Here is a 104,698-nt window from a genome sequence, read left to right as displayed (position 1 = left end):
CGACTTCGTTATAATATCATTTGCTGTAAACTTCGTCAACTCTTTTTTTCAAAAGTTTTAAAAGTTTTTTTCATCCCGTAAGGACATGTAATAATATACCAAGGAAATAGCTTGCGGTCAACGTATTTTTTCATTTTTTTACAAACTTTTTTCATTCACGATTATTTAAAAAACAAGTAGTTTTAATTGTTCGTTTTTCAGTTATATTCCTTGTCTTTCAGTTTATATATACATGATAAAAAAAGAAAAAAAGCCACAGATAAATTCTGCAGCTTTTTATCATTTAGCGCATTGTTGGGAACAATAGGACATCACGGATAGATTGTGCGTCGGTTAGAAGCATGACCAAGCGATCAATTCCTATCCCTAATCCACCGGTTGGCGGCATGCCATATTCTAATGCTTCCAAGAAGTCTTCGTCTACACCGTGCGCTTCGTCATTTCCAGCTTCACGTTCTTTTTCTTGTGCTTCGAATCGTTCTCTTTGATCAATTGGATCATTTAATTCAGTAAAGGCATTGGCAAATTCACGCCCAACAATAAATAATTCAAAACGATCGGTAAAGCGTCCATCTTCTGGATTTTTCTTCGCTAATGGTGACACTTCTACAGGATGACCATAGACGAAAGTTGGTTGTTGCAATGTTTCTTCAACGAACGTTTCAAAGAATTCATTGATAATATGTCCAACACTCATAGCATCTGTTATTTCTACTTGATGTTCTTTTGCATAAGCACGTGCTTCTTCTACTGTCATTTCTTGCCAGAAATCAACACCTGTTTTTTCTTTTACTGCATCAACCATGTGTACACGATTGAAACTAGATGCTAAATCAATCTCTTGTTCTTCGTAAACAATATGAGCTGAGCCTAGTGCTTTTTCTGCAGCATTACGAATGATACCTTCTGTTAAATCCATAATATCTTTGTAATCAGTATATGCAGTATAGCATTCTAACATCGTAAATTCTGGGTTATGTGTAGTATCTATTCCTTCATTACGGAAGACACGACCAATCTCATAGACTTTTTCCATACCACCAACAATCAATCGTTTTAGGTGTAATTCTAAAGCAATACGTAAATACAAATCCATATCTAACGCATTATGATGTGTGATGAACGGACGAGCTGCTGCGCCACCTGCTTGATTATGCAAGACTGGTGTTTCAACTTCTAAATAACCTAATCCGTCTAAATAGCGGCGAATTTCGCTAATAATTTGACTACGTCTTGTAAAACGGTCAAAACTATCTTTATTACTAATTAAGTCTAAGTAACGTTGACGATAACGTTGCTCAATATTTGTTAGTCCATGATATTTATCTGGTAGCGGACGTAGTGCTTTAGACAAGATAACAATATCTTTGGCTTTCACAGACACTTCACCAGTATTTGTTTTCATAATTTGTCCAGACACACCAAAGAAATCACCTAAATCCGCATGTTTAAATACGTCATATGCTTCATCGCCTACTTCATCTTTACGTACATAGATTTGGATACGTCCTTCACGGTCTTGTAAATGAGCGAATCCCGCTTTTCCTTTACCACGTTTGGTAACAATACGTCCAGCGATACTAGCAGTTAGGTTCATTTCACTTAATTCTTCTTTAGTGCGTGGTTCAAATAATTCATGTAACTCGGCAGAATTATGAGTACGGTCAAATCGTTGGCCAAAAGGATCGATTCCTTCTTCTCGTAATTGCTCCATCTTCTGACGACGTACCAGCATTTGATCATTTAATTCTTCTTGTGTTTGTCGTTCCTCTGTCACGAGTCTTCCTCCATTCTCTGATATGTTTCCTTTCTATAATGCCAATGTTAAGAAAAAAAAGCAAGTCGAAATTATTCTCCGACTTGAACTTTTCTTTCTTCTATTGGTTGCTTTTCAATTTTTTCTAAAAATTCTTCGAGCAAGCCAACGGTTGTTTCCCGATTTTCGGATCGGTTAATTGCAGCTTTGACTTTCGCTGCACGTGAAACACCTTTTAGATAGTAGGCAGCATGTTGACGGAATTCTAAAGAGGCTACTTTTTCACCTTTTAACTCAATTAAACGGTCATAGTGTAAAATCGCGGTTTCGATTTTTTCACGTGGGGTTGGTTCAGCAATTAATTCTCCTGTTTCTAAGTAATGCTTCGTACGGTGAATCATCCAAGGATTTCCTAAAGCAGCACGTCCAATCATTACTGCATCGCAACCAACTTGTTCAAACATCCGTTTTGCATCTTCTGGTGTCCGAACATCACCATTCCCCATAAAAGGAATATCAATGTTTTGTTTTACTTCTTTTAAGACTTCCCAATTAGCTTTCCCTTCATACATTTGAACCCGTGTTCGACCATGCATCCCGATTGCTGCTGCACCTGCCGCTTGAGCAGCCTGTGCATTTTCAACCGCAAAAACATGTTCATCATCCCAACCAATACGCATTTTGACAGTCACCGGTTTATCAATGGCAGAAGAAACGGCACGTACCATTTCATAGACTTTGTCTGGATCAAGTAACCACTTAGCACCAGCTTCTGCCTTAATAATCTTGTTCACAGGACATCCCATGTTGATATCAATAATATCTGCTGTTGTGTTTTCTGCGACGAATTGGGCAGCTTCCACTAAGGAATCTTTGTTTCCGCCGAAGATTTGTAAGCTAAGTGGGTGCTCGGTTTCATCAATATGCAACATACTTAAGGTCTTTTTGTTCCGCATCTGAATCCCTTGGTCACTAATCATCTCACAGACAACTAGTCCAGCACCTGCTTCTTTGACTGTCACTCGAAAGGCGGAATTCGAAATACCTGCCATTGGGGCTACGACTACTCGGTTAGGTATTTCAACATTTCCAATTTTCCATGTCTGTTCCATTTATTTTTTATCTCCTGTAATTTCATCGATTAAACCTTGCAACTCATCTTCATCAAAGTGGTATTTGTTACCACAGAAAGAACAAACCGCTTCTGCACCATGATCTTCTTCAATCATTGCTTGAATTTCACTCGTACCTAGAGTAATAATCGCCGTACTGAATTTTTCTTTCGAACACTCACAATGGAATCGCACAGGCGCATCTTCTAAAATCATGATTGAATCACCTTCAAAAATGATATCTAAAATATCTTCAGGTGTTTTTCCTTCTTCTAATAAAGAAGACACATTCGGTAAATTTTTCAAGCGTTCTTCCAAACCAGCAATCACTTCATCGCTAGCTCCTGGCATCACTTGTAACATAAAACCGCCCGCTGTTTTGATTGTTTCATCTGGATTAACTAAGACACTCAAGCCAACAGCAGATGGAATTTGCTCAGAGATTGCCAAATAATAGGTAAAATCTTCGCCTAATTCACCAGAAACAATCGGTGTTTGACCAGAAAATGGCTCTTTTAAACCTAAATCTTTAATTACTGTGAATACACCATTGGTCCCAACTGCCCCACGTACGTCTAATTTTCCTTTTTCGTTTAGGGGTAAGCTAACTTTTGGATTTTGAATATATCCTTTGACATCACCTTTAGCATTACTATCTACGATAATCGCACCCGCAGGACCGTCACCTTGAATTTTTACAGTTAATGTATCTTCACCTTTTAAGGTTGCACCTAGCAATAGCCCTCCGACTAATGAACGTCCTAAGGCTGCAGAAGCTGTATGCCAGGTACCATGGCGACGTTGTGCTTCAGAAACCGTTTCTGTGGCATTGACTGCATAGGCACGGACATAACCACCATACGCTAATGCTTTTACTAAATAATCTTTCATGAATTGTTTCGCTCCTTCAATATTTACTAGTGAATAATACTAGTATCTTTGACTTTTTTCAACTTTACCGTTTGGTTTCATAAGAAAAGACTGCGGCATATGCCACAGTCTTTCATTCTTATTCGTCAGACTTGTCTTCCTTTGCCTTTGACTCTTCACGAATATTTTCAAAATAGTCTTTGGCACTCTCAGCGTCTTCTTTTTCTTCTGCTTGTTTTTTGGCATCTTTTTCTTCTAATGCACGTTTGGCTTCTTCAAAAGATTGTGCTTTTTCACTTGGAAATTCACTGTCTTCTGCGCCTTCTGGCATTTTGCCTTCTTCAAACAATGATTTGATTGCTTTTGCATCTAGTGTTTCAAATTCCAGTAATTTTTCAGCAATCAATTTATGTTGTTCGCGGTGTTCTTCAAGAATCTCACGTGCTTTGGCATGAGCTTTCATTAAGATACTACGAACTTCTTGGTCAATTTCAAAGGCTACTTGCTCAGAATAAGCTTTTGTTTGACCATAATCACGTCCAACAAAGACTTGATGATTTCCTTCATATTGAACAGGACCAAGTTTATCACTCATTCCATATTCAGTAACCATGCTACGAGCTAAACCAGTTGCTTGTTCAAAGTCATTTGAAGCACCTGTTGATTGGACATTGAAGATTAATTCTTCTGCAGTACGGCCACCTAACAAACCAACAATTTGTTCAAACATATCATCTTTAGTCATTAACATTTGATCTTCTTTTGGCAAGGCAATCATATAACCGCCTGCACGTCCACGTGGGATAATTGTTACTTTATGGACGATACGTGCACGACTCAAGACTAAACCAACAATTGTATGGCCTGCTTCATGGTAAGCAACCATTTCACGTTCACGTTTGCTAATGACACGGTCTTTCTTCGCAGGACCAGCAATAACACGGTCTTCTGCTTCATCGATATCAGAAGCATCGATTTTCTTTTTATTACGACGAGCAGCGACTAGAGCTGCTTCATTTAGTACATTTTCCAAATCTGCACCTGCAAAACCTGGTGTTTGTTGGGCAACAACTTTTAAATCGACGTCATCTGCTAATGGTTTATTCTTCGCATGAACACGTAGAATCGCTTCGCGTCCTTTCACATCTGGGCGACCGACAAGAATTTGACGGTCAAAACGACCTGGACGTAATAAAGCTGGATCTAGTACGTCTGAACGGTTAGTTGCAGCAATGACAATGACTCCTTCATTTCCACCAAAACCATCCATTTCGACTAATAATTGGTTCAAGGTTTGTTCACGTTCATCGTGTCCGCCACCCATACCGGCACCACGTTGACGACCAACGGCATCAATTTCATCAATAAAAATAATTGCTGGTGCATTTTTCTTCGCTGTTTCAAATAAGTCACGGACACGGCTGGCACCGACCCCAACAAACATTTCAACGAAGTCTGAACCAGAGATAGAATAAAACGGTACGCCTGCTTCACCTGCAACGGCTTTTGCTAGCAATGTTTTACCTGTTCCTGGAGGTCCTTCTAGTAACACACCTGCCGGAATACGTGCGCCTAATTCAGAAAAACGACGAGGGTCTTTCAAGAATTCAACAACTTCGACAAGTTCTTGTTTTTCTTCTTCTGCTCCTGCAACGTCAGAAAAACGAACACGATTTGCTGTTTTATCAGCTTCTTTGGCTTTAGATTTCCCAAAGTTCATGACGCGGCCGCCTCCGCCGCCTCCGCCACCTTGTTGGCTCATCATCATATAGAAGAAGAAAATAATGATTACCAATGGTAGAAAACTAATTAATAAAGAAACCCAGATACCACTACTAGATTCTTCTTCAATCGTTGTTTTAACTGAATGATCACTCGCTAGATTTGTAATTTCGCTTAATGTTGTGTCATTAGGCAAAACCATTGTGGTAAAGCGTTTAGTACTTGATTCGGTTGATCCGAAAACGGATAATCCATTGTTATTTGATATTTTTTGTTCTTCATTATATTCACCAACAATACGATACACACCGTTCGCTGGCTGAACTGAAAACTCTTTGATATCGCCATCTTCTAGTTGTTCAGTAAATTTTGAATATTCGATTTCAGGTGTTTGATTGCCACCATTCCCTATGAAGAAGTAAACAACCATGACCATTGCTAAAATGACTAACACATAGTACAAGGTATTTCTTACTGTTCCATTATTTTTTTTGTTCATGCGGCCCCTCCTTGCCATTTTGTCTTATCCTGACCATTATATTGTATCATAGTTCTTTTTTAAACGGTCAATCTTTTGTTTCATACACACTAGGTTTTAAAACACCAACGTAAGGCAAGTTACGGTATTGTTGAATATAATCCAAACCATACCCTACAACAAACTCATTAGGCACATCAAAACCAATGTAATCTGCTTCAATATCTACTACACGTCCTTCAGGTTTGTCTAGTAATGTCACGATACGGACAGATTTTGCTTTACGGTATTTAAATAAGTCAACCAGATAGGCTAATGTGCGTCCACTATCAATGATGTCTTCGACAATCAGCATATCGCGCCCTTCCACATTGGTATCTAAATCTTTGACAATTTTTACTTCCCCTGAAGAGACTGTCGCATTCCCATAACTAGATACATCCATAAAATCGATTTCTAAGTAACAATCCATTTCACGTACGATGTCAGCCATAAATGGTACAGCACCTTTTAAGACACCAACAACTAGCGGGTTTTTATCTTTGTAAGTTTCAGTCAATTCTTTTCCCAATTCCTTACAACGTGTATCAATCTCTTCTCGCGTAATTAAGATTTTTTCAATGTCTTTTTCTAACATTTTGTTTCTCCTTCCAAATTCTACTCCTAGTATTTTGAAACACACACCGTTGTATGTTGTTTCGTGACTTTCAATTATTTGCATTGTTTTACTTATCGGCTTCTTCTCTTCGACGATAAAGAAGTACGTAGTGTATTTTATCAGTTTCTTTCGCAATACTCAAATAGGAAAAGACATATGGTAGCAATCCTAAAACGATTCCTTGACAATCTGTCACCACCCATGCATTCTCTCGTTGTTGATTGGGAATTTTTTGATCGATGAAATATCGACTAATTTTTTTACTTATATGTGGTTGTAATGCAATTTTATCACCCGGTTGGCGCTTTCGTAAGCAACATTCAATGGGAAATTCTACCGATAATTCTTGGCGATATTCTGACCAAAGTTTGACTTTTTTGGGAATTTTTATGTCATCCTTCAAAAAAAAGCCAATCCATTCATCATCAGATAAATAACAAGTATCGCCTATTCGTAGCGTTCGTTCTGACATACTTGGTAGCTTTTTTGTTACTGTAGGGCGAAACACCACTTGTTCGTAAGACTTTTGAACTTGCCAGCCAGCTAAATCGACGTGCCATTGTGCGGTCTTTTCATCTAGCAATTTCATTAGTTGTTGGCACTGCTTCTCAGATAACGGCACACCCAAACCTTGTAAAAAAAAGTATCGCTGCGCAGGCGACATCTTTAGATATGTCGACCATTGAAACTGTAATTGCATGCCCGTTTTTTGAACATATTGGGTAATCCAAGTTTGTTGCTGTTCACGAATCAATTCCTGTGCCCAGTCCATCTGTTGCGACCATTGCTGAAAATGTTGGCTCACTTGTGGATTTTCTTTTTTCAATAATGGAATCACTTGATGACGAAGACGATTTCTCTGCATCGCGAGCGACTGATTCGTTTCGTCTTCAAAAAAAGGAATTTGCCGTTCTTGACTATAAGCTAAAATGTCAGCTTTGGTTGTTTCCAATAATGGACGCACAAGTCGTCCTGTACCAAAAGATTGGGTCAACTGAATGCCCCGACTACTGAAAAAATTACCTTCGCGTACCATCTTCATTAAAATCGTTTCGATTTGATCGTCACTGTGATGCGCAGTAACTAGAACATCGTAATTTTCTTTTGCTAATACTTCTTTGAAAAAAGTATATCGAAATTCTCTTGCAGCAGCCTCTACACCAGTTGTTGCCGGCTCATCCCATCGTGTATGATAAAGAGGCAATTGTTTGTCTTGGCAATACGCAATCAAAAAAGCTTCTTCTTCATACGATACCTCTCGCAAACAATGATTCACATAAACAACCCCCATGGGCACAGATAGTTGTTCTAGTATATCCAGAAGCACCATGGAATCCACACCTGTAGAAACAGCGACTAAAACTCGTTCATTCGCTTGCCACAATTGTTGCGTTTGAATCAATTGTCTTACTTGCTCGACTAACATCTTGTCCTCCTTTTCAAAACAAAAAACAGACAAGACGATCAATCTTCATTGATTCCCTGCCTGTTCAATTTCAGTCATTAGTTGCGGCGTCCGCCACGTCCGCCACGTTTACCTTCAGTGCTACGTCGCAAAGTAGATAAACGATCGTCGCTATCTTTTAAGAACGAACTCATTAATGAATCGAAGTCTTGTTTGTTATTCCCTGTATTTTGATTGTTATTGTTACGTGGGAATGATTTCTTTTGACTTGATCGATTAAAGTCTTTTTTTGGAAATTCACGTTTTTCTTCTTTCGGTTTGTCTTCAGCTTTGCGAATAGACAGTCCAATTTTACCATCATTTCCAATAGTCGTTACTAAGACGGTTACTTCATCGCCAACTTTTAAGACCTCATTAATATCTTTTACAAAACCGTTTGAGACTTCACTAATATGAACAAGTCCTGTCTTGCCCCCACCTAAATCAATAAATGCACCAAAATTTGTAATACCTGACACTTTTCCCTTTAGTTTCGCTCCAACTTCGATTGACATAAAAAAATGTTCCTCCTAATAATGTTTGCCCTTTCGTAAAAACGTCCTACATTTCTGTAGGATTCTTGGTTACCCAAGCAATCCCCGCTGTTTCAACGGTTCTTTATTTATGCTAAATCACACTAGCATACACCAGTGCTACGCATGACTACTCTGTTTCCTGTGTGGTCTCTGTTTGTTCTTCTGCTACATTGTTTCCTGGCAATGGAAAAATTAATTCACCATCTTTAGAATACAAAAAACGACTGCGAGCAACTTTTGCCACATATTCCTTGTCATTTAACAACCCAACATCCCGCGTTAAGCCGTCAACTTTCATTGCAACTTCTTTTTGTTGTGTAAGTGTTTCTTGTTTGACTTCTTCTAATTTATTCAAACGTAAGTAATCGTTAAACAATGAGACTCCGACACTCAAAAACACGACAAAAGCAACCACAAAAACAGCTAACAAGCGACGGCGTCTAAAAATGATTTGACGTTGTTGTTTGGCATACTTTGCATACTGTTCTTTGGCATAGTCTGTATCTAGGATTTTCAAATTATCTTTGTTTCCTTTGGTCAAAACTATTCGCTCCTATCTTTATTGACTGTCTTCCTTATTATAGCAACATCCCGAGTACTTGTCTAACCTAAATTACTCAAAATTTTCGACTCTATTTTCTGAAATCAATGTATACATTTTAGCCGCATCTTCTTTTTTGGTAGATTCATGCAATGCTTCCACTTTGACTTCAAGTATTCGGTTCCCAAATTGAATGCGCAATACATCCCCGATTTTGACTGAACTACTCGATTTTGCTAGATTTCCATTAATTTGAATACGACCTTTATCAGCCACTTCTTTTGCCACTGAACGTCGTTTAATGATTCTTGAAATTTTTAAAAATTTATCTAAACGCATCTTATTTTCCTCCTAAAAAACGTAATATTTTTTTACCAAACGGCAGCATTAACCATTCGCGTAACGATAACAAACGAAAACGTATCGCTAATTGAATAAATGTTACACCACCGATAGCAACTCCTATCAAACTAAAACCAAACGCTTGTAACCGCGTAGTTACCGGACCGGCTATCAACATAATTAGTTGAAACCCAACAAAAATCATCACGATCATGCCAAATGTACAACCAATTAACTTCAAACTAAAGTGCTTCTCACGCCAAAAACAATTCACTTCACTTGTCTCTTGCTTCATTAAATAGCCTAAAATAACTACTAACCCTAATAAAGTAGACAAACTTGCACCGATTGTTCCCAACCACATAGTCAGTAATCCTGTTACAACAGCTTTAGTCAGCAAGCCCCAACCAGCTGCCTTCAATGAGCGACGGAAATAGTTTTGACTTTGTGCGATGCTTTGATAGGCATTGATTGCTGCCGTTAATGCCACAGCAAACACGAAAAATTGCAATGTTTGATTGCCAGCATTGTCTTTAAATAGCGCAAAATTGATATATGGTACAAGCATTGCTAGACCACTTGCAGCAGCGCAGGCTAAACTAATAGTCAACCGTAAGTATATTTTAGCTGATTGCAAAAAGAGTGCAGATTTTTTTTCAAGCAAATACTTGGTCAATGCAGGCAAAAAGGTGGAACTTAATGCCGTCGCAGCGACTAGCCCTAATTGAACCAACGGCTGACCGCGGTCATAAATACCTTTGGCAATCCGAGCTTGTTGCTCAACCATGCCTCCAAATTCTAGCGCATTTACTACGAAAAAGGAATCAATTAATTGGAATAAAATTAACAAACCGCTATAAATTGAGAGCAAGCCACCTTCCACTAATAAACGACGCAACATCGGCTTAGAAAAACGAACCTTTCGCGGCAGTCGGAAGAAACGATGATGTCTGCCAAAAATACGATAATCATAGAAAGCTAGTAACGCCCAAGCTACTAAACCGCCAATAAAAGCCCCCGTCATCGCTAAAGTCCCCACCTGATAAATCGAGAGCGACCATTGATGAAACAATGACGCTGCAAATAAAATGACTCCGACCCTTAAAAGTTGCTCGCTCACTTGTGAAACCGCCGAGGGAACCATCAAGAGATTCCCTTGGAAATTCCCGCGGTAAAACGACAACGGCGGAACTAAAAGAAAGGTAAACGATACGACTTGAATTAATGGCTGTAATGCACGATTTCCCATAACTAAAGCAATCCATCCACTAAAAAGAAAAATACTCCCCCACAGTAAAACAGCTAGCCAAAACACCAACGGGTACAGCTCATCTAAGACCTGTTGCTGTTCCTTGGGACTTTTTTTGCTGGCAACTAATTTGGAAATAAATTGTGGCAAGCCAGACAACGCCAAAGTCATAGCTAAACCATAAATTGGATAGACTTGTTGGTACACATAAAATCCTTCATCCCCAACTAAGTTTTGAAAAGGAACACGATAGACAGCACTTAACAACTTAGCAATAAATGAAGCAATCGTTAAAACAAACGCACCTCGCATCATTGTTTTCATTCGATTTTGAGCCATCTCGTTTCCTCCTTGCTACTGTTGACGTAGCTTTTCTTGATACCGTTCTTCACGCAACGCTTTAACGAACGCTTGAATTTCGTTCAACCAAACCATTTGTTTCATATCTTTTGGGATGGTTAATTTGATTTGCATTTGTTCTTTTTCGACACCTAATGTCGCTTTTAGTTTTGTCGCTGACAAAGCTTCAAACAATTGTTCGACCGAGTAAGCTTTCGTCCCTGCTTTACTTAAGACAAATTGAACAATTGGACCATATTTACGGATTGTTTCTAATAAGGCACGATCACCATTCATTTTAATTTCACCGACAACTAATAGATGTGCCACTTCATCTGGATATTCACCGAAGCGATCCATTAAATCATCTTGCAATTCATCTAATGCTTCTACACTTTCTAACTCGCGAATACGTTTATAAATCTCAATTTTTTGACGCTCATCTGAGATATATTCCGCTGGCAAGTACGCATCAATACCCAAGTCAATTTCCACCGCTGTTTTCTCAGTTTGCACGTTTTTCCCTTGCTTACGTTCAACTGCCTCTGACAACATTTGGGCATACATATCAAATCCGACCGAGTCAATAAAGCCATGTTGTTGGGCACCTAGTAGATTCCCTGCACCCCGAATGGATAAATCACGCATCGCAATTTTGAATCCAGAACCAAGTTCAGTAAAATCTTTAATGGCTTGCAGACGTTTTTCACTAACTTCATTCAGAATTTTTTGTTGTTCGTACATAAAGTACGCATAGGCAACGCGATTACTACGTCCAACCCGTCCGCGTAATTGATACAACGTTGACAAGCCCATATAGTCCGCATTTTCAACAAACAACGTATTGGCATTGGGAATGTCGACTCCTGTTTCAATAATCGTTGTTGTAACTAACACATCAAATTGACCCTCAATAAAATCAAACAACGTGTTTTCTAATTGGATTTCAGTCATTTGTCCATGAGCATAACCAATTCGGGCATCTGGCACAAGCATTTGCAATTCATCGACTTTTTGCTCAATCGTATCTACTCGATTATATAGGTAGAAAACTTGTCCGCCTCGTGCCATTTCTCTTAAAATCGCTTCACGAATCGCTCCTGGATTACTTTCCATTACATAAGTTTGAATTGGATAACGATTTTCTGGTGGCGTTTCAATGACTGACAAGTCTCGCACACCGAGCATAGACATATGCAAAGTTCTTGGAATAGGTGTTGCCGTTAGCGTCAACACATCTACTTGAGACCGTAATTGTTTTAATCGTTCCTTGTGCTTCACACCAAAACGTTGCTCTTCATCAATGACTAACAAACCTAAATCAGCAAATTCAACATCTTTTGACAACAAACGATGCGTCCCTACGACAATATCAATCTGACCTTTTTTCAATTCAGCCATCGTTTCTGTTTGCTGCTTTTTCGTACGGAAACGGCTTAACAAACCAATATTGACTGGGAACCCTTCAAAACGGTCCACCATCGTTTCATAATGTTGTTGCGCTAAAATCGTTGTTGGCACTAAAATGGCAACTTGCTTACTTTCTTTAATCGCTTTGAAGGCTGCACGTAAAGCGACTTCCGTTTTCCCAAAACCAACGTCACCAACTAACAAACGATCCATCGGTTTGTCTTTTTCCATATCGCGTTTAATTTCCGCTGTACTGCGTAGTTGGTCATCTGTCTCTGAATAAGGAAAAGCATCTTCAAATTCTTTTTGGTAAGCATCATCGGGTCCAAAAGCATACCCACGCTCTGCTTCACGTTTGGCATACAATTGAATCAAATCGTCCGCAATATCTTCAATTTTACTGGAGACTTTACGCTTGGTTTTTGCCCATTCACTACCACCTAATTTGTTGATTTTAGGCGATTTCGATTCCGATGCGACATATTTTTGAATTAAATTTAACTGTGTTACTGGAATAAACAATTTGTCATCATTTTGATAGATAATTGTCAAATAATCCTGATGGACACCATCAACTTCAAGGGTTTGCATGCCGACATATTTCCCAATCCCATGATTGGCGTGTACGACGTAATCCCCTGTCTTCAACTCATTGTAACTCTTTAAACGTTCCGCATTCGTAACGGTTTGACGACGGGCTCGTTTTTTGGCAACTTTTTGGAACAATTCTTGTTCTGTCACAACCACGATATGGTCTTGCGGCAGTTCAAAGCCGCTTTGTAATGTTCCTTGAACAATTTGTGAACGTCCAGTGAATAAGCGGTCCGGTGTTGTTTCTACCGCATAAATCTCATGGTCACGAAAATCTTGTTCTAATTTTTTCGCACGGTCTTGGTTGCTCACTAGGAAAACAACGGTTTGTTGTTGTTTCTCCCAACGATCGACTTCAACTTTTAACAAACCCATTTGTCCAAAGAATTGTTGCATCGGTCGGTATTGGACATTATGAATTGCTTGAAAACGTAAATTTCCCATGCCTTTTTGGAACAATGAGAAATATGTTGATACAAATTCAGCCTTCTGCAATAGTTGGAACGCATCGGCACCAAATGATTGTTCAGAAAACACACGTAGTTCGGATAATTTCTGAGTATGCCATTCGCTTTCTTCACGCTCAATTTCACGATTTGCTTCCATAATACGCGCATAATCATCCACAATTAATAAGCTATCTTGATCGAAGTAATCTAAAATTGTTTGCTTTTCTGAATACAACAAATCAGTATAAAAATTTGCAGTATCTCCAGGAATGCCCGCTTCCCATGAAGCAAGCAACTGACCATAGTAATCCGATAAAAAGTTTTTGTCCGTGGTATCAGATGTGACAGATAACCGTTTTGCTAATAACTCTTGTAGTTTTTCACTACCGGCATGGAGATTTTCCGCAGAAAATACTAATTCCGTCACTGGTAAAATTAACACTTCTTCTAACGTTTCAATTGAACGCTGGGTTTCTACATCAAAGTAACGCAATGAATCAATCTCAACGTCAAACAATTCCACACGTACAGGGTATTCGGTATGTAACGGATAAATATCAATAATGCTTCCGCGCAAACTGAACTCACCAGGTTTGCCAATCATCTCTTGTCGTTCATATCCCATTAGAACAAGTCGTTGGGCTAAATTTTCTACATCAATTTCATCCCCAAGTTTCCATTGAAACTGATAGGATTGCCATGTTTCAAGCGTTGGTAGGAACTTGCGCACAGCAGCTACCGGTAAAACATACACGCCTGGCTGTTTTGAAGCAATCGCATGCAATGTTTGAACGCGCTCAGCTTTTGCTTCTGGTGAAGAAAAAGCCATTTCTGCCGATAAGACTTCATCAACAGGAAAAAGATAGACCTCTTCTAGTACTTGACGTAAATCTTCAGCCAATTGATTGGCATAGTAAAGATTTGGTGTGATAACAACTACAGGCTGTTGAAACTTTTGGTACGTACTTGCAATGGTTAATGTTTTGGCTGAACCAGCAAGCCCCGTCACTAATTGACGTTGCAATTTGTCAGCTAACCCTTGGTGCCATACTTGCACAAAGGATGTCTGCTCAATTAAATGTTGTAAATCCATGCTTTCCCTCCTAGTTAAAACGATTCATTGTCGCCACAAAATCGTTCCCTTCAATGTAATCAATGGTTGCATCCATCGCTTTGTCAATACTTTGTTCAATTAATGGTTGATCTTCCTTTGAAAAAGGACTGAGCACATGATTTACCACAGTCATACTTGGTTTTGGTCGATCAATACCAATTTTAATCCGGTCAAATTCCTTCGTATCTAAATGTGAAATAATACTTTTTATTCCATTATGTCCACCTGCACTCCCTTTTTGGCGCAAACGAATTTTCCCTAGCGCTAAATCTAAATCATCATAGATGACTACTAGCTCTTCTGGGTAAATTCCAAAGTAAGTCATCAACGGTCCAACTGCTCGACCTGATTCATTCATAAAGGTTTGTGGTTTCACTAATAGAATTTTTTCACCATTGATAAAAAATTCAGCTACTTCTGCTTCAAACGGATTTTTTTTAAAGGTTGCTGCATAGCGCGTAGCTAATCGATCAACAGCCATAAAACCAACATTATGTTTGGTTTTTTCATATTTTCTTCCAGGATTCCCCAATCCAACAATCATTTTCATTTTGTCTTCTCTCGCTTTCTATTTCACGCAAAAGCGCTGGACAACTCTTTCATTGTCCAGTTTTTTCAGCATATTTGCTAAGATTATACCACAGACTGCGAAAGATACTCAAAATTCCGTCCGATGCTATATATTTCTTTAATATTTCAAATAATTTCTCTTATAAAAAATAAATACAGTTTGTGAAGTAAGCATTTACAATTAAAACAGTTAAAAAAACTGTTATATTGTTGATAAAATCACATGACAAATCTTCGTGAATATGGTAACATAGTTTTTGTAAAGGAAATACTAACACAAAAAGTGGAAGGATTGATACACAAATGACTGCACAAACTATTAAAAAACAACACCAAAAAGTAATTCTTGTCGGAGACGGCGCGGTAGGTTCTAGCTATGCATTTGCTTTAGTAAACCAAAACATTGCCCAAGAAATCGGCATTATTGATATTGACGTAGCAAAAACTGAAGGTGATGCGTTAGACCTTTCTCACGCCTTAGCTTTTACATCACCTAAGAAAATTTATGCGGCAACTTACGCGGATGCACATGATGCAGATATCGTCGTAATTACAGCAGGTGCTGCGCAAAAACCAGGTGAAACTCGTTTAGATTTAGTTCACAAAAACTTAAAAATTAATCGTTCAGTTGTGGAACAGATTGTTGCTTCAGGCTTCGATGGTATTTTCCTAGTTGCTGCTAACCCAGTAGATATTTTAACGTATTCAACATGGAAATTCTCAGGATTTCCAAAAGAACGTGTCATTGGATCAGGTACTTCTTTAGATTCTGCACGTTTCCGTCAAGCATTAGCTCAATTATTAGATGTGGATGCACGTAATGTCCATGCATATATTTTAGGAGAACATGGTGATTCTGAATTCCCTGTATGGTCACATGCCAATGTTGCTGGTTTACAAATTTATGAATGGGTTAAAAGTCACCCTGAAGTTGATGAAGAAGCCATGGTTAATCTATTCTTTAGCGTACGTGATGCAGCTTATACAATTATTGAAAATAAAGGTGCAACTTTCTATGGCATTGCCGTTGCACTAGCACGTATTACGAAAGCTATTTTAAATGATGAGAATGCTGTCCTACCACTATCTGTTTATATGGATGGCGAGTATGGATTAGATGACGTCTATATCGGCGCTCCAGCAATCGTTAATGCCAAAGGAATCAAACAAGTTATTGAAATTCCATTAACCGATGGTGAGAAAGATCGGATGGCTGCTTCTGCTAAACAATTGCAAGACATCATTGATGCTGCTTTTGAAAAGTTAGACGAAGAAGATGCAAAATAATAACGCACAAAAACCAATACAGGTATATACCTGTATTGGTTTTTTTAATTTTTTCTAGCATTTTTCATTTTTTTCGAGCATATTTATCGTTTTCATTTGTAAATGTGCTATTATTAAAAATGAATGCCTAAACCGCATTGAAACTAATGAGGAGCTGATTTTTTCTATGTCACGTTCAAACCGACGTAAGCAAGAGTCTAACAATGGACTTAAATACATAATTGGTGGGTTAGTGGTACTTTTAGTACTTGTCGCCGGTTATTCATATCGTAGCGTTTTTTATGACACACACTATTTGCCAAAAACATTTGTTGAAGGAACAGATATCAGCAATTTAACTGTAGCTGAAGCGGATAAAAAGTTGCAAGATAGTTACAATTCTGAGACTTTTACTCTAACTGACGACAAAAAAGAATGGAAAAAAATAAATAAAACGGAATTTGGTTTACAGACAAATTTCACTGATAAATTGAAAAAAATCCAGTCCGAACAAAATAATTGGTCTTGGGTTACTGCCTACATGTCTGCTAAGAAAGAACATTCATTAGGTAACTCTGCTTTTGATGAAGAAAAATTAGCCCAAACCTCAGAAAAAATTAAAACGGAATTGGATAATTTAAATGCGGATCGTGAACCGACCAAAAATGCAACAATTGCTAAAGGTGACGATGGTTTTTCAATTACACCGGAGAAAAATGGAACCGAACTAGATACAGCAAAAATTATTGACGAATTAAAAGCTGCGGTTTCAGCTGGTAAAAACTCTTTAGAACTAGAATCTTATAAAAAAGTTGCTACCGTTACAGCAGATGATGAAAACTTAAAAAAAGAACTAACCGAGCTAAACAACGTTGCCCAAGTGACTGGAACCTACACAATCAATGGCGAATCGTTCCAAATTCCAACTGAAAATATTATGGATTGGCTGATTTATGAAGATGGCAAAATTAATTTGGATCGCGAGAAAGTGTATAACTATGTCAGCTCACTAGGCGATACCTACAATACAAGTACCAACAGTTCTCAATTTAATAGTACGAAACGTGGTGAAGTAACTGTCCCTGCTGGAACATTAAGCTGGACAATTGCAACCGATAGTGAAACAGATGCCCTAATCGCTGATATTTTGGCAGGTGCTGATTTCACTCGCTCGCCAATTTCTCAAGGTAGTACCGACTCTGGTTCTCCTTTAATTGGCAACACTTATGTGGAAGTTGATTTAGAAAACCAACATATGTGGTACTACAAAGATGGTAAAGTTGCTCTGGAAACGGATATTGTTTCTGGTAAACCAAGTACCCTGACGCCAACAGGTGTTTTCTATATTTGGAATAAAGAGCGTAACGCAACACTTCGCGGAACAAACGATGACGGTTCTAAATATGCAGAACCTGTTAGCTATTGGATGCCAATTGACTGGGGTGGCGTTGGGATTCACGACGCGGATTGGCAACCTGCTTTCGGTGGTGACCTTTGGAAAACCCGTGGTTCTCACGGATGTGTGAATACACCACCTGGCGTGATGGCAACATTGTATGATAGCGTCGAAGTTGGTACACCAGTGATTGTGATTTAAAGAAACATCGAAAAAGCGTTTGAAGAGAATAACTGTTCTCTTCAAACGCTTTTTTAACTAATCAAAATTTCGTATAAAACATATAGTTCCCAATCCGAAATTTCAATCCGATAGAATTTTTCTAACGTATATAAAATGCTTTTGATATTTTGATAGAATGTTTTTTGATTGATAGACAATGCTTCAATATCTTCAGGGAGTGGATAATCTGCTCCTCCTAGAATCGTGCGTTCAATCATTAATGCTAGATGCATAGTCAGATTAAATTTCATTTTTGAGCTTAATTTTAAACCAAAACGTTTTTCACATTTCTCAGTGATATCTTCCACTTGTCGAATAATGACATCTGGATTCAAAAATTCTAATTTTTCCGACAAACCTTCTTTTGAAAAAAAGTGAATCGATTCTTGAATAAAGTTAGGAATATTATTCGGATGCATCAGATTCTTCAATACTTGATGCAAATGTTCTTCGGCATCTTCATCCACCACATCTAATAAATTTAGTTTAGGAACTTTCGTATGGTTATCCAAATAAGTCGTTGTAACAATTAAATACGTTTCTTTCAAATAATTTTCTTCTTCTGATGCACGATTCAGCGTATTCACTAATTCATTAAAGTTCAACACAATTTTCTTAGTATCTGTATAAAAATATTTCTCGCAAATACTACGGATTTTCTTTGCGACATCTCTTCCTGATAAGCTGGAAATTAAAATATTTTTTTCTACTGAAAAACCTTCAAAATATTGGACTTCTGTTTTGAAATTTGTTTCAGCAAGTTTGGCAATTTCATAAAATGGATAGTTGCCGACTAACTGTTGACCGATTTCTAAGGCATACGATGTCGTTAGATTATTCACGACTAGCAGTTCTCCTAAAATCTGTGGTTTCAAACTTTTATACAGCTGCGTCAACGATCCCATGTCAACGAGCATGATTACACCTTCTGTCGTATCACGCTCAGATAACCACAGCTTTACTTGATGAATGACATCGTGAACCGATGAAGTCAAGGGCATATTAATAGCATCGAAAATATACTCTTCACACAATTTATTTGCCACACCTTGAATGCTACTAGCTGTCGTATTCCCATGAGCAACCAGTAACGCAGGGTAGCGAATCTCTTCTGAAATTTTCCCTATTAATGCAATAGACAGCAAAGTTTCAATAAAAGGCCTCAATTCACTTGTAATCCCGGCAGTTAAGTAACCGCAAAGCAGGGTCGTTCGTGGGTATTCCTTCTTCAATCTAGCATACAAGTTGCTCACGTCTGGGATGGTCTGTGCATCAGTCAAAAATTGTTGTATACGTAATATCGCATCCAATGCTTCTCCATTCAATGCATCATTATCTAACATCCGCTTGTTGTTTTCCTGAATGATTGTAAAAAGCTTCGCTGAAACTGGGTATTGTGTTAAATCAACGCCTTCTATAAATGGCAATTGCGTAATTTGGTGTAGCCTTTCTTGTACAGTAAGCAAATTTTCTTCCTTTGTCAGTAATTCAAGCAATTGTTGCACCATTGGTTGAGTTGTATCTAGTTTATTTAGCTCATTATTATCCATCGTAATGATAATCGACTGGTCTGACGGATCACCGATAATCAGCTCACCTTTTGTTTTCTGGAGTGCATCCGCACAATACAATTGTACTTCATTTTGTAAACTACCAATATTTCCGGTAAATTCTTTTTCTAGTAATTCATTAAATACAGCATGAGAAACGCGAATCGGGCGATGAATACGTTTGGTTTCTCGCCAAAATAAGTGCTTTAACAAAGTTGCTCGTTCATACAATGGACGTTCATGGAATGACAATAATTCAACAATCACCGAAATACGACGATAGAACGTTGGTAACAACACGGCTGCTGGTTCTTCCGTTGTTGCAAATAACAACCGAACCTTGGCTTTTTCTGTTGCTTCATCTTCACCGACTGGGCGAAATTCTCCTGTGTCCATAAATTGGAATAATTTTTCTTGATTTTCATGTGACAAACGATGGACTTCATCTAAAAATAAGACACCGCCATCGGCTTGAGCAAGCAAGCCTCTTCGTTCTTCGTCCGCACCAGTAAATGCACCTTTGCGATGCCCAAATAACATCGATGATAATAATTCAGGATTATTCGCATAATCTGCACAATTTAATGTATAAAAATATTTCGTACTCGTCTCTCGGCGTTCTTTTAAATAATCAAAAATAAGACGTGCTAAAAAACTTTTGCCCACCCCACTATTTCCATGTAGTAACACAGGCAATCCTAAAGGTGGATACAAAATAGCGGCTTTACATTTTTCAATCTCCTGTTTCATACTCCCATTACTGCCAATAAATCGAGAAAAAATTTCTTCTGCTTGATTATTGTCATTTTTTAACCAATAGACAGGTTTATTTCCTGTTTGATAAATTTGACCATTTTGAAATAGCTGATTCAGATACAAACTAGTAACCGAGCGGCTTAAACCAAGTTTTTCAGAAATCTCTAGGGTGGTTAACCCATCCGTTGTTTGAGTCAAAATAGCCATGATTTTCTTGTATGTCTCTTCTTTCATAGTTCCCCACCTTTTTTACTTCATACAAATAATGAATAGACGTGGAAGTATCTCTTCCACGTCTAATATTTAACAAATTCCCAATAATCCTAAAATGATCCCTAAGAACATAATACCGAACATTACTAAGTTTACATTAACTTTTTTCCGAAGCAACCAAAAAGCTAATAATGTCACAACAAGAGGGACTAGACCAACGAACAATTGATCTAAATAATCTTGAATTTTCATGACTTCTTCGCTACCTTTAACGCCGACTTCTAATATCGTTTTAAATTTCACGTTCGAAGCAGTCATACTCCCCATCATCATTAACCCCAATAAACTTGAAGCTTTAGTTAAAATTTGCATCCCGCCACTTTTATACATCCGTTGAATAAACGTTTCCCCTACGGAATAACCAGAATATAGAGCATAGTAATGGATAATGAAAGCCGGAATATTATACAAAGCTAAGAAAACAATCGCTCCCATTGCTGACCCAGTGCTAGCAATTGAAATACCAATTCCTGCTGCAATCACTCGCAAAATTCCCCAGAAAAAGGCATCACCAATTCCCGATAAAGGACCCATTAAAGACGCTTTAACCGCTGTGATTGAGCTATCATCAAACGACTCTTCCTCGCTGTTTTGCTTTTCCATGGCAGCGACTAACCCCATAATGAAATTATTTAAATGCATGGTCGCATTGAACCATGTCGTATGACGGACAAGTGCATCTGCTTTTTCTTCCTTCGTTTTATAAAAACGATTAATGACAGGCATCAAGGTATACATCACACCGACTGCATGGTATTGCGTTGCCCCTGTTCGGCTAATATTCATGGTCCATGAACGCCAAAACATCGACCGCATCATTTTTTTATCTTCTGGTGTTAAATTCTCTTTTAATTTCATGCGAAAAAGTCCTCCTCCTCTTCTTCCATCGTCATTGTTTCTTTTTTACCTGCCATTGCTGGTTGGTGTGCTAATTGGAAATCACGTTGAGAAATCATCACAGCGATGACAATCCCGATTCCAGCAACGGCTACGGCTGGCAATTGGACATAGGCTGTCAAAATAAAACCTAACAAGTAAAAGACCGCCAATTTATTGTCCCATAATAATTTCATTAACATCGCAAACCCGACAGCTGGTAACAAACCACCTGCAGCACTTAAGCCGTTCATCAATGTTTCTGGAATATTTTCAACTAACGCATTGACTGGACCGCTTCCAGCTAAAATGCCAAAGAATGAAATCGAAGCAATAATCAGGTAGTAAATGACCCAAGTTCCCCAGTGCAGAAATGAAATCATAAATTGATTGTTTTCACGAGCAGCTTTGTCTAATAATGGTGCAAAAATATTCATAAAGACATTTTTCAAGAACATCACTACAAAGGCTGCCAACATACCAATCGGAATTGCTAGCGTCATTGCTGCTTCTTGTTCAATATTTGCGATAATTGCAAAAGTTGTTGCTAAGGTTGTTGCTGTCACTGGTTCCGCAGCAATTACACCACCTATATTGACATTTCCCATAAAGACAGCTTCTAAAGAGGCCCCCATCAAAATCCCTGTTTTTAAATCACCCATGAGTAAGCCCGTTACTAGACCAACGACTAACGGTCGCTCCATCATACTTTGTCCTGTTAAATAGTTCCCTGCAAAACAAATAAATACACTTAATGCTGCCATCGTTGCATGCATTAACATATGCGTTCCTCCTTTTTAATTTATAAATTTTCCAATGCTTTCGCTAATGATAACTGCGGATTGCTTGGAAGCACTTGATTGTAACTTTGTAGATGTGTCAATTTTGCTAATTCACGTGCTGCTTCTAGCTCCACAGGATTTAGTTGGACACTATGGAAAAGCATCGTTTTGTCTTTTGGATCCGTTTTGTCAAAGCGTCCAGCATTGGCTACATTGACACTTTCAATATCTTGCACATTTTGTGCAATCTTATTTGCATCACTAACTGAATTCACAATCGCAAAAATTTTATGATCTTTTCCTCGAGGATCATTAAACACTTTAATGGCATCATCTACCGAACGAATTAGTAGTTTCATGCCATTGGGAACCGCCATTTTCAAAGTCATTTGCATCACTTCGTTCTTAGCCGCTTCATCATTTGCCACGACTAATAATGGTGCATTTAATTCTTTGGTCCAAACAACTGCTACTTGTCCATGAATCAATCGATCATCTACTCTAATTTGTTTTATCATTTTGTTTTCCTCCTAAAAAAATACGTCTTCTTCATCTTCTGTCACTTTTGTTGGTACAAATACAACTTGGCTTTCTTCAATCATATTTTGGATCATGTCAGCTGTTAAATATGGTTCGCTAGAAAAAAGAATGGTTAAAATCACTGCTAAATTCGTATTTGAAATAATAAAGATATTCTCTTTTTTGGCGTGCATTGTTTCAGCAACTACTTTTTGATTGACACTTCCTCCATATAAATCTGTAAAAATAATGCCCTGTTCTTCTTCGCCGACCGATTCAATAAACGTTGTAATTTGACTGGTGTAATCTTCGTCCGTTACATACGCATCAATCGTTTGAAAAACATGTCCCTTATCCGCTAGAATATCAAGCGAACTTTGTAAGCCTGTTGCTAATTTTCCATGACTTACTATTAAGTACTTTCTTTGCATCTCCTTCACCTCACATTTATATAAAAGCAAGTATCGTGCCAACTAATAGACAGAACAATACTTGCTTTACCAACGTTTCTTCTTTATCTCTATGTTTAAACACGTTCTAACTCTTTTAAACAGATACTAAAAAAACCAGCAATCCTTAGATTACTGGTTTCTTCTTATTCTTCAACTGAACTATATACTTCTGACACGTCATCATCATCTTCTAGTTTTTCAATTAATTGTTCAAGTTGATTTTTTTGTGCCTCATCTAACGCAATCGTTGTTTGAGGAATCATGGTTAATTCTGCTTGTGCTAAAGTAAATTCTTGTTCTAGCGTATCACGAACACTTGTGAAGTCTTCGGCTGCTGTATAAATTTCGAAAACTTCTGGCGTAGTGATTAAATCTTCGCCACCTGCTTCGAGTACTTTTTCAAGCATATCTTCTTCATCAAGCGCAAGATCTGTACGCTCAATCGCGATATAGCCTTTTCGATCAAACATATAGCTAACTGAACCTGTTTCTCCTAAACTCCCGCCATTTCTGCTAAAAGCCACACGGATATTGGTGTTCGTTCGATTGCGGTTATCCGTTAATGCTTCAACTAAAATTGCCACGCCACCAGGTCCATATCCTTCATAAGTGACTTCATCATAATTGGCACCGTCTGTCGAACTCGTCGCTTTTTTAATGGCACGCTCTACATTATCATTAGGCATATTAGCTGCTTTTGCCTTATCCAACGCTAAGCGCAATGAAGGATTCGACGCACTATCGGCCCCACCATTTTTTGCTGCAATATAAATTTCACGTGATAATTTTTGGAAAATTTTGCCTCGTTTCGCGTCTTGGGCATTTTTTCTTCCTTGAATATTTTTCCATTTACTATGTCCAGCCATCTAAATTCCTCCATTCTTTTTTATAGCCAACGTTTTCTTTTAATACCTAACAACATCCAACACAATAATACGGCAGTTAAAGCACCTGCAGAATCTAACATCACATCTTGAAACAACGGGGTACGACCGCTTGTCATCATTTGATGAAACTCATCTATTCCTGCGTAACCCGTTGCGGCTAGCCAGCCAAAAAAGGCTGCCACTATCAATGAGTTAACTTTAGGAAATAAGCCTAAAAAGAAACTACCACCTAAAATAAAATACGTGCTAAAGTGCGCTAGCTTACGAATAAAAAACTCCACAAATGAAAAATACCCTTTGGCTTCTAAACTCACTTCACTGCCACCATACATAAACGAAACATTGGTAAACCAAGCTTTCAGTGGCTCATTTTTCAACATTTTCGACAAAAGACCAATTTGTGATTGTTGTTCATAGGTTTGTGACGAACTGTAAAACAAAATTCCCATCATAATTAAGCCAATCCATAGATACAAATTGCCGTTTTTTCTATTTTTCTTTAACATTTTTCCACCTCAACTTCTCTTATCTTAGCATTTTCTCTGCGACAAGAAAACTCTTTTCAAATTTCTTATGTTATACTAGATACGGAAAAAGAAAGGGGTTTTTTTATGACATATGCAATGAATTGGGATTTAGATTCGATTTTTTCTGGTGGTAGTCAATCGCCTGAACTGGCACAACGAATGACACAACTATCAGAAGAAATTCATACTTACCATACAGCAGTAACTGCATGGCAACCCTCAAAAGAAGTCGAACCATTGGCTCAGTTATTAACGTTAGCGGAACAAATCAGCAACGGCTTCGAGCAATGCTCAAGCTTTATCAATGCGTTATTATCAAGTAACGTCAACGATAGCCAAGCCAAAATTTTGTACGGCGATTTATTCAACAAATTGCCGGAATATCAGTTAGCAAGCACGATTTTTTCTAAAAAATTAACGGAAATTACTGAAGGTGATTGGGAAGAATTAATGGCTTCTGAACAGTTACAACCCGTGGCTTTTCGTCTAGGGGAAATTCGTCGTGACGGGAAAGAATTGCTTTCTGAAGCAGAAGAAAATATTATCAACACGTTGCAACTTGATGGTCTAAACGCTTGGAGTGCACATTATGACACCATCGTAGCAAGTATTGCCATTCCATTTACACAAGCAGATGGCACAACAGTTGAATTATCGGCTGGGCAAGCCTTCAATAAAATGATGGGCGATCCTGATGCCACTGTTCGCCAAGACCTATTCACAAAATGGGAACAAGCTTGGAGCGAAAAAGCCGATTTATTCGCAGATACCTTGAATCATTTAGACGGTTTCCGCTTATCTACTCAAAAATTACACGGCGTAGATAATTACTTAAAAGAGCCTTTGGAATACAATCGTTTGAAGCAAGAGACCTTAGATACGATGTGGGCGACTATTCAAAAGAATAAACAACCGATCGTCGATTTCTTAACACGCAAAGCACAACTATTTGGGAAAGAAAAAATGGATTGGCAAGACCAAGACGCCCCAATTATTTTAGGTGACATGAAAGAACGAACATACTCATTTGATGCAGCAGCAACGTTTATCATCGAAAACTTCCAAAAATTCAGCCCTAAAATGGCGACATTTGCTCAAATGGCCTTTGAAAAAGAATGGATTGAAGCCGAAGATCGCCCTGGTAAACGTCCAGGTGGTTATTGTACAAGCCTGCCAGAAACCAAAGAATCACGCATTTTCATGACTTACAGCAATTCAGTCAATGAAGTTGCAACCCTTGCCCATGAATTAGGACATGCTTTCCACAGTAGTGTATTGTGGGATTTACCCGGATTAAACCAAGAATATGCGATGAACGTGGCCGAAACAGCAAGTACCTTCGCAGAATTAATCGTGGCCGATGCAACCTTAAAAGAAGCTAAAACCAAAGAAGAAAAAATTAATTTGTTAGATGCAAAAATGCAAAACGCCATTGCGATGTTTATGAATATCCATACTCGTTACATTTTTGAAAATAACTTCTATCAAGCTCGCCAAAAAGGCTTGGTTTCTTCTGAACAAATTAGCACAATGATGTTGGAAGCCCAAAAAGAAAGTTATTTAGATAGTCTAGGTTGCTACCACCCACATTTCTGGGCAGCAAAATTACATTTCTTCATTGATGATGTACCGTTTTATAATTTCCCATATACATTTGGTTACCTATTCAGTATGGGGATTTATGCATATGCGAATCAACAAGGCACAAACTTTGAAGACGAATATATCGCGTTGTTACGTGACACTGCATCTATGACGACAGAAGAGTTAGCGCAAAAACACTTGCAAGCTGATTTAACAAAACCAGACTTCTGGCAAGCAGGCATTGATATGGTCTTAAAAGATGTCGAAGAATTCATGACATTAACAGAAGAATATATCTAAATCACATCAAAACAACAAATGACGCGAACAATCTGCTTTACATGCAAATTGTTCGCGTCGTTTTTATTAATTTAAAATGGCGATACCAAGACATAAGTATCCGGCAAAAAGACACCATAATAGATAAGGAATAAATAAGTAACTTGCGAATCGATTGATCCGATAAAAAACTTTGATACAGATGATAATTAAGAAAATCAAGACAATAATTACTGCACTTGCTAGCCAGTAATGACTACCGCCAAAGAAAATGATGCTCCATGAAAAATTCAAGGCTTGTTGAAGGAAGAATAAAACAATTGCCGTTTGCTTGCCTTTCGCTTTGGACGTAATTAATAAAAACAGTGCCGTCCCAATCAAGGCATACAAAATCGTCCACATAATTCCAAACACACTACCTGCTGGTGACAACGGTGGTTTTTGCAATTCTTGATACATTCCAGCAATATCTCCAGCAAAAAAACTCGACACAATTCCTGTCAACTCAATACCAATCACACTCAGTAACCAAATTAGCCACTTCATCTCATGACCCCCTCTTTGCTAGCGTACCACAAGTTCAAAAAGAAGCCTAATGATAACCTAAAAATAAACATACTGCACACACATCAGAAGAATCATCACCACAATTCCCGGTAAAAAGTTCGACACGCGAATATAGCTAAGTTTTAAAATATTCACACCAATTCCTAGAATCATAATGCCACCAATTGCGCTAATTTCCCCCATTAATTCCGTCATCAACTCCGGTGGAATCAAACGCACCAAGACACTCGCAGCTAACACAATGGTTCCTTGATACAAAAAAATAGGGATTGCCGAAAATAATACCCCCACACCTAACGAAGCCGTCAACATAATTGATAAAAAGCCGTCCATCACAGCTTTCGTATATAAAGTCGCATGGTTCCCCGATACCCCACTTTCAATTGAACCAATAATGCCCATAGATCCAATCACAAAAATAAGCGAAGCTGTCACAAAACCTTCCGCAAAATTACTATCCGAACGAGCAAAACGTTTTTCCAAAAATAAACCTAACCGATTCATCCTATTTTCAATGTCTACCCATTCACCAATCATCGCCCCAATACACAAACTAATAATCATCAACGTAAACGATTGAGTCTTGATTGCCATCTGAACGCCTAGAACCAAAACACCTAAGCCAATCCCTTTTGTGACTGTATCTTTCATTTCTTCCGTAATATTTCGTAAGATGGCTCCTAAAAAGCCTCCGATAATAATGGCTGCACTATTAACCAACACCCCAATTAACACCCTAGCTCCTCCTTTTTGTTTCAAAGAAAAGTATAGCATGATTCAGAAAAGTTGGTGTGTTTTTTTCAGAAAATAAAAAACGAGTACTGCAACAAAAAAAAGCAGATTGCTCTGCTTTTTATGCTAAATATTCGCCTCTTACTTCATCAATCAGTTTCGATCCAGCACCGATGATGTCTTTTGCTTCACATGTGGTATAGTGGCTACCATCCACACCCTCAAAAATCACGTCACATTCTTCAGCAAATAGTTTACCGGCAGCAATATCCCAGAACTTCATATTACCTTTACCAATCATCACATCAATTGTACCTTTTCCAAGTTCGACAAAGCCTAAAGATGCACATTCCATATGTCCTAGTCCTCGGCTATGCTGAATGATTTGATTGACATTACATTTATTGTCATAGATATAATTAAAGCGCGTATACACGAGACTGTCTTCTAATGAACGATCTACACGTTCACTAAGTTTCTGATAATTCATATACGCCCCTTGCCCTTTTTTGGCATGGTAAAATTTATCTGCCATCACATCATAAATATATGCAAGCTCACCGATACCATCTGAGTAAATCCCCACAGAAATGGCGAAGTCTTCTTGCTTATAGACAAGATTCGATGTGCCATCAATTGGATCGATGCCCCACACAATTCCTTCTAAAAAACTGGCTTCACTGTTCGTGCCTTCTTCTCCAATGATGCGATGTGTTGGATAAACCTTCATAATCCGCTCATAAAAAAATTGCTCCACTTCTTGATCAATATTTGTCACAAAATCGTGAGCATGTGCTTTAGTAGTAATCGTTACATCATTTGTCAGTCTCTTTTTTATCAGTTCGCCCGCTTCTTTAATCAGAGATTCCGCAAAGAAATGAATTTCATAAAATTGATCAGACATTAGGCTAAAATCCCTCCCATATACAGCAAGGTTCCTAGGACCAACAAACCAATAATTAGAGCTACAACATGTCTACCATTGGTTTTTTGTAAGAATTTATAACAACCAAAAGTTAACAGAATTGGTAACAATTTCGGTAAAATTTGATCTAACATTTCTTGGACGTTTAACACATTGTCTTTACCTAATGTAAATTCCAATCCTAAACCAATTTTAACATTACTCACTATCAATGCAGCAACGACAACTGTTCCCATTGCATTGGCAGCTGTTGACACACGTCCGATAACATTCTTGCTACCTGGCGCATTTAATAATTCAACGCCTTTTTCATAGCCGGCAGTAATCCCCCAATATTTTAGGGGCATCCAAACGACATTCACTAAGAAGAACATCATTAACGGGCCCAACAAACTACCATTCATGGCTAAACTAGCCCCAATTGAGCCACAAATAGCTAGCCACGTGTAGCTTAAAATACTGTCCCCTAAACCAGCCATCGGTCCCATTAAGCTGACTTTCATATTTCGGACAACATCTTTTTCACTCTCATCCGTTTTTTCTTCTAATGCCATCGATGTTCCTAGCAACAGAAACTGTGGTACGTGATGCGTGACCATATATTCTAAATGGCGAGTCATAGCTTCTGCTCGTTCTTCCTGACTACCTTCTTTATATTTTTTCCGTAAAAATGGTAACATCGAATACAAATAACCTAAATTCCCGCCACGTTCTGCATTTCCTGAAACACCTAAGGTTTGTGCCCGCCAGAACAAGCGATTTAAATCCTTTTTTGTCAATAAATTTTCTGTTTTTGGTTCTGTCATAGGTCATACTCCTCTTCTTCAAACGCTTGGTTGCCAACAACAACTTGAGGTGCTTCATTTGCTGCTTCCTCGGTTACAATTAAACGATCATAGAAATAAGCAATCGCAATTCCTAACATTGCAACACCTAGAATTGGTACGTTCAAGTAAGCATTTAAAACATAACCGACCAGTAAGAACACCCATGAATTTTTTTGTAACAACATTCGTAACAACATCGCAAAACCGACTGCTGATACTAGTTTTGATGCCACAGTTAAGCCTTCTAATACGCTCTCTGGAATATACGACAAGACAGTATCAATCATTGGTACACCAAACAAGACAACTAAGAAAATTGGGACAATTCGCGTCAATGCAATGAATAAACCACCCAACCAATGCAAGCGAGCGATTTTATTAGAGAACAAATCCCCTTCACGTGCAATCGCATCTGCTCGATGGGCTAAACCAATGTTCGCTGTTTGTGCAACAATATTTAACTGTTGAACTAATAAAGCTGCTGGCATAGCAACTGCAATCCCTGTTGCGACACCTCCGCCAGAAAGAACACCCATTGACACGCCAATAATTGATCCTGCAATAATATCTGGTGGTGTATAAACACCGACATTGTTGGTACCTAGCCACATTAATTCCAATGTTGCGGCAATAATAATTCCTTGGGTAATGTCTCCTGAAATAATTGCTGCTCCCGTTCCTGCTAACAATGGTTTTTGAAAGCCAAAATGCCAAGCTTTCCCATCAAACATACAGAAGCCGCCCCACAACCCTAATAAAAGTGCTTGAATGAACATGCTGTTTTCCTCCTATAGTAGTTTTAATAACTCATTTTTTTCATCTCGCGGTACCGTTTGAACAATTAATGACACCCCACGTTGGTCTAATTCTTTAAAAATGGCTTCTTCTGCTTCTGAAATATTCACTGCTTTTGAAATTCTGCGACGTTCTGGTGTTGAACGCATGCCACCAACAAACACTTCGGGCACATCAATCCCACTATCTAAGACTTTTTTGACTGCTTCAGGATTTGTAAATAATAATAGTGTACGACGTTTAATTGGGTTACGTTTTGTCACTTGAATAAATTTTTCAACATCAAACACATGAACACGCACACCGGTTGGCGCTGCAACTGTTGCCATTGTTTTTTTCATTTCATTGGTACTCGTCTCATCATCGGCAATAATGACTTGTTCAATTTGATAATCTTTCAACCAAGTTGTTGCTACCTGTCCGTGAATCAAACGGTCATCAATACGAATTAATTCAATACTCATCTTCTATTACTTCCTCTCTTTTTTGCATTTGTTGATTAATATTTGTTAAATAGTTGGGCCAATTCTTTTCAGCAAAGGCACATAAATCTGCTACATTCTCAAAAGACATCGTAGATAATTCCAAAACTAACGGAATATTAAAGCCTGAAAAAACTTGAATATTCTCATGATTAAACAATAGTTGTAATGCCGCATTTGATGGTGTTCCACCAAAAATATCGGTCAAAATAATAATCGTGTCTTCTGGATACTGAGCAATTTCTGCTTCATACTTTCCAACAAATTCCTCTAGTCCTTCACCAAATTGAAGTTCTAGTGCTGTCATGTTCGATTGCTTCCCAGCAATCATTTCCAATGTTTCTAATGCTGCACGTGCAAACGGTCCATGACTTGCTAGGATAAATCTCAGTTCATTTTTCATAAATTCCCTCCTCATACCTAATAAAAGCAAGAAGCGTACCAACTTACTGGGACACCTCTTGCTTTCTGATTTTTATTGATATTCAAAGAGAATACTGTAAAGATAGCCTAATTCGGATGGTGGGATCGTCACACTATATTTATTTTCTATCCCACTAAGAACTCTGCGAATAGCATCTAGCACATTGGTCGGAATCTCATTGAAACTTTCTTCCGGATACTCATTGATTGCCTGATTACGAATGAGTCGTTCAATTAAACAAGCGATATGCACATACAAGGTCATTTGGATTTTGTTTTCAATTTTGCGATTAAACAACACTTCAAACTGTGCAAGAATTTTTTCAATTTCATTGATTACTGTGCGACTTTCCAAAATCGTAATTGATTCAATAACTTTGTCTAAAGAAAAATTCTTAATGATTTTTCGGTTTAACTGTTCGGTCTCTTCTTTTGTCAAAACATCGCTCATTACCGTTGTAAATGTCCCGTCTTCGCCCGAAATTAGTTTCTCTAAAGGAATATAAGGAATATTGTTGATATGTGGATTATCCGTTCCAATGATGGTAATGACTTCTTCCGGTGAGATACTTGGACCAATACCATTATGCTTCAAGGAATAGTAATTCATCGAAAATACTTCAATGTTATAATCTTCTTCCAAACTATTTTCAATCAGTTTTCTAATTTGATCAGCGGTACCAATTCCCGTCATACATGTGGTAATGATGATGCGACGGGTTTTATTTTTAGGTAAATAGAATTTGGTTTCAATTTGTTGTTCTGCTTGAATGGTATCAATTAGTGTTTTAGGATCCATTTTGTTAATAATCATTTGTCCGACTGACAGAACCATCGACGTTGTCACATTATTGACAATTCCAATAAAAATTGAATCTCTCGGATGAATGTAACGTTCAATTTCTTGTAAAGAACCCATATCGACGAGAAAAATAAACTCTTCATTGTCACGATTTTTTTGGATATATTCATCGACTTTTTGCCCAATTTCAATGGCTGTTGATTCTAAAGACATGTCAAATGCTTCAAAAATTTGTTGATTCAATAAGCGATTGCCAACATTCGCTAAACTGCTGGCTGTCGCAAAGCCATGCGCTAAAATCAGGACTTTGCTCCGTTGTTCTTCACGTTGTTGCAAATCGGTACTAATCAAATAAAAAGTGAGTAAAATCTCATCTTTGGTGTTTAAGAAAATATCCAACTTGTTCTCTAGTAGAAAAATTAAATTCTTGGCATTTTCATAAGCCTCATTGTAACTATTCATCAAAAATTGCTTTAATTTGGCAAATTTAGATTCATGTTCATTTTCCAGATAATTTTGTTGCATCCGATAAAAAAGATAGCTTGAAATGTAAAATGCGCCGTTTTTAAAAATCGTTAAGTGATAGTCTTCTTCCAAGAAATTCATGATACTTTTTACTTTCCGATTAATCATCTGCAACAACATCCGGTTATTTTCACTCATTTTATCAAACACAAAACTGTCCATCATTAAATCCACTTTTAGCAAAGCTTTTTTCAAAAACTCATTGCTAGTTAGTTCTTCTTCGTATAGTTGAAACAAGGATAAAATTTCTTCAAATAACTTATCAATTTTCGATGCATCTTTGGATTTACCGAGTCCTTCCAACTCACGAATCAAGGTATTGGGAGAGATAAGAATATTTTTTACAGGGCTAATTGTGTTTTCTTCTTCGACCAAAGCATAAATTTCTTCTGGTAAGAGTGACGTATTAATAATTAATTGACGCTTTCGATCCATTTTTCGATACTGGAATGCACATAAATATTTAATCGTATTTTTTAATTCTCCCACATTACCAGCAAATTGGTAGTGCATCAACACTTGAATCACGCGACTGCTAATCGACAATGTCGTATCTAAAATAACCGACTCTTCTTGGAAAAACGTATAAATTAATTCTAATCGTTCTCGCTCACTGCGTTGATGCAAGTTTGGCAATTCAATTTGAATCGGGATTCGTCGGATAAATGTCGTTAATAAGAATTTTTCTCTTTTTTCAGTTGTCGCAAAGATTAAACGTACATTGGCTTTTTTGGTTTCTTTGACCGCTCCAAGAGGGGTATACGTTCCCTTATCCATAAAAATAAATAATTTTTCCTGCGATTCTGGTGATAACCGGTGCACCTCGTCTAAAAACAAAATCCCTCCATCAGCCGCAGCTAAGAGGCCTTCTTTTTCTTCTTCTGCACCCGTGAATGCGCCTTTGACATAACCGAACAATAAGGAAGACAGTAACTCCGGATTATCGGCATACTGCGCACAATTCAAGACGATAAAAGGCGCCTCTTTGGATAGACATCGTTGGCTAATTGCATATTGATGCGATAATTTTGCAATATAGGACTTTCCAGAACCCGAAGGACCAAATAAAATAAAGGCTAGACCATTATCTGGATACATGGTTGCGGTTTCAATTTGTTGAATGGCCGATTGTAAGCTACCGTTGATTCCAATTAGTTTCATAAATGTATTTTCTTCTAATTTTTTTAAATCGGAAATGGTCTCAACGGAGGCAGTTTCCACTAAATATCCTGCATCTTTCAAGATTTTCCTAGACATAAATAACACTGGTCGAGTATTAATTTTAATGAAAACCCCTTGCTCCCACAACTGATTCAAGTATTTACTGACCGTATTACGCTTTTGATTCAGCTTGTCAGCTAACTCATTGGCAGTTAATTTTTCTCTCTTTTGGCTGAGAACAAATTCTTGTGTATTTTCTTCAATGATTGCTTGTAATTTTTCTTTCATCTTGCTCGCCACCTTTTCAATCTATCATCATATAGCATATTCTAGGTTTAAACAAGTTCACCAAAAAAACAGATACCTTTCTCCCGAAAAGTATCTGCTTCATTTTTAATTGTTTTTTTGTAAATTTTTTACACCTGGAATTGTCATTAAAACTGTTAAACTAATTAAATAAATAATACATAGAAACAGAATAACTGCTTGTAAATCATAATGATCCATTAGAAACCCAATCACGATGGAAGAAAAGCCTCCAACTGCACGTCCTAAGTTCATAATGAAATTATTCGCTGTTGCTCTAATTTCTGTTGGGTATAAACGACTAATCACCGCACCATAACCACCGTACATGCCATTAATAAAATAACCGACAATCACAGCTGCACCCACGAGTGTCCATTGATTATTCGCTAACACTAACAAATAAACCGATGCTGCTGAAAACAGCAAGAAAATAGCAAACGCACGACGTGGACCAATTTTATCCATAACTGTTCCAAAGGTCATCATCCCTAACGACATCCCAACAATCGTACTAACCATCCATAAAGAAGAACCTGAAACGCTCAAACCTAAACGAGCCTGCATGATGGAAGGTAACCAGTTCATTAAACCAAAGTAACCAGCGATTTGAACCGTCACCATCAAACTTAAACCAATCGTTTGCCACGCAACTTTAGACGTTGCAAATAATTCCCATAAACTCGTTTTCTTCCCAGTCGCGCGAGCTTCTTCAAATACTTCTGGCTCTTTCAAACCACAACGAATAAATAACACCATGATCACTGGTAAAACACCAATCACATATAACATTTGCCAACCAAACGCCGGAATAATAAGCGACGCTAAAATAGCTGCTAACATCGCGCCAACTTGCGCGCCGATCCCCGCAATTGAGGAAGCTTTCCCTAGATGCTTCTTAGGAAATGTCTCTGAAATTAATGACATACATGCGCCGTATTCACCACCAGCACCGATTCCAGCAATAAAACGGAACAAGTAAACCAAGTAAATATTTGAGGCAAAATACATCAGAAGTGACGCAATCGAAAACAAAATCACTGTTTGCGAAAAAACCTTCACACGTCCATATTTATCTGCCATAATACCGAAGAAAATTCCTCCGACCAGCATACCTAAATTGGTAATTGTCGCAATCAAACCTGCTTGTGTACCGCTAATATTAAAGGTCGTAATAATAGAAGACAGTGAAAATGCTAAGAACATAATATCCATGTTCTCCAACGCAATTCCCGCAGACGTTGAAAGTAAAACCTTTCGTTGATACTTAGACATACTCATACCCACCCTAACTAAAAATAATTAAACCTTCAAAATTTTACAGGAAGTTTCAGGAAATTACAAGTGGGAATTTCAATAATTACAAAAACCATCTTCATAAAATAAGAAGACACTCTGAACAATCCTGTTCAAAATGCCTTCTTATTTTCTAATTACTCAAAATCAAACAAAGCTGTTTGGGCAACCGTCTCTTTTACTTCAACATTGATTGGTAGTGACTGTTCTTCTGGAAACAACACCATCAAAGTGTCATATTTTCCTTGCTGTTTCAAATAGTCACGATCAACACGAGCGAGTAACGTTTCCTTTGTGACTTTGGCGTTTTCTTTTGTCAAAATGTCAAAGCCTTGCCCTTGTAACGCTACAGTATCAATCCCAATGTGTAAAAGAATTTCTTTGCCATTTTTTGATTTAAGACTAATAGCATGTTTAGTGGGGAAAATATTAGTAACTGTCCCTTCGACGGGCGAATATATCTCTCCACTCGTTGGTTCGATTGCGAAACCAGGTCCCATCATCCCTTGTGAAAATACTGGATCTTTGACAGTAGCCAAAGGGATTAATTGACCAGTCATTGGACTAAAAATCGTCTTTTTCTTTTTTAATTTTGAAAACATTGTCTCACACCTCTTCCAATTGTATCATTTCTATGCTGACACAAAGCCATTTTGTAGCGGCAACCAATTTAGGACTTCTTTAAATTGTGGATCCCAAAATGCCCAATCATGTTCTCCCGGTCCTTCAAAATAAGTAAAGTCGAGTTCAGTCGCTTGCATGTGTTTGATAACATCTTGACTATATGAATAATAAATATCTTCCGTGCCGTAACTTGCATAAAATTTTGGTCGTGGCTTATCGGTTGCCAGTAAGTCATCGGTCATTACTTTCAAATCATGGATATGCGGATCATAAAATTCATGATTTGGTCCAAAAATAGTTGGTAGTGCGCGATCAAACCAGAATTTACCATTGGGTGCTTCTTTCGCTTTTTCAATATCTAAGCCACCAGAACCCACTGCAAACGCAGCAGAGTATAATTCTGGTTTACGCAGCGCCGCCATAAAGGCAGTAAATCCACCATTGGAAGAACCACCAATAAAGTTATCCTCGCGTTTTGCAGATAATGGGAAAATGGAGCGAATAATCGTTGGTAATTCTACTGTTAGGTATTCAAAGTACGGATCTCCTCCCGGTAAATCATATCCCAAGCTATTCAACAAATTAGGGACAACGACTGCAACGTTTTTCTTCTTTGCATAATTTTCAATTCTTGTACTACGGATTGCCTTGCTATGATCAGCCGTCGCTGTACCAATTAACCATACTGTCTGATATTTTTCCCCGTTTTCAGGAAGTCGTACTTTCGCGTTATACTCCATATTAGAAACAGTTGGCAGTGGTAAGATGACCGAAACTGAGACATCTTGCATTAATGTTTCTGAATAAACTCTTGTTTCAAAAACAGCCATGAATATTTCCTCCTTTTATTTTTTAAAATGAACTAAATCGCCCTTTTTAGGTAACCAATTACGCATAATATGACCTAATTGAGGGTCCCAATAATCCCAGTCATGTGCACCTGGTCCTTCTTCATATGTCACATTCAATCCCTTGGCACGTAAGGCTTGAATTACATCATAGCCTGCACGATAATACATATCTTCGGTGCCACAACATGCATATAATGCTGGCTGTTCTTTGTTTGACTGTAGTAAATCTTCTGCCATTGTTTGTAAATCATGCTCATGAGGGTTGTAGTATTGACGATTTTCTCCAAACAATGCATTCGTCACATTTATATACCATGGACGAACACTTTCAATTTTCTCCAATTCTTCAATAGCTAATGCACCTGAGATCGAAAAGGCAGCTGCGTATTTTTCGGGTTTTCTTAAACTCGCCATAAAAGCTGCAAAACCACCCATTGATGTGCCTCCAATAAAATTATCTTCGCGACGATCTGATAACGGATAAATCGCTTGTAGCGTCTTAGGTAATTCTTCTGTAATATAGTCAAAATAGTTTCCGATATTAGGCACATTACAACCAAAACTATTGTCAACACCCATCATCACAACTGCCATTTTATTCGCTCTAGAAAAAGCTTCAATTCTAGAGCCACGAATAAACTTCGTATGGTCGCCTGTCGCAGAATGGACTAGCCATAACGTTTGATATTTGTGATCATCCGACGGCAATCCGACACCTTCTCCGTATTCTGCATTTGTAATACTTGGTAAAGGTAATAAAACAGAGACACTGACATCTCTCATTAACGTTTCTGAATAAATATACGACTCAATTAATGTCATCATTCATCCTCCTCTGTAGTTTTTTCTAATATCGCATGTTGATAAATACGATTGATATGAATCAACAAGTAAAGCAATTCTTCTTCACTTGTTTTGACATGATAAGTTGCTTCTACTAAGTGTCCAACAGTAATAGCGCAAGCATAAATTTCCGGAAATTCTTTTTTCATTCCATCTAAAAAGGTATTTGGTTCATGTTTTGTCGAATCATTTTCCCTTAAACGTTTCAGATAATAACGAAGATGCAAAACGAATCGATTGTAGTTAATGGAATTTTCATCAATTGTAATAGCTAATTTTGTCTCAACAGTCGTCACAATTTTACGAATCAAATTCTCTACTTGCTGTTCTTCATTTAGTGGGTCACTCTCATTACGTGCATTGATAAAATGCCAAGCAATCGCTGTGACTTCACTTTCAGGAAGTGTCACATGCAATTTATTTTTAATGAGTTCCAAAGCAAGTTGACCCAGTTGAGTTTCCGTTGGATAAAATTGCTCGATTTCAAAAGAAAATGGTAACTTTATTTTTTGATAGGACTGTTGTCGAACAAGCGCAAAGTGAATATGATCGGCTAAATGAAAAACTAAATTAGGATTCAATTCACCTTTTAGTCTGGTAAAGGCTTCTTCTACTAGATGAGAAGCAATCGCAAAAATTTCTTCCGGAATCCGAGCAATTAAATCATAATATTTTGTGTCTACTTGATAAAAGGTCATCGTAATCTTTTCTAAATCAACTTCATAAGGCATCTCTGGAAAACCAACACCTTTGCCAAAAGCAATAAGTTCTCTTTGATGATTATCCACACAAAGCGCAACGTTATTATTTATTTTTTTTTATCGCTTTCATAACAAAATCTCCCTATCAGCTAATAACCAACTGGTTGAAATTGAACGTCTTATTCTCTGTATCCAATAAGACCTCCTTAAAGCCATTCTATCATCTCCATTATTTTTGTAATACTGGTTCATTCTTATCAAAGCCAAAGAAATAAGTCAGTAGGAAAGACACAACGAAAGCAATGATTACTGAAATAACACCGTTGATAATATTAGCCGATGTATCCCCGATAAATGTTGTAATCAATAATAAATTAGCAACCGGGATTAATGAATAGCTTGTCACATGTAAGATTCCCATCACAATGCCACCGACAAATCCGCCACCGATTAATGCAATAAATAGTCGTTTATATTTCACAGCTAAACCATACAAAGCTGGTTCGGTAATTCCACCAATGATAGAAGTAATAAAGTAACTAAACGCCAAGCCTTTTTCTTCTTTTTCTTTAATTTTGATTGATGATGCTAGTGTCATTCCCCAAATTGCTGCCCCTCCACAAATTACAGCAGGTAATACAAATGGGTCTGATCCTGACTCAGATAATGAAATAATTAAAGCCGTCATTAATACATGATGCATGCCCGTCATTACGAGTATTTGATGGAAACCACCTAATAATCCCATCGCAATAACACCCAAAATGCCACCTGTATTTGAAAGACCAAGCAAACCTTGTCCAACAAAATTACCTAGGTAACTACCTAATGGCCCCACAACTCCCAATGTAATTGGTAACATCACTAAAACAGTTAAAAACGGTGTTAAAATAATCTGTAACGAATTAGGAATCACTCGTTTGAAAAATTGCTCAATATAAGACATGACCCATACAGATAAAATACTTGGGATAATCGTACTTGCATAATTTTGTGGATGAATTGTTACGCCTAAAACCGTTAAAGTCTTCGCTTGTGCAGCAAGATCTAATAATGTTGGATGCAACAACAAGCCACCAATGAAAATTCCCAATACAGGACTGGCATTGAACTTACGAGCAGCTGTATAACCTGTTAACACTGGGAAGAAGTAAAAACCGACATCACCGACTGTATTAAGTAACACATATAGATCACTTTCAGGCGTAAGGACACCAAACATTGTTGGTCCAAGCAAACTCACAATCATTTTAAAGAAAGCTGCTGCAACCAATACAGGAATGACAGGTGTCACACTGCCAGATAGTCCATCAAAAATACCTTTCACAATACCCATTGGTGTTAGCTTTTTCTTAGTATGACCATTAATGGAAATGGTTGAGCTAGTATCTAAGCCAATTTCATCACCAATTATTGCATAAATATCGCCCACAGTTTGACCAATCACCACTTGATACTGACCACTTGCTCTAGCAACTCCCATAACACCAGGAATTTTTTTGACTTCTTCATCACTTGGAATACTTTCGTCTTTCAAATTAAATCGAAGACGAGTAATACAATGCGTCAAATTTGAGACATTCGCTTTTCCACCCACTGCTTCTAAAATTAAATCTGCCATATTTTGTAATTTTTCATTGTTCGCCATTTTCATTTTCTCCTTTATTCTTCATTCTGTTCATTAAAAATAACCTACAAATACATCTCTACCTCCTTCAAATCTTTTGATACAGCGTCTGCTTCATTCCATAATAAATATCTTTCTGAAAAATTATGAGTGCTTGTCGGAATTCAATTACGCTGTTTGTTACAGTAATTTGTTATTCACCGGCAAAAGAATATAAAAAAAACCAAAGCAAACAAAATAAACTTTTGTTTGCTTTGGTTATGCCTTCCGAAAAGTAACAAGCCTTAGCGAATAACTATTAAATTTTAAATAATCAGCTGTTTTATCCAACTGACCCTCTTAACACTTCACATAATACATCTTGTTTAAAAAAATGTCAACGTTTTCTTTTTTACTTATGAACACTGATCCCTTTATCTAAACCAAAATTTGCTATAATAAAAAGAAAAAACAAAGGAGTGATTCGTTTGAACATACGTGAAATCACAGCACAAGATGACTTACAAATGGCACAAATTATTCGACATATATTGGAAAACCATCAGCTTGATATCCCCGGAACAGCATACTTTGATCCACAGTTAGATCATTTGTCTGAGTTTTATCGCGACTTACCAGACTCTGCTTATTGGGTACTCGTCAATGAGAATGAGCAAGTTGTCGGTGGTGTCGGGATTGCACCGTTACAAGACAATATCGCTGAACTACAAAAACTCTATCTCTCAGATGCAGCCACAGGACATGGCTATGGGCAACAACTATTGAGCCATGCGATAAACTTTGCACAACAACATTACCAACAATTATACCTTGAAACTTCTTCTATTTTAAAAGCAGCAAATGGTCTGTATCATAAAAATGGCTTTAAATTACTAGACAAACCTTTAGGTGAAACTGGTCATACTTTAATGGATACTTGGTTTTTGAAACAGCTTCATGAGTGATGGTCTTTAAAGCCATCACTCTTTTTAATGCGGCGTTGTATAACGGCGTAATTGCGAGTCACCATTTTTTATTTCCAACAAGCCTTTTGAAACATCCAGAAATACAAATTGCAAACTACTGATTTTGCGATCGCGAATCGTGACAGGTTCTTTCAAATGAAAAATAAAATAACGCTTCTTCATAGGTGCTGTTGAAAATAACGTAATGAGTTTGTTCACTGAATATTTACTATAATCGGCAGTTAAAATCAATGTTTCAATAAAAGTTTTGATTTTTTGGGGACTCATTGCTGGTTGATACCCCGGTAATTGAATTAAATAATCAGTAATTTGTTGAATGATTTGTGCGAACTTGCCTGTTACTTCTTTAATTTCTGGATGCACCAAATAATTAGACACCGAGCCAATTGTTCTTTTAGGTGCTAAAATTCGTGACCAGAGCAATGTCGAAAATTCCGAGCGTAAAAAGAAGTTAAAGGTCATCACTGGGATAGGAATTTTGGTCAGATCATAATGAAAATCTTCCGAACAAAAGACAACATCATATGTTTCAAAATCAATGGAATCTAATTCATAAAAATAACGATAATCATAATGGACATCATAATTATTGTACAAATGCAATTTTTGCATCAATGATTCATTCGCAATTTTTCCTAAGTCATTAATAATCAAAATGTTCGTTGGTTCATACTCATTTTTTAACCGACAAATAATATGATAGATATGCACGACAAACTCTAAAAATAACTGATCATACAAATCCGTCGCAACATATTGTGGTAATTCAAAGTAAATGACACTTGCCAAGGTAATTGAGGAAGAGAATTGTTTAATGCTATGACGTTGTGTACGCAACACTTCTAATTGCTTAAAATCATATGTTTTTCGCAAGTAAAATTGATAGAGAAATTGTTGTAAATATGCTGAAAAATCAGGGTATTGATTGATATCTAGGTGATAGATATCCGCTAATTTCTGTGCAAGCTGCTGATAAATACTCGGTACTTCTGGTAGTAATGCATTGGCGGAAATTGGCCATGATGTGTTTTCACTGTGGGCGAGCAAAAATAATGCCAATATTTCCACTTCAGCTGTGATAGCAGTTGGCAATAACGCTTTTGCCAGTGTATAAGCAGGCAATTGCTGAATAAGATGTTGCTCAGGCAGTGTTAACTCCTTTTGTAAGCCAGTTCGAATGGATAAAATCATCAGATACTTGGTTAAACGACGGAAACCATTATCTGTCAGCGGGTAAGGATATTGTCTAAGACAGCTATTAATATGCGCCATGACTTGTAACATATCCTCTTTGACAAATGAAAATTGTTCTAAACCCGGTTCGTCAAATAAGGTATCCTCTGAATAACTATAAATATTCAGTAAATCTAGCATGCAAGAACGAATTGCTTGCTCAGAACCAGCTACTTGCATCCCATAATAAGGAATGGATTGGATTGTCAGCCCATATAACTGCAAAAAGTCACGTACCTGGCGCATGTCTTTATTAACTGTTGCAACACTAACGTTTAATATTTCTGCAATCGCTTCAATTTTAATGTATTCAGTTGTTCCAAATAAAATCCGACAAATTCTAGCAATTCGCACATTTTCGCTAAATCGTTTATTAAGTGAAAGGTTCAAATATTTTTTGCAATGTCGATTCAATTGTTCCAATTTCTCCGGTTGATCCATTCCATATTCCAGTGTATAGCCTTTTCCTCGTTGATTAACAATCTGAATGTCAGAAGAATATTGAGCCAAAGTATCATTCAGCAAGTTTATTTCTGCTTGTAACGTTCGTAAAGAAATATCAGAAAACTCCAGTAGTTCATCCGCGCTAACAAATTCATTATCTAATAACATATTTAGCAAACTAATTTCGCGAAAGTTGAGCTCTTTCATTTGCCTCTCCTCTCTAATTAAAATAACTGATAGAAATAGACGATTGACTCGCTCTTTTCCTACCAGTTATTGTACCCTTAATCTTCTTCTAAAAACAACTTTTCTAAATTGGCTATCTCATCATCGGATAATGACAATACTTCTTTGGCATATTGGCGAATAGAACCGTATTGTGTCAATATTTTTTCAATTGAAGCTAAAATAAATTCTTCTTTAGTATCAAACAAGGAATACAAATATTGGGCAATCTTTTCATCACCGGTTTCTTCCAAGAAGCGGTTATAATAACTAACATTTTTCTTGGCACGTGCCCGATTTGTTAACATATAATCATAGACTAATTGTGGTTTTGGAACTCCTAATAAGCCTTCTAAAACCATCAAAGCAAAACCTGTGCGATCTTTTCCACCTCGACAATGTTGCATCGTCGGGACATTGCTTGGTTGCGCGATTGTTTTAAGTGTTTGTTTGAATGCTTCAATACTCGTCGGACTATCCACAAATGCTAGTTGTTGATCCACCATTTGCTGCGCTCCTGTCTCACCACTTTCAATCGCTTTGAGTGCCCTTGTTTTCATATCCTCACTTGTATCCAAGTTTTGGGCATTCCCTGCTGCCATTGCGACATGTGCTTGTGGATCAAAGTTGAAAGATTGCGCATCGTCACTGAAAAATGGGTTGGGATCTTTTTCAACTTCAAGTGGACTTCGAAAATCAATCACAGACTTCAAGCCCAAACTACGTAAGAATTCGAAACCGTCTTCGTTCAAATTCTGCAGATGATCGGAACGAAAACCAACACCCCATTTGATGCGACGACCATTTTCTGTACGATAGCCACCAATGTCACGGAAATTATACATGCCAGACATTGGTAAAATACGATAACCAAATAACAAAGCTGGATGTTGTTCAAATTCAATAATGAAATAATTTACCTTATCTGGATTGTATGCAAAATTAAATTGGATATTTTTTTGATTGGATTCCAGCAGAAAATGCTTGTCAGTTGTCTGCACATCGTTTTCATAGGTCCAATATAAACGATACGTACCAATATTATCCTCGTCTGTGACAATATTTAGCTCATTTTGATGATCATCCAAGAAAAAGGCTTCAACGTATTCAATTTGCATACTTATTCTCCTTTTTTCACTTGTTTGATATAGTCCATCAATGGCGTAGGTGCATCATAGGCAGCCATTTGATAATCAATCTTCACTCCTTGTTCAATCAATGTCTTCAACGCTTCATCTTCTTCCGGTGTGAAGCATAAATCATGGTCATAACGAATGGTCCGATCGCTACGTTCACGCATACCACCGTAGTTGACATTTTGAACGTCCACACCACCTTCTTTTAATTTTAATAAGTCAGCTGTGCTACCTAAAATCACAAAGGTTGATTTTTTAATTGGATTTTTTTGATAAACACGAATAAATTTATCCACTCCAAACAAGTGTACAATGTAGCCTGGTGCGGCCATTTTTAAGACTTGTGCTTGTACCGGATTGCTTGCTGCTGCATCGCTCACACAAATTATTTGTTCTGCTCCAATGTGACGTAGCCAAGAACTTGCTACCTGCCCATGAATTAATCGATCATCAATACGAATCCACTGAATCGCCATCTTCTTCCATCCCTTCTTTTGCCTTGCTGGTAATATCTACTAAAGATACGCCATGCGCATTTTCTACAATTTGTTTTGCTTCGCTTAATGTTGCTGGATTACTTAAAAAGAGCTCAAGCAACATCGGAATATTTAAGCCGGAATAAACTTGGACGTCTTCCGTTGTTAATGTCAGATATGTTGCGATATTTGCTGGTGTTCCTCCATAAATATCCACTAAAATCAACGTGCCTTCTGTACCTTCTTTTTTTTCATTATATATTTGTGTCAATTCTTGCAAGCATTCATCAGATGTTCGACCAGTTGTAACCGATACTACCGATGCATTTTTTTGCGGTACACCAAGAATCATTTCCGCTGTTTTTAATGCTTCTTGTGCAAACAAGCCATGACTTGAAACAATAATATGAATTGCCATACAAACCGTCCTTTCCTACGTTTAAACTAGAATACCCATTACTGCTAGAACTGTACCGATAACTAAAATACCAAAAATTAAATAGGTTAGATATTTTCTTGGCATATAGCTGTGTAATTTATACAAGCCTAAAGTGAATAGAAGTGGTAAGAATTTTGGTAAAATACCATCTAATAATTCTTGGATACTAATCACTGTATCTTCCATTTTGATTTCGGTTCCGACATTGATTTTCACATATTGGGCAATCAGCGCCCCTAATACAATAACCCCAACCATTGTGGAAATATTAATGATTTTTTGCATAACTTTTGCTTGTTCACCACTTTGGATGAATTCCATACCTTTTTCATAACCGGCAATAATTCCGTAATACTTCACGCCAATATTTAAGCCGTTGTAAATCAGAAACATTAAAATTGGACCTAAAATACTGCCTTCCATGGCATAAGCTGCACCAATACTACCGGCAATCGCTTGAATCGTAATCTTAAAGACACTATCCCCAATTCCAGCTAAAGGTCCCATCATTCCTGCTTTAATCGCAACAACCGCTTCTTTTTCATCTTCCGTTGTTGTTTCTTCCACCGCTGCAGTAATTCCCAGAATCATCCCAGTTGCTGTAATTTGAGATAAGAAATATAACAAATGACGTTGCATCGCACGTGAACGCGTTGCTTGGTCAGCGTCGCCGTAAAGACGTTTCAACACAGGTGTCATTGCATTTAAAAATCCATTGGCTTGCGTACTTACCAAGGTAGATGTTAAGTTTAGGCCCCAAATTTGTAAGCGCCAGAAGACTTTATTGAGGTCTTTACGTGTGATTTTTTCATAAGCAACACGTTGTGGCGTACCATTTGCTACTTGTTTTTCTTCCATCATAAGTCATACCCCTCATCTTCATCGATATTTTGTACGGCGCCCCCTGTTGGTACAGAAGCCATATCATTTTGGCGATCAATAATTTCCATAATGAATGAATAGATAATCGCAAATGATAATGAAATTAACGTAATTGGTAAGATACCTAATTCTAAATAACCTGATAACACAAAGCCTAGTAACAAGAATGGCCATAAAATACCTTTCATCATTAAGGTCATCAAGATAGATAAACCGACAGCTGGTAAAATCGCTGATGCAATGCCTAATCCGCCTAAAACATTATCAGGTACTACATTCAAGATTCTATCTACTACTCCTGCTTGGAAATAAACCACGATAAAGGTTGGTACTGCGCGTAATAAAAATTGAATCACTAAAGCGACTAGATTTATTTTCATCATGCCATCGAGATCACCTTCTTTGGCAAGACGGTTTGCCCAGGGTTCAAAGAATTGTTTTAACACACGAGTCATTACCAATAATTGTTGTACTAAAATCGCTACCGTTGTAGCAGCTGCAACTCCTGCTGCAATTCCTTCTGGAGAAGCACCCGTTCCTGAAGTAATTGAAACAGTTACCCCTAAAATGGTTCCCACAATCATATCTGGTGTTTGGTATCCTGCCATGTTTCCAAGACCCATCCACATCAGTTCTAGTGTTGCTGAAATAATTAATGCTGTTGTCATATCTCCTAAAATAAGACCTACTAACGGACCTACCAATAATGGTCGGCGTAACATTTGTGGTGCCACATCATCATACGAACAATAACCAGCCCACGCTGCAATTAAAAGCGCTTGCACTAATGACATATTTTTTTCCTCCTTTTAATTTGTACACTCAGTATATAAATGAAAGCGCTAAACCTCCATATGGACTTTTAAACTTTTTATCCGCAAAAATTTATCTGGAGGTTTTTGCATTGTAGTGCGCAAAAAAATAGAGTCTCTTCCGATTCATTCTTTCATTGCATCTACCTCTCCTCCATGTTACTATATATATAAATTATATATATAAAATTTTTACATATATAAAAACATTATTAAACAAAGGATGTGAACATTGATGTATTATCCTGTTTCTTCATTATTAATTGAATGTTTAATTCTTTCCGTTGTCGAAACAACCGATTCTTACGGCTATGAAATCAGCCAAACAGTCAAACTCGTAGCTGATATTAAAGAATCTACTTTGTATCCAATTTTAAAAAAATTAGAAAAAGCGGGATTTTTAACAACGTATACACAAACATTCCAAGGACGTAAGAGAAAATATTATTCCCTAACTCCTACAGGGAGAGAACAATTAAACTTTTTAAGACATGAATGGGCATCTTATCGCGATAGTTTAGATGCGATTATTGAAGGAGGGGTTCGCGGATGAATCGGGAAACATATTTAATGGAGTTACAACGATATTTAAAAAAATTACCTCATGAAGACTACGTGGATGCGATGGATTATTTCACAGAATACTTTGACGAAGCTGGTATTGAAAACGAGCAAGCAGTCATTGTAGAACTCGGCACACCCAAACAAGCAGCCCGTGATATTTTAGGTCAGTTACTAGAAAAACAACGTGATACTTCAACGATAGGCATGCAACGAACATTTTGGTTAGCTACTTTAGCTCTACTAGCTGCCCCCATCGGCATTCCTCTAGCACTTACTGCATTCTTACTTTTAGTCACAGTTGGACTGCTATTTTTTACCTTGATACTTGTTATCTGCTCGTTAATGGTTGCTGGTGTACTTGCAGGAGGTAAACTAGTCTTAAGAGGAATTATCGCTCTACCATTCTCTATTCCAGGTGGCTTATCTCTTATCGGACTAGGACTGTTACTTTTAGGTTTAGGATTTTTGCTCACTTCCTTTATGCCAGTAATATTTCGTTTCGTTAAGAAAGTCGTTCTTAAGCTAACATCTCTACTCACAAGGCGTAAAAAGGAGGCAATCTAATGAGGATAATGAGAAAGTTTTTATGGATAAGCATGATTTTAGTTGGTAGCGGGGCAATCTTGTTTGGCATTGGTTTGTTATTAGGTGGACGAGATTATTTAGCGACAGCAGATTTAAATCGTTTTGGTTTAAAACAAGGTAAACATCCTGATATACAAAAGATGGATAAAAAAATGCTAGACTCCTTCGATTCAATTGTTTTAACGGCTGAACTTGCAAAAGTGAATATTGAACCTTCAAATGACAATCATGCGTATCTTTCGTATCACATTACCAATAAAAATTCGACATCCAATATTAAATATGCTGTTGCAGATAATACATTAACTATCAATCAACTACTTTATGATGAAAAGTATCATTTGGGAATTGATCTTTCGTTCATTAATTATCTCTTTGCACCAGAACAAACAACTGGTCAACAAACAGCGATTACCTTATACCTACCCAAAAATCAATTGCGACAAATTGACGCTGACGTTGAAATCGGAGATCTAGCTATTAACCAACTACAAGCCGAAAACGCAGATATTTCAGTAGAATTAGGCGATTTAACCTTCAATCAGTCAATGATTGACACATTAACTACACATGTAGAACAAGGTCGCCAGACAGCTCATAATAGTACATTCCATCAAGCTGAACTCTCTATTGAACAAGGAGAACTAGCGCTTGAAAATAGTGAGTTATCGAATAGCGAATTAACGACTGAAATCGGTGCGCTTCATTTGCAACAATCCACTTTTACAAACAGTTATTTTTCAACGGAAACGGGAGAAATCACTAGCAAAGACACCACGTTCATTGGAAAAAATCAATTAACTAGCGAATTAGGAAATATTGAATTAACGTTAGCTCCTAAAGCTTTTGAAGATACATCTTTTTCTTTAGCATCTGAACTAGGAAAAATAGCCATACCAGATTTGGCCGGCACAAAAACAAATCATTCTTTTGAAAGCACTGACGCATTAACGAATCAATTACGCATCACTGTCGAAACAGGAAAAATTACTGTTAAATAGTATGTATTTGCAAACAAAAAGAAGGACACGAATGCCCTTCTTTTTGTTTATTTATCTTTCACTTCTGCCAACATCTCATGCATTTTTTGTGCCTGAAATTCTGCTGTCCATTGTTGGATAGCCTTTTTTTGTTGTGCTTCGTCCATCGGCTGGCTAGCTTTCATTTTTTCTTGAATATACTGACCAGCCTCAGTTTCAAGCTCTGCTTCATGTTCCTTGGCAACTGTTTGTAATGCCTTGATTTGGTCAACACTCACTACTTCCCACGAATCTGGCAAATGGAAGTCATTTGTGATTTCAATCAATTCGCCATCACCTTTAGTAATGCCAAATAATAATTGGTAGAAGCTATCTTTGTAGTCCCAATAGCTAGTAGTAATGTCTAGTGTTGCTTTATCCGAACCTTGTTCGATATGATTGACGGTGTGTTCTGCTTCAGTCGTCGTTGCATCTTTATTAGTTGTTGCTTGATAGACATAGACTTTTTCTTCTTCACCTAGAGGTTGATATAATAAAATATCTACCCCTTGTATGTCAGAACTTGAGTCTAATTCAACAGTAGCTATTTCCGTAACTTTTTTCATTCCAAAATGATTTGTAAAATTCAGAGTCATCAGCACAATACTACCTACAAATATACAGCCACAAACGATTGAAAGACCTGTTTGCCATGATTTTTTAGCAAAGACAAACGTCGCGGCAAATGCAATTACGCTGAGTATTAATAAAAAAATAATCATGCTTTCGCCTCCTCTTTCACAACTTTCATATCATTTTTTTCTTTGATGAAGAATGTAATACCAAAGCCAATTACACTGAAGACAACTGCTACAATAAACGCAGAATGATATCCTGAAAGAGTCGCATTCACTGCTTGTTCTTTATAGGCAATTGGCGCTTTTTCTAGCATGCTTTGGTTCGGCAAATTATTGTTAGTGACACTTGTTAACACACTGATTAAAATCGCTGTTCCGATTGAACTTGCAACTTGTCGGAAAGTATTATTCACAGCTGTTCCATGACTAATTAAGTGCGCTGGCAAGGCGTTCATTCCAGAAGTTGTCACAGGCATCATAACCATCGAAATCCCGAACATACGAATCGCATATAAGACCACAATATACATCACAGGTGTTTCAGCAGTTAAAAAAGCGAATGGTGCGGTTGCCGCAGTTAAAATAAACATCCCCATAATGGCTAACCGACGTGCACCGTGTTTATCAAAAATAGCACCCGTCACAGGCATCATAATCCCCATCACTAACGCCCCTGGCAATAACATTAAACCAGAATGAAAAGCGGATTGACCGTGAATATTTTGGATAAACAATGGCACAACCATTTCTGCCCCAATCATTGCCATATTTGTCACACCGGATAAAATGGCTGCAATTGTAAAGATAGGTGATTTGAATACTCGTAACTCTAAGAATGGTTTTGGCAAGCGTAATTGACGCCATACAAAGAAGCCAATAAAAATCACACCAACAGCGATAAATAATTGAACTTCCCAATTGCCCCATCCTTTATTCCCTACACTAGAAAATCCATAAAGCAATGCACCAAATCCAATACTTGATAAAACGATAGATAACACATCAATACTTGGATTAGATAATGGAATCACACTTTTCATCAAGAAAAACGCTAAAATCAATACAAGTGCAGCAATTGGTAATACCATTCCAAACAATTCACGCCATGAATAATGATCGATAATCCAACCGGATAATGTTGGTCCTAAAGCAGGTGCTAGCCCAATAACTACCCCTGACATTCCCATGGCTGCACCACGTTTTTCTGGTGGAAAAATCGATAACATAATATTTTGTAATAATGGCATAGAGATCCCTACACCACTAGCTTGAACTAAACGTCCAATTAACAGCATAGAAAAATTTTGTGCTGTAAAACACGTCAACGTTCCAATAAAAAAGACAAACATCGCAAATAAATATAAATTACGAGAACTAAATTTATTAATTAGCCACGCACTAATCGGAATCATAATACCATTGACTAGTAAAAATCCGGTGGTTAACCACTGTACATCTGAAGCCGTAATATCAAAGGCTTTCATTAATGCAGGAAATGCGGTTGTTAATAATGTTTGATTCAATACCGTACAAAATGTACCAATTAACAAGTTTGCAACTAGTAGTGTACGGTTATAAGGTTTTCCATAAATATCAACTGGTTGTTCTTTCATTTGTTTCCTCTCCTTTTCTCAGCATTGCATACTTTATGCCTTTTTGGCTAATTTGTCAACTAACTTGACACACATGTCATAAAAAGTACAATAGAGGGAGACGGTGTAGAAACGAGGGAGTAAAAATGAAATCATCTTTTTTAAAAGAATTACTAGACAATGATCACTTACTTGTAGGGATTAGTGAATTAAGCAACATGAGCAGTACTTCTCCTCGACAATTACGTTATTGGGAAGAAAAAGGCTTCATTGCCTCTATCGAAGAAGAAACACATGGCGCTAGACGTTATCGTTTACCAATGGTCGTGAAAGTCGAACTAATCAAGCACTACTTGGATGAAGGCTTTACACTGAAAAAAGCTGCTGAAAAAGCCGATTACCGCATCAAAAAAGTTCACCATATTCGTAAAGTCTTTTCTAAATCTTTACGTGATATTGAAATCATTGATAATCGCTTTACGATTTTCTCATTAGGGACATTTGAACCGAATAATGAGCGGCTAGTGATTATTCACGATGAAGCAGATGATTCCTTGCATTATCACCTATTCACACCTGAAGAAACAGTGAATTACGAGCAATTATGTCAGAAATTGACGTAATAAAAAAACAGTCACCTGTAGTGGTGGCTGTTTTTTGTTTATATTCGTTACTTTGTTGATTCAAACGCTGCTAACTGCTTGCCAAACTTTTGCTCGGCTTCCGCATGACCGACATTTGAAAAATCGACGGGCTGGCCTTCTATGGCGTTTTTCAAACGACGCAAGACAATCGACCACCCTGCAACATCTCGATGTTTTTGAGGAAATTGTGGGGGTAATTCTTCAGAAAAGTGAAGAATCGTTTGTTTATCGGCTAAAATGTCAAACGTTACTTGGCCACTATCCCACTGATATGCTAGTTTTTCCCCTAACTGAAACGCTTGGATTGCCATCGTCAAATTTATTTCGGGCATCACAAATTTCATATAACCATCTGCTGAAATTTCTCCTGCTTGAAGTTCAGGAAACCATTGCGCCAATTTGTCTGTTTCCGTCAAAAATGTCCACACTTTTTCTGGTGAAGCATTTATTTCTAACCAAAATTCTGCGTGCAATGTACCATCAACCAATGCTAATTTTTCTTTCATTTCCATCTTCCTTTCTGAGAGTTCCTATTTACAAAAAAATTCCCCACAAGCAACTTGTAGGGAATATCTTTTTATCGGCTTAGTGATATAAGTCAAAGCGACCTTTCGCTAAAACTTCTTTTGCACCACCAGTTTCAAGCAATGATTTGTTCATAATCATTTTCTTGATAAATGAAGCTGGGTAACCTTTAACGCCTGTTTTACCAACCATACCAAATGCATGTGTATTACCAATTGATGCAACAGAACCTGCTGATTTGAATACAAATGCTGGTGTTGATTGATTTTTCACACGGTTAACAAGGTGTTTTGCAGTATATTCACCCATTTTTAGTGCAACTTGTGCAGTTGTTGGGTAAGGACGGTTTGATTCTTTATCCATAACAGCTGCTACGTCACCGATGATGTAAATATCATCATGACCTGGAGCAGTTAAGTCTTCGTTAACCATTACGCGGCCACGGCGTTCTTCGAAACCAGATTCGCCAATAACGAAGCTTCCGCTAACACCTGTTGTCCAAATAATTGTACCTGCTTCTAGTTCTTTTTCAACATCGCCGTTTGCATAAACCACTGTATCAGGTTTAATTGCTTTGATTGCAGAACCAGTCATCAAATGAACATTCCATTTGTCTAAGTATTTCAAGCAATAGTTTGTTAAGTCGTCATTGAACATTGGTAAGATGCTCGGTGCAGCTTCGACACAATATACTTCAATTTCTTCTTTTGTTACGCCAGCAATTTTAGCGTATTGTTTTTTCGCTTCAACAAGTGAACCAACTAATTCAATACCTGTAAATCCAGCACCACAAACAACTAATTTCAAATATTTTTTGTCTTTTGTTTCTTTGTATTTAGCCATTGCTGCTTTGATGTGTTGGTTAATTTTAACGGCAGATTCTACGTTAACCATTTCTAACGCGTTTTCTTCTGCACCAGGAATACCAAATGTTTCTGAACGGAAACCTAAACCAACGATTAAGTAATCATACGTTAATGCTTGATTGTTTTTAAGTTCAACTTCTTTTTTATCTGGATTAATTTTTACTACTTCATCTTGAATGAATGTTGTCACTTTAGGGTTTACAACATCTTTAATTTCATAAGTAATTTTTTCTTTCGGTTGTGTTCCCGCTGCAACTTCATGTAAATCAGTTGCTTCATAGTGATAATCATTACGATCCACTAAAGTAATATGAAACTCACCTGCTGCTTTTTTTTGTAATTCATGTAACGCTCTTAAGCCCGCGTATCCAGCGCCTAAAATAGCCACTTCTTTCATTACTTCTCCACTTCTTTCTTTCAAAATTATTATATGAGAATACCTATCAAATAAGTAATCACTTGCATTACCGAACCAACTGCTAAAATCCGAACTGCGCAAATAAAGGTTTCTGTTTTTACTTGCTTCTGTTTAAATCGACGTATTTGTTTCAAAATAAAGGGGCCTGCTAAAAATGTTAATAATATAGTCATTGGAGCTAACCCCATAATAACAGACAAAATAATACCTAAAAATGCGACCACATTCATTCCGACAAATAAACGAATAGAATTTTTTCTTCCTAAATAATGAACCAAGGTATAGCGCTCATTTTTTTCATCTTCCTCTTTGTCACAAAGATTATTTGCTAACATTAAGTTCGCAATCCACATCGTATTTGGCAAAGCAATTATAAAGATACTGAATATTTCAGAAAAATTCCAATGAAAAGTTTCAAAAGTATTCAAATAAACGCAAATAAACGAAATCATCACACCCATTGTTGAACCTGAGAAAAATTCTCCCAACGGCAAACTTGATAGCGGACGTGGTCCAGAAGAGTAAAAAATCCCAACTAAGTAACAATACAAACCCATCCATAATAATGGCCAACCAACAACTGTAGCCAATCCAATCCCCAACAATGCAGAAATCACAATCATGCTAGTCATCAGCCAAAAAACCAGACGTAACGATAGATTTTCTCTACCAATGATATTGGTTTTCTCTTTGTAGTCATGTCCTTCTGTCGCATGATGGTAATCATTGTAATTATCCAGAATATCGACGGCCATGTTAAAAATAAACATGGCAATAAAATAAATCGCTACATAGCCAATGTGAATTGAGCCATAACGATACCAACTATAGCACAAACCAATTAAAAAAGGGAGAACGCTAGCTGTTTTGGCCTTTATTTCAACCAGTTCTAAAAAAACGGCTACTGACATTTTTACCTCCTTTCTAATTTCGATAGCATTAAATTGCCTTTTTGAACGAAAATAAGTTAAAATAGAACTACTATTTAACATTGAAAGGGTTACACACATGCTATCTTACTGGAACGATTATCCCACTATTCAAAACAAACTCCAAATCGTTTGCTCACTAATTGAGAAACAAATGAGAGTTCGCAATAAAGATATTCAAGAAACGCTGATTGAATTTTCACAAGCAGGTGGCAAATATTTACGCCCCGCTTTCTTTTTACTATTTTCTTCTTTAGGAGACCATGAAAAACAGGACGAAAAACAATTAATACAAATTGCTGCTTCTATCGAATTACTTCACATGGCGACACTCATTCATGATGATGTCATTGACGACTCTCCTTTACGTAGAGGGACAATGACTGTCCAATCAAAATACGGTAAAGATATTGCTGTTTATACAGGTGATTTGCTTTTCACGGTTTTCTTTGAGTTAGTCATCGATGCAATGAATGGATCTAAATTCTTAGCCATCAACGCACGTTCGATGAAACGTCTCTTGCTAGGTGAGTTGGATCAAATGCACACGCGATATAACAAGCAAGAAACCTTTCGTGATTATTTACGCAGCGTGAACGGGAAAACCGCAGAACTCTTTTGGTTAGCTTGTGCAGAAGGTGCACATTTTGGAAAAGCTGCCCCTGAGGTAGAACGCCTAGCCGGACGAATCGGCCGTAGTATCGGTATTGCTTTCCAAATTTATGACGATATTTTAGATTACACAGCTGAAGAAGATGTGCTGCAAAAGCCTGTGTTGGAAGATTTATCACAAGGTATCTATACGTTACCGTTGTTATTAGCTAAAGAAAAGCATCCCGATGTTTTTCTACCATACTTAGAAAAAGAGCAAGACATTACACCTGAAGAATCACAAGAAGTAGCCCAACTCGTAGTGGCACATGAAGGAGTCGAAATGGCAAAAGACATCGCTCGACGCTATACGCAAAAAGCCTTGACGGACATTGCTCGTTTACCTGAATGCGATGCAAGAGACATGTTGCAATTGCTAGCTTCGCAACTCCTCATTCGAAGTTATTAATAAAAAACCAAGTAAGAGTTTAAACTTCTTACTTGGTTTTTTATTAGCTTAGTTTCAATCCGATGATGCCTATGACAATAAGCAAGACAAAAAACAACTTCGCTTTACTACGATTCTCTCCTAAACATAAAATCCCATACCCGACTGTTAAAACCGAGCCAATTCCTGTCCAAACAGCATACGCAACCCCCAAAGAAACAAACTGAGTGGCTTGCCCCAACAAATAAATCGACAGTAGAATCGCAATCAGCGATACAACCAACCACTGCTTTTTTCCTTGTGTTGCTTTTTCTAAGAAAATAACAAACACTAATTCCATACATCCTGCAATTCCTAATAATAACCAACTCATGCGTTTGCCTCCTCACTACTTAATTTCAAGCCGATAATTCCTGTCAGCAGTATTGCTAAACTAATCATTTTGCCAAGATTCGTTGGCTCGTGGAAGACAAAAATATCCAAAATGGCAGTTCCTGCCGTACCAATTCCCGTAAAAACGGCATACGTCACGCCTACGCCAAATTCTTTAATCACTGATTCTAAAAAGTATAAACTAATTAATAACAATCCAAGTGTTGCAATTCCCCAACTCAAGTGAGAAAAGCCGTCACTTTTTCCCAACGTATACGCCCATAAAATTTCGAGCAGTCCCGCTAAAAGTAATTTTGCAAATGCCATTTCTCTTCCTTCTTTCTCGTTTAAAATAGACCTAAAATAAGTAAATAAATACCGATTCCTCCTAAAATTAAAGGAATCAGTCGTCGTTGCCAACGAATCATCTGCATTTGTATCCAGCGGTAGAACCGGTCAAACTGTTCCCGACGAAAACAGTATACTGCATAAAGCCCCATCAAAGGCAGCATATAAATGATGTTATACACAATCATCAAACATAATACAAGTATGGAATGAAAACTTTGGTTCATTAACCAACCAATAAATGCAAAATATGGAAAAGCCGTTGCTAACTCTGATAGCGTCGCACCAAGTCCTAGCAAGACGAGTGCTGTCGGTGTCATATTGCCTTTAATTGTGATTTTTTTCTGAGTTTCCACTGGACCCCGTTGCTTCCAAAGATAAACACCCATTAGTATAAATAACAGTATTGCACCAATAATCTGTAACGTCGAGAGATAAGGATGCAACCACACTATTATTTTTGTCCAACTTTGAATAAAGATTGTTGCAAAACTAAAATAAAACACCACTCCACCAAGAAAATTCATGACACCTGTAGCTAAAATAAAGTACCAAATGTCACGTGGTTTCTTCACTAATCCTTGCAATACAAATTGTTGCCCAATCGCCATTGGATTCAAGCTATCAAATCCACTCGTCATAATCGTCATTCCAATAATTTCCCACATCATCTCTTCCTCCTCAAAATAAAAAAAAGCCTAGAAGTATCATCAATACTCCTAGGCTTTTCTCCTACCGTGTACGCTGTGCGCGTGTTCTCTCGGACCAGACCAATATTGCGGAACCCTAGAACACCTTTTTTATTTAAGTCCTTTAGTTATAGCAAATCTTTCAATAAAAGTCAAAAGACCACATCCCCCTGCTCCTGTTGTGCCTGAGGTATGTGATCTATGATTCTACACTTTATCAGTGTATCAAAATTCTATGTGCTATAGCCAAAATTGGCGCAAACGTTATATTTTTATACTTGAACGTTGCTTTTTGACTACAAAAGCGAGGTAACAATATAATTTAGAGGTTAATACTATGTGCAAAAATACTTCAAATATTTTTATTTTTCAAATGAATATATGCTATTGCTACACTCGTAAGTATTCGCAATCACTTGTGTTGAAAAGTGAGTTATTAGCATTCGCAAGTTCATTTTACTTTATTTTGACTACCAAAAACCATTTTTTACGTAAACGTTGGATTTTTGTACTTGAACGTTGAAATTCCCCAAACTATCTGTCCTTTTTTGCGTATACCATGCTATAATTTCTTAACAAGCCCTGATAGATTGGAGGTATTACATGTTTTATTTGTCGATTTTTTCACATATTATTCAAATTTTTTGTAATTTTTTCATCTTAGATACGCTTCCGCTCTTCAAGAAAAATAACTTATTTCTTTCAGTCATTATTTTGATTCTTACTTATAATTTAGGTCGCAATATTTCTCAAGTTGATACGATTGTTTTATTAGTCTTACTGTTTATTCTTTCTTTTATGAATGACCGCACACAGCCGATTGGTAAATTACTATTGACGCTGACACTCGCTTTCCTACTATCGATGGGATTTGATTATTTCGCCACGCCATTTACCATACAAGTACTATTTTCTGGTAACAATAGCTTGATGATTTTCTGGTTCTGCTTTTCTGTTGCTTGCAATTGTTTGCTCGCTTTTGGTATTCAACGGCTTTTTTTAACCAAACTGCCTGAAAATCAATTAGCTTGGCTTGGATACACGGTGTTTTCTTTATTTTTTGTTTATCAGTTATACGCATTAAACAATTACATTCAGTCCAATCCAAGTGACTTTCAATTTGAAACGTTATTAAATATCTTCAATATTTTTATTGTCTTATTAATTTTTGTGGGGATTTTGACAATTACGCTTCTGAAAAGGCACCAACGATTAACCTTGATTGCTCAAAAGAAAGAAATTGAATACCAAACGATGCAACTGTATACGACTGAATTAGATAAACAATACCAAGAAATTCGCAAGTTTCGTCATGACTATATCAACATCCTTTCCTCCATGGAAAGCTACATGGAAGCCGAGGATATGTCTGAATTAAAAGCTTACTACACAGAACACATTCAACCAACAAGAGCAATTTTTTCAGAACATTTTTTAAAACTCAACAATTTACAAAAAATCGAAAATGCGGCGATTCGAAGCATTTTTATGACCAAACTTTTATTGGCCCAAGAAAAAGGTATTCCCGTCTCTCTAGAAATCAATGAACCTATTCAACTTCCAGCAACGGTTGATCCGATTATTTTTGTCCGTATTCTAGGGATTTTATTGGATAATGCGATTGAAGAATTGGAGAATTTACAGCAAGGAACACTTGAAGTAGCGATTTTCACGATTGCTGAAGACTGTCTATTTGTTATCCAAAATACTGCACGCGCAGACATTGAACCATTACATCAATTAAAAACAACTGGTTTTTCGACAAAGGGGAGTCATCGCGGGCTTGGTTTGAGCACTGTCGATGAGTTGGTACAACAAATTCCCAATCTTTTGCTGGAAACAAGTATTGATAAGCAATTCACACAAAAACTAACTATTTTTGGAGGGTAAGTATGCTAAATATATTTATTTGCGAAGACAATTTAATTCAACGAACTAAATTAGAGACGCTAATTAATAACTATTTGTTGATGGAAGACTTAGATATGCATATTGCTTTAAGTACAGCTAATCCTGATGAACTACTTGAATATGTCACTCTACACCCACAAAACCAAGGTATTTATTTTTTAGATGTCGATTTAAATCATCAAATGGATGGCATTCAACTTGGTGCAGCGATTCGTGATTTATGTATTGATGGTAAAATTATCTTTACCACTACACATAGCGAGAAGGCACCGTTAACCTTCAAGTATAAAGTCGAAGCGATGGATTATATTCCTAAAGATGATCCCCAGGATATGACTAGGCGCATCAAAGAAGCTCTACAACAAGCCCAAAAACATTATACATCTGAAAATAAAGTGTTGACGGATAAAATCCGTCTCAAAGTTGGTAGCCAAATTCGTGTCTTTGATTTGTCGGACATTATGTTTTTTGAAACATCACCTGCACAACACAAATTGATTTTGCACCTAACGAACGGCTCCGTCGAATTTTATGGCAAAATTACCGAAGTGGAGCAATTATCAGAACATTTCATTCGGGTGCATAAATCATTCGTTGCCAATCAACAAACAATTCTTCATGTTGATCAGAAAAAAAGGATACTCACTTTCATTAATAATGAAACATGTTTGGTTTCTATTCGCCAAATTTCGCAACTCAATCATACGTTCAAGTCAAAATAATCAACGTTCACGCCTTTTTTGGTTTTTACGCCTCTAATTGTAGTACACTCAAAGTATCATTTTGATAGGAGAGTGAAACAGATGAAAAAAGTCATTTTATTCGCATTGATGGTCGGTATTATGGGTACTACTAGTCCAGTCGTTCATGGAGATGAAGCAGAGAGTCCAAATGACGTTTCTACTTTTATCCAATACAAAATTTACAGATTTAAGAATTATCCACCAAAAACCTACAATGGCTACACGTTAATCCATGTTGAAAAGTTGTCTGATGGCTATCGTGGTTTTTATCTATGATTCGTGCCATTCTGTCGATAATTTTGGTTATTTTGATTCTAATTTCAATATTCGGTCCAGTTAATGACAATGTACAAGTTCCGGTATTATTAGGTTCAACCGTCATTTTGATTATACTGATGTTTCGAATTGCGTATGAGGAAGAAAATGAAGAATGAGACGAATAAAAAAGAAGACACCTTGCTATTTCAAGCAAGATGTCTTCTTTTTTAAATTCCTACTAATGTTGCGAACACGGGCACCACAACGACTGTAATCACACCTACAACAACAACAGAAATACTTGCCATAGCGGCTTCTGTCTCACCCATTTCCAATCCTACTGCAACACCTAAAGCATGTCCTGCAGCACCAAGAGCTAATCCTTTGGCTACGGGATGTTTGATGTGGAACCATTTCAATGCCATGCGTCCTAAGGCATAAGTTAACACACCATTAAAGATGACAGTAAAAGCTGTAATTGATGCGACACCACCAACTGATTCAGAGATAGGAACGGCAATAGCTGTGGTTGCTGCTTGTGGTAAAATTGACGCGATAATGCTTGGATTCATTTGGATCAATTTCCCTGCAAGTACAACTGCGACTAATGAACCAAATGAGCCAATCGTCAAAGCGGTCAAAATTTCTACCCAATATTTTTTCAATACATCTCTTTTTTTATACAAAGGAATGGCAAAAGCCACAGTTGCAGGTTCTAAGAAAAAGCTGATAAATTTACCACCTTCATTGTATTGTTCATAACTGATCCCAGTGAATTTCAATACAGCAACACCTAAAATCATTGCAAAAAATAATGGGGTAAATAAGAAGAAGCCTTTGCTTTTTTTGAATGCCCAGCTTCCGATACCAAAAACGACAAATGAGATAATAATACCAACGTATGGACTCATAATGACACGCCTCCTTTATGTTCTGCAGGTACTTGTCTTTCTTTTTCGGTTTCACGGTGATCCTTAATGTGTAATAAGAAGGCGCCTGTCCAACCCGTTGAAGCTAATAAAGCTAGTGTTGCAACTAAAATGACAAATAGAATTTGTAAACCGTATTGTTGCATAATATCCAACGAATTAATTAATGAAATACCTGATGGCACGAATAAGAAAGTAATCACTCGAGACAACGAATTACTTAGTTCTTCCACCTGTTCTAGCTTAATAATTTTTGTACATAAGCCGACAAAAAGTAGAATCATACCAATCACTGATGCTGGTACCGGAATTGGTATAATTAACGCCAATCCGTTCGCTAGTAACATAATAAGAGCAAAAATAAATGCTTGTTGTAAAAATGAATATACTTTCTTTTCCATAGTGTCCATCTCCTCTTGTTTTCTACATGCTTAGTATAGAATGAAAACGAATTTTTGTGAGAAAACATTCACGAGTTACCTGAATAATGACATGAAATGCAAAAAAACAAACGTAAAATACATGAAAATTTCGAATGAGTCGTTGGTGAAACATGGCAAATTTAATAATTACCTTCGATAAACAAAGAACAACACAACCTTTTCATGCTATACTAAAAGGAAAAAGAGCTTTAGGAGGTTTGTTATGAAAAAGAAGTTTATTTGGTTGTCTGTTGGTTTGATTTTCTTACTTGCCCTTGCGATTGGTGGTTATTATTATTTAAAACAACCGTCATTCATTACTCAAATCCAAAACACAGATACAACGATTGCCTATGAAATCACCGCTCCTGAAGAACAAAACGTTTATGTCACACAAACGAGTCTTATTCACGAACATACGATGAATGAGTTTGAACCTGTCGATTCACCCCTCCCACTTGAGATAACCTATACTTTAACTTTCACCAATCAACCAAATGGCTACAACATCGAATGGACCAATAACAAACTCGCACAAGCAGCGAGCAGAAATTTACAAGCTGATATCGGTAATTATGTAAAGTTCATTCCTTATAAAAAAATCCGTGACAATAAGTTAGGGATTATCTTAAATACATCCGATAAAGAGACCTTAAAAAAAGTTGAAGAACAACCTGAAAAAGCACATAAATTTATCTCTAATATGGATACTCTGACCGAATATGCCATTGATTTTCGATAACTTAAAAAAACCAGTGAATGAAGCTCCTCATTCACTGGTTTTTTTATTGTAAGCCAACACTTTCTTTAAACTGCTTCACATAGGAACGACTGACTGGTACGCGTGAGCCATTTTCTAAAATAACTTGGAGGGTATTGTTAAACCATGGTTGAATTTCCTGAATCTTTGTCCGATTCAAAATAAAACTCCGATGTGTTTTCAGAAAGAGTTCTGTTGGTAATTTTTGTTCAATTTTATTTAATGAACCGGTCATCTGATACCTTTGTTCTTTAGTCTCAATATTTAATTGGCGTTCTTCGACGGAAACCAAATAAATCTCTTCTGGTGCCACTAAGTAAATTCGGTCTTCCCCTTGAATCGGAATCGCTTCAAACGTTTGGACAGTTGGTTGTTGTTGCGCAATTTCTTTTAATGCTTTGTCTAATGCTTGGTGGATTTTTTGCTCTTCAAATGGTTTCAATAAATAATCCTTTGCATTCACTTGAAAAGCTTTTAATGCATAGGCATCGTATGCGGTTGCGAAAATTAAATACGGTGCTTTTTTCAGATGCGTGAACTTTTCCGCTAAATCAAATCCACTTTCATCTGTTAAATGGATGTCTAAAAACACAATATCCGGTTTTTGATCCATCATCTCTTCCATCGCTTCTTCGACTGATTCAGCTTCTGCTGTCGATGTAATTTTTGGATGTTGCATCACTAAATAGCTTAATTCTTCTCGTGCCAATGGTTCATCATCGACAATTAATACATGCATACATGATTCCCCTTTATTCTGTAATAGGTAACGTTAAACGCACATGACTACCGCCTGTTGGTCGATTTTCAATTTGGAAGCTTCCCGCCCCACTATAAAGATTGTCAATGCGACGAGCAAGGTTTTCTAATGCTGTTCCTGTCCCTTTTTCTGATTTGACAGCTTCTTTGCCTAACAACGCTTTTCGTTCTTCTGGAATACCCATGCCATTGTCCCACACATCGATAATGACGTTTCGGTCTATTTTGTGCGCGACAACTTTTACGTGATTGTTTGTTTTTCGATTGCCAAACGCATGACGAATCGTATTTTCAACTAACACTTGAATAGCATACGGTGGAACTTTATTTTCTTCTAAACCTTCTTCAATCTCAAAATCCACTTGGTAACGATTTGGGAAACGCGCTTGTTCTAACGATAAATAGGCTTGAACTTGCTCTAACTCTTGCGCTAATGGAATCGTCGTTTGGACGGCTCCTTGCAAGTTTCCACGAAAATACGTGCTTAACTGTAATAATAAACGTCGCGCATTTTCGGCATCTTTGCGCATTAATGCAGAAATGGTATTAATCGCATTGAAAAAGAAATGTGGATTGACTTGTGCTTGCAAGCTTTTGATCTCAGCTTCTTTTAATAATTTCGATTGCACTTCTGCTTCACCAAGTTCCAATTGTGAAGAAAAAATCGTGCCCAATCCTTCAGCTAACTGCTCCTCCACATGTGTTAAACGCGTGGGATCAGTGAAATACATCTTAAGCGTCCCCACAATTTTATCGTGTGACAGTAAGGGAATCACAATCGCTGCTTGTAACGGACAATCTGGATGCGAACATCCGACTTCTTCTTTCGTGCGTGCAATCGTCATTTTCCCTGTCCGTAATACTTCTCTAGATAACTCGGTAATAACTTCCAGTTCAGGAATATGATGATCATCTCCTGACCCTACATGTGCCAAGATTTGATGACTATCCGTCATGCTAATTGCGCTCACTTTTGTATAATGCTTAATAATCCGTGCGACTTGCTGGCAAGAACGATCATTTAACCCCTCGCGAAAATAAGGCAAGGTTTCTGCTGCCAAAGCCAACACATCATGCGTCTGCACCGCTTTTGCCTGCTCTTCTTGCTTCAACGTTGTCGTTAAAATCGATAGAAAAATAAATGTCCCCACACTATTCAACAAAATCATTGGCAAAGCGATTAAGCGTACTAGATTCATTCCATCCTGTAAATCGCCACTGAAGCATAAGATAAATAACATTTGGATAACTTCCATCCCAATACCGACAACAGCACCTAACATCGGCTTAGGGAATTGGTTTTCCTTTGCCAATCGCTTGCCAATAACCCCGGATAATAGACCAACCAGAACAGATGCAGGAATATAAAACAAGCCCGTAACTGCTCCTTGAATCACTCGGTGCACACCAGCAATTAGCCCGACCAGACTCCCTACGAAGGGGCCACCAATCAAACCAGACACACCAATTACTAAGGTTCGCGTATTCGCAATGGATGCATCATTGTTTAAGTAGGTTAAGACGTTACTGGGAACGATTTGATTTTCGGTAATCTCAATCCCCGTAAAATTAGAAATAACAGCGAAGACGCCAAAAATCAAAATTAAACGAAACTTCGAGCGATTTGTCTCTCGACTCAGTAGCATTCTTTTAAAATAAGGCACATTGACTAAAAGAAAAGCTAATAAAATAATCAGCCCGACACGTTCCATCATTAGAATAAATAACTCAATCATTGCTTCATCTCCTAAATGGCTACTCATCACGCAATTGTTGGCTTTCATTGAAATAATACTTGTAACTGCTATAACCCGCGATCACTGCACCAACACTTGTCGTGGATAGTAACATGAACGTCACCATAATTTGGTACTTAATGGCATGTATCGGATCAATTCCAGCAAAAATTAAGCCCGACATCATTCCTGGTAAGCTAACTAATCCGACAGTTTTTGCTGAATCAACAGTTGGTTGCATTGCCACACGAATACTTTCACGTAAAATACTTTGAGCAGCTAATTTTACATCAGCACCTAATGCCAGTTTTTCAAGCACTTGTTGGCGTTGATCACGAAACTGACTATTTAAATTGCGGTAGCACAGTCCAATTGCTACCATTGAATTGCTGGCAATCATCCCGGTAATCATGATAACTTGTGATGGAATAAATGCTAACGAACCGGATAAAACCAGAACACCCAACGTCACATACGTACTAATTGCAATCGCTAAGAAAGAACTTTTGAATGCTTTATGTTGGCTAGGATTGCGTTTATGTGCATTCCATGAAGCATTGGTAATGATAAATAAACTCATTAGTAACGTTAACCACGTATTGTCGACTTGAATGACATATTTTAACACGTACGCAATTAAACTTAATTGAATGACTGCACGAAGCGTGGCAATTAGAATGTCTTTTGACAAGCCTAATTTTTCTTTGGTACTAATCCCCATCGCAATCATCACAAGTAAAAACGAGAATAAAAGTGAGAGATTGGTCACATTTAATTGACTATTCATCGTAAGACCCCCTTTTCTAAGACAAGTATCCGTGAAGCTTGACTAATTTCTTCGGCATCGTGGGTAATTTGTATCAGTGTGACCCCTTTTTCCTGTAGAAAGTGGAGCAATTGATAAATAATTTGCTTGTTTTCAGCATCCAGCCCCACCGTTACCTCATCCAGTAACAAAATCTTCGGTAAAAATAATAGATTTCGAATTAAGGCAATTCGTTGCTTTTCGCCCCCTGATAATTCCGTTACTTTTTTGTCTAAAAAGGAAGCTAACGCGACTTTTTGTAAATAATGCAGGGCAAGTTCTTCATCAAATGGTTGATTGCGTACAGTAAACGGAAAGATTAAATTATCTCGTACCGTTTTACCAAATAGACTCGGTTGTTGGAAACAATAAGAAACTTCTTGCCGATATTCATTCAAAAGAAAACTTGTCTGTGCTTGTCCATCAAGATAGATTTGTCCGCTAGTCGCAGTTACTAACGAAGCAATAATTTTTAACAAAGTACTTTTCCCACTTCCTGATGGTCCAGTTAGTGTGACAAATTCACCTTGTTGTACTTCAAATGAAATCTCTTTTAATAATTGCTTTTCTTCAATTTGATAAGATACCTGTTTTACTTGTAATTGTGCCATGACCTCTCCTCCTCTGCTTTATCATACAAAACAAAAAGCTCCACGACAACTAACTCGTTGTTATGGAACTTTTTTCTCAATTGATGCGACCATCATCAATGGCTTTCAATTTTTGGTAACGTATATTTGTTTTTGCTAGTTCAGCTGGTGAACCGGACATTTCAAGCTGACCATCTTCAATGAAAATGACACGTGCCATCTTTTCAATTCCTTGTAAATGATGGGTAATCCAAATCACTGTTTTGTTATTTAACTCTCCAAAGAAAGTATCAATCAATGCTTGTTCTGTAATCGGATCTAAACCGACAGTTGGTTCATCCAACAAAACAATCGGGGTATCTTTTAGTAAAATACGTGCCAACGCCATCCGATGACGTTCTCCACCAGAAAAACGCAAGCCCGCTTCATCGACCATGGTGTCTAAACCAGCTGGTAGTTTATCAACTAATTCTTTCAATCCGACACGCTCTAATACATGCCACACTTCGTCCACACTGGCTTTTTCATTACCAATACGCAAATTGTTCAGAATCGTCGTATGGAACAAATAAGGTTCTTGTTGAATGACACCAATGTATTCAGAAATGCCATCGCCTAATTGATAGGTTGCCACACCGCCTAAAGTTAGCTGGCCTTCATTAGGAACTAAATCACCACGAATCAAACTAGCAAGCGTACTTTTCCCCGAACCACTTCGTCCTAAAATAGCGACCTTTTCGCCTTGTGGAATTGTTAAGCTCAAATGATCAAGCACATTGCGTGTACCTTTTTCATATTGGAAAGTCACATTGTTCACGTCAATGGTCAATGGTTCTTGCACGTTTTCAACTGTTTGGACTTCTTCTTTCTCGGGTAAATCATTTAGACGTTCCAAAGAATCTTTGTAGATATTGGTTTCTTGTGCCGCATCGGGTAAAACAGCAAACGCATCAACTAATGGAAAGACACTTAAAACAAAAGCCGCAATCCAGTTCGCTTCTCCGCCATGATTTCCTACAAAACGTTGACTCGTCCATAAAATTAACAAGACAACAATGACCCCAAAGATCGCTTGCAATAAGAAATTCCGACGGCGATTAAAGCGACGGAGCTTTTCTTGCACACCTAATAAATGACGTTCAGATGTTTCATGTAATTGCACATATTCTTGCCCACGTTGGCTGAAAATCCAATCAGAGACACCTAAGACGTTATCGGTTAAATCGGTGTATAAGGCATTTTTTAACTGCTTTTCTTGCTCTTGTCTAGCACCATTTACTAGCACTGACCATAAAGGTAAGACAAACACTATACTAAAGAGCATCAATGCCATAACAAGCGCAAACCACCAAGAATAAAAACCTAATCCGATAATCAGAAACGCATAAAGTATCCAAGCGATTACTGTTGGAAAAATCGTCCGTAAATACAGATTTTGAATATGATTAATATCTTCTGCCAATAGACCTAAAATATCTCCCATTCGATAGTTACGTTTGAAGAAAATTGCATCTTTTTCTAAGGTTGTATACAATTTTAGTCGTAATTTTGAGGTCATTTTTAAGACCCAATTATGACTGACTAAACGTTCAATATAGCGAAAAACGGGACGACTAATCCCAAAACCACGTGTAAAAACAATCGGAACATAAATCATTAAAATATTTTCGGGCAATGAGGCTGCTCGACTAATTAAATAGCCTGAATTAAACATCAAAGCACCTGCTGAAAAGAAGGTCAGAAACCCAAGAATCAAGGCAAGTACTAAGGCTTTTTTATATTGTTTTAAGAATGGTTTCACCCAAGTATCTTTTTTAAATGCTTGTAGTAGAGGAATCTTATTCATTTGCTTCCCTCCTCATTTGTTGCGTCAGCGAGTAGAAGTGTCCTTGTTTCGCTGTTAACTCGTCAAACGTACCCACTTCTATCACTTTACCATCTTCAATGACCATAATTTCATCCATTTGATGCATCCAATGCAAACGATGTGTCGCAAAGAAGACTAAACGATTTTCCATTAATGGTACCATGCGTTCTTTTAATTCGACTTCGGTTTCAATATCTAAATGGGCTGTTGGTTCATCAAGCAATAGGATTTTTCGTTCTTTATCTAAGAACGCACGTGCTACAGCAATTCGTTGTGCTTGCCCACCACTCAATGCCCGTGCACCGCCACCTAATTGTGTATCGAGCCCTTCAGGTAGTTCAGCCACTAATTCCGTCAATCCAGCCACTCGAACAGCTTCTAGAATATCTGCTTCAGATGCTTCCGGTGTATAAAACGCAATGTTCTCACGCAATGACATTTGGAAGACATACGGATTTTGAGGAATATAAATCATTTGCTTTTGCCAATCTTTTTGCGCAAAGTTAGCTACTGATTCTCCATTTATCTGAATTGTACCCGTTGGTTGCAAGAAACCACTCAACGTATTAATAAACGTCGATTTACCTGAACCACTCATCCCGATAATCCCAATTTTTTTGAAGCCTTTAACCGTATAATCAACCGCTAACGCTTCTTGTTCATCATAAGAAACTGTCATTTCCATTTCAACAGAAGAATCCTCTGACCATGTTGGCACAGAAATCTGTTCCCCTTCAATTTCTGGTTCCTCTAGGATTTCACGAATCGCTGTCATCGCATTTTTGCCATCTAATGTCGCATGATAGTCACTGGCAAAATCACGAACAGGTAAAAAATACTCTGGTGATAAAATCAAGACTGTCAATGCTGGGAACAATAGAATACCTTCATTAATCAAACGTAAACCCAACAAAACTGCCACAATCGCTACGGATAGCGTTGTAAAGAAATCCAATGCAAACGTTGATAAAATGGCTACTTTCAACGTGCTCATCGTCGCTTTACGAAATTCTTCACTCGTACTATAAATACCACGACCATATTTTTTACTTAAACCAAACATTTTAAGCGTATCAATCCCACGTAAGGAATCAATAAAATGGTTGGATAAAATTTGAAAGGCTTTATACTGACGATCCGCTTTCGCTTGTGCCGCATAACCCAAAATAATCATAAAAATAATAATCAACGGAAAAACCAACAACAAAACAATCCCTGACTCTACATCAAAATAAAACACAACTGCTAAAATCGGCCAAGGAACAATCATCATATTCATCATCTTGGCCAAAATTAAATGAATATAGTTTTCTACTTGAGCAATGCCATCTAATGCCATTGTCGTCATATTTCCTGTTCCTTGTTTTTGAACAATTTGTGGCCCTACTCGAAAGATTTTTTCTAACAACAACTGACGTAAATACCCCGCTTGCTCCGCTGAGTACTTGTCCAATATCTTGTCACGAACAAAAGTTACACCATGTCGTGCTAAATAAATCACAAAGAAAGCGACAATCATTTCTAGCTGATCTAGCAATAATTCACCACGCCATAAATTCGTAATTACTGTTGCTAACGTATAAGCTTGCCCAATTATAAAGAGGGCTTGCAAGACGGAAAGTCCTGCAAGCATCCCCATTATTTTCTTTATGCCTGGCAAGCCAATAATGGCTTTATCCATCATAGTAATTAATACCCCGCTGTATCTGTTTTTCTAATACGTTTTCTAAAGATGTAGTAAGACCAAATGATATACCCTAAAACGAATGGTAAGATAGTCAATGCTACATAACTCATAATTTTTAATGTATAAGGTGTAGAAGACGCATTTTCAATTAAAATATCAAATTTCGGATCAACTGAACTAATCATGACACGAGGGAACAAACCAGTAAATAACATTGCCACTAATGATACTAATGTTAAACCACTAGCAATAAAAGCAGTCTTTTCTTTTTCTTTGTATAACGCCAAGTTAGCCACAACTGTTAAAATAACCATTAGCGCTAAAAAGACAATTGTTGTCACAGGACTATGCTCAAAGAAATCAGTGTTGAAATACAATAATACGGCAAATGCTGCTAAACCAACGTAAGCAACCCAATAAAGAGCTTGTGCATAGTTACGAGCACGTAAACGAATCGCACCTTCTGTTTTTAATGAAATGTAATTCAATCCATGTAAATAAGAAAGCAACGTTACTGCTACACCACCGACTACTGAAAATAGATTCACGTAGTCTGTAAAGCGCGCACTCATATCACCATTGGCATCAATTGGCATTCCTTTAACTAAGCTAGTAAATAAAAGACCAAAACAAAACGGCACAATTAAACTACCTAAACTTAATGTCCAGTTCCAAATCCATGCTTTCTTCGCTGGCATGTGGTGACGGAATTCAAAAGAGACCCCACGAATAATCAATCCTACTAAAATTAATAATAAGATTAAATAATAACCACTGAATAAAGAAGCATACCAGAATGGGAAAGACGCAAACATCGCGCCACCTGCAGTAATTAACCATACTTCATTTCCATCCCAAACAGGTCCGATTGTTTCAATTAATTGACTTTTTTCTTCTTCGTCATGTGCCAGTGTTTGTACTGACATTCCGACACCAAAGTCAAACCCTTCTAGGAAGAAGAATCCTGCAAATAATACCCCGATTAAAACAAACCATAATAATTCTAAATTACTCACTGAACTCACCTCCATCAAATGGATCGATTGTCTGTGTTTCAATTTCAGTTGCTTCTAACGCATCTGGTCCTTTTCTTAATAAACGGACAACTAAGTACGCCATGACACTACCTACTCCTGCAAATAAAACAAAGTAAACAATGTTTGAAATCATTAGTGACGTAGCAGAAACATTTGGTGAAACACTTTGTTCAATCGTAAATAATCCATACGCTGTCCATGGGTAACGACCTAATTCAGTCACTAACCAACCAGCTGTATTCGCTAGGAATGGTGTAAAGGTGGTCAAAGCAACAATCCACAACATCCAAGATTTTTCATAAAGAATTGGTTTTTTCTTACGTGTTAAGAACAAACCAACAATTGCCACCATCAACATTAATACGCCAAATCCGGCCATAATACGGAAGCTCCAGAATAGTGTATTGACTGGTGGGTAGTAGTTACGTTCACCGTATTCTGCTACTAAGTCTTCATTTACTGAATCCATCCCTGGAACCATTCCAGTTGGTTCATTATAAGATAAAATACTTAACATATACGGAATTTCAAGACCAAATACACGATCGTGTTTGGCTTCATCCATCCACGCAATTAAAGTCCATGCTGCAGGATCTCCTGAATCTTCATACAAACCTTCAGTTGCCGCAAATTTCATTGGTTGATCTTCAACCATCGCTTTCATTTGGAAATCGCCGGCACCTAAAACCGCAATAGATCCAACTAAAGCAACCCAGAAACCAATACGCATTGATTTCGTGTAAACGGTACGGCTCAAATCAGTCAATGTATTTTTTTTCAATAGACGGAATGCTGCCATACCGGCAATAACGATTCCTCCCATTGCAATTGCAGCTGTAATAACATGAGAAAACTCATACCATACTTTATGATTACTTACCAATGCTACAAAATCAGTCATTTCTGCACGACCATTGTCTGGGTTAATTGTGTAACCAACTGGATGTTGCATAAAACTGTTCGCAACTAAAATCCAGAACGCTGACATCATTGAACCCAACACAACTAACCAAATAAACAAGTTATGCACTTTCGGGCTTACTTTATCCCAAGTAAACATCCATAAACCTAAGAAAGTTGACTCTAAGAAGAAGGCTAATAATGCTTCAACTGCCAACGGTGCCCCAAAAATATCTCCCATAAAACGAGAATATTCTGACCAGTTCATTCCAAATTGGAATTCTTGAATAAGACCTGTTACAACCCCTACAGCAAAACTTAATAGGAAGATGTTTGCCCAAAATTTTGCCATTTTTTTGTAAAGCTCATTCTTTTTTATTACATAGAGAGTTTCCATAATTGCTACAACTAACCCTGTACCGATTGAAAATGGTACAAAGAAAAAGTGAAAAATGGTTGTCATCGCAAATTGGATTCTTGCTAATGTAACAATGTCCATAGTTTTCTCCTCCTTGTCTTTATTCTTTCCAAAATAAAGAATACTAAAATGATTGCACAAAAAACGCGAAGCAATTTTAAAAAAGTTTCACAAAGAATCTTATTGCTTTCGTTCCTGTATTAAATCGGTGAGTCAATGAAAAAAGTTAACTTTTTTCACTAAAAACACGCCATCATTTTCTATCATATTCTTTTTTGGAAGAAATGCAATCATTTAATGCTGTGAGAGGGCTTTCTTGTGAAATTTTTGTTACTACTCGAAAATTTCACAAAAATAACCGAATGCCATTAAAAATATTTATTATCAATACAACTAAAATAATGACCTGAAAGATAAGAGTGACCTTTCCTGATGAAAAAAGATGACTCGCTTTTGCTCCCAATAAACCACCCAAAATGGCTGCTGGAATAATGTACAGAAGAATCGTTAAATCATAACGTTCAAAGCCCGTAGACATTGCAATTGTGAGAAGTTTCGATAATTGAGAGAAAAAAATCGTACAAATAGAATAGACTGTCGCATCCTTAATCGGCATCGCAAACATCAACATCAATAAAGACACATTGATCGGTCCACCACCGATTCCTAACAAACTAGCTAAAAAGCCTAAAATCAACCCGCATAAAATATACCAGCTAAAATGACGACAATGAAAATTTTTCCATTCAAAACGTGAATACAAAAAAGCAAAAATCAGAGTGATAATTGTTAAGATAATTTGAAACAGCTGTACACTCTGACTACCAGAAAGACGTAACAATTCTTCAAAAAGTGTATTTCCTAATACACCACCAAGAATTGATCCTAACGAAATATAACCAACTAATTTCAAGCGAATGCTCATACCATTCTTGACTTGACGAAAGGTTGAAACAATCGACATCACAAATACCGCAACAGTTGAATAAAAGGAAATAGCGACTACACTATCCATCGCAAATAAATCTAATACCGGCTTGATAATCACACCGCCCCCCATACCCGAGACTGCTCCGACTGTATTTGCTACGATAATTACTAGAAAATATAGTATTCCTTTGACGAGCATATCAGACCTCTTTCACACGCAAGACGATTTTCCCACTATTCTTATTCGCTTCCATATACTCATGAGCTGTTTGCACATCTGCTAAATCAAAAATAGTATCGACAACTGGATAAATGGTCCCGTTTGCTAAATAAGGAGCAACATTTGTATAAAACTCTTTCGTTAATGCCGCTTTGTAACTGTCTGCTCGAGGGGTCAATAAAGTGCCTTTGAGTTGTACACGTTTTTCTAACAAAGCAAATAAATCGACTTGTTCGACAATACGTCCCCCAAGAATACCAATCAGCACCCAACGACCATCTACGGCGATACTTTTTAAATTTTGTTGCCAATAACTGGCACCAATAAAATCAAGAATCACATCGACTCCTTGCCCATTTGTTTCTTGTAAGATACGTTCTGAAAAATCTGTATCGTGATAGTTAATCCCGACGTCTGCCCCTAATCGCTGACAAAGGGCTAATTTTTGGGCAGAACCTGCTGTGACAATGATTTTTGCATCAGTCAGTTGTTTTGCAAGTTGAATCGCTGCTGTGCCGACACCACTTGCTCCTGCATGGATTACCACTGAACCAGTCTGTAGTTCCCCTAACCAATACAATGTTTGATAAGCGGTCAAAAAGACTTCAGGTATCGCAGCGGCATCGGTAAACGATAAATTATCCGGAATCAGCATCGCACGATCACTTGGCATCACGGCATACTCACTATAGCCACCTTGATTAACAAGTCCCATCACACGATCACCGATTTTAAAGGAACTGTCGCCATTTATTTCTCGTACAATACCGGCTACTTCAACGCCTAGATAAGGGTTCACTCTCGTTTGTCTGGTGATGATATCTGTCCGATTAACAGCAGCTGCTGCAACTTCAATTAATAGTTCACCTACAGACGGTTTGGGTACATCTTGTTCCACAATTTGGAGTTGTTCACTCTCTCCAGGTTGCTTCGTAGTTACTATTCGCATAGTATCTCCCTCCATTTCTTATGTTCATCATACTTGCTTCACTAAAAAAATCCAAGTCACCCACTCTAAATAGTCAAAACCTACTCTTAAACGACTAAAATCTCTATAAAATGGTGCAAAATTCGACATAAACGTCTTAAAAACGACAAAAAAGACCATAAATAGCTAAATTTAACAAAAAAGTAGCCTTTTAACATCAGTTTGAGACCTTTTTCTCGTATATTTGACTATTAAGTACTTTTTGTAATGACGAAACAGTATGCTAATTTATATGTGAGGTGATGAGGATGTTTCAAACAATCTTACTAAAACAAGACCAATTAATTTATCAAGTTTTCCAATATCTCCAAATTGAAAATCCATGTTCGTTAGACAAACTATGCCAGAAATTACAAAAAGCACCTGCTGCTTTGAAACGTTATTTGCAAAACTGGCAGAAAGAACCATTGAATCGTGCGACTGGTGTTGGATTTTATCTTAAAAAGAATATCCTTCGAGGAATCTATGCCGAAGAACATGGACAATTATTTTTTTCTACATTGCTTCATCGCAGTGACGCTTTTCAACTATTGCTTAAAGTGCTAGATAATCCATACTATTCCACAAAAGAATTGCGTCGTAGTATGCATATCAGTGCGGCTTCTTTTCAACGTCGTGTCCAACAATTATTGCCACTGTTAAACCATTATCAATTAGAATTGTCCTTTATGCACACTCCGGCACTCAAGGGAAATTTAGCGCAAATCCGTTGGTTGGCTTGGATTACTTCGTTACTTGCCGATCCACCACATAGTTATCAATCAGAGGCACTCTTTCAACGTTATCAATCGATTCAACGACAACGTCCGACAAAAGATTATATTGTACGACCTACGCCAGTTTATTATGCACCACCCTATCAATTGTCTGAGCGTGGCTTTACTTTTTTATGGCAACAATTGACCGGTTTAGAAAAAATTTGGGCACCAGCGACCATTAACGACACCATCTTTTTTGCTTTGCATGCTCATACAACATTGGATAGTTGCGTGTTTCGTGAAATGCAACAAAAGTTCCATCAAATACACGGTCTCTGTAGTTTTTTTACAGGAGAAATCGTTGTACCTTACAAACCATTGTCTGACGAAACCCAACGACTTGTCCAAAGCTTTCGTCTCTTGCTACCTAACTACAACCAATTATTAACCAAACACCCTGAAATTCCGGTTCTGTATGAGTATTTATTAACCGACTATCGACGGATACAACAGCAATTATTCGTTGCGGAAGAGTAAATTTTACATAAACAAAGAGAAGCCTGCTTCAGACTTCTCTTTGTTTCATCACTTGTTGGCCAAATTCCGTGTCTGGAAATTGGTTGATTTCTGCTAGGAAATCTTCTTCTGTTAAATTGGCGCCAAATAATGTGCTACCTGGTTCAAGCATGATTCCTTCTTTCAAGGGACCAATCGATAAGGGGGTAAAACCTAGCTTCTGAATCATTTTTGCCACTTGCTTACCGGCATCATCCTTATCTGTCGCGTAAGCAATGACTTTTCTGGTTGCACCTTGTTTATGGGCTTCACTTTCAATATCATGGTACCCCATATGATTAAATGCCTTGACGATATCACTTTCAGCTAAAAAGTCTGCAATAACTTCCGAAGACGAACGTTGTAAGTTAGAAATCGTATTTTCTTTACCATCGACTTCCCACCAATAATTCATGGCATCTATCACAATTTTCCCTGATAATTCTTCTTTAGGCAGCATTTGGTATTTACTCAAAGGCAACGCCAGTAATATAATGTCTGCTTGTGCTGCGGCTTCTTTGGCCGTTAGTGCTTTAGCTCCGGGAACGAGTACTTCAATCGTTAAAGCGATTTTATCGACTGCTCCTGAACCAGCAATCAAGACTTCATAACCTGCTTCGACTGCCAAACGAGCTAAGGCAGTGCCTAATTTTCCAGCGCCAAGAATACCTAATTTACGCACGGTTATCGCCAACTCTCAATAATTCTTTTACTCGCGGAACCACTTTTTCACCATATAGTTGAATGGTACGGAAACGGTCTTTTTGTAGCTGACCTCCTGCACCATATACTAGGTCAAAACGTTGGACACCCACTTCTTGAATCATTTTTGCCATTTTTTGGGCAACAGTTTCTGGACTACCCACGTAATAAGAACCGTGAGTGATTTCAAATTCAAAACGTTCACGATTCATTGCTGACCAGCCACGTTCCATCCCAATTTGATCCATAGATTTTTTCAAATAATTCCAGGCAATTTCTTTGGCTTCCTCATCTGTATCAGCAATGACGCCATGTGAATGCATGCCCACTGGATGAGCAGGTTGATTAAATTTAGCAGCTGCACGTTCATATAAGTTGATATACGGTTTGAAACGTGTTGGTTCACCACCAATAATCGCTAACATAACTGGAAATCCGTATCTTGCAGCACGAATAATGGAATCTGGCGAGCCACCGACACCTACTTGTACATCCAAACGTTTTGATAATTTAGGGTAAACTTGGGTATTTGTCAAAGATTGGGTGAATTTTCCTTCCCATGTGACTGGTTCATTCGCTAACAACTGATGAAATAATGCAATTTTTTCTTCAAATAATTCATTGTAATCTTGCAAATCATAACCAAATAAAGGAAAAGATTCCGTGAATGAACCACGACCAAGCATCACTTGCGCTCTTCCGTTCGATAACGCATCAACAGTCGCAAACCGTTCATACACTCGGACAGGATCATCCGAACTTAATACTGTTACTCCTGTTCCTAGTGTAATGTTTTTAGTGACCATTGCTAGGGCTGCAAGTACTGTATCTGGACTAGAAATAGCATATTCTTTGCGGTGATGTTCACCTAGCGCAATCACATCTATTCCTAATTCATCGGCTAATTTACCTTCTTTCACAATCATCCGTAAAGATTCTTCGTAGCTCATTCGTTCTTTTGTCTCATCGTTATAAGCCACATCGCCAAACGTGTCTAAACCAAAAATTAAATTTTCAATATCTATTGCCATTTTATATTCTCCTTTAAACTTACTGGTACTTTAACTATAAACTATTTTTTGAGAAAACCAATAAATATGCTTACTATTTGTAAGCGAGCGCTTTATTATCTTTTAAAAACAATTTTTGTTACTCTTTAAGTAAGAAAGTAATACAGGTATTAAATGCATTTAATCGAAAGGAAGAGAAAATCATGGCTTGGAATATGCAAGATTATCCTACTTCAATGAAAAATTTGGATGTGTTGACCCGAAAGAAAGCAATTGACATTGGAAATGCCTTATTAGCTGACAAGTATCCCGAGGAACGAGCAATCCCGATTGCCATCAGTCAAGCCAAAGAGTGGGTAGAGAATGCCACTTCGCAAGAACGACACGACTTTGCAAATACCAAAAATCCAAGTAAAGCAGATTCACACGACAGCAATCCCGAGCATTCTCGATTATTAGATGTTCCTGTTCTTGTAAAATTCGACGCTGAACAAAAAGAATGGCTCGTCATCTCAGAAGGAGCAAAGCGCGCAAGTGATCGCTTTCATACGAAAAAAGAGGCTGTAAAACGCGGATCAGAAATTGCCGAAAATAAGAACAGCACTTTAAAAGTCTACAAGATGGACGGAACACTGCAAGAAAAGAAAAATTTTGAAAGAGATTGATACGTTTCTTTAAATAACATTTCTCTAACGATTTAGCAGTTTTGCTTTAGAAAGATATAAAAAAGCTCATAAATAAAAAAAGTACCCCACTTCTCGTGAACCCATATTTGGGGCAATTGAGAAGAGAGGTACTTTCTTATTATACTTTTTCTAATATTTTTGTCGTTTTCGGTTCTTTCACATTCAGTGTAATCGTTCCTTTAGAAGCACCAATTGTTACTTGGTTTCCTAATTGGATTTGACCTGAAAGCAAGGCTTCGCTTAAACGATCTTCGACTTCTTTTTGTAATGCACGACGGATTGGGCGTGCACCGTATTCAGGGTCAAATCCTGCTTTGCCAATTACATCTAGTGCAGCTGGTGTGATTTTTAATTGAATATCTTGTTCTGCTAAACGTTTAATCACAGAACGGCTCATGATTTTCACGATTTGATGGATTTCATCTTGTTTTAGTGAGCGGAATACCACCGTTTCGTCAATTCGGTTCAAGAATTCTGGACGATACGCTTTTTTCAATTCTTCCAAAATACGTTTTTGCATGGCTTTGTGATCTTTCGAGGCATCGACCACATTAAAGCCAACATTTTTTTCTTCACGTAGTTCAGTTGCTCCGATATTTGACGTCATAATCAAAATCGTATTACGAAAATCAACACGGCGTCCTTTTGAATCCGTCAAGTGACCATCATCCAGTACTTGTAATAAAATATTAAAGACATCTTGATGGGCTTTTTCCACTTCATCTAGCAAGATAACTGAATAAGGTTTTGAACGAACTTTTTCTGTTAATTGGCCACCTTCGTCATAACCGACATATCCTGGAGGTGAACCAATCAAACGGCTCGTACTGTATTTTTCCATAAACTCAGACATATCTACGCGAATCAACGCATCTTCACTACCAAACATCGCTTCCGCTAAAGCTTTAGCTAATTCAGTTTTACCGACACCAGTTGGTCCTAAGAACATAAAGGAACCGATTGGACGATTTGGGTCTTTTAAGCCACTCCTTGCACGGCGAATGGCACGTGAGACTGCTTGAACAGCTTCATCTTGACCAACCACTCGTTGATGCAAGACTTTCTCTAAATCAAGCAGACGTTCACTTTCGCGTTTTTCCAATTGTTGCAGTGGAACACCGGTCCATTGAGAAACGACACTTGCTACATCTTCGGCAGTCACTTTATCTTGATAACCAGAAGCTTCTTTGACTTCGATAAATGCGACTTCTGCCAAACGCTGGTTCAAGTCTTTCTCACGTAAACGCAAACGAGCAGCTGTTTCAAAGTCTTGTTGGCGAATAGCCGCTTCTTTTTCTTCGGCTAATGCTAATAATTCTTCTTGCAATAACGCCGTTTCAGAAACTTCATCTGCTTTATCCAAACGAACTTTCGCAGCGGATTCATCCATTAAATCAATAGCTTTATCAGGTAATTGACGTGAATTGATATAACGAACAGAGAGCTGTACCGCCGCATGTAAAGCATCATCCGTAATTTCTACGCCATGGTGCTCTTCATAACGTGAACGCAAACCTTTTAAAATTTCTTCTGCTTCTTCGGGTGTCGGCTCATCAACTTGCACACGAGCAAAACGACGTTCCAAAGCTGAATCTTTTTCAATATATTTTTGGTACTCATCTAAGGTTGTTGCCCCAATTGTTTGTAGCTCACCACGAGCCAGTGCTGGTTTTAAGATATTTGACGCATCAATGGCTCCTTCTGCGCCTCCTGCACCAATCAAGGTATGCAACTCATCAATAAATAGGATGATTTGTCCATCTTGATAAATTTCATCAATGATTTTTTTCATCCGATCTTCAAATTCACCACGATATTTCGTTCCAGCAACTAATGCACCCATATCTAACATCATAAGGCGTTTTTGTTGCATGTCGTTGGGTACTTCACCATTCACAATTTTTTGGGCAAGCCCTTCTGCAATGGCTGTTTTACCAACACCCGGTTCACCTACTAAAACAGGGTTATTTTTGGTACGACGACTCAAAATTTGAATCAAACGTTTGACTTCTTTTGTGCGACCAACGACTGGATCTAAACGCTTTTCACGTGCCAATTTCGTTAAATCTCTGGCCAAAGAATCTAATGTTGGTGTGCCACCTTCTTGTGTTTGTTGACGATTTTGTTGTGGGCGACGACGTCCACCATTGCCTTTAGGTTGATTCAAGCCCATTTTTTTCTTCAATAATTGACGCATTTTGGCTAGGCTCATTCCTAAGTTCAGCATAATACGTGAAGCGAGAATTTCTTCATCACGTAGTAAACCTAATAAAAGATGCTCTGTACCAATTTGTTGGGCACCTAAACGCTTAGCTTCATCACCTGCATAAGCAAAGATTTGACGTGCTCTTGGTGAATAAGGTAAAAAGCCCCCAGTAGGATACTCTTTCATTGTGCCATAACCTGTTAGGTGTTCGATTTCTTCACGAATGTCATTTTCATTCACACGCATTTCTCGCAATGTTTTGCCAGCAATGCCATTTTGTTCAATAATTAAGGCTAATAAAATATGTTCAGAACCAACGGATTGGTGTTTAAAATATTTTGCCTCTTCTTGGGCAATTGCGAGAACTGCTCTTGCTCGTTGAGTAAATAGTTCATCCATGGGGTTCACTCCTTTGTGTTCAGTCTCAATGACTGACTATTTCTGATCCGTACGAGTATCACTATCTTCATAACTTAAACGTTCTAAAATACCATGCATGATACGCGCACGAATTGTATTTTCTTCAGCTGTGGTATTCAACACAGCTTTGCTAATTGTTGTTAATAATAAATTACCTTCTCTTTTTGATAAAATACCTTCTTCATATAGTTTCTGAATAATTGCTGCGGCATCTTTTTCGGAAATTGTTTGACCAAACAATTGATTGACTTGTTCTAAAAAGTGATGACAACTTGTGACTTGTACTTTTTCAATGCGAATATATCCACCGCCACCACGTTTACTTTCTACTGTGTAACCACGTTGAATCGTAAAACGGGTATTGATGACATAATTAATTTGTGAAGGTACACAATTAAATAAATCGGCCATCTCTGCACGGCGAATCTCGATCCTTTCGCTTTCTTCAAGGATTTTCTTCAAGTACGCTTCAATCAAATCAGAAGTATTTTGTTGACTCATTTATACGCGCCCTCCTTGACTAATATTGACCTTCATTATACCGAATTTTTTCTTGCTTGGAAAGAAGAAGGCTTTTATCTTAATGGAAAGCAAAAAAAGATAAAACAAAATGAACTTTTGTTTTATCTTTCCTCTTTATGGTACTTGTAACGTTGTTGCACCCGTAACCTTTTTACTAACTTCTGATTCATCATCTCTTTGGGCATAGATGGTTGCTTCTTTTCCATCTTCAATGGTTACTGTAATTGGAAAAGTGACTGTATCACGATCTTCACTTACCGTATCTTGTGCCACTTGTGTCCGAGAACTATTGTTACTATCTTCTAACCAAACAGTAATTGTTTGTTCTGGCTTGTCTTCTTTTTTGTTGTAATTAGCTTGTACATTCACAGTAAATGTTTTTGTTTTTGCTTCTTCTTTTCCTTTTGATACAACTAATTTTACAGTACTACCTTTGTCTACTTCACTACCAGCCGATGGACTGCTTGAAATAACATGACCGGCTTCTACCGACTCATCATATTTTTCTTCGATTTCTACATTAAATCCTTCGTCTCGTAATGCTTTATCTGCATCAGTCAATGCCTGATCCACCACATCTGGAACCGTCACTTTTTCGGGACCAGTGCTCACAGTTAAAGTAATCGTCACATCATTTGGCACAACCTCTGTGCTTGACTCGGGGGTTTGATAAATAATTGTGCCGGCTGGTGAGTCACTTGGCGTCTCCTCAATCACAACTTCACTATTCCCTAAACCATTATTTGCTAATTCTGCGCGAGCACTTCGTTCGTCATACCCAATCAAATAAGGCATAATCACTGTTTCTGGCCCTTTACTTACAGTAAATTCCACTTCGGTATCAGCAGCAACGACCTCTTCATCGGCATCAGGGGTTTGCTCAATAATTTCACCCGCAGGAACCGTACTGTCAAATACTTCTTCTGAGGTAATCTTATTTTTATCAAACCCTTCTTTTTCTAAGTCAGAAATAGCCGTTTTGACTTGCTCACCGACATAATCTTGCATCGTTACTTTAGGACTACCCGAACTAATGTATAACACAACTTCCTTATTGCGCTTCACAATCGCTTTCGCTTCTGGATCAGTCTTCACCACGTGACCTTCTTCAATGTCTTCGTTAGCTACTTCTTGGGTTTCTTTGGCTACATTTAAGCCAATTTCATCCAACTCATCTCGGGCTGCCGCTTCGGTTAAATTAGCAACATCAGGGACAGTCACTTGATCACGTCCACCACCTAAACCAAAGTATAGCGCCGTACCAACTACGGCCAAGAATGCTAAGATGAAGAACCACAGCCACCATTTTTTCTTTTTCTTCGCTGGTTTTTCAGGTTCTTCTTTCACTTCAGGTTTCGGCTTAGGCAAAGGCATCTCTTTAAAGGATTCTGGCATCGGTGTATCTTCATCAATTGGTGTCAGAATTTTAGTCTCACCAATCATCGCCTGTGGTTCCCAACGTGGTTCGTTCAAACGGGAAGGAGACAAGACAGTAGATAAATCGTTCTGCATTTCATCGGCTGTTTTGTAACGATCAGTCGGTTCTTTTGCGGTTGCCTTCAACACAACGTTTTCCAATGATTGTGGTAATTCTTTATCGTATACACGAATCGATGGCAGTTCATCTTGAAAATGTTTCAAGGCAATCGTTACCGCAGATTCACCATCAAACGGTACATGTCCCGTTAACATTTCATACAAAATAATCCCAATCGCATAGATATCTGATTGATTGGTTGCCATACTTCCACGTGCTTGTTCAGGTGATAAATAGTGTACCGAACCTAGCATTGTATTTGTTTGGGTAATCGACGTTTCCGATAAGGCAATCGCAATCCCAAAGTCAGCAATTTTTACCACACCGTCTTCATTCATTAAAATATTTTGTGGTTTTAAATCACGATGAATGATTCGATGATGATGTGCTAGAGCAACAGCTGATAACACTTGCTGCATAATATCAACGATTTCTGTATAATCCATTGGATAATGGGTTTGAATATAACGTTTCAAATCCATTCCTTTGACATATTCCATGACTAAATATTGCATGCCGTCTTCCTCGCCTACATCGTAGACAGACACAATATTTGGATGCACCAATTCTGTCGCTGCCAATGCTTCTCGTTGAAAACGTCGGATAGCATCTTTGTTGTCTTGGAAATCGTAACGCAAGACTTTCACAGCAACTTCCCGATCTAAAATTAAATCACGCGCCAAAAAGACATTTGCCATGCCGCCACTACCAATATTGCCGAGGATTAAATAGCGTCCGCTTAGTTTTTTGCCACTTTCAATCATTTAATTGCACCTCCAAGGTCGATTAACAAAACAGTAATATTGTCCACGCCACCTTGTTCATTTGCAGTATCAATCAGTTTTTGAACAGTTTCTTCTAAAGAATCACTTGTTTCAAGATAAGATTGAATTGTTTCATCATTGACCATATTTGTCAGCCCATCCGAACACAGAAGTAAATAATCATTTTCTGCGATAAAATGTGTTGCAACGTCCACTTCCACCGTTCCCGGCATGCCAATAGAACGTGTGACAACGTTTCTTCGTGGATGGTTTGCAGCCATTTCCTTTGTAATTTCACCGGACTTCACTAAGACATTAACAAGTGAATGATCTTCTGTTAGTTGAATCAATTCTCCTTTACGGAATAAATATGTTCGACTATCACCCACGTGTGCGAGTGTAAACTGATCTTCTAAGATCACAACAGCCTCTAAGGTTGTCCCCATACCGCCTAAAGCCATATCAGCTTGTCCGCGTTCATAAATTGTTGTATTTTCCGCTTGAATATGTTGAATTAACCATTGCGCAGCTTTTTCATTGTCAGCTATCTCAGAGGTTTCCCATTTACTACCTAGTTCTTCAACAGTATCATGACTGGCTACGTCACCAGCACGATGACCACCCATTCCATCAGCTAATAAAGCCAGTGTATAACCTTTTTGATTCACAAAGGTTGCCGCATAGTCCTGATTTGTATTTCGTCGTTTTCCAACATCGCTCTGATAATGAATCTCCATCTTCTTCACCTCGTCATTTTTTGCGTAAGCAGCTAATAAAAAAGCCATCTGTCATATATTGCTGTGGATAAATCGTCAACATCTGATTCTTGATACTTGATTGTACCACGTCAGACACAGGTACTTCTACTAAAGAAAAATCTGGATGCTTACTTAGAAATTGTTCAATCACCGCTTGATTCTCTTCTGGCGCAAATGTACAGGTGCTATAGACAAGAATTCCTGATGATTTTAAAGTTGGTGCCACACTTTCCAAAATTTCTAATTGAATGATTGGTAGTTTTTTGAAATCTTCTGGACGTTTATTGTATTTAATATCTGGCTTGCGACGCATGAGCCCTAAACCAGAACATGGTGCATCAACTAAAATACGGTCAAATGTCTCTGCTGGGAAAGTTTCCCCAACCATACGTGCATCTAATTTTTTGGGTTCGACGACATCTGTCACTTGTAAGCGTTTCGCATTATCTTTAATCAACTCAATTTTATGCTCATGAATATCTAAGGCTGTTACTTTACCACCGGCTTCGCTATCTAAAAATGTAGCAATATGCGTTGTTTTCCCACCGGGTGCTGCACAGGCATCTAAGACTTGGTGTTCGGGTTCAATTTGTAATGCCGGTGCCACAAGCATCGAGCTTTCATCTTGAATGGTTAACAAGCCGTATTGAAATAAACGACTGCCCGCAATGAAGCCTTTGTCAGCAATAATACCATAAGGTGAAACTAGACTTTCGCTCGCTTCGATACCTTCTTCTTCTAAAATAGCTAACACTTCTTGACGAGAAATTTTCCGTGTATCGACACGACAGCTGACATGACTAGCTTCAAATAAAGATAAACCTAGACGACGCGTTTCTTCTTCACCAATTTCATTGATTAATTTTTGAGTTAACCATTTTGGCATACTGATTTCACGGCTCAATCGCTCTGTGGGATCTTCAATCGTATCGAGGGATGGTACGCCTTGACGGTCTAAATTACGAAGCACGCCATTGACGAACTTCCCAATCCCTTCATTTCCACGTGCTTTAGCAATTTCAACTGCTTCATTTAAAATGGCATGTGTTGGTACTTTGTCTAAATAAAGCATTTGATAAAGCGACAATTGGAGCAGAATTTTAACCCAATCATCAACTTTTTTGGCTTTCACAATAAATGGTTGCAAATAGAAATTCAACAAACGTTGACGACTTAACGTTCCATAAACAATTTCGGTTAATAAGCGGCTATCTTTGTCGTTGAGTTTATTTTTATTGATGCTTTCACGCAACATTAAGTTTGAATAGGCGCCACCTTTTTGCACACGGTCTAAGGTATTTAATGCGATATAGCGCGCGGTTTTCTTGATGTTTTTTTTCATATTATCCCACCTGTTGACCGACTGCAACTTGCTGTCCGGTTCCGTTTAAGAATGCTGTAATTTCTTGTTGTCCTTTTCCTGCTGGTTGCAACGTATTAATCGCTAATACCGTACCTTGACCACAAGCAATCCATAATTCTTTTTTGCTACGATGGATAATTGTGCCTGGTGCTTGTGTAGTTGTTTCTTCTAATGGTGTGACTGCCCATAATTTCCAACGTTGGTCACCATACATGGTAAAGGCAATTGGCCATGGACGCATACCTCTTACTTGGCAATCAATGGCTTCTGCTGTTTTTGACCAATCAATGGCTTCTTGTTCACGTGTAATATTTGGCGAAAAGGTCACTTTATCTTCCTCTTGCGGAACTGGTTGTAATGACCCATCAATAATTTTCGGCAATGTTTCTAACAATAAGTCTTTACCTAATGCACTCAATTTATCAAACATGGTGCCGACATCGTCTTGTTTGGTAATCGGTAATTTCCCTTGAGCATAAATTCCACCGGCATCCATTTTTTTAATCATTTCCATAATAGTGACACCCGTTTCCTTTTCACCATCAATGATTGAATAGTGGACAGGTGCACCACCACGATACTTAGGTAGTAAGGATGCATGCACATTAATTGCACCATATGTGGGAATTGCTAATAATTTTTCAGGTAAAAACTGACCAAATGCAGCCGTTACAATCAAATCTGGTTGTAATTCAGCAATTTCGGCCATTTCTGGTGAACCAGAAATTTTTTCAGGCTGTAAAACCGGGATATTCAAACGCAACGCAGCTTCTTTGACTGGTGTCGGTGTAATTACTCGTTTACGACCCACCGGACGGTCAGGTTGTGTCACTACCGCAACGACTTCATAGTCAGCAGCAAGGCCTTCTAAAATAGGTACTGAAAATTGTGGGGTTCCCATAAAAACAATTTTAGTCATGATCATGTTCCTCCATATATGTCTCTAATTCATCTTCTGGAATTTGTTCAAGCATCGAATCAATAAATAATTTCCCATTTAAATGATCAATTTCATGTTGAAAAGCTCGAGCTAAATAGCCATATGCTTGGACTTCCATTTCTTCTCCTTCACGGTCAAAATAGCGAACTGTCACTTCATCAGGGCGTTCAACAGTACCATAAACATGGGGAATACTCAAACATCCTTCCACATCAATATCACTCCCAGCCGATTTCACGATGACTGGATTAATTAATTCAAATCGATCGCCTTCTTCAATTTCAACCACAGCAACTTGAATATTTTTGCCGATTTGTGGGGCAGCAATGCCGATACCATCATGAGCAAGCATTGTTTCATACATATCTTCTAATAACTGAACGAGTTCGTCCGTCACTACCTCAACTGGTTCGCAAGGCTGTCGGAGTTTATCATCAGGATGAATAATAATTGGATAGCGCATAAGTTCTCCTTCTTTTAAATAAAATTAAGTGGTTCATTATCAATCGCAACATATAATCCTTGTCGTTGGTCGCGTTGACTGATTTCTAAAATTTCTCGAAGTAAGCCCGAAAGCTTAGGTTCTTGTTTATATTTAATAATTAACTGGTAGTAGTAACGATTTTTCACACGCGCCACGCCACTAGGAATCGGTCCTAACAAAATACTTGCTGAACTTAGTTCGGCTTTTAATTGTTGCGCAATTTGATACATCCGTTTGGCAGCAACTTGTTCTTCTGGGTGGCTGCAGGAAATTTTTACCGTAAAATAATACGGCGGATAACCACTCTGATGACGCATAAACATCTCTTGTTGGTAAAAACGCTCGTAATCTTGTGCTTGCGATAGAACAATCGCATGATGCTCAGGGTTAAACGTTTGAATAATCACTTCTCCTGCTTTTTCTGCACGCCCTGCACGCCCACTCACTTGCGTTAACAATTGAAACGTCCGCTCACTGGAACGAAAATCTGGCAAATTCAAGGCGGTATCAGCATTCAATACCCCGACTAACGTAATATTTGGAAAATCCAATCCTTTAGCAATCATCTGTGTTCCAAGTAAAATATCAGCTTTTCCTTCTCCAAAAGTTTGCAAAATACGTTCATGCGCACCTTTTTTACGGGTTGTATCCACGTCCATTCTTAAAATACGCGCTTCTGGGAAAAGTTGTTGTAGTTCTTCTTCGACTTTTTGCGTACCTGTTCCATAATAACGGATTTTATCACCACCACAATCTGGGCAACGATGAGGAATTCTTTCTTCATGTCCACAATAATGACAACGCATCGTCTTCGTATCCATGTGTAACGTTAACGAAATGTCACAATTTGGACAAGGTAAGACATAGCCACAATCGCGACACATCACAAAAGAAGAATAGCCACGCCGATTGAGCAACAAGACAATTTGTTCTTTTTTGGCCAAGCGATCGCTAATTTTTTCTTGTAACGCTCGTGAAAAAGTACTTGTATTTTTATGGACAAATTCATTTTTCATGTCGATGACTTCAACAGTCGGTAAATTAGCGTTGGGGTTGGCTCTGTGACTCAAACGTAGTAAATGATAAACATTTTTTTGTCCTCGAGCACGAGATTCCAAAGAAGGTGTCGCGCTTCCTAAGACGACCGGACAACCGTGATAATGACCGCGCCAAATGGCTAAATCACGTGCATGATAACGTGGCGCTTCATCTTGTTTGTACGAAGCTTCATGCTCCTCATCGACAATAATCACGCCAATATTTTCCAATGGCGCAAAAATAGCGGAACGAGCCCCCACTACTACATGGGCTTCACCACGTTCAATTCGACGCCATTCGTCATATTTCTCTCCTTGAGATAAACCACTATGAAGCACAGCGACCGCTTCTCCAAAGCGACTCTTGAATCGTTCCACCATTTGGGGGGTTAAGGCAATTTCAGGTACAAGCATAATTGCTGTTTTTTCTTTTTGTAATAGCGAAGCAATCGTTTGGAGATAGACTTCTGTCTTCCCACTACCGGTAACCCCTTCTAGTAGGAAAACCTCTGATTTGTGCTGGTCTTCAGCAGCTAAAATTGCTGCAACTGCGGCTTCTTGTTCTGGATTTAATTTCAGAGAGTACGTCCGTTCAAAGGTTCGATTTTGGTAAGGGTCACGATAAGCTTCCACTTCATCAAATGTTAGCCAACCATTAGCTGCTCCTTGATTTAAGACACTCGTTGAAATTCCTTGCTCGGTATAGAATGCCACAGGTTGTGCAGCATTTTCAACTAAAGTAGCTACGAGTTGCTCTTGACGCTTGGCTCGTTTGTTAATTTGTGCTTGCACATCAGCTAAATTTTCTGCTGTCACTAGACTTTTGACATAGCGAATGGTTTTGATTTTATTTTTGTTTTTAACTAAATATTGGACTTCTACTACATTTTGTTCACGCAAATTTTTTAATTGCTTAAACAGACCACGTTCTTCAGCTTCTTGCCAATCTAATTCATCCGTCGTAGCAAAAAATTGCTCTTTCACTGGATGATGATGATTTTTTAAGACAATTTTCTTCTGATATTCGGCCTTCATTACACTTGGTAACATCGTTTGCAAACAGGTGATTTTAAAGGCAAAGGTTGTTTCTTTCATATAATCAGCTAATTGGAGCAGTTCCGTATTTAACACAGGAGCTAAATCCAACGTACGAATAATCGGTTTTAGTCGTTCGACATACTCAGTCTCTTCAGGAAAACCTACGACAAATCCTTGAATGTGTCGATTGGCGTCACCAAAAGGAACTTCTACACGCATCCCTACTTCGATTACTTCTTGTAATTCTTCTGGTACAAGATAAGTAAAAGGTTGGTCGGTTTGCATCGTTGGTACATCAACGATAACCTCTGCTAAATAAGACATACCTGTCGCCTCCTTCCTGTATATTTTACTAAACTTACCAAGGTTTGTCTGTATTGTAAAAAAATTTAATCTTTAAAAAACGAAAAGAGCCTGGAACATATCCAGACCCCCGTCGCTTATAATTTTTGTTCTTGACGAATGCGTTGCTCTAATTCTTTTTGTTCTTGTTCTTTTTTCACTTGGCGTTCTTCAGCTTCCATTTTCAAACGAGCACGTTTTACTTCTGGATGTGGATCACTGATAACTGTCTCAGCTTCAATCTCCTCTAATGCTTGCCCAACGCTTTTAACTGAATCAAATTGATCCAATGTTGCTTGTGAACCTGCATCTAATTCATGTGCACGTTTGCTTGCTAAAATAACTAATGAATATTTTGAATTCACACGATCCAATAAAGAATCGATTGATGGTTTTAACATCATAATTTTTACAGCTCCTCTAACATTTTTCTATATTTATGAATGACACGATCGACGCGAAAATGTTCGCTGGAAATAATTTCTTTAATACGTTGAACTGCTTTTGGTACTTCATCATTTACAACTGCATAGTCGTACAATGCCATCATTTCAATTTCTTCACGAGCAACACGCATACGCTCGTCAATGACTTCCGCAGAATCCGTCCCACGACCAGTAATTCTTGAGCGTAACTCGGTTAAATCTGGGGGTGTTAAGAAAATAAAGACCCCGTCAGGCACTTTCTCTTTGACTTGTAACGCACCTTGGACTTCGATTTCTAAGAAGACATCTTTTCCCTCATCTAGTGTCTGTTGCACATAAGATAATGGTGTACCATAGTAGTTTCCTACGTATTCTGCATATTCCAGCATTTCACCAGCAGCAATTAAACTTTCAAATTCTTCGTGGCTACGGAAAAAATAATCCACGCCATCTACTTCACCGATTCGTTTCTTTCGAGTCGTCATTGAAATAGAATATTGGAAATCATTGTCTTCACTATCAAATATCGCTTTTCGCACGGTCCCTTTTCCTACACCAGAAGGACCAGATAATACGATTAATAAACCTCGCTCTGTCATATGGACGTCCTTTCACTCTACAATTTGCTTAACGTCTATTTTGCACTTTTTTTCAGCAACTTTCAAGAATTACTTTATTATAACGAGAATTTTATTAAAAAACTACTTAAAAGCCCTCAGAAATCGCTCTTATTCGACATTTTGTACTTGCTCACGAATCTTTTCAATCGTCGTCTTCATTTGAACGACAGCATTTTTAATTTCGATTGGACTTGATTTAGATCCTATCGTATTCACTTCCCGGTTCATCTCCTGAATTAGAAAGTCTAATTCACGCCCGACAGGTTTATCTGCAGCCAATAACTCCGCCATTGAGGTTAAATGAATATTCATCCGATCGAGCTCTTCATGAATATCACCACGTTCAATTAAAATAGCCAGTTCTGTTAACAAACGATCTTGATCCACTTCTGCACCTAAAAAATCAACCAATCGTTTTTCGAAGCGTTCGCGATAATCTGCTTCATAAACATCCACAAAAGCGGACAACTCTGCTACTTTTTGTTGCAATAGCGCACGATTTTCGGTTAAAACTTGTTGAATACCTGTGCCTTCTTTTTCTCGACTACGATTATTGGCAATTGCCGCTTCACGAACCGCAGCAATCACAGCTGATTCCAAGTTGGTGTCAGTTGTTTGTTTTTCTTGAATATCGATAAACGCATCATTATCTGTCAAACGCGTTAAAATACTCGCTGCTGAAATGTCTTCATTAAAACGTTGACGAGCTTCTTTTTGCATGTTAGTGACCAATTCAGACATTAAGTCCCAATGCATCACCACTTGCTTATTACTGTCACCTTTTTCTTTCAGCGTGATATAAACTTCCACGCGTCCGCGCTGTAGCGTTTCTTTAATCGTCTGACGAATTACTTGCTCATACGTATTTAATTGCCGCGGATGACGCAGTTGGATATCTAAAAAGCGATGGTTGACACTTTTCATCTCCACTTCAATTTGATAATTCTCTGATTCTTGTAGAGATTTTCCAAAGCCAGTCATACTTCTCATGGCGTGTCACTCCTTACATACCCAAAATAGTTTGTTTCAATGCATCGAATTCTTCATTTGATAGCGTAATACCTTTTCCCATCTTCTCGTGCTCAGGACTCCAATCACGTAAATCAAATTTTGGCGGGCGACCGTTCCAGCTCACTAAATTTAGTTCTTTACGCCATCCTTTTTGATTTTCAGATAATACGGCGATTTCTTCAACAATTTCATATGAAAATTCACTAGCCATCTACATCCCTCTTTCTTTGCTCAATAGCTTTATTTTAGCTTATTTTTGACGATGTGTAAAAATTCTTTCGCCCATCGGCATATGATAAGCGGCTCATTAATAGATACGCATTTTATTGGAATAAAAAATGTAAAAATTTTGCCGCTACGCTAAGAATTGTCTCAAACATCACCATTTGTGAAGAAAGAGTACCTTTTTGTAATTTCTGATAGAACCAGTCAAATTGATTTTTATCAGATAGAGGCAAACGCTGTTGGTATTGTTGCATCCACTCACCTATCGACAAACTTCCAATCGAGGTTGATTGCTTTTCTTGCGCATTTTGTAATGCTGTTAGGAATTGATTTTTCGTATATACGTGTGTCGGCGAAACGTCAAATAAGCGAGCCAAAAGTTCTACAAACACAAGTCCCCCTTCTTCTATAGGCGCTTTATGTTGGTAGATTTTTCCTACTTTCTTCCAAAAGTCCTGCTGTTTTAGTATTGCTTGCAGAGGCGTACTTTTTAAAGAACGTAGAAATGCTTGCCATTCTTTTTGCCAGACGGTTTCTTTAGTGAAAGTATACCAATACCCTTGAAAGTGTCCGAAATACTTCATCGTTTCCAAATAACCTAAACGATAATTTGTTTCTGAACGCTCTCGGTCAAATACCAGTAAATTCCCTAAGGACCAAGGTGAACGTAAATCAATCTGGGCGATTCCGGCATCAAGTCTCACTTTTTTAGTGATGCCTGGCCCTTTGACATCCACACAAATACACTCGCTAGCGCCTTGTGCCACAGCCACATCTAAAGGCACATTGTTGCGATAACCACCATCGACGTACCATTCACCATCAATTTCCATCGGATTCATTCCCGGATAAAAAGAAGCGGAGGCAACAAGCCACGCCAATTCATCTAGTCCTTTTTTGACATCAAATTCATGGACAACTTCTTGCAACGCAGGAAAACGCGTGGTGCATAAAAACAATTTTTTCTTACTTTGTTGCATTTTTTCTTCGTCAAATGTCGCTCGTAACAAATCTTGCAGTGGTTTGGTACTGACTCCATTGTCTTTGACTGCCGTGGTGGCAAGTGAAGCGACTTGTTGCAGCAACGTAGTAAAGGTGGCACTCGTGGCACTTGCTTCTGGGAAAGCCAACACTTTATCGGTACTAATCGACAACCATAAATCACGCGCAATCGCTATATCATCCATTAATATTAATGCCCCGTTAAGTGCACCAACAGAAGTGCCTGTAATCCAATCATACGAAATATTTTCGGCTTTCAATGCCTGCCAGACGCCAATTTGATACGCACCTTTTGCACCGCCACCTCCAAGAACTAAGGCTGTACGATAATGAAACAATTTATAAAAGCCTTCATCAGTAACTTGATATCCTTGTTCAAGAAGCCATTCTTTTGCTAATTCTCCGACTGACAAAGGGAAACAAACCGATTCAACAAACTGTTGACGCAAAAAAGTTTCAACTGTCGTGAGTATCTTTCGCCATGTTAATTGGTTGTTAGGATTTTGAATTAAGTTGGTAATCCGCACGTGTTTGTCGCCTTCCAACGCCAATAATAATTGCCCAGTAGATAATAACCAGACCTGTCCAGCTTTGACTTGTTGGATGAGTGTTCTTCTAGCTTCAGAATGCGTGGGAAAAAAAGGGAGGACTAAGCGTCCTGCCATTAATTCTGGATAACGCAACCAATCAGAAGGATAAAATTTTTCAAACATGATTTCACCTCCAAAGACTAAAATGTTCGTTGGTCAAGATTAAAAGCAGTTAACGCTTGTTCGTCTGCCTCAGTAATCGTAGTAACTGCAGTCAATTCTCCTTGAACTAACCAGCGGGTCACAGCACTAGCTTCTCCACATGAAAGCAGCGTTACCAGTTTCTTCCCTGGAACGTCTTCCACCACTTCCACACGACTCGGGTCAATTCGTTCGGATACCGTCACTTGATACGTATAAATGTTGGTCAAATCGGTCAAATAAACAGTATCACCTAACTTCACTTGATCCAAATGTGAAAATAAAATATCTGACTGTTCAATTCGATGGCTGGCTAAAGCATAGTTTCCCTCACCCATCAGCTGATTCGGGTGAAAAGTTCCCGCACCATACAATAATTCTGTGTTGCCTAACCCTTTAAAGATTGGTAAATTGATTCGGACACTTGGTACAGCAACACCACCGATAACTGGTAACACTTTATTTTCAAATTGAGCTTTTAAAACATCCTCGACACTGACAGGGACCACCGCTTCAAAATCAAAACTTGCTTCTTGCTCTAAATTAGTTGTAATCTCTTTTTTAGACACTTCAGAGATAGTGTATGTTTCACTATTTTTTTTAATTAAAAAGTTCTTAATTTGATTATTAAAGATTAACGCCAATCCAATTAATAAAAGTAAAAATAACAAACTGTTTACAAACCAATTTTTCCATGTGTTTTTCTTCATGATTGACTTCCTTTTTGTTTTCTTTTATCATACCATATCGCTACTTTTAAATGAAAAATTCTCATATAAGAAATTACTTTATTGTCTCGTTTGTAATCAATTTTTAACGGAAAAGAAACAAGCCTTTTTAATTTTTTTATTGTAAAATAAAGGTAGTGTGACGTATTGAGAAAAGGAGGAGGGTTATGGGTGACAGATTTGATTTATGTACATATTGACACGATTAGTAATGCCGTTTTAACACACGGAATTACAACCAAAGATTTTCACCAAGGGATTATTCATCAACCAAAAAATCTGTTATTATTGAACCCTTCTAGTGAGCTAGGCGAGTTTGAAACGCATTCTGGCATGAAAATTATTCGAGGCAGTGAAGCAGTCAACACCTATTTCCAATTAATGGCAAAAAGTCGTGATTCTGAAGAAAATAAATGGATTGATTTTTCTGACCCTTTTATGCTCAAAGAATTAACACCTTTAGAAATTTCGGAACTGCTTTATTTTGGTCACATGAAAATCCATCTGCATTCCCCATTTTTTTATAAGTTACAAAACAACTTTGTCTATTTTGACCTTAAAGATCAAATGGCGCGTACGTATTACCGTTATTTAGATGAATTTTATCGCATTTTATCAAATAAACTGAGACAACTCGTTTTCTCAGCAATTAATAGTAAACGCAAACTATTCAAAAAGCCACAACCAATCGCCAATTTACCTTTTGATTTAATGAAAACATTGCGTGAAGCGATGAAAGAAGGGTTATCATTCTCATTCCAACAAGCCACACAAACGGAACAAATGTATCAAGTGCCAATTTTTATCGTCGAAGATGCACGATTTATCGGACGAGCAAGTGCTTTTACAGAAGATATGTTAGTTGGCTATTTGAATTATCAATTAACTGAACAAACATGGTCATTGGATATCGAGGATTTTCTTGGTTTTTCAAACATGACAACACCGCTTATTTAAATAATAAACAGGCAAACCAGCTGAGTATATCAGTGGCTTGCCTGTTTTTAGTTTATTAGACAGGTTCGATACGAATCTCTGTACTTAATTTTGCCCAATGATTGGTAGGTCCGTGTCCATGTCCCACAAAAATACCTTCTGTAATGGCGCCTTGAATATACGCTTTCGCTGTAATAATCGCTTCTTTCATCGACACACCTTTCGCCAATTCTGCGACAATACACGAAGAAAAAGTATCACCGGTACCATGGGTATTTTTGGTTGTCTGCCTAGGAGCCCGCAACCAAAATTGTTCGCCTGTTTCTAAGAGAACAAAATCAGAAGCTTCCGTTCCCTCTAAATGTCCTCCTTTCATCACCACATTTTTAACACCAAACTGTTGAAGTGTAGCAGCTGCGCGTATCATCTCCGCTTCTGAGGTGATTTGTTGACCAATAAGCACTTCTGCTTCTGGGAGATTTGGTGTTACCACTGTCGCCAACGGCAATAACTCTGTCTGAATTGTTTGAATGGCATCGTTTGATAATAACGGGTGCCCACCTTTGGCAATCATCACAGGATCTACGACCAACGGGCCAAAATTATAAGTCTGTAAATTTTTAACGACTGTTTGGACATGCGCTGTATCTGCTAACATACCGGTTTTCGCTGCACGTATAGCAAAATCATCTCCTAAAGAAGCAAATTGCGCATCGACAAATTCACATGGCACAGGCAAACTTTCTTGCACGCCTAGAGTATTTTGAGCCGTTAAAGCCACAACAATACTCATTCCAAACACATGCCTTGCTTGAAAAGTTTTCAAATCAGCTTGAAGACCTGCACCTCCACCTGAATCTGAACCAGCAATCGTCACAACTTGTGGTGTACTATTTTTCATCGGTTTCCCTCCATTGCTCAATGATGTTTCGCATTGCAGTCACTTTATCTTTTACTGACTGCGCTTGCATAATCTCACTAACAACCGCCACACCTGCGACCTTGCTTTTAGCAAGACTTGGAAGATTTCCCTCGGTAATTCCTCCGATTGCCACGGTAGGAATCGATACTCCCTCGGTAATCTCTTTCAAAACGTTGAGAGGCGTGCGTTTTGTTGCTTTAGTTTGCGTAGGGAATACCGCACCAACCCCCAGGTAATCTGCTCCTTGTTGTTGAGCTTCCTGTGCACGTCCAAGCGTTTTAGCTGATACACCAAGAATTTTATCGCCAATCAAGGCTCGCGTTGTCGCAACCGGTAATTCATCATCACCGATATGAACACCTGCAGCATCTACAGCTAAGCAAATATCCACTCGATCATTAATAATTAAAGGAATATGGTAACGATCCGTTATTTGTTTCACTCGCTGTGCTAACTCATAAAATTGACGTGTACTCAACTCTTTTTCTCGTAACTGAACCATTGTTACGCCCGCTTGACAAGCTTGTTCAATTGTTTGTAAAAACATTTCTTCTGTTCCATAACGATGAGTCACTAAGTATAAAGTAAATGGATTATTCATAGTTTTTTCCTTTCATCTGCTTTTGCCAACATGTTTGATGTAGTAATGACAATTGATTACATGTTTCTTGCCGGAAATCAGCTAAGCCCATCGGTTGGACCAAAGATTTTTTAGCAGCTTCGCCACACAAATTAAAATAGCTAACAGCCAACCTCGTTGCTTCAAGTGATGGATACCCTGCACCCAAAACACTTGCAATTAGCGCACCAACGATATCACCGGTGCCAGTGAAACTATCCAATTCAGCCACGCCATTTTCTAAAAGCAGCACCGTTTCGCCTTGTACAATGACATCAGTTGGACCGGTCGCTAGGTAGGTGGTGGTAGACGGTAGTTTTTTTAAGGCTGTAATCAGTTCATCCATTTCTGCAGCTTGCTGATCAAAAGGACTTCCATCAACCCCTCGACTCTTAGTAGCCAAGCCGCAAAAACTACGCATTTCAGAGATATTGCCTTTAACAACGGTGGCATTTACTGCCAGTTCTTTCGATAATGCTAATCTTAATGAACTTGCTGCTACACCAACGATATCTAGCACAATGGGTTGTGTCGCCATGTGACTAGCTATTTTTAAGGCCTGTTCTTTTGCAGGCGATATACGCCCTAAATTTAATAAGATACTATCTGTCTGTTCAAATAAATCCGCAAATTCTCGTGGATCTTCGGCCATAATCGGTTTTGCACCAACAAACAATAACGCATTTGCCAACAATTCATTCGTAATTTCATTGGTTATGCAATGAACGAGCACGGATTGTTCTGTAAATGGAAAAGGTGAGCGTTTCATTAACTAACACCTCCTTGAAATACTTGTTGAATTTTTTTCATAATTGGCAGATGCTGCGCTTTCTGCCAACTAATATATGCAACAATTGAACCGATACATGCGGCACCGATGAAGCGTGGGGTATACATGAACCAGTAGAAATCTTGTTGACTCCCTGTAAACCAAACCATTACAGGATAAGAGAGCAATGAACCGATAATCCCAGTGCCAATAATTTCTCCAATTGCCGACGAAACAATCGATGCACGCCAACGATAACCTAGGCCAGCACAAAAGGCTCCAAACACTGCACCCGTTAAAGCAAGCGGTGGAATCCCGAGTAGCATCATACGGATGAGACCACAAATGAAAGCCATCACTGTGCCATAAAAGGGTCCTAATAAGACACCGGCAAACACATTCATCACACTCGACATCGGTGCCATTCCTTCAATTCGAAACAATGGAGACAAAACGACATCTAACGCAATCATCATTGCAAGGTAACTCAGTTTTTGTATTTTTTTATTAAGCATACGTATCCTCTCCCCACATCTTGCGTTGATAGGCCATTTCCCAAAACGCATATTCCATATAGGTACTAATATGAAAAGCTTCTAACATTTGTTGTTGCTCTGCTGTAGATGCTTGTTCGTAACATTCATTGAGCAACTGCTGAAATTCCGACACAATTGCCATACTTTCTTCTGTCGTACACGTGTCAATCCATGTTTGATAGTGAGGATGTGGTGAGCCAGTTTGACTTAACGTTAAGCCGATTTCTTGGTATAACAATGCACAGGGCAATAAACTTGCAAATGCAACGGTTGGAGAATAAATCAATTGTCGATACATATGTGACACGTAATGATAAGGAACTTCTGCCATCGGAACTTGTCTAATCTCATCGTCTGCAATGCCCATTTCTTGAAATAACGTGGCACGGATAGCTTGTTCGCCAGCAACTAAGCGTTTGCCACCTTGTTCAAAAAATAGCCGAATTTTTGCATGCTCGGTTTTTTCAGCAATTTGTCGATACAGTTCTTGTAGCTGTAGTAAATAATAACGATCTTGTAGCAAATAATAACGAAATTTTTCTTCAGGTAAGGTTCCTTGGTGTAATTCACGAATAAATGGATGAGTGAAACTTTTTTGCCAAATCATTGCTGACTTTTCTTTGGCATCACTTGTAAATGTCATGTGATATCCCCCTTTTTTCCTAGCCAAATAGCCTCCAAACGGTTGCATCACCGATTGAAAGCTGTTGAATTATTTTGTTGTGAATTCGATTTGTGCATCTTTTGGCACAAAAATAGCCGGGAATTTTTTATAGAGAATGATTAGTACAATGACTGTACAGATTCCCGTTGAAAGCCCACTTGCGCCATTCATGACCAAAGAAAAGACCACTGGACTCATGCCACCAAACGCATACTCGCCCCAAAAAATCCAGCCCGCTATAAAGTGCCAGAAATAACGCGCCAAAACACCAATAAATACACCTGATACAATTTGGCCTCGAACGGTTTGTTCTTCTCCTTTTACGAGTGCTTGTTGTAATTTGACGGCTGTAACACCTGTTAAACCCGCAAAAGTAAAAGCCAACGGATATTCGATTAACACTTGCGCAACACTTAAAAAATATACTTGCCCTAAAGGAAAATGCAAGAGTCCCCAAACAAGCCCCGCCAACAAGCCCGCTTTAGGTCCTCGGCGTAACGCATAAATTGCTAGGGGGATTTGACCTAAGGAAATCGAGTAACTTGACCCAATCCCAAGTGGAATATAGGAAAGCACCATCGCCAGTGCGGCCAAAATCGTTCCTTCCACCCATATTTTTGTAGTCGTTGTACGCATAAAAAAACTCCTCCTTCAGAATCCTCACAATTCACAAAGGAGAAGTGGATAATTTTATACACTTCAGCTCTTCACAATTCCTACGCTCGAATGATCGAAACAGGTACGAAGGGTTTAGAGTAAACTCAGTCTCAGCCCAAATGGACTCCCCTTTGTGATTAGATTCTATTTAATTTTTATTCCTCTAAAATCATAGCATAATTTATCAAACTTGCAAACTTTAATTACTTTTTATTCCGATAGAATATTCTGAAAAGTTTGACATTGGACAGATTTTCAGTATGATTAGGAATAATAAGATGGAGAGGAGCACGGGGAATGATTATCAAACCAACACTTTTACAAGAAATGAATATCTTTTTTGACAAAGAAAATCAACCCAACCAACGAGTAACCATGGGGGTAATTACTTTGCAACCTGGTGAAAAACGTCCATTAGAAGGTTTTGCCCGCCATGAACAAGATGAATATTCTTACATTATCTCAGGGTGTGCCCATACAATTTTAGAAGACGGGCGAGACTTACTTGGCAAACCTGGAGACGCACAATTAATTGAAAAAGGCGAGGGACATATTAATTATAATGATGGTGACGAGCCGGCAGTGGTTGTCTGGCTATTAGTCGAACGCGATTAGGAGGAAAAAGAATGAAAAAGGGATTTTGGTTAGGTGCCTTAGCAGCAATCACATTATTAGTCGGTTGCTCCACAGGCAAAGAAGAAACAACGGTTAAAACAGTCAATTTAATGTCTGCGTCAGAATTGACCACATTAGACACATCGAACATGCTGGACTTTCCAGATGCAATTACACACACTGCCGCATTCGAAGGATTATACGCTTTAGATGAAAATGATGAAGTGATTCCGGCAGCCGCAAAAGAATTACCAGAGATTTCAGAAGATGGAAAAACCTACACGATTACTTTGCGAGAAGATGGTGTATGGAGTAATGATGAACCTGTTACTGCTCATGATTTTGAAGCTGCTTGGAAAAAAATGATTGATCCAAAAAACGCCTTAATCTATAGCTTCTTATTGGCAGATACTGTTGCTAATGGTACAGAGATTCTGGCTGGCGAAAAAGAACCCGATACACTAGGTGTCAAAGCGTTGGATGACTACACGCTGGAGGTAAAATTAAAAGAAGCCAAACCTTATTTTACTTCACTGCTTACTTTCCCAACGTTCTTCCCACAAAACCAAACAGCGTTAAAAGAATTTGGTGATGCTTACGGCAGCGACAGTGAGAGCGTTGTTTATAATGGACCTTTCCTTGTCGAAAATTGGAAACAAGCAGACATGAGTTGGGATTTAGTCAAAAATGAGAAATATTGGGACAAAGACAATGTAAAATCAGATAAAATTCACTACGAAGTCATCAAAGAAACATCTACTGCTTTAAATTTATTTAACGATGGCCAATTGGATGTCGCTACGTTAACTGGTGAATTGGCGAAACAAAATAGTACCAACGAAAACTTCCATTCTTACCCAACCGCAACAATGAACTATATTCGTTTAAATCAAAAACGAGCGGGTAAAGATACGCCATTGAAAAATGAAAACTTACGAAAAGCAATTGCTTTAGGAATTGATAAAGAAACACTAGTCAACAACATCATGGCTGATGGTTCAAAACCACTTTATGGTGCGATTACGGAAGGCTTTGTTACCAACCCTAGCACGGGTGTGGATTTCCGCGAAGAAGCAGGGAATTTAATGGAATACAACAAAGAAGAAGCCTTAAATTATTGGGAAAAAGCCAAAGCAGAACTTGGCGATGAAATTACCCTAGACTTCATCGTGACTGACGATAGCGGGTATAAAAAAATGGGCGAAAGTATTCAATATAGCCTGCAAGAACTTTTTGACGGCTTAACTATCAACTTGCAATCTTTACCAACAGAATCAGCCCTCAATTTAGGTCGAGAAAGTAACTATGATATGTTCCTCATTTACTGGACACCTGATTACAAAGATCCAATCTCTACCTTAAATACCTTATATACTGGCAATGACCGAAATTATTCAAATCCTGTCTATGATCAGCTACTGGATGATGCTTCCGTTAAATATGCCAATGACTTAGATAAACGTTGGCAAACACTTATCGCTGCTGAAAAAGAAGTCATTGAAAATACTGCGGGAATGGTTATTATCAGCCAAAACCAACAATTCGTTTTACAAAGTGAAGGTATTGAAGGATTGAATTATCACACCTTCGCAGCTCCACTAACGTTGAAAAATATTTATAAGAAATAAAGTACGATTCTATGTAAAGTGAAGAGATTGAAACCAATATATCTACTTACTTTTAATAACAACAATCCGAACGATTTAAACAGTTCTCCATTCTGTTTAAATCGTTCGGATATTTTTATAAACTTCGGTAACAAGTTATTCGTAACTTCTTTCAACTAAAAAAGTATGGGTATCTAGTTTAGTTGTTTTAGAATTCCATCTAGGTTGAAAGACTAATAAACCAGCTTCTATTTCTATTACAAGATGCAACTCATCGTATTCTTTTGTGAGAAAAACAATTTTGTCATCACTTGCTATTGCAGCGATGCTATTTGGATCATAGTGAAATGTCCATTTCTGTAAATTAATACTTTTCATACATGCAGCTCCTTCTTTTTTTAGTTCATACCTGCTATGAGTATTTGTTCTAGTTTCCTAAAATAGGTAATATTGTTTGTTAAAAATCGCCTCAATACTTATTTATTTCAATTAAAAACGTATCTGTCTCTACTTCAGTTATTTTTGTACTCCATCTAGGTTGGAATACTAATAAGTCAGCTTCTATTTCTATCACAAGATGCACATTATCGTAATCTTTTGTGAGAAAAGAAATTTTTTCAGGACCCGTTATTGCTGTTGTCTTATTTGAATCATAACGAAACGTCCATTCTTTTAAACTTACACTTTCCATAAAAGTTAGCCTCTATTCTTTTTTATTCCGAGGATAAAAATCACCTCAATAATTATTTGTTTCAATTAAAAAAGCACCTGTCTCTAAATCAGTTATTTTTGTACTCCATCTAGGTTGGAACACTAATAAGTCCGCTTCTATTTCTATCACAAGATGCACGTCACTATAATCTTTTGATAAAAAAGCAATTTTTTCAGCATTTGCTATTGTCGTCACCTTATTTGAATCATAATGAAACGTCCATTCTTTTAAACTTACACTTCCCATAAAGTGAGCTCCTGTTCTTTTTTATTTCGATCAACTGTTGGTATTTATTTTGAGATTCGCATCTGTAAATTTTAACTATTACTCTTCTCTTCACTATCCGTTAAATAAATCGTTTTATGCTTCCAATCAAACTTTAAAGAAATTGCCCATGACATTTCTTGTACTTCAATATCTGCATCCGAAATGATAAATGAGCAGAGTGCCCCGTGTCATTTTTGTCCCTAACAACTAACTCATTAGAATTCTCAACATTCGAGAATAACTTTAATTCTAAGTGATTATCCGTGATTAATCGCCAACCATTTTTTAAGTTCATTAGCTTACCTACTTTCTTTTATTAAAATTACTTTGCTGATAAGTTCTACATAGTATACTCTGAAAACAACTTTTGTTTCCGTTTTTATCCTAAACGTCGTAAATTCATACTTGAACGTCGTATTTTATGTATGATTCTCAAAAAAAAAGAATGAACAATCGCTATTCAGGATTGTTCATTCTAAATCATTCTATTCTGCTGCTTGTCCAGCTTCTGCGTAACTCATATCGTTCACTGTTCCCAATGTGTATTTACCATCTTTATATTTGATAATATTTACACTGGCATTTTTTAGTCCGCCTTCTGGTACATCAAATTCTTCAAATAAAGTATCTAATAAAGCAGAAATACTTAAGCCATGTGAAGTAATCAAAATATTTCCTGTGCCTGGATGTTTAGATTCTTCTTCAACAATTGCATCTAGTCCTTCTGTTAAGCGACTAGTAATCGTATCATAGTCTTCTGCCGGCCAATTCACGCCTTCTTCAATGCCTTCTTTTTTCATGCGTTCTTTATCAAGTTTTGCCACACTATCGGCAAAATCTTTTGGATTCATGTTTGCTAGAAATTCTTCTAATGAGACCCCATGATCATCGGCAATATCTTGCCACATGGTATGATTTAAATCACCTTCATATGAACCAAAGTTAAATTCACGCAAACGACGATCAGTATGCAATTCTAAGTGCGAAGATGCTTTATTTTCATCTAAAATCAATTGCGCTGTCTGAACAGCACGACCACTATCACTGCTATAAGCTGCTTGGAAATCAATGTCTTTTAAACCAACACCAGCTGCTGTGACAATTTCTTCACCTGCAGGCGTCAACACTGCGTCTGACCATCCTTGTACACGATCAGTCGTATTCAACATCGTTTTTCCATGACGAACAACATAAAGCGTCAATTCTTCTGCTTGCTCTGTTTTTTCAACAGTTGACGATACATCAGTGCTTTCAGTTGCTCCCCCTTGACAACCGGCTAATACCAAACCAAATGATAAAATAATACTTGCCATTCCTAACAATTTTTTCATACTTTCTTCCTCCTATTACGCCAACAACGACTTTTCTCTTTAAACGCAAAAAAGCCCATAACTGTCCCATCTGTTTTGGATGCAGTTACAGGTTATGCTCGTAATCGATAACATTCCTCGTTGTTTGCTTTGATTATTTCACAATGAAAAGGTTATCATTTTTTTGAATAACTGTCAAATGCAATTATGAAAAAAGAACATTTTCGCTCTTATACAGTTATTTTTTCAATAAAAAAGTTGTTGCAACATTCGTTACAACAACTTTTTTGTTTTTTTATTGATTGAAGGCTTCTTTTGTTTCAAATAATGGACTAACTGGTTTGTTCTCATGGATACGTTTAATTGCTTCCGCCATCAATACACCCACACTGATTTCATCAATTTTTGCAATTTTGCGTTCATCTGGCAGATTAATCGAATCTGTCACAACTAAACGTTCAATTGCGGAGTCTTGAATGCGGTCCAATGCTGGACCAGATAATACAGGGTGTGTACAAGAAGCATAAACGCTTTTTGCGCCAGCTTGTTTTAACGCATTGGCAGCTAATGTAATTGTACCTGCTGTATCAATGATATCATCGATTAATACACAAATTTTGCCTTCGACATGACCAATGATATTCATTACTTCTGCTACATTGGCACGTGGACGACGTTTGTCAATGATTGCAATCGGTGCTTTTAAAAATTCAGCTAATTTACGTGCGCGTGTTACTCCACCATGGTCTGGAGAAACAACCACGACATCATCACCTTGAATATTGTTTTCTAAGAAATAGTTGGCAATTAATGGTGCACCCATCAAATGATCCACTGGAATATCAAAGAAACCTTGAATTTGTGATGCGTGTAAGTCTAAAGTAACCATACGCGTTGCGCCTGCTTTTTCAATCATATTCGCTACTAATTTCGCTGTAATTGGTTCACGTGAGCGTGCTTTACGGTCTTGACGTGCATAACCATAATAGGGCATTACCACATTGATTGTTTTTGCACTTGCTCGTTTTAACGCATCAATCATAATTAACAATTCCATCAAGTTGTCATTGACTGGACTACTCGTTGACTGAACGATGTAAACATGGTCACCACGAATACTTTCTTCAATGTTGACTTGAATTTCACCATCACTGAATTGTTTTACAGAACACTTACCTAATTCTACACCTACTGCAGCAGCGATTTTTTCCGCTAACGGACGATTAGAGTTTAGCGCAAAAATCTTTAACTTTGGATCAAAATAATGATTCGACATGAGAACCTCCACTTTCTTTACATTCGACTAGTAAAAAGACTACTATTTTACTAGAATCATCTTCCTAATAAATAGTAGTCATTTTTCGCTAAGAAATCAAGCCATTTAGATTGACTTATTGCATATATGGAATTTTTTTTGCGTAATCCTCTTTATTTACCTGTCTTGCACGAGCAATTGCTAAGGCATGTTCTGGAATATCATCTGTAATTGTTGAACCTGCTGCC

The 104,698-nt window shown here is 37.8% G+C and carries 106 protein-coding genes and 2 riboswitches (1 of these 108 only partly in view); of the genes, 19 read left to right on the top strand and 87 right to left on the bottom strand.

Translation table 11 applies throughout. The features are described from left to right. Window positions 1–283: 283 nt before the first annotated feature. The 12 genes from lysS to pth form a co-directional block, all read right to left on the bottom strand. Window positions 284–1,777, bottom strand: a complete 1,494-nt coding sequence (gene lysS, locus BAU17_RS06730; protein WP_161902066.1) for a lysine--tRNA ligase — start codon at window positions 1,775–1,777, stop codon at window positions 284–286. Between the two features lie 71 nt (window positions 1,778–1,848). Then, window positions 1,849–2,868, bottom strand: a complete 1,020-nt coding sequence (gene dusB / locus BAU17_RS06725) for a tRNA dihydrouridine synthase DusB (protein WP_161902065.1) — start codon at window positions 2,866–2,868, stop codon at window positions 1,849–1,851. Then, entirely contained in the window at window positions 2,869–3,759 is an 891-nt protein-coding gene (hslO, locus tag BAU17_RS06720) for an Hsp33 family molecular chaperone HslO (RefSeq protein WP_161902064.1), read from the bottom strand. It lies immediately after the preceding gene. A 118-nt stretch (window positions 3,760–3,877) separates the two neighbouring features. Next, window positions 3,878–5,959, bottom strand: a complete 2,082-nt coding sequence (gene ftsH, locus BAU17_RS06715) for an ATP-dependent zinc metalloprotease FtsH (RefSeq protein ID WP_161902063.1) — start codon at window positions 5,957–5,959, stop codon at window positions 3,878–3,880. A 67-nt stretch (window positions 5,960–6,026) separates the two neighbouring features. Next, window positions 6,027–6,575 (bottom strand): hypoxanthine phosphoribosyltransferase, encoded by a 549-nt coding sequence (hpt, locus tag BAU17_RS06710; RefSeq protein ID WP_161902062.1) that lies wholly within the window; start codon window positions 6,573–6,575, stop codon window positions 6,027–6,029. 88 nt (window positions 6,576–6,663) lie between these two features. Then, window positions 6,664–8,022, bottom strand: a complete 1,359-nt coding sequence (tilS, locus tag BAU17_RS06705; RefSeq protein WP_161902061.1) for a tRNA lysidine(34) synthetase TilS — start codon at window positions 8,020–8,022, stop codon at window positions 6,664–6,666. A gap of 77 nt (window positions 8,023–8,099) precedes the next feature. Next, window positions 8,100–8,555 carry a S1 domain-containing RNA-binding protein gene (locus tag BAU17_RS06700; protein WP_161902060.1) on the bottom strand — a complete coding sequence of 152 codons (456 nt, stop codon included), beginning with the start codon at window positions 8,553–8,555 and terminating at the stop codon, window positions 8,100–8,102. A gap of 148 nt (window positions 8,556–8,703) precedes the next feature. Beyond that, the gene (locus BAU17_RS06695; RefSeq protein ID WP_161902059.1) at window positions 8,704–9,117 is read right to left on the bottom strand and encodes an FtsB family cell division protein; all 414 of its coding nucleotides are present in this window, start codon (window positions 9,115–9,117) and stop codon (window positions 8,704–8,706) included. Between the two features lie 72 nt (window positions 9,118–9,189). After that, window positions 9,190–9,456 (bottom strand): RNA-binding S4 domain-containing protein, encoded by a 267-nt coding sequence (locus BAU17_RS06690; RefSeq protein ID WP_161902058.1) that lies wholly within the window; start codon window positions 9,454–9,456, stop codon window positions 9,190–9,192. Window position 9,457: 1 nt separating this feature from the next. Next, on the bottom strand, window positions 9,458–11,047 hold the full coding sequence (locus tag BAU17_RS06685) for a putative polysaccharide biosynthesis protein (protein ID WP_161902057.1): 1,590 nt from the start codon (window positions 11,045–11,047) through the stop codon (window positions 9,458–9,460). A 15-nt stretch (window positions 11,048–11,062) separates the two neighbouring features. After that, window positions 11,063–14,590 (bottom strand): transcription-repair coupling factor, encoded by a 3,528-nt coding sequence (gene mfd / locus BAU17_RS06680; protein WP_161902056.1) that lies wholly within the window; start codon window positions 14,588–14,590, stop codon window positions 11,063–11,065. 10 nt (window positions 14,591–14,600) lie between these two features. After that, the gene (pth, locus tag BAU17_RS06675) at window positions 14,601–15,161 is read right to left on the bottom strand and encodes an aminoacyl-tRNA hydrolase (RefSeq protein ID WP_161902055.1); all 561 of its coding nucleotides are present in this window, start codon (window positions 15,159–15,161) and stop codon (window positions 14,601–14,603) included. 323 nt (window positions 15,162–15,484) lie between these two features. On the opposite strand from pth, the gene BAU17_RS06670 reads away from it, so the two are divergent. Next, window positions 15,485–16,468 (top strand): L-lactate dehydrogenase, encoded by a 984-nt coding sequence (locus tag BAU17_RS06670; RefSeq protein ID WP_161902054.1) that lies wholly within the window; start codon window positions 15,485–15,487, stop codon window positions 16,466–16,468. A 166-nt stretch (window positions 16,469–16,634) separates the two neighbouring features. After that, complete coding sequence (locus tag BAU17_RS06665; protein WP_161902053.1) at window positions 16,635–18,044, top strand: L,D-transpeptidase family protein; 1,410 nt, start codon at window positions 16,635–16,637, stop codon at window positions 18,042–18,044. A 53-nt stretch (window positions 18,045–18,097) separates the two neighbouring features. On the opposite strand, the gene BAU17_RS06660 is transcribed toward BAU17_RS06665, so the two are convergent. The 7 genes from BAU17_RS06660 to BAU17_RS06630 form a co-directional block, all read right to left on the bottom strand. Next, a complete protein-coding gene (locus BAU17_RS06660; protein WP_161902052.1) occupies window positions 18,098–20,605 on the bottom strand; it encodes a sigma 54-interacting transcriptional regulator in 2,508 nt (835 codons plus the stop codon). Window positions 20,606–20,674: 69 nt separating this feature from the next. Continuing rightward, window positions 20,675–21,502: a PTS system mannose/fructose/sorbose family transporter subunit IID gene (locus BAU17_RS06655; protein ID WP_161902051.1), complete on the bottom strand. Its 828-nt coding sequence runs from the start codon at window positions 21,500–21,502 to the stop codon at window positions 20,675–20,677. Then, complete coding sequence (locus tag BAU17_RS06650; protein ID WP_161902050.1) at window positions 21,499–22,302, bottom strand: PTS mannose/fructose/sorbose/N-acetylgalactosamine transporter subunit IIC; 804 nt, start codon at window positions 22,300–22,302, stop codon at window positions 21,499–21,501. The genes BAU17_RS06655 and BAU17_RS06650 overlap by 4 nt, the downstream gene beginning before the upstream one ends. A 20-nt stretch (window positions 22,303–22,322) precedes the next feature. Then, the gene (locus tag BAU17_RS06645; RefSeq protein WP_161902049.1) at window positions 22,323–22,820 is read right to left on the bottom strand and encodes a PTS sugar transporter subunit IIB; all 498 of its coding nucleotides are present in this window, start codon (window positions 22,818–22,820) and stop codon (window positions 22,323–22,325) included. Window positions 22,821–22,832: 12 nt separating this feature from the next. Next, entirely contained in the window at window positions 22,833–23,252 is a 420-nt protein-coding gene (locus BAU17_RS06640; RefSeq protein WP_161902048.1) for a PTS sugar transporter subunit IIA, read from the bottom strand. 164 nt (window positions 23,253–23,416) lie between these two features. Beyond that, on the bottom strand, window positions 23,417–24,139 hold the full coding sequence (locus BAU17_RS06635; RefSeq protein ID WP_161902047.1) for a YebC/PmpR family DNA-binding transcriptional regulator: 723 nt from the start codon (window positions 24,137–24,139) through the stop codon (window positions 23,417–23,419). Between the two features lie 20 nt (window positions 24,140–24,159). Continuing rightward, window positions 24,160–24,666, bottom strand: coding sequence for a VanZ family protein (locus tag BAU17_RS06630; protein WP_161902046.1), 507 nt, complete (start codon window positions 24,664–24,666; stop codon window positions 24,160–24,162). Between the two features lie 105 nt (window positions 24,667–24,771). On the opposite strand from BAU17_RS06630, the gene BAU17_RS06625 reads away from it, so the two are divergent. After that, entirely contained in the window at window positions 24,772–26,571 is a 1,800-nt protein-coding gene (locus tag BAU17_RS06625; RefSeq protein ID WP_161902045.1) for a M3 family oligoendopeptidase, read from the top strand. 66 nt (window positions 26,572–26,637) lie between these two features. Here BAU17_RS06625 and BAU17_RS06620 read toward each other — a convergent pair whose 3' ends face one another. The 14 genes from BAU17_RS06620 to BAU17_RS06555 form a co-directional block, all read right to left on the bottom strand. Next, window positions 26,638–27,096: a TspO/MBR family protein gene (locus tag BAU17_RS06620; protein ID WP_161902044.1), complete on the bottom strand. Its 459-nt coding sequence runs from the start codon at window positions 27,094–27,096 to the stop codon at window positions 26,638–26,640. A gap of 57 nt (window positions 27,097–27,153) precedes the next feature. Continuing rightward, window positions 27,154–27,891, bottom strand: a complete 738-nt coding sequence (locus BAU17_RS06615) for a DUF554 domain-containing protein (protein WP_161902043.1) — start codon at window positions 27,889–27,891, stop codon at window positions 27,154–27,156. 79 nt (window positions 27,892–27,970) lie between these two features. Then, window positions 27,971–28,753: an inositol monophosphatase family protein gene (locus BAU17_RS06610; protein ID WP_161902042.1), complete on the bottom strand. Its 783-nt coding sequence runs from the start codon at window positions 28,751–28,753 to the stop codon at window positions 27,971–27,973. Continuing rightward, a complete protein-coding gene (locus BAU17_RS06605; protein WP_161902041.1) occupies window positions 28,753–29,580 on the bottom strand; it encodes a PTS system mannose/fructose/sorbose family transporter subunit IID in 828 nt (275 codons plus the stop codon). The genes BAU17_RS06610 and BAU17_RS06605 overlap by 1 nt, the downstream gene beginning before the upstream one ends. Further along, on the bottom strand, window positions 29,577–30,377 hold the full coding sequence (locus BAU17_RS06600; RefSeq protein WP_161902040.1) for a PTS mannose/fructose/sorbose/N-acetylgalactosamine transporter subunit IIC: 801 nt from the start codon (window positions 30,375–30,377) through the stop codon (window positions 29,577–29,579). The genes BAU17_RS06605 and BAU17_RS06600 overlap by 4 nt, the downstream gene beginning before the upstream one ends. Window positions 30,378–30,389: 12 nt before the next feature. Then, a complete protein-coding gene (locus BAU17_RS06595) occupies window positions 30,390–30,860 on the bottom strand; it encodes a PTS sugar transporter subunit IIB (protein WP_161902039.1) in 471 nt (156 codons plus the stop codon). Continuing rightward, window positions 30,850–31,281 carry a PTS sugar transporter subunit IIA gene (locus tag BAU17_RS06590; RefSeq protein ID WP_161902038.1) on the bottom strand — a complete coding sequence of 144 codons (432 nt, stop codon included), beginning with the start codon at window positions 31,279–31,281 and terminating at the stop codon, window positions 30,850–30,852. The genes BAU17_RS06595 and BAU17_RS06590 overlap by 11 nt, the downstream gene beginning before the upstream one ends. Window positions 31,282–31,353: 72 nt before the next feature. Beyond that, window positions 31,354–34,077 carry a sigma 54-interacting transcriptional regulator gene (locus BAU17_RS06585; protein ID WP_161902037.1) on the bottom strand — a complete coding sequence of 908 codons (2,724 nt, stop codon included), beginning with the start codon at window positions 34,075–34,077 and terminating at the stop codon, window positions 31,354–31,356. A gap of 105 nt (window positions 34,078–34,182) precedes the next feature. Continuing rightward, a complete protein-coding gene (locus BAU17_RS06580; protein ID WP_161902036.1) occupies window positions 34,183–35,370 on the bottom strand; it encodes an MFS transporter in 1,188 nt (395 codons plus the stop codon). 158 nt (window positions 35,371–35,528) lie between these two features. Continuing rightward, a complete protein-coding gene (locus BAU17_RS06575) occupies window positions 35,529–35,993 on the bottom strand; it encodes a PTS sugar transporter subunit IIA (RefSeq protein ID WP_161902035.1) in 465 nt (154 codons plus the stop codon). Window positions 35,994–36,023: 30 nt separating this feature from the next. Beyond that, entirely contained in the window at window positions 36,024–36,845 is an 822-nt protein-coding gene (locus tag BAU17_RS06570) for an alpha/beta hydrolase (protein ID WP_161902034.1), read from the bottom strand. A 15-nt stretch (window positions 36,846–36,860) separates the two neighbouring features. After that, complete coding sequence (locus BAU17_RS06565) at window positions 36,861–37,691, bottom strand: alpha/beta hydrolase (RefSeq protein ID WP_161902033.1); 831 nt, start codon at window positions 37,689–37,691, stop codon at window positions 36,861–36,863. Next, window positions 37,688–38,521 (bottom strand): PRD domain-containing protein, encoded by an 834-nt coding sequence (locus BAU17_RS06560; RefSeq protein WP_272927944.1) that lies wholly within the window; start codon window positions 38,519–38,521, stop codon window positions 37,688–37,690. The genes BAU17_RS06565 and BAU17_RS06560 overlap by 4 nt, the downstream gene beginning before the upstream one ends. Before the next feature lie 118 nt (window positions 38,522–38,639). Further along, window positions 38,640–40,058: a PTS transporter subunit EIIC gene (locus tag BAU17_RS06555; RefSeq protein ID WP_161902031.1), complete on the bottom strand. Its 1,419-nt coding sequence runs from the start codon at window positions 40,056–40,058 to the stop codon at window positions 38,640–38,642. Window positions 40,059–40,504: 446 nt separating this feature from the next. Here BAU17_RS06555 and BAU17_RS06550 point away from each other — a divergent pair, with 446 nt between their 5' ends. Continuing rightward, a complete protein-coding gene (locus tag BAU17_RS06550; protein ID WP_161902030.1) occupies window positions 40,505–40,981 on the top strand; it encodes a GNAT family N-acetyltransferase in 477 nt (158 codons plus the stop codon). A gap of 24 nt (window positions 40,982–41,005) precedes the next feature. On the opposite strand, the gene BAU17_RS06545 is transcribed toward BAU17_RS06550, so the two are convergent. From BAU17_RS06545 to BAU17_RS06520, 6 genes are all read right to left on the bottom strand, one after another. Next, window positions 41,006–42,886: a BglG family transcription antiterminator gene (locus tag BAU17_RS06545; RefSeq protein ID WP_161902029.1), complete on the bottom strand. Its 1,881-nt coding sequence runs from the start codon at window positions 42,884–42,886 to the stop codon at window positions 41,006–41,008. A 77-nt stretch (window positions 42,887–42,963) separates the two neighbouring features. Next, window positions 42,964–44,022 carry a tyrosine-protein phosphatase gene (locus BAU17_RS06540; protein ID WP_161902028.1) on the bottom strand — a complete coding sequence of 353 codons (1,059 nt, stop codon included), beginning with the start codon at window positions 44,020–44,022 and terminating at the stop codon, window positions 42,964–42,966. A 2-nt stretch (window positions 44,023–44,024) separates the two neighbouring features. Beyond that, entirely contained in the window at window positions 44,025–44,516 is a 492-nt protein-coding gene (locus BAU17_RS06535) for a PTS sugar transporter subunit IIB (RefSeq protein ID WP_161902027.1), read from the bottom strand. Then, window positions 44,491–44,934 (bottom strand): PTS sugar transporter subunit IIA, encoded by a 444-nt coding sequence (locus tag BAU17_RS06530; protein WP_161902026.1) that lies wholly within the window; start codon window positions 44,932–44,934, stop codon window positions 44,491–44,493. The genes BAU17_RS06535 and BAU17_RS06530 overlap by 26 nt, the downstream gene beginning before the upstream one ends. Window positions 44,935–44,955: 21 nt before the next feature. Continuing rightward, window positions 44,956–45,816 (bottom strand): PTS system mannose/fructose/sorbose family transporter subunit IID, encoded by an 861-nt coding sequence (locus BAU17_RS06525; protein ID WP_237579088.1) that lies wholly within the window; start codon window positions 45,814–45,816, stop codon window positions 44,956–44,958. Next, a complete protein-coding gene (locus BAU17_RS06520; RefSeq protein WP_161902025.1) occupies window positions 45,813–46,631 on the bottom strand; it encodes a PTS mannose/fructose/sorbose/N-acetylgalactosamine transporter subunit IIC in 819 nt (272 codons plus the stop codon). The genes BAU17_RS06525 and BAU17_RS06520 overlap by 4 nt, the downstream gene beginning before the upstream one ends. Window positions 46,632–46,884: 253 nt before the next feature. Between BAU17_RS06520 and BAU17_RS06515 the strand changes: the two genes are divergently transcribed. From BAU17_RS06515 to BAU17_RS06505, 3 genes are read left to right on the top strand one after another with little or no spacing between them, the layout of a single operon-like run. Then, window positions 46,885–47,202 (top strand): PadR family transcriptional regulator, encoded by a 318-nt coding sequence (locus BAU17_RS06515; RefSeq protein ID WP_161902024.1) that lies wholly within the window; start codon window positions 46,885–46,887, stop codon window positions 47,200–47,202. Next, complete coding sequence (locus BAU17_RS06510) at window positions 47,199–47,777, top strand: DUF1700 domain-containing protein (protein WP_161902023.1); 579 nt, start codon at window positions 47,199–47,201, stop codon at window positions 47,775–47,777. The genes BAU17_RS06515 and BAU17_RS06510 overlap by 4 nt, the downstream gene beginning before the upstream one ends. Continuing rightward, window positions 47,777–48,799, top strand: a complete 1,023-nt coding sequence (locus BAU17_RS06505) for a DUF4097 family beta strand repeat-containing protein (protein WP_161902022.1) — start codon at window positions 47,777–47,779, stop codon at window positions 48,797–48,799. The genes BAU17_RS06510 and BAU17_RS06505 overlap by 1 nt, the downstream gene beginning before the upstream one ends. A gap of 47 nt (window positions 48,800–48,846) precedes the next feature. Here BAU17_RS06505 and BAU17_RS06500 read toward each other — a convergent pair whose 3' ends face one another. Next, complete coding sequence (locus BAU17_RS06500) at window positions 48,847–49,539, bottom strand: DUF4811 domain-containing protein (RefSeq protein WP_161902021.1); 693 nt, start codon at window positions 49,537–49,539, stop codon at window positions 48,847–48,849. Beyond that, entirely contained in the window at window positions 49,536–51,008 is a 1,473-nt protein-coding gene (locus BAU17_RS06495) for an MDR family MFS transporter (RefSeq protein ID WP_161902020.1), read from the bottom strand. Before BAU17_RS06495 ends, BAU17_RS06500 begins: the two co-directional genes overlap by 4 nt. A gap of 125 nt (window positions 51,009–51,133) precedes the next feature. Between BAU17_RS06495 and BAU17_RS06490 the strand changes: the two genes are divergently transcribed. Continuing rightward, window positions 51,134–51,610 (top strand): MerR family transcriptional regulator, encoded by a 477-nt coding sequence (locus tag BAU17_RS06490; protein WP_161902019.1) that lies wholly within the window; start codon window positions 51,134–51,136, stop codon window positions 51,608–51,610. 47 nt (window positions 51,611–51,657) lie between these two features. Here the strand turns inward: BAU17_RS06490 and BAU17_RS06485 are convergent, their stop codons facing one another. From BAU17_RS06485 to BAU17_RS06475, 3 genes are all read right to left on the bottom strand, one after another. Next, a complete protein-coding gene (locus BAU17_RS06485) occupies window positions 51,658–52,137 on the bottom strand; it encodes an SRPBCC domain-containing protein (RefSeq protein ID WP_161902018.1) in 480 nt (159 codons plus the stop codon). A 79-nt stretch (window positions 52,138–52,216) separates the two neighbouring features. Continuing rightward, entirely contained in the window at window positions 52,217–53,419 is a 1,203-nt protein-coding gene (locus tag BAU17_RS06480; RefSeq protein WP_161902017.1) for an NAD(P)/FAD-dependent oxidoreductase, read from the bottom strand. A gap of 29 nt (window positions 53,420–53,448) precedes the next feature. After that, a complete protein-coding gene (locus tag BAU17_RS06475; RefSeq protein ID WP_161902016.1) occupies window positions 53,449–54,351 on the bottom strand; it encodes a prenyltransferase in 903 nt (300 codons plus the stop codon). 97 nt (window positions 54,352–54,448) lie between these two features. On the opposite strand from BAU17_RS06475, the gene BAU17_RS06470 reads away from it, so the two are divergent. Beyond that, entirely contained in the window at window positions 54,449–55,429 is a 981-nt protein-coding gene (locus BAU17_RS06470; protein ID WP_161902015.1) for a polyprenyl synthetase family protein, read from the top strand. Window positions 55,430–55,472: 43 nt separating this feature from the next. Here the strand turns inward: BAU17_RS06470 and BAU17_RS06465 are convergent, their stop codons facing one another. The 3 genes from BAU17_RS06465 to BAU17_RS06455 are packed head-to-tail and all read right to left on the bottom strand — an operon-like array spanning window position 55,473 to window position 56,799. Then, on the bottom strand, window positions 55,473–55,781 hold the full coding sequence (locus BAU17_RS06465; RefSeq protein WP_161902014.1) for a DMT family transporter: 309 nt from the start codon (window positions 55,779–55,781) through the stop codon (window positions 55,473–55,475). Next, window positions 55,778–56,107: a DMT family transporter gene (locus BAU17_RS06460; RefSeq protein WP_161902013.1), complete on the bottom strand. Its 330-nt coding sequence runs from the start codon at window positions 56,105–56,107 to the stop codon at window positions 55,778–55,780. Before BAU17_RS06460 ends, BAU17_RS06465 begins: the two co-directional genes overlap by 4 nt. Before the next feature lie 20 nt (window positions 56,108–56,127). Further along, on the bottom strand, window positions 56,128–56,799 hold the full coding sequence (locus BAU17_RS06455; protein WP_161902012.1) for a GAP family protein: 672 nt from the start codon (window positions 56,797–56,799) through the stop codon (window positions 56,128–56,130). 43 nt (window positions 56,800–56,842) lie between these two features. Continuing rightward, window positions 56,843–56,929: riboswitch (guanidine-I (ykkC/yxkD leader) on the bottom strand. Between the two features lie 491 nt (window positions 56,930–57,420). Here BAU17_RS06455 and BAU17_RS06450 point away from each other — a divergent pair. The 4 genes from BAU17_RS06450 to BAU17_RS06435 all read left to right on the top strand — a co-directional run bounded on the left by BAU17_RS06450 (window position 57,421) and on the right by BAU17_RS06435 (window position 59,905). Continuing rightward, window positions 57,421–58,707, top strand: coding sequence for a sensor histidine kinase (locus BAU17_RS06450; protein ID WP_161902011.1), 1,287 nt, complete (start codon window positions 57,421–57,423; stop codon window positions 58,705–58,707). 2 nt (window positions 58,708–58,709) lie between these two features. Next, window positions 58,710–59,450 carry a LytR/AlgR family response regulator transcription factor gene (locus tag BAU17_RS06445; RefSeq protein WP_161902010.1) on the top strand — a complete coding sequence of 247 codons (741 nt, stop codon included), beginning with the start codon at window positions 58,710–58,712 and terminating at the stop codon, window positions 59,448–59,450. Window positions 59,451–59,531: 81 nt separating this feature from the next. Beyond that, a complete protein-coding gene (locus BAU17_RS06440; protein WP_161902009.1) occupies window positions 59,532–59,747 on the top strand; it encodes a hypothetical protein in 216 nt (71 codons plus the stop codon). Next, window positions 59,744–59,905 (top strand): hypothetical protein, encoded by a 162-nt coding sequence (locus BAU17_RS06435; protein ID WP_161902008.1) that lies wholly within the window; start codon window positions 59,744–59,746, stop codon window positions 59,903–59,905. The genes BAU17_RS06440 and BAU17_RS06435 overlap by 4 nt, the downstream gene beginning before the upstream one ends. A gap of 51 nt (window positions 59,906–59,956) precedes the next feature. Here BAU17_RS06435 and lrgB read toward each other — a convergent pair whose 3' ends face one another. Next, on the bottom strand, window positions 59,957–60,640 hold the full coding sequence (gene lrgB, locus BAU17_RS06430) for an antiholin-like protein LrgB (RefSeq protein WP_161902007.1): 684 nt from the start codon (window positions 60,638–60,640) through the stop codon (window positions 59,957–59,959). After that, window positions 60,637–61,059: an antiholin-like murein hydrolase modulator LrgA gene (lrgA, locus tag BAU17_RS06425; protein WP_161902006.1), complete on the bottom strand. Its 423-nt coding sequence runs from the start codon at window positions 61,057–61,059 to the stop codon at window positions 60,637–60,639. The genes lrgB and lrgA overlap by 4 nt, the downstream gene beginning before the upstream one ends. Before the next feature lie 244 nt (window positions 61,060–61,303). On the opposite strand from lrgA, the gene BAU17_RS06420 reads away from it, so the two are divergent. Continuing rightward, window positions 61,304–61,822 (top strand): hypothetical protein, encoded by a 519-nt coding sequence (locus tag BAU17_RS06420; RefSeq protein ID WP_161902005.1) that lies wholly within the window; start codon window positions 61,304–61,306, stop codon window positions 61,820–61,822. Between the two features lie 43 nt (window positions 61,823–61,865). On the opposite strand, the gene BAU17_RS06415 is transcribed toward BAU17_RS06420, so the two are convergent. The 10 genes from BAU17_RS06415 to BAU17_RS06370 all read right to left on the bottom strand — a co-directional run bounded on the left by BAU17_RS06415 (window position 61,866) and on the right by BAU17_RS06370 (window position 73,738). Continuing rightward, window positions 61,866–62,579 (bottom strand): LytR/AlgR family response regulator transcription factor, encoded by a 714-nt coding sequence (locus BAU17_RS06415; RefSeq protein WP_161902004.1) that lies wholly within the window; start codon window positions 62,577–62,579, stop codon window positions 61,866–61,868. A gap of 13 nt (window positions 62,580–62,592) precedes the next feature. Continuing rightward, window positions 62,593–64,335, bottom strand: a complete 1,743-nt coding sequence (locus BAU17_RS06410; protein WP_161902003.1) for a sensor histidine kinase — start codon at window positions 64,333–64,335, stop codon at window positions 62,593–62,595. 19 nt (window positions 64,336–64,354) lie between these two features. After that, window positions 64,355–65,122, bottom strand: a complete 768-nt coding sequence (locus BAU17_RS06405; protein ID WP_161902002.1) for an ABC transporter permease — start codon at window positions 65,120–65,122, stop codon at window positions 64,355–64,357. Further along, entirely contained in the window at window positions 65,119–65,751 is a 633-nt protein-coding gene (locus tag BAU17_RS06400) for an ABC transporter ATP-binding protein (protein ID WP_161902001.1), read from the bottom strand. Before BAU17_RS06400 ends, BAU17_RS06405 begins: the two co-directional genes overlap by 4 nt. A gap of 76 nt (window positions 65,752–65,827) precedes the next feature. Beyond that, the gene (gene cydC, locus BAU17_RS06395; RefSeq protein ID WP_161902000.1) at window positions 65,828–67,576 is read right to left on the bottom strand and encodes a thiol reductant ABC exporter subunit CydC; all 1,749 of its coding nucleotides are present in this window, start codon (window positions 67,574–67,576) and stop codon (window positions 65,828–65,830) included. Beyond that, a complete protein-coding gene (gene cydD, locus BAU17_RS06390; RefSeq protein WP_161901999.1) occupies window positions 67,569–69,281 on the bottom strand; it encodes a thiol reductant ABC exporter subunit CydD in 1,713 nt (570 codons plus the stop codon). The genes cydC and cydD overlap by 8 nt, the downstream gene beginning before the upstream one ends. Window positions 69,282–69,286: 5 nt before the next feature. Further along, window positions 69,287–70,300: a cytochrome d ubiquinol oxidase subunit II gene (gene cydB, locus BAU17_RS06385; protein ID WP_161901998.1), complete on the bottom strand. Its 1,014-nt coding sequence runs from the start codon at window positions 70,298–70,300 to the stop codon at window positions 69,287–69,289. Further along, window positions 70,293–71,720, bottom strand: a complete 1,428-nt coding sequence (locus BAU17_RS06380) for a cytochrome ubiquinol oxidase subunit I (RefSeq protein WP_161901997.1) — start codon at window positions 71,718–71,720, stop codon at window positions 70,293–70,295. The genes cydB and BAU17_RS06380 overlap by 8 nt, the downstream gene beginning before the upstream one ends. Before the next feature lie 265 nt (window positions 71,721–71,985). Further along, window positions 71,986–72,768: a sulfite exporter TauE/SafE family protein gene (locus BAU17_RS06375; protein ID WP_161901996.1), complete on the bottom strand. Its 783-nt coding sequence runs from the start codon at window positions 72,766–72,768 to the stop codon at window positions 71,986–71,988. A gap of 1 nt (window position 72,769) precedes the next feature. Then, window positions 72,770–73,738, bottom strand: coding sequence for an NAD(P)H-quinone oxidoreductase (locus BAU17_RS06370; RefSeq protein ID WP_161901995.1), 969 nt, complete (start codon window positions 73,736–73,738; stop codon window positions 72,770–72,772). 287 nt (window positions 73,739–74,025) lie between these two features. Between BAU17_RS06370 and BAU17_RS06365 the strand changes: the two genes are divergently transcribed. Continuing rightward, window positions 74,026–75,012 (top strand): helix-turn-helix domain-containing protein, encoded by a 987-nt coding sequence (locus BAU17_RS06365; protein WP_161901994.1) that lies wholly within the window; start codon window positions 74,026–74,028, stop codon window positions 75,010–75,012. A 28-nt stretch (window positions 75,013–75,040) separates the two neighbouring features. On the opposite strand, the gene BAU17_RS06360 is transcribed toward BAU17_RS06365, so the two are convergent. Together BAU17_RS06360 and BAU17_RS06355 are read right to left on the bottom strand one after the other, a co-directional pair. Next, window positions 75,041–75,712 carry an NADPH-dependent F420 reductase gene (locus tag BAU17_RS06360; RefSeq protein WP_161901993.1) on the bottom strand — a complete coding sequence of 224 codons (672 nt, stop codon included), beginning with the start codon at window positions 75,710–75,712 and terminating at the stop codon, window positions 75,041–75,043. Beyond that, window positions 75,705–76,763 carry an Atu2307/SP_0267 family LLM class monooxygenase gene (locus BAU17_RS06355; RefSeq protein WP_161901992.1) on the bottom strand — a complete coding sequence of 353 codons (1,059 nt, stop codon included), beginning with the start codon at window positions 76,761–76,763 and terminating at the stop codon, window positions 75,705–75,707. Before BAU17_RS06355 ends, BAU17_RS06360 begins: the two co-directional genes overlap by 8 nt. A 182-nt stretch (window positions 76,764–76,945) precedes the next feature. On the opposite strand from BAU17_RS06355, the gene BAU17_RS06350 reads away from it, so the two are divergent. Beyond that, window positions 76,946–77,407, top strand: coding sequence for a DUF2188 domain-containing protein (locus tag BAU17_RS06350; RefSeq protein ID WP_161901991.1), 462 nt, complete (start codon window positions 76,946–76,948; stop codon window positions 77,405–77,407). A gap of 139 nt (window positions 77,408–77,546) precedes the next feature. On the opposite strand, the gene BAU17_RS06345 is transcribed toward BAU17_RS06350, so the two are convergent. The 14 genes from BAU17_RS06345 to BAU17_RS06280 form a co-directional block, all read right to left on the bottom strand. Continuing rightward, on the bottom strand, window positions 77,547–80,033 hold the full coding sequence (locus tag BAU17_RS06345) for an ATP-dependent Clp protease ATP-binding subunit (protein ID WP_161901990.1): 2,487 nt from the start codon (window positions 80,031–80,033) through the stop codon (window positions 77,547–77,549). 36 nt (window positions 80,034–80,069) lie between these two features. Further along, complete coding sequence (locus BAU17_RS06340; RefSeq protein WP_161901989.1) at window positions 80,070–80,555, bottom strand: CtsR family transcriptional regulator; 486 nt, start codon at window positions 80,553–80,555, stop codon at window positions 80,070–80,072. A gap of 135 nt (window positions 80,556–80,690) precedes the next feature. Continuing rightward, window positions 80,691–82,877, bottom strand: coding sequence for a Stk1 family PASTA domain-containing Ser/Thr kinase (pknB, locus tag BAU17_RS06335; protein ID WP_161901988.1), 2,187 nt, complete (start codon window positions 82,875–82,877; stop codon window positions 80,691–80,693). Beyond that, a complete protein-coding gene (locus tag BAU17_RS06330; RefSeq protein ID WP_161901987.1) occupies window positions 82,874–83,614 on the bottom strand; it encodes a Stp1/IreP family PP2C-type Ser/Thr phosphatase in 741 nt (246 codons plus the stop codon). Before BAU17_RS06330 ends, pknB begins: the two co-directional genes overlap by 4 nt. A gap of 13 nt (window positions 83,615–83,627) precedes the next feature. After that, window positions 83,628–84,977: a 16S rRNA (cytosine(967)-C(5))-methyltransferase RsmB gene (gene rsmB / locus BAU17_RS06325; protein ID WP_161901986.1), complete on the bottom strand. Its 1,350-nt coding sequence runs from the start codon at window positions 84,975–84,977 to the stop codon at window positions 83,628–83,630. Between the two features lies 1 nt (window position 84,978). Further along, a complete protein-coding gene (gene fmt, locus BAU17_RS06320; protein ID WP_161901985.1) occupies window positions 84,979–85,917 on the bottom strand; it encodes a methionyl-tRNA formyltransferase in 939 nt (312 codons plus the stop codon). After that, a complete protein-coding gene (gene def, locus BAU17_RS06315; protein WP_161901984.1) occupies window positions 85,910–86,401 on the bottom strand; it encodes a peptide deformylase in 492 nt (163 codons plus the stop codon). Before def ends, fmt begins: the two co-directional genes overlap by 8 nt. A gap of 14 nt (window positions 86,402–86,415) precedes the next feature. Beyond that, complete coding sequence (gene priA / locus BAU17_RS06310) at window positions 86,416–88,821, bottom strand: primosomal protein N' (RefSeq protein WP_161901983.1); 2,406 nt, start codon at window positions 88,819–88,821, stop codon at window positions 86,416–86,418. 116 nt (window positions 88,822–88,937) lie between these two features. Beyond that, the gene (rpoZ, locus tag BAU17_RS06305) at window positions 88,938–89,243 is read right to left on the bottom strand and encodes a DNA-directed RNA polymerase subunit omega (RefSeq protein ID WP_161901982.1); all 306 of its coding nucleotides are present in this window, start codon (window positions 89,241–89,243) and stop codon (window positions 88,938–88,940) included. 5 nt (window positions 89,244–89,248) lie between these two features. Beyond that, window positions 89,249–89,863, bottom strand: coding sequence for a guanylate kinase (gene gmk, locus BAU17_RS06300; RefSeq protein WP_161901981.1), 615 nt, complete (start codon window positions 89,861–89,863; stop codon window positions 89,249–89,251). Window positions 89,864–89,992: 129 nt separating this feature from the next. Next, window positions 89,993–90,874 (bottom strand): YicC/YloC family endoribonuclease, encoded by an 882-nt coding sequence (locus BAU17_RS06295; protein ID WP_161901980.1) that lies wholly within the window; start codon window positions 90,872–90,874, stop codon window positions 89,993–89,995. Window positions 90,875–90,887: 13 nt separating this feature from the next. Beyond that, window positions 90,888–91,106 (bottom strand): YdbC family protein, encoded by a 219-nt coding sequence (locus BAU17_RS06290; RefSeq protein WP_161901979.1) that lies wholly within the window; start codon window positions 91,104–91,106, stop codon window positions 90,888–90,890. 112 nt (window positions 91,107–91,218) lie between these two features. Next, complete coding sequence (locus tag BAU17_RS06285; RefSeq protein WP_161901978.1) at window positions 91,219–92,835, bottom strand: patatin-like phospholipase family protein; 1,617 nt, start codon at window positions 92,833–92,835, stop codon at window positions 91,219–91,221. A 17-nt stretch (window positions 92,836–92,852) separates the two neighbouring features. Further along, window positions 92,853–93,563: a class A sortase gene (locus tag BAU17_RS06280; protein ID WP_202622285.1), complete on the bottom strand. Its 711-nt coding sequence runs from the start codon at window positions 93,561–93,563 to the stop codon at window positions 92,853–92,855. Between the two features lie 189 nt (window positions 93,564–93,752). Between BAU17_RS06280 and BAU17_RS06275 the strand changes: the two genes are divergently transcribed. Then, window positions 93,753–94,538, top strand: coding sequence for a hypothetical protein (locus BAU17_RS06275; RefSeq protein WP_161901977.1), 786 nt, complete (start codon window positions 93,753–93,755; stop codon window positions 94,536–94,538). Window positions 94,539–94,593: 55 nt separating this feature from the next. On the opposite strand, the gene thiD is transcribed toward BAU17_RS06275, so the two are convergent. The 6 genes from thiD to thiT all read right to left on the bottom strand — a co-directional run bounded on the left by thiD (window position 94,594) and on the right by thiT (window position 98,663). Further along, window positions 94,594–95,418, bottom strand: a complete 825-nt coding sequence (gene thiD, locus BAU17_RS06270) for a bifunctional hydroxymethylpyrimidine kinase/phosphomethylpyrimidine kinase (protein WP_161901976.1) — start codon at window positions 95,416–95,418, stop codon at window positions 94,594–94,596. Continuing rightward, window positions 95,408–96,040 (bottom strand): thiamine phosphate synthase, encoded by a 633-nt coding sequence (gene thiE / locus BAU17_RS06265; RefSeq protein ID WP_161901975.1) that lies wholly within the window; start codon window positions 96,038–96,040, stop codon window positions 95,408–95,410. The genes thiD and thiE overlap by 11 nt, the downstream gene beginning before the upstream one ends. Then, window positions 96,033–96,827, bottom strand: a complete 795-nt coding sequence (gene thiM / locus BAU17_RS06260; RefSeq protein ID WP_161901974.1) for a hydroxyethylthiazole kinase — start codon at window positions 96,825–96,827, stop codon at window positions 96,033–96,035. The genes thiE and thiM overlap by 8 nt, the downstream gene beginning before the upstream one ends. Further along, on the bottom strand, window positions 96,827–97,300 hold the full coding sequence (thiW, locus tag BAU17_RS06255; protein WP_237579091.1) for an energy coupling factor transporter S component ThiW: 474 nt from the start codon (window positions 97,298–97,300) through the stop codon (window positions 96,827–96,829). The genes thiM and thiW overlap by 1 nt, the downstream gene beginning before the upstream one ends. 34 nt (window positions 97,301–97,334) lie before the next feature. Beyond that, entirely contained in the window at window positions 97,335–98,006 is a 672-nt protein-coding gene (gene tenA, locus BAU17_RS06250) for a thiaminase II (protein ID WP_161901972.1), read from the bottom strand. Between the two features lie 69 nt (window positions 98,007–98,075). After that, window positions 98,076–98,663 carry an energy-coupled thiamine transporter ThiT gene (gene thiT, locus BAU17_RS06245; RefSeq protein WP_161901971.1) on the bottom strand — a complete coding sequence of 196 codons (588 nt, stop codon included), beginning with the start codon at window positions 98,661–98,663 and terminating at the stop codon, window positions 98,076–98,078. 60 nt (window positions 98,664–98,723) lie between these two features. After that, window positions 98,724–98,825, bottom strand: a riboswitch (TPP riboswitch). Window positions 98,826–98,981: 156 nt separating this feature from the next. Between thiT and BAU17_RS06240 the strand changes: the two genes are divergently transcribed. After that, window positions 98,982–99,299, top strand: a complete 318-nt coding sequence (locus BAU17_RS06240; protein ID WP_161901970.1) for a cupin domain-containing protein — start codon at window positions 98,982–98,984, stop codon at window positions 99,297–99,299. An 11-nt stretch (window positions 99,300–99,310) separates the two neighbouring features. Beyond that, a complete protein-coding gene (locus tag BAU17_RS06235) occupies window positions 99,311–100,927 on the top strand; it encodes a peptide ABC transporter substrate-binding protein (protein WP_161901969.1) in 1,617 nt (538 codons plus the stop codon). A gap of 135 nt (window positions 100,928–101,062) precedes the next feature. On the opposite strand, the gene BAU17_RS06230 is transcribed toward BAU17_RS06235, so the two are convergent. The 6 genes from BAU17_RS06230 to glmU form a co-directional block, all read right to left on the bottom strand. Continuing rightward, on the bottom strand, window positions 101,063–101,284 hold the full coding sequence (locus tag BAU17_RS06230) for a hypothetical protein (RefSeq protein ID WP_161901968.1): 222 nt from the start codon (window positions 101,282–101,284) through the stop codon (window positions 101,063–101,065). Between the two features lie 91 nt (window positions 101,285–101,375). Next, complete coding sequence (locus BAU17_RS06225) at window positions 101,376–101,597, bottom strand: hypothetical protein (RefSeq protein ID WP_161901967.1); 222 nt, start codon at window positions 101,595–101,597, stop codon at window positions 101,376–101,378. Between the two features lie 45 nt (window positions 101,598–101,642). Continuing rightward, a complete protein-coding gene (locus BAU17_RS06220; RefSeq protein WP_161901966.1) occupies window positions 101,643–101,864 on the bottom strand; it encodes a hypothetical protein in 222 nt (73 codons plus the stop codon). A 506-nt stretch (window positions 101,865–102,370) separates the two neighbouring features. Next, complete coding sequence (locus tag BAU17_RS06215; protein ID WP_161901965.1) at window positions 102,371–103,216, bottom strand: histidine phosphatase family protein; 846 nt, start codon at window positions 103,214–103,216, stop codon at window positions 102,371–102,373. A 274-nt stretch (window positions 103,217–103,490) separates the two neighbouring features. Continuing rightward, window positions 103,491–104,471, bottom strand: a complete 981-nt coding sequence (locus BAU17_RS06210; RefSeq protein WP_161901964.1) for a ribose-phosphate diphosphokinase — start codon at window positions 104,469–104,471, stop codon at window positions 103,491–103,493. 115 nt (window positions 104,472–104,586) lie between these two features. Continuing rightward, window positions 104,587–104,698, bottom strand: the 3' end of a protein-coding gene (glmU, locus tag BAU17_RS06205; protein WP_161901963.1) for a bifunctional UDP-N-acetylglucosamine diphosphorylase/glucosamine-1-phosphate N-acetyltransferase GlmU. 1,262 nt of this gene lie beyond the right edge of the window; 112 of the gene's 1,374 nt are visible here — the last part of the coding sequence; its start codon lies beyond the right edge, outside the window; it ends in the stop codon at window positions 104,587–104,589.

Origin of the sequence: Candidatus Enterococcus willemsii, assembly GCF_009933335.1 — a bacterium.
GTDB classification, from domain to species: Bacteria; Bacillota; Bacilli; order Lactobacillales; family Enterococcaceae; genus Enterococcus_F; species Enterococcus_F willemsii.
Note: the sequence above shows the minus strand (reverse complement) of the source record. Positions and strands in the feature narration are given on the sequence as shown.

What these genes read in the sequence shown, in the direction of transcription:
- BAU17_RS06620 (WP_161902044.1), bottom strand. Translation starts at nt 27,096, where the DNA reads ATGAAGTGGCTAATTTGGTTACTGAGTGTGATTGGTATTGAGTTGACA.
- BAU17_RS06220 (WP_161901966.1), bottom strand. Translation starts at nt 101,864, where the DNA reads ATGGGAAGTGTAAGTTTAAAAGAATGGACGTTTCATTATGATTCAAAT.
- BAU17_RS06635 (WP_161902047.1), bottom strand. Translation starts at nt 24,139, where the DNA reads ATGGCTGGACATAGTAAATGGAAAAATATTCAAGGAAGAAAAAATGCC.
- BAU17_RS06630 (WP_161902046.1), bottom strand. Translation starts at nt 24,666, where the DNA reads ATGTTAAAGAAAAATAGAAAAAACGGCAATTTGTATCTATGGATTGGC.
- thiE (WP_161901975.1), bottom strand. Translation starts at nt 96,040, where the DNA reads ATGAATAATCCATTTACTTTATACTTAGTGACTCATCGTTATGGAACA.
- BAU17_RS06650 (WP_161902050.1), bottom strand. Translation starts at nt 22,302, where the DNA reads ATGTTAATGCATGCAACGATGGCAGCATTAAGTGTATTTATTTGTTTT.
- BAU17_RS06215 (WP_161901965.1), bottom strand. Translation starts at nt 103,216, where the DNA reads ATGAAAAAATTGTTAGGAATGGCAAGTATTATTTTATCATTTGGTTTG.
- pth (WP_161902055.1), bottom strand. Translation starts at nt 15,161, where the DNA reads ATGAAAATGATTGTTGGATTGGGGAATCCTGGAAGAAAATATGAAAAA.
- BAU17_RS06615 (WP_161902043.1), bottom strand. Translation starts at nt 27,891, where the DNA reads ATGCTATACTTTTCTTTGAAACAAAAAGGAGGAGCTAGGGTGTTAATT.
- BAU17_RS06485 (WP_161902018.1), bottom strand. Translation starts at nt 52,137, where the DNA reads ATGAAAGAAAAATTAGCATTGGTTGATGGTACATTGCACGCAGAATTT.
- hpt (WP_161902062.1), bottom strand. Translation starts at nt 6,575, where the DNA reads ATGTTAGAAAAAGACATTGAAAAAATCTTAATTACGCGAGAAGAGATT.
- BAU17_RS06530 (WP_161902026.1), bottom strand. Translation starts at nt 44,934, where the DNA reads ATGGCAATTCATATTATTGTTTCAAGTCATGGCTTGTTTGCACAAGAA.
- BAU17_RS06210 (WP_161901964.1), bottom strand. Translation starts at nt 104,471, where the DNA reads ATGTCGAATCATTATTTTGATCCAAAGTTAAAGATTTTTGCGCTAAAC.
- BAU17_RS06525 (WP_237579088.1), bottom strand. Translation starts at nt 45,816, where the DNA reads ATGATGGAAGAAAAACAAGTAGCAAATGGTACGCCACAACGTGTTGCT.
- BAU17_RS06520 (WP_161902025.1), bottom strand. Translation starts at nt 46,631, where the DNA reads ATGTCATTAGTGCAAGCGCTTTTAATTGCAGCGTGGGCTGGTTATTGT.
- BAU17_RS06280 (WP_202622285.1), bottom strand. Translation starts at nt 93,563, where the DNA reads ATGAAGAAAAACACATGGAAAAATTGGTTTGTAAACAGTTTGTTATTT.
- tilS (WP_161902061.1), bottom strand. Translation starts at nt 8,022, where the DNA reads ATGTTAGTCGAGCAAGTAAGACAATTGATTCAAACGCAACAATTGTGG.
- def (WP_161901984.1), bottom strand. Translation starts at nt 86,401, where the DNA reads ATGCGCTATCCAATTATTATTCATCCTGATGATAAACTCCGACAGCCT.
- thiW (WP_237579091.1), bottom strand. Translation starts at nt 97,300, where the DNA reads ATGATTGCGTTAGATGTCGTTTTGTCTCCATTGTTTCGAATTGAAGGA.
- BAU17_RS06410 (WP_161902003.1), bottom strand. Translation starts at nt 64,335, where the DNA reads ATGATTGAGTTATTTATTCTAATGATGGAACGTGTCGGGCTGATTATT.
- BAU17_RS06700 (WP_161902060.1), bottom strand. Translation starts at nt 8,555, where the DNA reads ATGTCAATCGAAGTTGGAGCGAAACTAAAGGGAAAAGTGTCAGGTATT.
- BAU17_RS06350 (WP_161901991.1), top strand. Translation starts at nt 76,946, where the DNA reads ATGGCTTGGAATATGCAAGATTATCCTACTTCAATGAAAAATTTGGAT.
- BAU17_RS06230 (WP_161901968.1), bottom strand. Translation starts at nt 101,284, where the DNA reads ATGAAAAGTATTAATTTACAGAAATGGACATTTCACTATGATCCAAAT.
- BAU17_RS06580 (WP_161902036.1), bottom strand. Translation starts at nt 35,370, where the DNA reads ATGTCTAAGTATCAACGAAAGGTTTTACTTTCAACGTCTGCGGGAATT.
- BAU17_RS06670 (WP_161902054.1), top strand. Translation starts at nt 15,485, where the DNA reads ATGACTGCACAAACTATTAAAAAACAACACCAAAAAGTAATTCTTGTC.
- BAU17_RS06515 (WP_161902024.1), top strand. Translation starts at nt 46,885, where the DNA reads ATGTATTATCCTGTTTCTTCATTATTAATTGAATGTTTAATTCTTTCC.
- BAU17_RS06405 (WP_161902002.1), bottom strand. Translation starts at nt 65,122, where the DNA reads ATGAATAGTCAATTAAATGTGACCAATCTCTCACTTTTATTCTCGTTT.
- BAU17_RS06640 (WP_161902048.1), bottom strand. Translation starts at nt 23,252, where the DNA reads ATGCAAAGAAAGTACTTAATAGTAAGTCATGGAAAATTAGCAACAGGC.
- BAU17_RS06235 (WP_161901969.1), top strand. Translation starts at nt 99,311, where the DNA reads ATGAAAAAGGGATTTTGGTTAGGTGCCTTAGCAGCAATCACATTATTA.
- BAU17_RS06655 (WP_161902051.1), bottom strand. Translation starts at nt 21,502, where the DNA reads ATGAAATTAAAAGAGAATTTAACACCAGAAGATAAAAAAATGATGCGG.
- BAU17_RS06555 (WP_161902031.1), bottom strand. Translation starts at nt 40,058, where the DNA reads ATGGCGAACAATGAAAAATTACAAAATATGGCAGATTTAATTTTAGAA.
- BAU17_RS06665 (WP_161902053.1), top strand. Translation starts at nt 16,635, where the DNA reads ATGTCACGTTCAAACCGACGTAAGCAAGAGTCTAACAATGGACTTAAA.
- BAU17_RS06625 (WP_161902045.1), top strand. Translation starts at nt 24,772, where the DNA reads ATGACATATGCAATGAATTGGGATTTAGATTCGATTTTTTCTGGTGGT.
- BAU17_RS06375 (WP_161901996.1), bottom strand. Translation starts at nt 72,768, where the DNA reads ATGCTCGTCAAAGGAATACTATATTTTCTAGTAATTATCGTAGCAAAT.
- hslO (WP_161902064.1), bottom strand. Translation starts at nt 3,759, where the DNA reads ATGAAAGATTATTTAGTAAAAGCATTAGCGTATGGTGGTTATGTCCGT.
- BAU17_RS06380 (WP_161901997.1), bottom strand. Translation starts at nt 71,720, where the DNA reads ATGGACATTGTTACATTAGCAAGAATCCAATTTGCGATGACAACCATT.
- BAU17_RS06610 (WP_161902042.1), bottom strand. Translation starts at nt 28,753, where the DNA reads ATGTCTGATCAATTTTATGAAATTCATTTCTTTGCGGAATCTCTGATT.
- dusB (WP_161902065.1), bottom strand. Translation starts at nt 2,868, where the DNA reads ATGGAACAGACATGGAAAATTGGAAATGTTGAAATACCTAACCGAGTA.
- BAU17_RS06575 (WP_161902035.1), bottom strand. Translation starts at nt 35,993, where the DNA reads ATGTTTTCAAAATTAAAAAAGAAAAAGACGATTTTTAGTCCAATGACT.
- cydC (WP_161902000.1), bottom strand. Translation starts at nt 67,576, where the DNA reads ATGAATAAGATTCCTCTACTACAAGCATTTAAAAAAGATACTTGGGTG.
- BAU17_RS06690 (WP_161902058.1), bottom strand. Translation starts at nt 9,456, where the DNA reads ATGCGTTTAGATAAATTTTTAAAAATTTCAAGAATCATTAAACGACGT.
- BAU17_RS06540 (WP_161902028.1), bottom strand. Translation starts at nt 44,022, where the DNA reads ATGCAAATTGAATACGTTGAAGCCTTTTTCTTGGATGATCATCAAAAT.
- BAU17_RS06570 (WP_161902034.1), bottom strand. Translation starts at nt 36,845, where the DNA reads ATGGCTGTTTTTGAAACAAGAGTTTATTCAGAAACATTAATGCAAGAT.
- BAU17_RS06505 (WP_161902022.1), top strand. Translation starts at nt 47,777, where the DNA reads ATGAGGATAATGAGAAAGTTTTTATGGATAAGCATGATTTTAGTTGGT.
- rsmB (WP_161901986.1), bottom strand. Translation starts at nt 84,977, where the DNA reads ATGAAAAAAAACATCAAGAAAACCGCGCGCTATATCGCATTAAATACC.
- cydD (WP_161901999.1), bottom strand. Translation starts at nt 69,281, where the DNA reads ATGATGGATAAAGCCATTATTGGCTTGCCAGGCATAAAGAAAATAATG.
- BAU17_RS06475 (WP_161902016.1), bottom strand. Translation starts at nt 54,351, where the DNA reads ATGTCAGTAGCCGTTTTTTTAGAACTGGTTGAAATAAAGGCCAAAACA.
- thiM (WP_161901974.1), bottom strand. Translation starts at nt 96,827, where the DNA reads ATGAAACGCTCACCTTTTCCATTTACAGAACAATCCGTGCTCGTTCAT.
- BAU17_RS06435 (WP_161902008.1), top strand. Translation starts at nt 59,744, where the DNA reads ATGATTCGTGCCATTCTGTCGATAATTTTGGTTATTTTGATTCTAATT.
- BAU17_RS06340 (WP_161901989.1), bottom strand. Translation starts at nt 80,555, where the DNA reads ATGAGTCAACAAAATACTTCTGATTTGATTGAAGCGTACTTGAAGAAA.
- BAU17_RS06585 (WP_161902037.1), bottom strand. Translation starts at nt 34,077, where the DNA reads ATGAAAGAAAAATTACAAGCAATCATTGAAGAAAATACACAAGAATTT.
- BAU17_RS06400 (WP_161902001.1), bottom strand. Translation starts at nt 65,751, where the DNA reads ATGGCACAATTACAAGTAAAACAGGTATCTTATCAAATTGAAGAAAAG.
- BAU17_RS06470 (WP_161902015.1), top strand. Translation starts at nt 54,449, where the DNA reads ATGCTATCTTACTGGAACGATTATCCCACTATTCAAAACAAACTCCAA.
- BAU17_RS06370 (WP_161901995.1), bottom strand. Translation starts at nt 73,738, where the DNA reads ATGCGAATAGTAACTACGAAGCAACCTGGAGAGAGTGAACAACTCCAA.
- thiT (WP_161901971.1), bottom strand. Translation starts at nt 98,663, where the DNA reads ATGCGTACAACGACTACAAAAATATGGGTGGAAGGAACGATTTTGGCC.
- BAU17_RS06225 (WP_161901967.1), bottom strand. Translation starts at nt 101,597, where the DNA reads ATGGAAAGTGTAAGTTTAAAAGAATGGACGTTTCGTTATGATTCAAAT.
- BAU17_RS06330 (WP_161901987.1), bottom strand. Translation starts at nt 83,614, where the DNA reads ATGGAGATTCATTATCAGAGCGATGTTGGAAAACGACGAAATACAAAT.
- mfd (WP_161902056.1), bottom strand. Translation starts at nt 14,590, where the DNA reads ATGGATTTACAACATTTAATTGAGCAGACATCCTTTGTGCAAGTATGG.
- BAU17_RS06445 (WP_161902010.1), top strand. Translation starts at nt 58,710, where the DNA reads ATGCTAAATATATTTATTTGCGAAGACAATTTAATTCAACGAACTAAA.
- BAU17_RS06685 (WP_161902057.1), bottom strand. Translation starts at nt 11,047, where the DNA reads ATGGCTCAAAATCGAATGAAAACAATGATGCGAGGTGCGTTTGTTTTA.
- thiD (WP_161901976.1), bottom strand. Translation starts at nt 95,418, where the DNA reads ATGAAAAATAGTACACCACAAGTTGTGACGATTGCTGGTTCAGATTCA.
- BAU17_RS06600 (WP_161902040.1), bottom strand. Translation starts at nt 30,377, where the DNA reads ATGTTCATTCAAGCACTTTTATTAGGGTTGTGGGGCGGCTTCTGTATG.
- rpoZ (WP_161901982.1), bottom strand. Translation starts at nt 89,243, where the DNA reads ATGATGTTAAAACCATCAATCGATTCTTTATTGGATCGTGTGAATTCA.
- BAU17_RS06455 (WP_161902012.1), bottom strand. Translation starts at nt 56,799, where the DNA reads ATGATGTGGGAAATTATTGGAATGACGATTATGACGAGTGGATTTGAT.
- pknB (WP_161901988.1), bottom strand. Translation starts at nt 82,877, where the DNA reads ATGATTGAAAGTGGCAAAAAACTAAGCGGACGCTATTTAATCCTCGGC.
- BAU17_RS06645 (WP_161902049.1), bottom strand. Translation starts at nt 22,820, where the DNA reads ATGATAAAACAAATTAGAGTAGATGATCGATTGATTCATGGACAAGTA.
- BAU17_RS06535 (WP_161902027.1), bottom strand. Translation starts at nt 44,516, where the DNA reads ATGGCGATTCAGTGGATTCGTATTGATGATCGATTAATTCATGGGCAG.
- BAU17_RS06355 (WP_161901992.1), bottom strand. Translation starts at nt 76,763, where the DNA reads ATGGCAATAGATATTGAAAATTTAATTTTTGGTTTAGACACGTTTGGC.
- BAU17_RS06440 (WP_161902009.1), top strand. Translation starts at nt 59,532, where the DNA reads ATGAAAAAAGTCATTTTATTCGCATTGATGGTCGGTATTATGGGTACT.
- BAU17_RS06285 (WP_161901978.1), bottom strand. Translation starts at nt 92,835, where the DNA reads ATGTTTGAAAAATTTTATCCTTCTGATTGGTTGCGTTATCCAGAATTA.
- BAU17_RS06295 (WP_161901980.1), bottom strand. Translation starts at nt 90,874, where the DNA reads ATGAGAAGTATGACTGGCTTTGGAAAATCTCTACAAGAATCAGAGAAT.
- BAU17_RS06420 (WP_161902005.1), top strand. Translation starts at nt 61,304, where the DNA reads ATGAAAAAGAAGTTTATTTGGTTGTCTGTTGGTTTGATTTTCTTACTT.
- BAU17_RS06545 (WP_161902029.1), bottom strand. Translation starts at nt 42,886, where the DNA reads ATGAAAGAGCTCAACTTTCGCGAAATTAGTTTGCTAAATATGTTATTA.
- BAU17_RS06590 (WP_161902038.1), bottom strand. Translation starts at nt 31,281, where the DNA reads ATGAAAAATGAACTGAGATTTATCCTAGCAAGTCATGGACCGTTTGCA.
- BAU17_RS06490 (WP_161902019.1), top strand. Translation starts at nt 51,134, where the DNA reads ATGAAATCATCTTTTTTAAAAGAATTACTAGACAATGATCACTTACTT.
- lrgA (WP_161902006.1), bottom strand. Translation starts at nt 61,059, where the DNA reads ATGGAAAAGAAAGTATATTCATTTTTACAACAAGCATTTATTTTTGCT.
- BAU17_RS06345 (WP_161901990.1), bottom strand. Translation starts at nt 80,033, where the DNA reads ATGGATGAACTATTTACTCAACGAGCAAGAGCAGTTCTCGCAATTGCC.
- BAU17_RS06365 (WP_161901994.1), top strand. Translation starts at nt 74,026, where the DNA reads ATGTTTCAAACAATCTTACTAAAACAAGACCAATTAATTTATCAAGTT.
- fmt (WP_161901985.1), bottom strand. Translation starts at nt 85,917, where the DNA reads ATGACTAAAATTGTTTTTATGGGAACCCCACAATTTTCAGTACCTATT.
- BAU17_RS06595 (WP_161902039.1), bottom strand. Translation starts at nt 30,860, where the DNA reads ATGAGTATTGAATTAATTCGTATTGATGACCGTTTGATTCACGGACAG.
- BAU17_RS06660 (WP_161902052.1), bottom strand. Translation starts at nt 20,605, where the DNA reads ATGAAAGAAGAGACATACAAGAAAATCATGGCTATTTTGACTCAAACA.
- tenA (WP_161901972.1), bottom strand. Translation starts at nt 98,006, where the DNA reads ATGACATTTACAAGTGATGCCAAAGAAAAGTCAGCAATGATTTGGCAA.
- lrgB (WP_161902007.1), bottom strand. Translation starts at nt 60,640, where the DNA reads ATGAGTCCATACGTTGGTATTATTATCTCATTTGTCGTTTTTGGTATC.
- BAU17_RS06480 (WP_161902017.1), bottom strand. Translation starts at nt 53,419, where the DNA reads ATGAAAGAAGTGGCTATTTTAGGCGCTGGATACGCGGGCTTAAGAGCG.
- BAU17_RS06500 (WP_161902021.1), bottom strand. Translation starts at nt 49,539, where the DNA reads ATGATTATTTTTTTATTAATACTCAGCGTAATTGCATTTGCCGCGACG.
- ftsH (WP_161902063.1), bottom strand. Translation starts at nt 5,959, where the DNA reads ATGAACAAAAAAAATAATGGAACAGTAAGAAATACCTTGTACTATGTG.
- priA (WP_161901983.1), bottom strand. Translation starts at nt 88,821, where the DNA reads ATGTCTTATTTAGCAGAGGTTATCGTTGATGTACCAACGATGCAAACC.
- BAU17_RS06565 (WP_161902033.1), bottom strand. Translation starts at nt 37,691, where the DNA reads ATGATGACATTAATTGAGTCGTATATTTATTCAGAAACGTTAATGAGA.
- BAU17_RS06415 (WP_161902004.1), bottom strand. Translation starts at nt 62,579, where the DNA reads ATGCATGTATTAATTGTCGATGATGAACCATTGGCACGAGAAGAATTA.
- BAU17_RS06510 (WP_161902023.1), top strand. Translation starts at nt 47,199, where the DNA reads ATGAATCGGGAAACATATTTAATGGAGTTACAACGATATTTAAAAAAA.
- BAU17_RS06450 (WP_161902011.1), top strand. Translation starts at nt 57,421, where the DNA reads ATGTTTTATTTGTCGATTTTTTCACATATTATTCAAATTTTTTGTAAT.
- BAU17_RS06240 (WP_161901970.1), top strand. Translation starts at nt 98,982, where the DNA reads ATGATTATCAAACCAACACTTTTACAAGAAATGAATATCTTTTTTGAC.
- BAU17_RS06495 (WP_161902020.1), bottom strand. Translation starts at nt 51,008, where the DNA reads ATGAAAGAACAACCAGTTGATATTTATGGAAAACCTTATAACCGTACA.
- BAU17_RS06465 (WP_161902014.1), bottom strand. Translation starts at nt 55,781, where the DNA reads ATGAGTTGGTTATTATTAGGAATTGCAGGATGTATGGAATTAGTGTTT.
- gmk (WP_161901981.1), bottom strand. Translation starts at nt 89,863, where the DNA reads ATGACAGAGCGAGGTTTATTAATCGTATTATCTGGTCCTTCTGGTGTA.
- BAU17_RS06460 (WP_161902013.1), bottom strand. Translation starts at nt 56,107, where the DNA reads ATGGCATTTGCAAAATTACTTTTAGCGGGACTGCTCGAAATTTTATGG.
- BAU17_RS06290 (WP_161901979.1), bottom strand. Translation starts at nt 91,106, where the DNA reads ATGGCTAGTGAATTTTCATATGAAATTGTTGAAGAAATCGCCGTATTA.
- BAU17_RS06605 (WP_161902041.1), bottom strand. Translation starts at nt 29,580, where the DNA reads ATGACAGAACCAAAAACAGAAAATTTATTGACAAAAAAGGATTTAAAT.